The sequence below is a fragment of the Streptomyces sp. NPDC044033 genome (assembly GCF_056434425.1).
This window is the reverse complement of record NZ_JBWKFF010000001.1, coordinates 227,805-342,770: the sequence shown is the minus strand read 5'-3', so window position 1 is coordinate 342,770 and position 114,966 is coordinate 227,805. Positions and strand designations below refer to the sequence as shown.

Here is a 114,966-nt window from a genome sequence, read left to right as displayed (position 1 = left end):
CGGTGTAGGCGTTGCCCACGGCCAGGCCGTCGACCACGTCCTCCTCGGACACGCCCAGGCACACGGCCAGTTCGGGCACGGTCGGGGAGCGGTCGAGCTTCTGCGACAGTTCGTCGCTGGCCTTGGTGAGGGCGAGGCGCAGCTCCTGGAGCCGCCTGGGGACCCGCACGGACCAACTCGTGTCGCGGAAGAAGCGTTTGATCTCGCCGACGACCGTCGGCATGGCGAAGGTGGGAAACTCCACGCCGCGTTCGCAGTCGAAACGATCGATCGCCTTGATGAGGCCGATCGTGCCGACCTGGACGATGTCCTCCATCGGCTCGTTGCGGCTGCGGAATCGGGCCGCCGCGTAGCGCACGAGCGGCAGGTTGAGTTCGATGAGGGTGTCGCGTACGTACGTACGCTCCGCGCTGTCCTTGGCAAGCGTGGCAAGCCGCAGGAAGAGGGCGCGGGAGAGGGTGCGAGTGTCGATGGCGTCGCAGTCGTCAAGCACATCGTGTGGTGCGTCTTTGGTGAGGAGCACCTTCGAGCTGCCCAGTTCTACGGACATGCCACCCCCTTGAGGTCGCGGACGGGTTGCGGCAGCTTCCCCCGTACCCAGTCCGTACGGGGAGTGCAGCCTCCACCTGAATACCGGAGGCGGCGCTGCGGCAAACGCGGTTCCAGCAGAATGTCACATGTCGGCAACACGCTGTAGCGCCATGTCGACTTATCCGCCCCGAAGGAGTGGGGTGGGTGTCCCCCGCGTTGATTACGCCTCGATCCGATTTGCGGAACGCAGGCGTGCGAAGCTGCGCGAGAGCAGCCGGGACACGTGCATCTGCGAAACCCCGAGCTCCACACTGATCTGGGACTGCGTCAGGTTGTTGTAGTACCGCAGCAGCAGAATCCGCTGCTCGCGTTCCGGCAGTTGTACGAGCAGGTGGCGGACGAGGTCGCGATGCTCGACTCCGGCGAGCGCCGGGTCCTCGTACCCCAACCGGTCGAGGAGGCCCGGCAGGCCGTCACCCTCCTGCGCCGCCTCCAGCGAGGTGGCGTGGTACGAGCGGCCCGCCTCGATGCACGCGAGGACGTCCTCCTCGCTCAGCTTCAGCCGTTCGGCGATCTCGGTGGTGGTGGGGGAGCGGCCGTGCAGCACGGTCAGGTCCTCGGTCGCGCCGTTGACCTGCACCCACAGCTCGTGGAGGCGGCGCGGCACATGGACCGTGCGGACGTTGTCGCGGAAGTAGCGCTTGATCTCGCCGACCACGGTCGGCATCGCGAAGGTCGGGAACTGCACCCCGCGGTCGGGGTCGAACCGGTCGATGGCGTTGATCAGGCCGATCGTGCCGACCTGGACCACGTCCTCCATCGGCTCGTTGCGGCTGCGGAACCGGGCCGCCGCGTACCGCACCAGCGGCAGGTTGGCCTCGATCAGGGCGGCCCGCACCCGGGCGTGCTCGCTCGTGCCCGGCTCCAGCGCGGCGATCTCCTTGAAGAGGACCTGGGTCAGCGCGCGGGCGTCCGCGCCCCGGCGCTCGCGCCCACGGGCGGCGCTCTCCCGGCGCTCCTCCTCCGTCGGCGCCCGGTCCTCCTCGCCCGTCGGCGCCCGGTCCTCCTCGTCCGTCGATGCCCGGTCTTCCTCGCCCGCCGGCGCCGGGACCTCCTCCGACGGCTCGCGGACCTCGGCTGCTGTCCCCCCGCCCGGGGGCGTCGCCTCATGGCTCCCGGCCGCGGGTCCGCCCGGAACGCCGCTCCGGCTCTGGAGCGGCGTTCCGGGCGCGGTACGGGCCGACATCCTCACGCCACCCCTTCCCCTCATGGTCTAGGTGTCCGTCAAAAGCGGTCATAGCATCACAAGACATGTGCACTGTGTGCAAGCACCTCATAACGACGTGTTGGTTCGTTAGTTGGTTCGCTTGTCCGTCTGTCGGGTGGTCTGCCGGATGCGCCGCCGCCGGTCGAAGGGTGTACGAAAAAAGCCCCGCGTTCTCGGACAGGAGTCCGAGAACGCGGGGCCCGGTGGGCCGGCCCGTCAGAACGGGTAGTCGGCCATCACCCAGGTCGAGAATTCCTTCCACAGCGCGACGCCCGCCTGGTGCGCCGGGTGCTCCAGATAGCGCTGGAGCGCCTCGGCGTCTTCCACCGACGAGTTGATGGCGAAGTCGTACGCGATGGGGCGGTCGGCGATGTTCCAGCCGCACTCCCAGGAGCGCAGATCGGGGATGAGCCCGCCCAGTTCCTCGAAGGCGCGCGCGCCCGCGATGACGCGCGGGTCGTCGCGCGTGACGCCCTCATGGAGCTTGAACAGGACCAGGTGGCGTAGCACGCGGATGTCTCCCTGTGGACGGCGCGGAGCCGGTCGTGTGACCGGTCGGGGCGTTCGATGGGGCCCGGTCGTTCGACCGGTCGGGTCGTTCGACCGGCCGGGTCACTTGATCAGCTGGGTCATGAACTCGCCGACGCTGTGCGCGGCGTCCGAGATGGCCTGGAAGCCCATCTGGACCAGTTCGGCGGCCCGGGGCGGGGAGGTGATGATCGTGTACAGCACGAAGATGACAACGATGATGAGGATTATCTTCCTCGCTTGCGCCATGCTGCACTGCCTCCCCAACTGTCCCCTCTGTCTCGCGTGAGTCTATCCACACGAATGGACGAGTCGTCGGTCCGCATCCGTGCGCTGATGTCATCTTTAGGGACCAAAGGCCCGAGGAACGAGGTCCTTTGCCCGCTGGCCCCGCCCCCGAAAGGGAGCAGGATGGAAACGACCCCACCGGATCTGGCAGGAATCCGAGGGGCGAGGGACATGGGCCTCACTGCGGGGCCCGGCCGCGCACTTCCCCCCCTGAGCGCGGTCAGGGCTTGGAGGCCGTGTCCTCGTCGGGGGAAGCGGCTTGTCCCCCCGATGCCGCTTCCCCCGTCCTTCTCTTCTTCTTGCCCTTCTGTTCTCTTCCTTCTTTTCCTTCTTTCGCGGGCCGCGCTGGTTGTGCGGTCCGTTTTCTTGTGGGGTCCGTGCGGGGGTGCGGGCCGTCTGCTTGCCCGGGAGCTCTGCCTTTGCGGGCCGCCCCGCCCCTGCCCGTACGAGCCCGCCGCCCCTGCCCGTACGAGCCCGCCGCCCCTGCCCGTACGGCCTCCCGATCGGACGTCCGTACGCCTCAGCCCGCCGCCGACGTCATCCGTACCGCCGGCGTGCGCATCGTGTACCAGGCCGGGGCCACCGTGGCCAGCAGCGCGATGACCGCGCAGGCCGCCGCGATCCCCGCCACCGGCCCGGCCGGGATCACCACCGGTGTACGGCTGACGATCTGCCGCAACGCGATCCACAGCCCGCCCAGGCTGAGCGCCGCCACCCCCGCGGCCAGCACCACGCCCACCGTGACCACCAGCAGCGCCTCGGCCGCCACCACCCGCAGCACCTGAGCCGGGGTCAGCCCGGACAGCCGCAGCAGGGCCAGCTCGCGGGCGCGGTGGCGGGTCGACATGACCAGGGTGTTCGCGATGGCGACGCCGGTGTAGAGGACCGCGATGCCGCCGATGACGAGCAGGGCCAGCCGGGTCTCCTCCGCCTTGCGGGCGTCCACGCGCGCCGTCCACTGCCCGAGCGGCACCGCCTTGGCGAACCCGTCGTGGGCCGCCGCGGCCACCGCGCCGCGGGCCGCCGCCGGGTCGGTGCCTGGCCGCAGCTTGACGTACACCGCGTCGGGCAGCCGCGTACCGGCGTACCGGGGGCTGACGAAGACGCCGCTGTCGCCCAGTCCGGTCTTGAGCACGGCCGCCACGCGCAGCGAGACCTCGCGGCCGTCGGCCAGCCACACCGTGACCTTGTCGCCGACGGCGCGGTTCCAGGACTCGTCGACCACGATCGTCCTGTCGTCGAAGTCCGTGAGCGTGCCGGAGACCACCGGGAGCTTCATCACGGCGGCCAGCGCGGACGGGGTGACGGCCCGCGCGGGGTAGGGCAGCAGCGGGGCGCCGGCCGGGTAGAGGAGCGAGTCGGGGCCGGGGACGGTGAAGACCGTCGTCGGCGTGGTGGCCGCCGCGTCCACCCCGGGCACCGCGCGGACCGTGTCCACGGCGGCGCGGCTGAGCCCCGGCGCGTGCTGCGGGACGACGACCATGTCCGCGGCGCGCACCTGGTGTTCGACCTCGTTGGAGCGGGCCGTCTGGATGGAGCCCGAGGTGCTCCACAGTGAGCAGGCCAGTCCCACCGTGATGAGGACGGGCGCGGCGGTGGCGGCGGTGCGCCGGATCGAGGTCAGGGTGGAGGCCCGTACGAGCATGGTGCCCGCGCCGCGGCTGCGGGCCAGCGGGGCGGTGACGGTCCGCGCGATCAGGGGGATGACCACCGGCGAGAGCAGCGCGAAGGCGAGGATCAGCGCCGGGGCGGCCATCGCGGTGAACCCGGCCCAGTACAGCGGGGGCAGCAGGGGCGAGCCGACCAGCAGCGCGATGGCGCAGACCAGGGCGGTCAGCCCGAACAGCCGGCGGCTCATGGTCATGGCCTTGCGGTCGGCCTCGCTGTCGTGCAGCGCCTCCAGCGGCCGGACCCGGCCCGCGCGGAAGGCCGAGACGCCGGCGCCGAGCCAGGCGAGGAGCACGCCGAGCGCGAAGGCGGCGAGGATGAGCAGGACCGACATCCAGGACAGTGGGACGGAGAACCACTCCGGCGCGATCCCGTGGCCCGCCAGCCAGTCGGCGAGCAGTGGACCGCCGAGGACGCTCAGGGCGCAGCCGGCGGCGGAGGCGGCGATGCCGACGATCTTCGCCTCGCTCAGCACCAGCCGCCGCACTTGGCGGGGGGTGGCGCCGGCCAGCCGCATCAGGGCGAGTTCGCGGCGGCGCTGGACGACGGAGTAGGAGAAGGTCGAGGCGATGACGAAGACGGAGACGAAGGCGGCGACGCCGGCGGCCATGCCGAGCAGGGAGCTGACGCCGACGAGGGCCTCGGAGTCCTCCTTGGAGCGGGGGTCGGCGTCGCGGCGGCCGTCGCCGGTGAGGACCTGGGCCTTGTCGCCCACGGCCGCGCGCACCGCGTCGGCGGGCCCGTACGAGGCGACCGCGTCGACGCGCGGGGAGAGGCGGGCGGCCTCCCGCTCGCTGAAGAAGAGGGCGTTCTCGAAGGAGACGGGGGCCGTGACGCCGGAGACGGTGTAGGTGTGCGGCCGTTCGGAGGTCAGCACGGTCACTCTGTCGCCGGGCCGGGCGCCGCCGAAGCCGCCGACGACGATCTCGTCGTCGGCGGTGGGCGGGTGCCCGGCGGTCAGCCGGTAGGGGGCGAGGGCCGCCGACGGCCAGGAGTGGCCGACCTGCCGGCCGGGTCCGGCCGCCAACTGGGCGGGGAAGCTGCGGTCCAGCACGGTGCGCCCGGCCGTACGGGCCTTCGCGACGAGCGCGCCGGACAGGCCGCGCGGCTCTTCGAGGGGTTCCTTGTTCCGGCCGCCCCAGGGGTCGGGAACGGTGAGGGTGGGGTCGCCGCGTACGACCACGGGGGCGGCGGCGAACCGGCCGGGCCCGCGGTCGGGGCCGGTGGCGGTCGCGGCGAGTACGAGCCCCATGGTGGACAGCAGCGCCACCCCGAGCATGAGCGCGATGAACGGCCCGACGAAGGCGCCCCACCTGGTGCGCAGGGTGTGCCGGGCGAAGCTCAGCATCGTGTCGTTTCCATAGGGGTCATCCGGGCCGCGACCTCCGCGGCGGTCGGCGCTTCGAGGCGGCCCGCGATCCGGCCGTCCTCCAGGAAGATCACCTGGTGTGCGTACGAGGCCGCCACCGGGTCGTGCGTGACCATCACGATGGTCAGCCCGTCGTCGACCATGTCCCGCAGCATGGCGAGGAGTTCGCGGGAGTTGGTGGTGTCCAGCGCGCCGGTGGGCTCGTCGGCGAAGAGCACCTCGGGGCGGGTGATCAGGGCGCGGGCGATGGCCACGCGCTGCTGCTGGCCGCCGGAGAGCTCGCCGGGGCGGTGCCGGGCGCGATCGCCGAGCCCGACCGACGCCAGTACGTCCCGGATCTCGGTGGCCTTGGGCCTGCGGCCGGCCAGCCGCAGGGGGAGGGAGACGTTCTGTTCGGCCGTCAGCGACGGCAGCAGGTTGAAGGATTGGAACACGAAGCCGATGCGGTCGCGGCGGAGCAGGGTCAGCGCGGTCTCGTTCAGCCCGGTCAGGTCCGTGCCGGCGAGGACCACCCGGCCGCCGGTGGGCCGGTCGAGGCCGGCGGCGCACTGGAGCAGCGTCGACTTGCCCGAGCCGGAGGGGCCCATGACGGCGGTGAACGACCCCTTGGGGATGGAGAGGGTCACGTCGTCGAGGGCGGTGACGGAGTTCGGCCCGGTGCCGTAGCTCCTCGACACGGAGAAGAGCTGTAAGGGTTCGTTGGCGTCCATGGGGATTTCGTTGGCGTCCATGGGGATCAGGAAACACGCGGCGGGCCGGTCGCCGCACTACCGCAGGGACGAGACCTGGGGGTAGTGCCCGCGCTACGCAGGTATGGGCGCAGGACCACAGGACGCCGTACGCGTCCGCCCGTATCGTTTCGGCGATGGAGCGGGGACAGCGGGCGGACGGTGGCGCCCGGGACGGGCAGCCGGGGGTGTGGCGGGCGCTGCGCCGCCGGGGCTATCTGTGCTCGGGGTGGCCGTGGCGGTCGGCCGCCTACCTGGCGACGGGCGCGGTGTGCGGCGCGGGCGCGTTCGGCCTGCTCGTAGCCCTGATCCTGGTCGGAACGGTGCTGTCCGTCCTGCTGATCGGCATTCCGCTGCTCGCCGCGATCTGCCTGGCCGGGGTGCCGATGGGGGCGGTGGAACGGCACCGGGTCCGGCTGCTGGGCGGCGAGGCGGTGCGCGATCCGCACCCGCCGGTGGAGCGCCCCGGCTTCGTCGCGTGGGCCCGTACGAGACTCGGCGAGCCCGTCACCTGGCGGGAGTTGGGGTACCTCTTCGTCTTCTGCCTGCTGCTGTGGCCCGTCGACCTGGCGGTCCTCGGCATCGGCCTGCTGCTGCCGGGCGGGGTGCTGTACGAGGCGGGGACCGTGGTGGCGGGCGTCAACGCGCAGGTGCGGCTGCTGCCGGGCTGGGACATCTCCTCCCTCCCGCAGGCGGCGGCGACCGGGCTCCTCGGCCTGGTGTGGCTGCCCGCCGGCGGCTATCTGATGGGCGTGGCGGCCGGGGGCCGCGCGGCGCTGACGCGGATGGTGCTGGGCCGGCGCGAGGCGGAGTTCTCGCAGCGGCTGCTGGAGGTCAGCCGGTCCCGGGCGCGGCTGGTGCACGCCTTCGAGGCGGAGCGCCGCCGCATCGAACGCGATCTCCACGACGGGGCGCAGCAGCGGCTGGTGGCGCTCACGATGATGCTGGGGCTGGCCGGGATGTCCGAGGGCGAGGAGGCCGCGGGCCTGATCGCCAAGGCACAGGACCAGGCGGGGCTGGCCCTGGAAGAGCTGCGCGGACTGATCCAGGGCATCCATCCGCAGGTGCTCACCGACCGGGGCCTGCCGAGCGCGGTGCACGATGTGGCGGACCGGTCGCCGGTCCCGGTGGACGTGTGCTTCGCACTGCCGGGCCGGCTGCCCGAAGCGGTGGAGTCCACCGCGTACTTCGCGATCTGCGAGGTACTGGCGAACGTCGCCAAGCACAGCGGGGCCAAGCGCGCCGAGGTGCGCGGCGACCTCCTGGGCGACCGCCTGGTGGTGCGGGTCCGCGACAACGGCAACGGCGGCGCGGACACGGCCAAGGGCACGGGCCTCCTGGGGCTGGCGGACCGGCTGGCGGTGGTCGACGGCCGGCTGCTGATCTCCAGCCCGGTGGGCGGGCCGACGCTCGTACGGCTGGAGATACCGGCGGCGGTGGTGGTTACCGCTTCATGAGCCGGTCGCTACAGATGCTTGAGCAGTACCGTCGCGAGCCGGGGCGCGGGCGGCAGCGGTGAGTGCTCCTCGGAGGCTTGGAACGCTGGGCGCGGCCACGCGCCCGCGCGACTACTCCCAGGTGGGGCCGCCGTCGTGCAGATACATCGTCGCGCCGGTCGCGAGGGCCCGGACCGCGGCCTCGCACCTGCGGCTGACCCGCTCCCCCAGCATCGTGAACGCCCGGGGCGGGTCCACGAACCGCAGCCCCGCCAGCTCCTCGTCGCACGGGCGGAGCGCGCCGGCCGCCTCGTCCTCGACGGTCCCGGCGTCGAAGACGAACGCGAGCTGGTCGTCCCACGGCCCATGCGGCGGCACCCAGTCGACGACCAGCAACGCCCGCACCACGACCGTGAGCCCGAGCTCTTCCCGCACTTCCCGCACGGCAGCCAGGTGCGGCGGCTCGTTCGCCTCCGCCATGCCGCCCGGCAGATCCCACCCCGGCTTGTACGCCGGATCGACCAGCAGCAAGCGCCCGTAGCCATCACGGATCAGCACATCGGCGGCGACGCGCTTACGGGCCTGCGCCGCGTTCCCTTCGGCGAGGTAGGCGTTCCAGGCCGCGGGATCGTCGGGTGTCGGCTTCATGTACCGCTGCCTCCGGCGGGCGGAAGAATATCCGCGAGGAGCACCATTCTCGTCCGCGCGGCGCGCTTGAGCCGGGTCAGGAAGTCCCGTACGGGCGCGTAGCTCCGGTGGGGATCCAACAGCCGCCCCAGTCCGTGCAGTTGATGCAGCACGCGGACGGAGCCAAGGGCCGGGGGGAGGCCGAGCAGCAGCCCGTCCCCGGCGGCGACGGCCGGTGGCAATCGGACGGGCGGCCGGCGGCCGGTCGGATGTGGCTGTGTGTCGGGGCCGGTGGGCAGCGGCTCACATGGGCGTAGCGGTGGCGCGCCCCGCCGTCAGCTGCGCAGGAAGGCCAGCACGGCCAGGACGCGGCGGTGCCCGTCGGCCGTCGGGGGCAGGTCCAGCTTCATGAAGATGCCGCCGATGTGCTTGGCGACGGCCGCCTCGCTGACCACCAGGGTGCGGGCGATGGTCGTGTTGGACCGGCCCTCGGCGATCAGCGCGAGCACTTCGCGTTCGCGGGCCGTGAGCCGCTCCAGCGGATCGCGCCGGTGGCTGAGCAGTTGTCGCACGACCGCCGGGTCCACCACCGTGCCGCCGTCCGCGACGCGGTGCAGCGCGTCGATGAACTCCTCCAGCTTGCCTATCCGCTCCTTGAGCAGATAGCCGACGGCCACCCCGTCCGAGGAGTCCAGCAGCTCGGAGGCGTAGGTGCGCTGGATGTACTGGCTGAGCACCAGAACCGGCAGCCCCGGTGTGGCGCGGCGCAGGTCGAGCGCGGCCCGTAGCCCCTCGTCGGTCTGGGTGGGCGGCATCCGTACGTCCGTGACCACGATGTCGGGGCGCGCCTCGGCGACGGCCGACAGCAGTGAGCCGGCGTCGCCGACCGCCGCGGCCACCTTGTGGCCGAAGCGCGTCAGCACCCCGGTGAGCCCTTCGCGGAGCAGCGGGTTGTCCTCGGCGATCACTGCCCGGAGAGATCGCGTCACGTGTCGCTGCCTTCGCTGGGTACCGGATCCGATTCGGCCTCAGGGTAGTTCACCTGCCGTCGCGGCCCCGGCCCGCTGCCGCCGCCGGGGTCACCGGGCTCAGGGGTAGCAGTACGAGTCCGACGAGGCGTCGCCGCCCTCCAGATGCGTCTGGTGGACGCGCCGGCCGCGGAACTCCTCGCCGTGCGGGAAGAACCGCTCGTCGATCCGGAGGCCGCCGCGCTCGGTGTCCGCGTCGAGTTTGACGAGCCAGGGGTCGACGCCGTCCGGGTAGAACTGGTCGTCCCACGAGCCGTAGAGGGAGTTCGTCAGGTACACCCGCCGTCCGTCGCGGCTGAGTTCGACCATCTGGGGGCCGCCGGTCAGCGGGGTATCCGGTGCGGAGGGGTGCGGCCGGCGGCCCGTGATGCCGCCGAGGCGTACGGACGCGGTGCGGCGGGGGTGGAAGGGGTCGCTGACGTCGTACTGGAGGAGTTCGCCGGTGCCCCACGCCGATACGTACAGCCAGCGGTCGTCGACCGACAGGTTGATGTCCGTGACGAGCGGCGGCACCGCGCCGAACGGCTGGAGGACCGGGGGCAGAGCGTCATTCTTGGGGGGCTCGGCGGGTTCGGCGGGCAGGGTGATGACCTTGCGGGCGGTGAACTCCTCGCCGTCGCGGTGCCACAGCCACACCGACGCGGACAGGTCCGCGACGCTCACGACGACGCCCGCGAACCCCCAGGTCGCCCGCGGGTCGTGGGCGGGGCGCAGCTCCAGCACCATCTGGTGTTCGTCGCCCAGGTCCACCCGGCTGCGGTGGCGGCCGGTGTCCAGGTCCCAGAAGTGCAGGGCGTGGCCGTAGCCGCGGCCGAGCAGCAGATCCGGGTCGACGCCGTTCTCGATCATCGAGGGGGTGCCCCACTCGCTGGTCACGGCGGTGTTGTGGGCCAGGTGCCACCAGACGTCGTACGCGAGGCGCTGCGGCCCGCGGTCGCTCTCCCAGGCGCGCCGCACCTCGAAGGTCTCGTGGTCGAGCAGCGCCACGCCGCCCGGCCCGTCCGCGCCGTCGGCGCCGCCCAGGCAGGAGAGGAAGACGCCGTCGGGGCCGCAGTGCAGCGTGTGCGGGCGCGAATAGCCGGCCTTGGCGGCGAGTTCGGCGGCTTCGACGACCTTCACCAGGCGCGGCCGGGCCGGGTCCGGGTGGGTGTCGAAGACGTGCAGCCGCGAGGAGCGCAGGCCGGGCGCGAGCAAGTAGCGGCGCTCGGGGGTGTGGTGGCCCTCGTGGGCGAGCGCGCTGGAGCAGGCGTTCCAGCCGAAATGGTGCAGCTCGTCGCCGAGGCCGGGCACCTCGGTCAGGTGCGTGACCCGGCCGTACGAGGCGGAGTCGGGGTCGGTGTCCAGGACGAACAGCGCGTCCGGGCGCTGTGCCGAGCGGTCGAACCCGACGACGTAGGCGAGCTTTTCGGGCGGCGCGGCGACGGCGTCCGCCGGGGTGCGGTAGAGGGTGGGGTCGCCTTGGCCATGGCCCTGATCGGGGCTGGGGCGGTCGGTGGTCATGCCGGGTCTCCTCGGTCCGTAGGAGATCGGTCCGTACGACGGGGCCGGCCCGGAGGGGATCGGTCCGTACGGGATCGTCCGTATGAGAAGGGGCGTGGCGCGGTTCAGGACGGAGCGTGGCACAGGGGGTATCGCCTGCCAAGTGCGCGGCCGGAGACCGGCGGCGCGGGCCCGGCGGGTCGCGAACGGCGGCCGGAGAGCGGCTGATTCGGCCGGGTTGCGCGATGTGCCACGGGCGGAAGGGGTGCGTCGCGCGCTCATAATGGACGCGCTCCGAGCACCGACAGTGCGGTGCGGGTATCGGAGCCGGACAACACGGATGAGATGTGAGGACGCCAGTGAACACGGTACGACGGTGCGATGAGGGTCGGCACGAGGCCCGCATACCGGCTTCGGCGCCCACCGGGCGGCGGGGCCGGGCGGTCGCGGTGCTGGCGTTGCTGATCGGCGCGCTGGTGGCGGGGGGCCCGGGAGTGGCCTCGGCCGCACCGGCCGGTCACGCCCCGGCCGCGTCCGCGCGGCAGGCGGTGGCCGCCGACGCGCGCACCGCTTCGGCCCCGGCCGCCGAGGGCGCGGCGGTGGCCGCTTCGGCGCAGACGGTGCGGGTGGTGTCGCAGGATCAGCAGACCCTGGCCTCCGCGGAGAAGCCCAAGAAGAAGAAGGCCGGGTTCTTCAAGAAGCTCGGGATCTTCCTGCTGGTGCTGGTGATCGTCATCATCCTTGTGGTGGTGCTGGTGATCTGGCTGATCGTGCGCGCGGTGCGGCGGATGTTCAGCCGTCGGCGCGGCTGAGCGCGCGGCAGCCGGTCGGAGGGGCCCCGGCCGCGGGGCCCGCCGATGTGGGCCCAGGCCGCGTGGGCCCGCCGACGTGGGCCCGCCGATGGGGACCCGCCGGTCGGAATCGATCAGCCGGAACCAGTCAGCGGGAATCAGCCCATTTTCTCACTTGCGCAATCATTGAAGCGTAAGCTTCGAGGTGCGCGGACCGCGGAAGCCGAACCGCACGCGCAGCTGTAGCGGTGCGGCAGCCGTTGACGACGGGTGGGAGATCACGATGGTGTGGGAGACGGCGGTGCTGAACGGGCCGGCGGACGCTGCGGCCTGGGAGACGGCCGTGCTGCGCGGCGGCCCGGCGGACGGCACCCGGATCCAGGTCGCCGGGCGGCCGAGCGTCGTCCAAGTGGTCCGGCAGTGCCCGGCCGAGCAGGACGGCGACGGGCCCGAGGCGTGGCGCGTGCAGGCTCTGTACGTCTACCGCCGCGACCACCGCGGCGGCGACGGATCTCCGCACTACGGATTCGACCCGGCGAGCCCCTGAACCGGGGCGAGCCCCTTGAACCGGGGCGGCCCCCCGTGCCGCCCCATCCGCCGGGCCGCGGACCGGTCAGCGCCGGTCCGCGGCTCGGAGCCACGCTCGTACGGCTCGTGCCGCGCGTACGGTCGCTCTCCCCGTACCCCGCGCCCGCCCGTACGCCCGCTCTCCCCGTACCGACCGCCCGCTCGTACGCGCGGCCTCCCCACAGCGCCCGTACGCCCGCTCTCCCCGCAGCGCCCGCCCGCCCGTACGCGCCGTCCGGCCAGGCCGCGGCACGCGCTCAGAACAGCGGTGGCTCCTCGTGCGGCGAAATGCCGGAGCCCATGGGGATGCCCTCGGCGGCGGCCATGGCCTCGACGGCCTGGGCCGCCATCACCATGCCGATCTCCTCCAGGACCTGGATGGACTCGATGACGAGCGTCTCGGCGGCCTTGGCCATCTGGTCGCCCGTCCGGTTCCGTTCGGCCAGTTCCGCCTCGTCGGCCGGTACCCGGAGTTCGGTCACGCGCGCCGCCAGCCGGTCGTGGCGCTCTTCGAGCGCGTGGATTCTGCGGACGGCCCGCAGGATCTCCTCATCGGTCGGGCGATCGGCCATGTCTGTCTCCTCCGTCGGGTTCTCTCGCCTGGTAGACGCGGGGACGGCCGCGTGCGCTGACCGTCCCGCCCCCATTGTGATCGGCATCTCAGGACGGGCGCGGCGGACCCCTGGCGCCTCGCCGCAGCCCGCGTACGCTGGACGGCCGAGGAGATCGCCGGAAGGCGGTATCCGCAGGTGGGGACGAGTCGAGGGGTGAGTGTTCCAGTGGGGAGTCTGCCGGGTGTACGGGCCAGTACGCGGGAGCGGGACCGGGCGGTCGAGGCGCTGACCGAGCACGTGGTGGAGGGGCGGTTGACGGATGCCGAGTTCGCCGCCCGGTCGGACAAGGCGCAGGCCGCCGCCTCGCGCGAGGAACTGCTGCGGCTCTTCGACGACTTGCCGCAGCCGCACCCGGTCTTCGAAGAGCCGGAGCCCGGCCTTCCGGTCCCGGCGGCCGGGCAGGCGTCGGCTCCGGCGGCGCGTTCCGGCGACGGCGTTCCGGCGGCTCGGCCGGACGCGTCGGTGCCCGCCAAGCTCGGCGGCGCGGCGGCCGCGGCCGTCTACGGGATGTTCCCGGCGGCCGGTGTCATCGCGGTGGTGCTGATGTTCCTCACCGGGTCCTGGTTCTGGCTGCTCATCGTGCCGCCGGTGGCGTATGGGGCGCGCCAGGTGGTCAAGAAGCGGCGGCGGCGCGGCTGAGGCCGGCAGCCGGCCTGGACGACGGGAACCGGGGGCCCAGCGACGCCGCCGCGCCGCTGGACCCCCGGTCCGTGATCTGTGGCCCGTACGAGCCCGGTTCCGCCGACGTGGGGTTACGGGTGGTAGTGCTCGGTGATCTTGGTGGCCGCGCCGTTCTTGACGGTGACGCGGATCTCGACGAAGTTCTTCTTCGATGCCTTCACCAGCTGCGAGAGGGTGCACGGCGTGGTGCCGTAGCCCTTCTTGTCGATGGTGACATTGCCGTCGGGGCCGCCGCAGATGGCGGCGGCACCGAGCACCTTGGTGCGCGGGCCGACGTAGAAGGCCTTCTCCATACCGGTCTTGGGGGCCACGGTCACCTTGCCGGGCGCGAGGTACTTCAGGGTGCCCTGCCACGTGTGGGTTTCGCCCTTGGCACTGGCGGTGGAGGCGTGCTGGGCGCCGGCCGTCGCCGCGTGGCCCTGCGAGGGCGCCGCGTCGCTGACGGTCGCCGTCAGGCCGATGGCCGCGGCGGCGAGGACGGAGGCGACGGCGGCCCGGCGGACCTGGTGGCGTCCGTAGGCGCTGGTGAAGGACATGAGGGTAGCCCCCTTGAGTTGGCTCGGGGTGGCGATCGGTTGATCTGCTCCCAGCCTGCTCCGCGCCGTTGGCGATCCACTAACGGACGGCTAACGGGCGGGGGTCGCGTCCGAGGGGTGTGGGCCCGCCGACTCCTCAAGGGCCGGCGCGTGCCCTCTTCTTGAGCCGCTTCCGCGCGGAGGTGGAACCTCAGCGGCCCCCGGCCGACGCGGCGTCCAGGAGGAGTTCGGCCGTCGCGCGCGCGTCCTCGCCCGCCGTCGGTTCGCCGTCGATCGCGGTGATGGTGGTGGCGCCCTCGATCAGGATCAGCAGCTGCCGGGCGAGCCCGGCGGGCCGGTCGATACCCGCCTCGGTGAGCAGCCTTTCGAGCAGTTCGCGGTAGCGCGCGAGGTGGAGCCGGGGCAGCTTGCGCACCGGCCCTTCCTGGTGCCGGGTCTCCACGGCGGTGTTGACCACCGCGCAGCCGCGGTACCCGTCCCTGGCGTACCAGACGGTGAGCAGGTCGAACAGGGCCAGCACCCGCTCCCGCCCGGCGGGCGTCGCCGCGAGCCGTTCCGTGAGCCAGAGGTGGATGCGGTCGCTGCGGTCCTGGAGCGCGGCTTCGACGAGGCCGTCCTTGGAACCGAAGTTGCGGTAGATCGTCAGCTTCGAGGCCCCCGCGTGCTGGGCGATCTCGTCGACGCCGACGTCGTGCACGCCCCGCTCGTAGAACAGCTGGACAGCGCTGGCCAGCACGCGGGCGCGGGTGGCGCGCGGGTCGATCGTGGCTCCTGCCTTCACTGGCATACGGACATTCTACGCAAGAGCCGGGCGAGAAGGTAACGTACCGTCTCACTTCCCAGAGATGGTCCCGTACGGTATCTTCTCCCGTATGACGCCTCGCCTACCGGTTCCCGTCCGCCGGCTGTGGGTGGCGGTGCTCTGCGGATACATGGCGCTCGGCGCCACCCTCCAGTCACTGCCGTCCTACGTCGTCCAGCACTTCAACGGCGGTCCGCTGATCGCCGGTACGGTCGTGGGCGTCGCCTTCCTGGCCACCGCCTGCGCGCGGCCCTTCGCCGGCCGGCTCGCCGACGCCGGATTCGCCCGCCCGGTCGTGGCGACCGGCGGCGTGCTGGGCGCGATCGGCGGCGCGGGCCACCTCATCGCCCCCGACCCGGGGACCCTGATCGTGGCCCGGCTGGTCATGGGCGTGGGCGAGGCCGCCCTGTTCTCGGGCGCCATTCCCTGGGTGCTCGCCGACACCCCGCCGCAGCGCCGCGGCCGGGTGGCGGGCTGGTTCGGCCTGTCGATGTGGGGCGGGCTGGCGCTCGGCCCCGTGGCCGCCGTGGGCCTCAACCACCTGAGCGGGTACCGCGGCGTGTGGTGGGGCGTGATCGTGCTGGGCATCGTCTCCGCCGTCCTCGTGCTCACCACGGCCGGGGACAACCGCAACGACGACGGGCTCTCCCCGCTGCCGAAGGGCTTCCGGGAGATCGTGCCCGTGGGCGCGTCGCTGCCGGGGCTGGCCTTCGGCCTCTCCAGCTACGGATACGGCACCGTCAACGCCCTGCTCGTCCTGCACCTGCACCACGACGGCCTCGGCGGCGAAAGCGCCGCCCTCGCGGTCTTCGCCGCCGGATTCCTGCTCGCCCGCGCCCTCGGCTCCCCTCTCGTCGACCGCAAGGGCGGCGTGCGGGTGGCGCTGGGCTCCCTCGTGGTGGAGGCCATCGGCCTGCTGCTCATCGCGGGGACCGGCAACGAGGCGCTGGCGCTGGCCGGCACGGTGCTCACCGGCGCGGGCGTCGCCCTGATGTACCCGGCCACGGTCGCGATGACCCTGCACCGCACCGGGGCGCTGCGGCCGGGCACCTCGGTCGGCGTGATGACCTCGTACTGGGACCTCGGCATCATGGCCGCCGGGCCGATCGGCGGGCTGATCGCCGGTGACGCCAGTTACACCACGGCCTTCGCGGTGGCCGCCGTCACCACCGTGCTGAGCCTGCTGGTGGTCGCGACCGCGCTGCGCCGCCCGGCGCAGCCCCGGCCCGGCGGACAGCCGCCGGGCGGCGGGGCGCCGAAGCGCGACGGAGCGCGGAAGGCGGACGAGCGGCCGGCGGACGAGGCGGCCGCGCCGACGCGGGGCCGGGGCCCGGCGTGAGCCCCGCTCCCCGGGGCCGGGCGGCCGCCCGCGACGCCGTGTACCACGAGGGCGAACGGGCTGTTCAGCGAGCCGCCGGGGTCGAGCAGGAGGCCGACCGGGTCTCCGTGATCCTCGGCACCCGCGTCGAGTTGATGGCCCAGGCGTTCCTGTCGTCCGTGTCCTGCGTCGCGCTGGGCGCCGCCGACGCGGACGGCCGGATGTGGGCATCGGTGCTGCTGGGGGAGGCGGGGTTCGTACGGGCCTCACCGGGCTCGGTGCGCATCGTCGGCCCGCCCGCAGCGGGCGCGCCGGCCCCGGGGGGCCCCGGCGCAGCGGCTCCGAACGCGCCGGGCCCCGGCGGCGCGGCGACCCCGAGCCCGGCAACCCCGAGCGCGAACGCCCCGATCCCAGCCGCCCCGAGCGCGAACGCCCCGAGCCCAGCAACCCCGAGCCCAGCCGCCCCGAGCACCGGCGACCTGGGCGCCGACGACCCCATCGGCCCCCGCGCGCCCGGCGACCGCGTCGGCCTGATCGCCATGGACTTCGCCCGCGGACGCCGGCTGCGCGTCAACGGCCGGGTCCGCACCTGGGGCCCCCGGCTGATCGAGCTGGGCGTCGACGAGGCGTACGGGAACTGCCCCCGCTTCATCCAGCGCCGCCCGCTCGACCCCGGGCTCCTCACCCGGGGCCGGGAGACCTGGGTCGAGGACGGACTGGGGTACTGGGGCACGGAGTTGATCGCCCGCTCCGACACCCTCTTCATCGCGACGAAGCACCCGGAAGCGGGGGCCGACGTCTCGCACCGGGGCGGTCCGCCCGGCTTCCTGCGGGTCGCCGGGCCGAACCGCGTCCAACTCCCGGACTACGCGGGCAACGCCATGTTCAACACGCTCGGGAACCTGTGGAGCGACCCCCGAGTCGGCCTGGTCCTGCGCGACTTCGGCACCGGCGATACGGTCCAGCTCACCGGACGTGCGGTCATCGAGCACGAACCGCCGTGCTCCGTATGGGGGTCGGAGGTGGAGCGGGTCGTCGACATCACCGTCGATCGGGTGGTACGGACCCGGAGCGCACGGGTTTCCAGCGCATCGCGGTGAACACGCCGGAGCCGGAGGGCGGGCCGGTGTCGCGGGTGCCGCCCTTGCGCGCGGCGGAGTCCGGCGCGGTGGCGTCGGAGGCGGCGGCGTCGAGCGTGGTGGGGTGCTGCGGGCCGCACATCGGCCCGGCCTTCGTCCGCGACCGGGCCAGGGCCACGAACCGCGGGGTCAGGGGGTGCGGGCGCACCGAATCCCAGCAGAGCAGGACCGGCAGCGGCGGCGCGTCCCTGACCGGCCGGTACACCACCCAGGGGTGCGGGTGCAGACCGGGCGTCAGCGCGCTGGAGAGCCCTATCCCGCGCCCGGCGGCGATGGCCTCCAGCCACTCCTCCAGGTTGTGCACGCCGATCACCGGCCGGAGCGCGCTGTCGCTGTCCTTCCAGATGGTGGGCATCGTCGTGCCCGAGATGACGTTCAGCACGAGCGGGTCGTGCCGGATGTCGTCCAGGGTCACCTCGCGCAGCCCCGCCGCCGGGTGCCCCTTGGGCAGGGCGGCGACGCGGGACTCCTCGTACAGCAGCACATGCTTGATGCGCGGGTCCGCCAGCGTGCCCCGCAGGATCGCGGCATGGCTGCGGCCGTCCTCCAGGCCGGCGTAGGGCACGTCGTCGATGCGCCGCAACTCCACCCGCGCGCCCGGGTTCCGCTCCTCGAACTCCTTGATCAGCGGCGCCGTGTCCCGGCCCAGCGCGTTCCAGGAGAAGCCGACGCGAAGCGTCGAGTGGGGGGAGGCGGTGGCCTTGACGGCATCGTCGGCGGCGGCCACGGCACGGGCCGCGTAGGGCAGGAATCGTTCGCCCGCCACCGATAGCGCCACACCATTATGTCCGCGTTCGATCAGCTTTTGGCCGACGATGTGTTCCATTTGCGCAATAGTCCGGCTGAGCGCCGACTGAGATGCCCAGAGCGCCTCGGCGGCCCCCCGGAAACTTCGGTGCTCGACCAGCGTGAGAAAAGATCGTAAGTGCCTGAGTTCAAGATCAGAACTTCCGCTGAGCTTCGCCAACTTCCTGCTCCCCCGTCTTTCACCAGGGCCGATGCGTCCCGCGCATCACCCTTGCGATCTTGGCACTTCCCGGGTCCGACTGATCGTGCCTACTGTGTGGTGCATGGCCGGGCCGCCATTAGGGCGGGCTCCTCCCACCACGCCAGCAAGGTACTCCCCATAGGTAAGTGCCGCCACCACACATGTATGTCTGCGCCGCGAAGATCGCGTAAACGGTAATCCGGTTGCCCGGACGCATGCCCAGGTCCGGCGGTCGCCATGTGTTTCTGTTCCGGCATTCGCCGCCGAGCGGCACAGCAAAGGAGGGCTTATGGCCACTGTCGACAACCTGGCCACGGAAAGGTTCGCGAAAATCCTGGCCAGGCTCCAGGAAAAGGCCATCCAGGACTATTACAATCCCTACAAGACATTCGCCTGGCCGGACACGCTGCCCACCGACGCGCCATGGATGACGCGGGAGCTGACCAGCACCCACGGCACAGCGGCCCGGGAAGAGCTCGACGACGCCCAGTTGACGGAGTTGAGCCGCTGGGAGAGCGTGAACTTCTACAGCCTGAACGTGCACGGCATCCGCGAGCTGCTCACCGAAGTGGTCAACCGGATCCACATGCCCGGCTTCGAGGTGCCCTCGGACTTCTTCCACCACTTCATCGGCGAAGAGAACGAACACATGTGGTTCTTCGCCGAATTCTGCCTGCGCTACGGTGGAAAGCTCTACCCCACGGCGGTCCCGTTCACATCCGCCGCCAAGGGCGACACCGACGTGGACGTGGAACACTTCCTGGTGTTCTCGCGCATCCTCCTCTTCGAGGAGATCGTCGATCATTACAACTCGACCATGGCGGACGACGAACTCCTCCACGACACGATTCGCCAGGTCAACCGGATACACCACCGGGACGAATCCCGGCACATCGCGTTCGGCCGCGAACTGGTCTCGCTGCTCTACGAACCGCTGCGCGAACGCCTGGACGCGGAACAGCGCCGCGAGGTGGCGGATTACCTGAAGCGCTACATCGCCTACAGCCTCCAGTCCTTCTACAACCCGCAGGTGTACAAGGACGCCGGGATCGGCGACCCGCTGGGATTCCGCCGGCGGGTACTGGAGGACCCCGCACGCCGCGCCCATGAGCGGAAGGCCGTGCGCAAGCCGATGGGTTTCTTCGCGAAGGCCGGGATATTCGAGGACGAGGAACTGCCGCTCGTCGCATGACCCCGGTCCGGCGGACCGCCGTGATAAACGGAGTTCCGCTTCCTGCGGAAAGTACGCCCGCGACAAGAGCCTGTGGCAAAAGCCAGGGACAAGAGCCCGCGACGAGGAGCCCACGACGAGGAGCCCACGACGAGGAGCCCACGACGAGAAGCCCGCGGAAAGCACGCCCGCGACAAGGAACCCCGCGACAAGGAAAGAGGTGATCTCATGCCCTCGAACGCACCGACGCAGCGACCGGCCCACGGTCTCGCCGCCCTCGGTCCCGAGGCCACCCAGCTCCTGAACCTCCTGGACGAGACCTTCCGGGGGTGGGGCGAGCGGCGCGGCGCGCTGCCGCTGACGATGCCGCCGCTGCTGCCGGTGGCCGACTTGGCAGGTCTGGACTTTTACGAGAACTTTCCCCAACTCGCCGTCGTGGCCACGACCCTGGACGTCGACGACCCCACCGGACGCGCGGCCGAGGCCCGTACGGGCTCCTACGACCCCGACAGCCTGCGGCCCGCCGCCCTCGCCCTGCCGTCGGCGGCCTGCTACGGCGTCTTCCTGCACCACGCCGGGCAGTCGGTCGACGGCGCGCGGACGGTGACCGTGCTGGGCCGCTGCTACCGCAACGAGGACCGGTACGAAGGGCTGCGCCGGCTGCTGGGCTTCCACATGCGGGAGATCGTGGCCCTCGGCACGTACGAGCACACCCAGCGGCACCTGGCCGTCTACGGGCAGCAGGTGCAGGACTTCGCCGAGGCGGCCGGGCTCCCCGTGGAGAAGGAGGTCGCCTCCGACCCCTTCTACGACAAGGGCGGCTCCCGCGCGGTGCTCCAGCAACTCGCGCCCGTGAAGCACGAGTTCGTGTACGCGGAGACCGCGATCGCGTCGGTCAACGTGCACCGCAACTTCTTCGGGGAGCGGTGCGGCATCCGGATCGAGGAGACGGACGAACCGGTCTTCACGAGCTGTGTGGCCTTCGGCCTGGAGCGCTGGATCTTCGCCTTGGAGCACCGGTACGACGGCGACTGGGACAAGGCGTTCTCGGCCGCCGAGGACGCGTGCGCGGCAGTCACGTGAGCACCGCCGCGGCGGAGGCCGCCCCCGCCGCGACATCGGCCCGCGACGGAGCGGTCTCCGCCGCCGAGGCGGCTGCCCCCGCCCCGCCGGCGGGCGGAGCGCTCAGCGCTCTCGCCCTGCGCACCGGCGCCGACATCCTCCCCGTCAGCCGCGTCGAGGGCATGGTGCGCGGCTCCGGCGAGCGCTTCCTCGCCACCCTGCTCACCCCCGGCGAACTGCGCGACTGCGCCACCGACCACGGCACGTTCCTGCCCGCCGTGGCCGGCCGGCTCGCCGCCAAGGAAGCCGTCTTCAAAACCTTCCACACCCCTCTCAGCAGCCTCCCCTGGCTCTCCATCGAAATCCGCAAGGCACCCGGCGGCTGGCCCGAGGCCGTGCTCCACGGCGCGGCGCGACGGCTCGCCGACGCGGCCGGGCTGACGGACCTGAGCCTGAGCATCAGCCACGACGGGGGATTCGCCTTCGCCGTCGCCGTGGCGGCCGTACGGCGCTGACCGACGGCCCCGGTGCCGAACCCCTCGCCGCCCAACCGACCGAACCGAAAGGACACACCGACATGGCCCGCCCCATTGACCAGGTCAAGGCATGGATTCTCAAGCGCCACCCGGAGCGCGGTGACATCGCCTCCGACCTCGACCTCATCGACAACCGCCTGATCGACTCCCTGGCCTTCGCCGAGTTCCTCTTCCTGCTGGAGGAGGTCGGCGGGCAGCCCGTCGACCGCGACAACCTCGTGGTCGACGACTTCCGCACGCTGGACCGGATCGAAGCGAAGTACCTGGGCGCCACGGTCAGCTGAGCGGAGGCGAGAGAGATGCTGCGATACGTCGAGGACTATGAAAAAGGACGGACGTACGAGCTCGGTACGTACAAGGTCACCGAGCAGGAGATCATCGAGTTCGGCCGGAAGTTCGACCCCCAGCCGTACCACGTCGACGCGGAGCTGGGGGAGGAATCGCTCTTCCACGGCCTCGTGGCCAGCGGCTGGCACACCTGCGCCATGTTCATGCGGCTGTATGTGGACGCGCTGCTGCCCGGCGCCGCGGTCGAGGGCTCGCCGGGCGTCGACGAGCTCCGCTGGCTGCGGCCGACCCGCCCCGGCGACGTACTGACCGGGCGGCTCACCGTCACCGGCATCACCCCGTCGATGACCCGACCGGACTGCGCGACCCTGCTCAAGCGGGGCGAACTCACCGACGCCGAGGGCCGCCCGGTCATGCGGCTGACGCTCTACAGCATGTTCCGGCGCCGGCCGCGCGAGTGAGCACACCCCCGCTCCCTTCGCCCAGCCCCTGCCCGTGACACCGGAGTACGGAGGAAGACGAGAGATGGAAGCTGTTTCGCACACCTCGCAGTGGACCGCGGCCGCCCGCGCCCTGGAGACCGAACGGGACGACGCGCTGTTCCGGGACGACCTGGCCCGCCCGCTCGCCTCGGAGACCGGGTTCGACCTGCTGAAGAAGTACGGCGGCGGCGGTCTCGCGGACTTCGTGTCCATCCGCACCAAGTACCTCGACGACGCCATCGCCACCTATGTGCGCGACGGCGGGATACGCCAGGTCGTCCTCATCGCCGCCGGCATGGACGCGCGGGCCTTCCGGCTCACCTGGCCCACCGACGCCGTCGTCTACGAGGTGGACCACTCCGCGCTCTTCGAGATCAAGGAGAGCCGGCTGGCCGAGGTGGACGCCAAGCCCTCCGTGGACCGGCGGGCGGTGGGCGCCGACCTCACCAAGCCGTGGCTGTCGACGCTGTACGAGGCCGGGTTCGACCCCGAGCGGCCCACCCTGTGGGTGGCCGAGGCGCTGCTGTTCTTCCTCACCGACGACCAGGTGCGCTCCCTGCTCGACCTCCTCGCGGAGGGCTCCGCGCCGGGCAGCCGGCTGGCGCTGGACGTGTTGAGCGAGTCGCTGCTGAAGAACATCGGCACCCAGATCTTCCTCGGCGCCCTCAAGGCGGACGGCATCCCCTGGCTCTTCGGCACCGATGACCCCAAGGGCTATTTCGCACGGTCCGGCTGGCAGGTGAACCGGCTCAACGAGCCCGGCGAGGAGGGCATCGGCAAGGGCCGCTGGCCGTACGAGGTGTTCCCGCGCGAGGTCCCGAACATCCCCCGCAACTGGCTGCTGCACGCCGAGTACCAAGGCTGAGCGGCGGCTCCCCGCCGGGGCCGGCCGTGGCGCGCTCTTCCCCTTCCCGCCGCCACGGCCGGCCCCGGCACGTACGCCTCCTTGGACCGCGCGCGGCCTCCGCTGCCCGCTTCGGGCGACGCGCGCGGCCCCTCCCACCCGGAGCTCCCCGGTGCTACCCGGAGAGCTCGTCCCACCACCACGCGATGGACGGGAGGGGCAGCGCGGCGGGGGAGGAGTCCCGGGGCGTGTCGACGCAGCGGCCCGTGAGGGGGATCCTCGCCCGGGGTGTCACGCGGTCCTCTTCGTAGAGCGTGGAGTAGCGCGGAGTGCGCAGGCTCCAGTCGATGTTGTTCCGGATTCCGCGGCCCAGGTCTTCGAGGTGGATGCGGAGCGCGGTGGAGACGGCGCCGCCGGCGATCCGGTCGCGCAGCCGCAGGAAGAGCACCATCATCCGGTCGCGCCACGCGATGGCCAGGTCCGCCGCCTCCCGCTCGCCGATTCCGTAGCCGGCCGACAGGACGCTGACCACGTCGTAGGCTTCCTGCTGCTCCTGGATCTCCTTGTGCCGTGACACCCGGTCGTTGTCCAGGGCGGCGATCAGCCAGAACAGCTCGGTCACCGCGCGCACCGGCGGCGAGTCCATCTCCGCCCCCGGCACCTCGGCGGCGTGGGCGAACTCGAAGGCCGCCTGGACGGGCGGCCCGCCCGCGTCGTGCAGGCGCGTATGGAAGTAGTCGTCCACCCCGACCGTTCCCCCGGCCGCCCGGTACGTCTGCTGTGTGGCCGCCGCGAGCAGCCAGCGCCGGTGCGCGCCGATCCACCGCTCCAGCTGGACCGGGGTGCCCAGCCGCCGGTAGGAGCGGGCCAGGTCGCACAGAGCGATCAGCTGCGGGTCGCCGCCGCAGACCCGTGCGTCCTGGGTCTCCAGTACCCGCAGCACGCGCTGCGCCACCGGAAGCAGCCCCGTCGCCCGCCGCGTCGCCCGGCCCTCGTCGCACCGCGCGTCGTCGAAGGAGAACCCCCAGTACGTCCAGTTCGCGGCCACTTGGAAGTGGTCCGTATCCGCGTCCGGGACCATGCCGCCGTAGAAATCCGCGCCGGTGCACGCCAGCCACCGTTCGAGCTCGGCGGGCGTGCGCACCAGCCCGATCCGCTGGGCCCATCGCCCGGACCGTTCATGGACCGCCGCCGTGGCCCGGTGCGTGGCCGGGGCCACGGGGCAGAAGAACGGCGGCACTTCCAGCGCGCCGGGGCCGGGTTCCGCCGTGGCCTCCTTCTCCACCGGTTCCACGGCGGCCTCCTTCGCATGGGGTGCGGTTCCCTCCCATGCTTCACGGCCGGCGGCGGAGAAGGGCCTGCCACGGACGGCCGGTGCGTGAACGCGTTGAACGCCCGCGCCCGGGGCAGGTCCGCCGGCCCCTACAGCTCCCGCGTGGGCCAGTCCAGCAGCCGGGCGCCGATGACCGCGGTCTGCAAGGTGTAGCGGTGCATCGGGTCGGCGGGGTCGGAGCCGGTCAGCTCGTGGATGCGGGTGAGCCGGTAGGTGAAGGCCCGCACGCTCAGGGACAGCCGGCGGGCCGCCTCCGCCGCGACGCAGCCGGAGTCGAAATACGCGTCGAGCGTCGCCAGCAGGGGCTCCGGCCCGCCGCGGGCCTGCCGCAGCGGGGCCAGCGTGGAGCGCACCAGATCGGTCAGGGCCTGCCGGTCGCGGGTCAGGACGGGGAAGACGAGGAGGTCGGCGGCGCGCAGCACCGGGGCTTCGAGGGCCATTTTCGCGGCGAGGTCCAGCGCGCCCAGCGCCTCCTCGTAGGAGTGCACGACGCCGCCCGCGCCCTCGTGCGGGCGGCCGATGGCGACCTGCCCGCCGTCGGTGGCGGCGTGCGCCTGCTTGGTGAAGTAGCGCAGCACGTCGTCCTCGTCGCCGGGCGCCACGCAGATCAGCCGGCCGTCCTTGGTGGTCAGCAGGATGCGGCGCTCGCTGAACCGGCCGTTGAGCGCCGTCTCCACCCGCCGCATCGCCGGGTGCGCGTCGTCGTACGGCTCCGGGCCCGTGGCGACCGCGACGGCGTGGGCGTGGGCGAGCCGCAGCCCGAACCGCTCGGCGCGCCCGGCCAGCCGGCCCAGGTCGCTGCGCCCGTACAGCAGGTCGTCGATGAACTCGCGGCGGGCGGCCTCCTCCTGCCGCACCGCCAGCCGCTGCGCGCGCTCGTACCCCTCGGCGAAGGCGTCGATCGCCTGCTCGGTCCCGGCAAGGACGGACTCGGCGGCGGCGCGCAGGCCGCGCGCTCCGGCCGGGCCCGCCGGGGCGGGCAGCTCGGACCACAGGGCCCGGGTGGCGGCGAGGTGGCCGACGATGAGGGTGCGCAGCCCGTAACCGCTCTCGCCGGCGCGCTCGCCCAGTGTGCGGCGCGAGTCCAGTTCGGCGCGGTTGAGCCGACGGCCGGTCGCCGACACCTCGGTGAGCAGCTCGGCGTAGCCGGCCAGAAAGTCCTCGGTCGACCCCGGCTTTGTCACGTGCTCTCTCCACCTCTTAACGCGCCCTTGACGGTTTCTTAGCGCGTGGTTTCCAGGGTGGCAGACGCCCGTAGGGGCCAGCACCCGGCATCAGAGAAGCATAAAGATTGCCGGGATCCGGCAATGCGTACACCTGTTCCCGCCTGCCAATATGTACATGGGGGAACAACGGGGGACACGGGGGACGACCTCGGTGCCAGGTTCCGGAAACGGGGCCTGGCGCCGAGGCCCGCCGCCCCGCACCGCCCCCGCACAGCTGAAGAACTCCACGGGAGTTCATGAGCAACAGGACGAAGGGACGGGGTCTGTGGACGACTTCCTCGCAGCCGCGCTCGGCTTCCCGGCCGTCGTGTTCAGCTTCGCGCTGGTGGTCGTCGTCGCGTACTGGCTGCTCGTCCTCGTCGGCGGCGTCGACTCCGACGGCCACGGCCACCACGACCTCTCCGACGGCCACGGCCTCTCCTCCGACGGGCACGCCGACGGCTCGGGCCACGGCGGGCTCACGGGCCTCGTCGCCGCGGCCGGCCTCGGGGGCGTGCCGATCACCGTCGTCCTGTCGCTGCTGACCGCCATCGCCTGGTTCCTCGCCCTGGCCGGCACGGTCCTCCTGGAGAAGACCGGCGCCCAGGGGCTGACGCGTACGCTGCTCGGCGCGGGCCTGCTGGCCGGCGCCGCCGTGGGCTCCTGGGCCGCCACCTGGGTGCTCGTACGGCCGCTGCGCCGCCTCTTCCCCGACGAACGGCCACCCTCGCGCCTGGACTTCGTCGGCCGCGTCTGCGTGGTGCGCACCGGCCGGGTGGACAGCGCGTTCGGGCAGGCCGAGGTGGCCGCCGAGGACGGCTCGACCGCGATCATCCAGGTGCGTACGGACGAGACCGGGCTCGCCGCGGGCGCGACGGCCCTGATCTTCGACTACGACGCCGTCGGCGAGTTCTTCCGCGTCGGGGCCTTCGAAGCGCCGTTCAGCACGGCGCTCGACCCCGGCAGTCCGGCGTACTGACCGGCCCGGCCGGCCCTTTCCACGAACTTTCCTTTACCGCAACTGATTCGACAGAGGTTCCGCCATGGATACCACCGCCATCGGGATCGGCGTGCTCGTCGCCGTCCTGCTGCTCGTCGCCCTCGGGGTGCTGTTCACCGTCAGCCGCCTGTTCCGCAAGGTCGAGCAGGGCCGGGCGCTGATCATCTCCAAGACGAAACGGGTCGACGTCACCTTCACCGGCTCCGTGGTGCTGCCGGTGCTGCACAAGGCCGAGTACATGGACATCTCGGTGAAGACCATCGAGATCCGGCGCACCGGCCGCGAGGGCCTGATCTGCCAGGACAACATCCGCGCCGACATCCACATCAACTTCTTCGTGCGCGTCAACAAGACCGTCGAGGACGTCATCAAGGTGGCCCAGGCCATCGGCACCCAGCGGGCCAGCGACCCGCGCACGCTGCAGGAGTTCTTCGCGGCGAAGTTCTCCGAGGCGCTCAAGACGGTCGGCAAGCAGCTGGACTTCGTCGACCTCTACACCAAGCGCGAGGAGTTCCGGGACCGGATCATCGCGGTCATCGGCACCGACCTCAACGGCTACCACCTCGAAGACGCGGCGATCGACTTCCTTGAGCAGACGCCGATGGCGCAGCTCGACTCCGCGAACATCCTGGACGCCCAGGGCATCCGGAAGATCACCGAGCTGACGGCGATCGAGCACGTGCGCACCAACGAGTACCAGCGCACGGAGGAGAAGGAGATCACCCGGCAGAACGTCGAGGCGCGCGAGGCGGTGCTGGAGCTGGAGCGCCGCCAGGCGGACGCCGAGATCAAGCAGACCCGCGAGATCGAGACCGTACGGGCCAAGGAAGAGGCAGAGACGGCGCGGGTGCAGGCCGAGGAGCGGCTGCGGTCGCACAGCGCGCACATCAAGACGGAGGAAGCGCTCGGCATCCAGGGCGAGAACCGCGACCGCGAGGTCGCCGTGGCGCAGAAGAACCGCGAGCGCGTCATCGCCGTCGAGAACGAGCGCATCGAGAAGGACCGGCTGCTGGAGGTCATCGCCCGGGAGCGGGAGACGCAGCTGCGGCGCATCGCCGCCGACAAGGAGGTCGAGGCCGAGAAGCGGGAGATCGCGGACGTCGTCCGGGAGCGGATCGCGGTCGAGAAGACCGTCGCCGCCCAGGAGGAGGAGATCAAGAAGCTCCGTACGGTCGAGGAGGCCGAGCGGGAGCGTCAGGCGCTGATCATCCGGGCCGAGGCCGAGGCGCAGGAGCGCCTGGTCAAGGACATCAAGGCGGCCGAGGCCGCCGAGCAGGCGGCCGGCCACCGGGCCGCCGAGACGCTGGCCATGGCCGAGGCCCGGCGCAAGGCCGCCGAGCTCGACGCGCAGGCCGCCGTGCAGCTGGCGGAGGGCAAGCGGGCGGACGCCGCGGCCGTCGGCCTCGCGGAGGCGGAGGTGCGCGAGCGCAACGCCGAGGCCATCGCGAAGGTCGGGCACGCCGAGGCCGAGGTGTCCAAGGAGAAGGCGTTCGCGAGCGCCGAGGGGCTGAAGCAGAAGCTGAAGGCCGAGGCCGAGGGGCTCACGGAGAAGGCGGCGGCGATGGCCGCGCTGGACGCGGCGAGCCGCGGGCACGAGGAGTTCCGGCTCCGCCTGGAGGCCGAGAAGGACATCCGGCTGGCCGGCATCGACGTGCACCGGCAGGTCGCCGAGGCGCAGGCGACGGTGCTCGCCACCGGCCTGGAGAACGCGAAGATCGACATCGTCGGCGGGGAGAGCGTCTTCTTCGACCGCCTGGTGAACTCCATCGCGCTGGGCAAGGGCGTGGACGCCTTCGTCGAGAACTCCGACGCCGTGCGGACCATGGCCGGTCCGTGGCTGGAGAAGGACGGCTCCACCTTCACGCAGGACCTCGGCGCGATGCTGACGGGCCTGGGCAGCGGGGGCCTGCGCGATCTGACGATCGCCGGGGCGCTGACCAAGCTCATCGCGGGCGGCGGCCCGCAGGCGGGCGCGCTCAAGGGCCTGCTGGAGTCCGCGCGAGCGGGCGGCCTCGCCGATGTGAAGCTGACGGACCTGGCGGGTCCGGCGCAGCTCAACGGCGTGGCGGCCGCGGCGAAGTAGCCCGGCCGAAGACCGGGCCCCACCGCGCCCCATGAGGCGCGGCGGGGCCCGCGCGGCCGAGGCTTGTCGGAACAACGGGCCCGGGCCCGGCGCGGCGGTGGCCGCGCACAGCGGAAGTACCAGGGAGTTGGGGTGGACGTGAACACCGAGGGCCAAGGCGGGCGCGCGGAGCGGGAGGCCGCCGCGGGGGCGGGGCCGGAGGCCGGTGGGCTCGACGCCGGTACGTACGAGGTGCTGCGCGACCGGCTGGCCGCCCAGGCCGCCGAGCTGGCCCGCGGCGCCGAGGCGCTGAACGCGCGGCGCGTGGAGACCTTCGGCTCCACCGAACTGCGGCTCCTGGGCACCGAGCAGATACGCACCGAGCGGCGGCGCGTGCCGCGCGACATCGTCGCGGTCGGCGGGCGCCTCCTCCTCGGCTACACCACCCCGGACAGCGCCAACACCGAGACCGCCGTCGAGGACGTCTTCGCGCTGCACACCCTGCACCGCGCGAGCGACGGCGTCACCCTCGAAGAGGCCGACGCGTCGCAGCTCCCCGAACTGCTCCACGACTCCGCCTTCCAGCGGGAGTTCGGCGAGCTGCACCGCTACTACCGCGCCGCCTCCCTCCGCCGGCTGCGGCGCGTCGACGGCAAGCTCCTCGCCGTCTTCCGGACCGGCCCGAACCCCGGCGACCTGCGCGTCCTGCGCTGGCAGCTCGCCGCCGACGGCACCCCGCGCTACCTCGACGCGCGCGGCGAGCGCGACCACGTCCTCCCGCGGTCCCAGGACATCCGGTGGACCGCCGCCACCCGCGACGACCACGTGCTCGGCCGCCACCCGCACGTCGCGATCGGCGGGGAGATCTACGTCTCCACCGTCGGCGGCGCCCTCACCGTCAAGACCGAGAACACCACCGAGTCCGGTACGGGCCTGTACAGCGAACCCGTCGAGGAACCCCTCCAGTCGCTGGCCGACGCGGACATCGAGCACGCCCGCGTCGGGCCGCTCGTCCTGCTGCGCGTACGCCCGTACAACGAGAGCGCCGACCGCCACCTCGTCTACAACGCCACCACCCGCACCGTCGTGCGCCTCGACGGCATCGGCCAGGCGTGCCTGCGCCTCCCCGACGACCAGGGCGTCATCTTCCCCGGCGGCTACTGCCTGGCCACCGGCGCCGCCCGGACCTTCGACGCCCTCGACACCGACGGCCTCGGCTACGAGGGGGCCACCCCCTCGCCCAACGGCGAGGATGTCCTCTACGCCTTCCGCGACCCCGCCGACGGCCGCACCCTGCTGCTGTCCTACAACCTCATCCGCAAAGAGGTCGCCACCCCGCTGCTGTGCCACGGCTACGCGCTCTTCGACGACGGCGCTCTCATCGCCCTGCGCGCCGACTCCGACGAGCCGTCGCTCGTGCACGCCGTGCAGACCTGGCAGAGCCCGTACGTCTCCGAGACGTACGCCGCCGGGGCCGCGGGCTCCGGGCCGCTGGAGCGGGTGGGCAACGCCGACCTGGTGCGCGGCGTCTCCGAGCTGCTGACCGTGGCGCGGACGGCCGCCGAGACCACCGGCACGCGCGCCGTCTTCGAGTCGATCACCGCCGCCTGCTCCCGGCTCACCGACCGCTTCCACTGGCTCGCGGACGACGCGCTCGGCGGCCTCCAGGAGCCCCTGGCGCGGGTGCGGGCCACCGCGGAACAGGTGCTGGCGGAGTTCGAGACCGTACAGAACCTCACCCGGCAGGCCACCGACGCGCTCGGCGAGGCGGCGGCGCACATCGCCTCGCTCGTCAGGCGCATCCGCGGCGAAGCACCGCGCAGTGCCGACGCCTGGGTCGGCCAGCTCACCGAACTGCGGCACGCCCAGGGCCGGTTGGAGTCCCTGCGCGAGCTGCGGTACGTGGACGTCGAGCGGATCGACGCGCTGGCCGCCGAGGTCGCGGACGACATCGGCGACACCGCGCAGCGCGCCGTCGCCTTCCTCCAGCAGGAGGACGCGTTCGCCGGGTACCAGGAGGATGTCGAGCGGCTGACCGCCGACGCCGAGGCCATCACCACCGTCGCCGGGGCCGTCCCGGTCGGCGAGCGGCTCGACGAGCGGACCGAGGGCCTCCAGATCCTCACCGAGGTCGTCGCGGGCCTCGACATCGGCGACGCGACCGTACGCACCGCGATCCTGGAGCGGATCGCGGAGGTGCTCGGCGGCGTCAACCGCGCCCGCGCCACCCTCGCCGCGCGCCGCCGCGAACTCCTCGACCACGAGGGGCGCGCCGAGTTCGCCGCCGAGTTCGCCCTGCTGGGGCAGGCCGTCACGGGCGCGCTGGCCGCCGCAGACACGCCCGAGGCGTGCGAGGACCAACTGGCGCGGCTGCTCCTCCAGTTGGAGAACCTCGAAGCGCGCTTCGCCGAGTCCGACGACTTCCTCACCGAGCTGTCCGCCAAGCGCACCGACGTCTACGAGGCGTTCTCCTCCCGCAAGCAGACCCTCCAGGACGCCCGCGCCCGGCACGCCGAGCGCCTCGCCGACTCCGCGAACCGCGTCCTGGAGACCATCCAGCGGCGCGCCGCCACCCTCGCCGACCTCGACGCGGTCAACACCTACTTCGCCTCCGACCCCATGGTCGCCAAGGTCCGCCGCACCGCCGACGAGCTGCGCGAACTCGGCGACGGCGTGCGGGCCGACGAGCTCGACGGGCGGCTGAAGGCCGCCCGCCAGGAGGCCGGGCGCGCGCTGCGCGACCGCACCGACCTGTACCTGGACGGCGGCGAGACGATCCGCCTGGGCCGCCACCGCTTTGCCGTCAACACCCAGGCCCTCGACCTGACCCTGGTCCCGCACGGCGACACCCTCGCCTTCGCCCTGACCGGCACCGACTACCGCGCGCCGGTCACCGACCCCGACTTCGCGGACACCCGCCCGTACTGGGACCAGCTCCTCCCCTCGGAGTCCGCCGACGTCTACCGCGCCGAGCACCTCGCCGCGAAGATCCTCGCCGACCACGACCCGGCCACGCTGTACGACGCGGGCCCCGCCGAGCTGGCCGCCCTGGTGCGGACCGCCGCCGACGCCGCGTACGACGAGGGGTACGAGCGCGGCGTCCACGACCACGACGCCACCGCGATCCTCGGCGCGCTGCTCGCCCTGCACGCGGACGCGGGGCTGCTGCGCTACCCGGCGGCCGCCCGCGCCGCCGCCCAGATCTTCTGGACGCACGGCCTGGACGGCGCGGCCCGCGAACACTGGGCGCTGCGCGTACGGTCGCTGGCGCGGGCCCGGGCGGCATTCGGACTGGCACCCGCCATCGCCGACCTGACGGACGAACTCGCCGCGCAGATAGCGGCGTTCGAGCCGCGGGAGACGGCCGCTTCAGCCGCGCCGCTCGCCGCCGAGTACCTCTTCGAGGAGCTGGCGGCCTCCCCCGAGGGTTTCGTGGCGGGGGACGAGGCGCGGACGCTCATCGAGAAGTTCCGCCGGGCGAGCGGAGGCCCGGCGTACGACGAGGAGCTGCGCGCACTCGGCGCCGGGCCCCTCGACGCCCGCCGGCAGCTCGTGGAGGCGTGGCTCGGCTCGTACTTCGCGGGGAGCGGCGAGGGCGTCGATACGGGCGTCCTCGCCGAGGCCGTGGCCATCGAGCTCTGCCCCGACGCCGCCCGCTACGACTCCGACGCCCGGCTCACGGCGCGGGTCGACGGCCTGCTCGGCGCCCACCCCCGGATCACCGGCCGCCACCTCGCCCTCCGCCTCGACGAACTCCTCGCCCGCACCCGGGCGTTCCGGGCGGAGCGGGTGCCCGGCTTCCGCGCGTACCAGCAGCGCCGCAACCGGCTCGTCGCGGCCGAGCGGTCCCGGCTGCGGGTGGACGAGTTCCGGCCCAAGGTGATGAGCGCCTTCGTCCGCAACCGGCTGCTGGACGAGGTGTATCTGCCGCTGATCGGCGGGAACCTCGCCAAGCAGCTCGGCGCGGCGGGCGACGCGAAGCGCACCGACAACAGCGGGCTGCTGCTGCTCATCTCCCCGCCGGGATACGGCAAGACGACCCTCATGGAGTACGTCGCCGACCGGCTCGGCCTCGCCCTCGTCAAGGTCAACGGGCCCGCCCTGGGACACTCCGTCACCTCGCTGGACCCGGCGCAGGCGCCCGACGCGACCTCCCGCCAGGAGGTCGAAAAGATCAACTTCGCGCTGGAGGCGGGCAGCAACACGCTGCTCTACCTGGACGACATCCAGCACACCTCGCCCGAACTGCTCCAGAAGTTCATCTCGCTGTGCGACGCCCAGCGCCGCATCGAGGGCGTCTGGAACGGCCGTACGCGCACCTACGACCTGCGCGGCAAGCGGTTCGCGGTGTGCATGGCGGGCAACCCCTACACCGAGTCCGGCGGGCTCTTCCGCATCCCCGACATGCTCGCCAACCGCGCCGACGTGTGGAACCTGGGCGATGTGCTGTCCGGCAAGGACGACGTCTTCGCCCTCAGCTTCGTCGAGAACGCCCTGACCTCCAACCCGGTCCTGGCCCCCCTCGCGGCCCGCGAGCGGTCCGACCTCGATCTGCTGATCCGGCTGGCCCAGGGCGACACGGCGGTACGGCCCGACCGGCTGTCCCACCCGTACGCCCCGGCCGAGCTGGACCGCGTCGTCGCCGTGCTGCGTCATCTGCTCACCGCCCGGCGCACGGTCCTCGCCGTCAACACCGCTTACATCGCGTCGGCGGCCCGTACGGACGTCAGCCGCACCGAGCCGCCGTTCCAGCTCCAGGGTTCGTACCGGAACATGAACAAGATCACGGAGCGGATCGCGGCCGTCATGAACGACGACGAGCTGACCGCCGTCATCGACGACCACTACTCCGGCGAGGCCCAGACCCTGACCACGGGCGCCGAAGCGAATCTGTTGAAACTCGCCGAGCTGCGCGGCGCCCTCACGCCCGAGCAGGCGGCGCGCTGGGCGGAGATCAAGACCTCGTACGTCCGCACCCAGGCCCTCGGCGGCGCCGACGACGACCCCCGCGTGCGCACCCTCGCGGCGCTGGGCCTCCTCGCCGACCGCATCGCGGCCGTCGAATCCGCCATCGTCCGCGCCGCCGAGCCGCCCGCGGCGCGGCACCGGGGGGACGGGGCGGGGGCGCAGGGGGAGTAGCCGCCAGGCGCTGAGGCTTTCGAACGCGACGTGCAGCTCGACCGGGCCGCGCGGAGCGGTGTCGGGCCGGCACAGGGCCGCTCGTCCCCGATCGGCGTCAGCTCCCCGTCGAACCTCCGGCCGCGCGGCGCCTCGGCGGCGCGCGGCCCGGCCGGCGAGACGCCGACGACGATCCGGCGCGGTGTCCCGTTCATGACGTCCTCTCGGCGGTTATCGCTTGTACGGGAAAGGGCCGGTGCGGCCCTTTCCCGTATCCCGGTCGCATTCGGTGTCCGGCACGTGGTCGTATTCCAACGGCTCTTCCCCGTGGAAACGGAACGCGGTGGGCGCTGCGAACACGTACTGCCCGTAACTCTGGCGGCGGTTCAGATCGACGATGGCGAGCATGTCTTTCCTCCGCGGTACTGCCGAGGGTTCCTAGAACTGCTCTGCGTAGTTGAGGGGCTGGACCGGCTCCGGTCGGGCGGCGCTCTCGGCGGCGGCCTGGGCGGCGACGGCGCGAGCCCGTACGCGCTGGACGTAGCGGCCGGTGAAGACGGCGGGGACGACGAACCCGGCGGCCTTGCAGAGGGTCTCGACGGGGGTCGCGGCGCCCAGCTCGGTGCAGGCGAACTGGGCGGCGGCGGAGAGGGTGAAGCTGACTGTCCACACCATGGTGATCACGGTGTTGAGGCGGATGAAGTGCGGGGCGTGCCAGACCTCCTTGGGGGCGCTGCGGCGGGCGATCCCGAGCGTGAAGGGGTTCCGCAGGGCCAGGCTGGCCCAGCCGATGAGCGCGAGCCAGGCCGCGGAGATCGCTCCGTCGTTGTCCTGGAGCGAGGAGTGCGGGTTCGTGAAGGCGAGGACGGTCAGGCCCAGGGCGTAGACGAGGGTTCCGATGTCGAGGATCTGGGCGCTGATCTCCACGCCGGCCCGGCGGGCCCGCACCAGCAGATAGAGGGAGCAGACCAGGGCGGAAAGGGCGCCCAACTGCCAGTTGAAAAAGGAGACGCCGGCGTACACGAGCCACGGGGCGAAATTGCGGAGATAGTTCATGGGAACGGGATTTCCTCTCGCTGGGCGGGGGCCGGATACGGAGTGGTTTCGGCTGCCCCGGCTTGTCCTCTGCGGCAATCTCAAAATTACGGTCGCGGGGAAGAACTGTCGTGGGGTCAGCGCCGTATCTTGCGGGTGGAGAAGGCTCTCCACCCGACGTACACCGAGGCATGCGGGAGCGCGCGCGGTAGCGCGCGGGAGGTCTGCGGGAGGCATGCGAAAAGAGCCGCACCGTCAGGCGGACGGGCGGCTAAGAGACGTCGCTACAGGTGCAGTTGACGAGCCGTCAGCTCGGCCAGGCGGATCTTTCGAGCAGGCGGATCCCTCGGTCAGGCGGATCCCTCGGGCGGCAGAACGCTCAGCGCGTAGCGCACGGCCTCGGCGCGGGAGTGCAGATCGGCCTTGGCGAAGAGGTTGTTGATGTGCGTTTTGACGGTGGCCTCGCTGATGACGAGGCGCGCGGCGATCTCGGGGTTGCGCAGCCCGTCGCCGATCAGGCGCAGCACCTCCCGCTCGCGCGCGGTGAGCATGGCGGTCTGCTCGGCGGCGGGCTTGGGCCGCCGGGTGGCGAGGGTGAGCAGCCGGCGCTGCACCTCGGGCGCGAGCACGGCCTGGCCGTGGCTGGCGCTCCGTACGGACTGCAGGATGGTGTCGCGGCCCGCGTCCTTGGTCAGATAGCCGCCGGCGCCGGCCTGTAGGGCGGCCAGGATCGATTCGTCGTCCTCGAAGGTGGTCAGGACGACCACCGTCGACTGCGGGTTGGCGGCGCGGATACGCCCGGTGGCCTCGACGCCGTCCATGACCGGCATGTTGAGGTCCATCAGGACGACGTCGGGCCGGTGCTCGGCGACGGCCGCCACCGCCTCCTCGCCGTTGGTCGCCGTCGCCACCACGTCTACGTCGTCGTCGAGGTCGAGCATGACCGCCAGGGCCTCGCGGACGGCCGTCTGGTCGTCGACGACCACCAACTTGATGCTGCTCACCTGGGCACCTCCAGCTTTACGGTCCAGCCGCTCGGTGCGGTGTCCTCGATGTCGGGTCCGGCGCGGAGACTACCGCCCACCAGGGCGGCGCGCTCGCGCATGCCGACCAGCCCCATCCCGGTGCCCTCGGCGCCGGCGCGCGGTACGGGGGAGTCGGCCGGTCCGTTGACGACGGTCAGGGAGACCGCGTCGGCGGTGAATTCGAGCGTCATCGCGCGGGCCGCTCCGGGCGCGTACTTCAGGGCATTGGTCAGGGCTTCCTGCGCCACGCGCAGGGCGGTCTGCGCGGTTTCGACGGAGACGGGCTCGGGTTCGCCGAGAACGTCGAAGGCGACCTCCTCGCCCTCCGCCATGAGCCGCAGCGTCTCCTGCAACGGGAGGGTGTCCTCGCGCAGCGCGTGCACGGCGTGCCGGGTCTCGGCGATGCTGTCGACGGCCAGCGCCCTGGCCTTGCGGACGGCCACGCGCGCCTCCTCCGCGCGGTCCTTCTGGCTGAGGGCGTCGGCCATGTCGAGCTGGAGCGCGATGCCGGAGAGGGAGTGGCCGAGCACGTCGTGGATCTCGCGAGCGATGCGCCCGCGCTCCATGAGCGCGGCGTTGCGGGCTTCGGAATCGGTGGCCCGCTCCGCCTCGGCGGCCGCGAGCTGGGCGCTCTCCAGCGCTTCCCGCCGGTCTCGTTTCGATATGCCCATATAGACGGGCAGCCCTACGGTCAGGGCCAGCCACCAGGTCCAGTAGTCGGGCGACGGGGAGAGCCGCTCGGCGATCCAGATCGTCCCGGCACTGCTGAGCGCCGCCGCCACCGCCACCCCGACGGCGGCACGCCGGGAGGCCAGCTTCACGCCCGCGGTGGCGACCGCGGAGTAGGCGAAGAAGGGGGCCACGGTGCCGGGCGCGAGGGGGAGGAGCACGGCCGCCAGGACGGCGTAGGTGCCGGAGAGGGCGATCTGCGCGCGCTGGGACAACCGGGACCAGGAGAAGACCGCTGCGAAGGAGCAGAGCGCGACCAGGACGAAGAGCGTGATGGCGAGGGGCGGGGCGACGAGGTGGGCGCCGGGCAGCTGGACGGCGGTGAGGACGGTCGCGGTGACGGAGATGAAGGGCTGGGCGAGGTCGTCGCCGTACCGGGATCCGTAACGGGAGCCGTCCCGGGGGCTCTTCGTCTCTGACCGGGTGGATGACACGAGGTGGGCTCCCGACCTCAGCTGCGGCGGTGGTCTTGGCGGGAGTCGGCATCCCGCAGCGCGTCAAGCATAGAGGCGCGCCCGGCGCGGTGGCCGCTGGAGGCGCCGCCGGAGACCCCGCTGCCTGCGAAGCGCTCCTGAAGGCTGTCCAGGAGGGGCGAGGAGGTGTGCGGCTGTCCGTCCTTGCCGGCGGTCCACACGACACGGCTGTCGGTACGTACGGCCCGCCCCAGCACGACCAGGCCCTCGGCGAGCATGCCCACGCCCACCGTCAGCAGCAGACTGTCGCTCGCGGCGCCGGACATGTGCGAGTCGACGGCTCCGAACACGAGGTTCGCCCCGATCTTCACCACGATATTCAGCACCCACAGCGCCACGGTCACCCAGGTGTAGCGCATGAACACCAGACCGTCCTGATTGGACAGCCGAATACTCATGCCGCGCAGCACCCCGAGAAGAACGCTGACCCCGGTAGTAGCCACCAGGAACACGCCGGCGGCCATGTCGAGGTGGTGCCCCGACAGGTTGGACAGCCCGACCAGCGAGAGCACGGCGGGAAGGATCAGCATCCGCTTGGCTTCGGCCGGCTCCCCCATCATCCGGCGAACCATGACGTAACACACGGCGGCAATGATCAGAACTATCTCAACGGGCCCACTCATGGCGGTGCCTCCCAATGCGGTCGATCTCCGTTAGCGACCCTTCAAAGCTAGATTTCAGCCCCGCTTTTTTCGTGGGGCGGCTGCTGTAACTACGGGTGGAGAAATCTCTCCACCCGGGGTGGGGGTGGGTGCGGTTTTGGTGGGTTTGGTTGCGCTGGTGGGGCTGCCGCGTGGGGCGGTATTGGGGGTGGTCGGGTGCGGGTTCGTCTCGGACCCTGCGGGTCCAGGGCGCCGGCAGCGGGAGGGGAGGGGGCGGGGCTGGGGCCGGTTGGCTGCCTGGGGGTGGGGTGGTGGCTGGGGTCAAGACAGGCTCCGCTGCGCTCCGCCGCTGGCTGCTGCCGCGATGGGCGGCATTGTGCTCGGTCGGCTGCGGGTTTCGTCTCGGACCCTTCGGGTCCAGGGCGCTGGCAGCGGGAGGGGAGGGGGCGGCCTGAGGTCGGTTGGCTGCTTGCGGGCCGGTCGGTGGCGCAGGTCAGAACGGCTCCGCTGCGCTCCGCCGCTGGCTGCTGCCGCGAAGTGGCTGGTCCTGGGGAGTAGCCGAAGGCCGTCGCTTGCTACTGGCAAGTAGAGTGAGGTAGGTGCCCGACAAAAGCGCCTTTTCGGGCACGAAATCAGCACTAAGTGCACTCTGTTGCCCGATCGGTCTGACCTATCGGGCATATCGGGCGCGCTGGCTGTCGGAGTGGGGTTTCCCCGGCCTCGGGCCCCCGTTTTGTGGGTGGAAACCGCCCTCGGACGGAAAGCGCGGCCAAGGCGCAGCGCAGCGCGCCGCATTGCTCGCTGTCGACACTTTGGGCCGCAGGCCCGAGACGCGCCAGCACCCGAAGTCCTCACAACAGCCACTTCGCGGCAGCAGCCAGCGGCGGAGCGCAGCGGAGCCTTCTTTGGCCCCGGCCCGGAACTGGGCGACGGTCAGCGAACCGACCCGAGCCCGGCCCCTCCCCTCCCGCTGCCAGCGCCTTGGACCCGAAGGGTCCGAGACGAAACCCGCACCCAACCACCCCCAATACCGCCCCACGCGGCAGCACCAACACCCGAACTCTCCGCACCCCGGCCGTGCGCCTGGGCTCGTCGGCCGTGGACCGCGAAAACGTGAGCAGCGGTGACGTGGGCGCCCCGCCGCACTGGCTCCAAGCTCCCCTATCCGCAGCCGTCATGGCTGTTTGCGCCATTGCGGCCGCCGCTACCCGCGCGCCATGGCGACTTCCCCTCAGGCGCGCCAAAAGCGAGTACCGCATGATGCGAGTAATTGCTCATAATTGCACTCTGAGCTGCGGTGAAAGCGCCAGGCCAGTAGTGCGCGGCACCAGCCAGCCAGCCCAGCGGACGTACGCCTCGCCGCGTCACGCCCGCACCCACACTCACGCCCACACCCCCCACTCCCGACCCCGCACCGCATCACCACCGCCGACGAGCTGGAAGCCATCGTCGGGCGGATACCGGACGTGGCGCGGATGAAGGAGATCGACGCCCTCGACGACGACTGTCGGCGCGTCATCGCCGCCTCCCCGATCGCGGGCTTCGGCTATCGCGACCGGCAAGGGCGACCGCACACGACGATCGTCGGCGGCGGCCCGGGGTTCGTCAGTGTCGAGTCGCCGCAGCGGATATCCCTCAACCTCAGGGGCCTTCCGGCCGACAGCTCAGCCCCCGGAGCCGACACCCCCACCCCGGCCCCCGGCAGCGGCGCGTCCTTCGTCTTCTTCCTCCCCGGCGTCGGCGAGACGCTGCGCCTCAACGGTTCCGTATCGACGTGCACCACCGACCGGCTCGTCATCACCGTCGAAGCGGCGTACGTCCACTGCGCCAAGTCCGTCCTCCGCTCCGGTCTGTGGCGGGCCGCGCGTCCGGCGCTCGCCGCCGAGCCGACCGAGGGGAACGGCCCCCGGGCCGACCCCGCCATCGAGGGGTTTCTGGCCTCGGCGCCCTTCCTCGTCGTGTCCTCCTGGGGCGTCGGCGGGGCGAGCGACACCAGCCCCCCGGGGAGACCAGCCCGGATTCGCACGGATCCTGGACGGCTCGACCCTGGCCATCCCCGACCGCAAGGGCAGCCAGCGCACCGGCACCTTCCACAACCTGCTGACGGACGAGACCGTCTCGGTCGCGGTGCTCGTTCCCGGCCGGTCCGACGTGCTGCATCTGAGCGGCACCGCGTACCTGACCGACGAGCCGTCGCTGCTCGCGGAGCTGGCGTCCGGTGGTCAAGCCCCGCACGCCTCCCTGCTCGTGAACGTCCAGCACGCGCACGTACAGGCGAACGACGCCCTCGAAGCGGCGCACGTCTGGGAGCGTTCCGCGCACGTGGACAGGTCCACGGTCCCCGACCTCATGGCCATCGGCGCGCAGCACTTGGCCGTCAACCAGACCGGCGGCGCGAAGGGGACGGTCGCACGGCTGCTGGGGAAGCCGCTTCTCGCGTTCCCGAATCTGACCCGCCGCATGGTCGATATCGGCTACCGACGGCAGCTCCGCAGCGAGGGGCTCGACGCCCCCGACCAGGAGCAGCCAAGCCGCCCCGCCCGGCGCGATCTTCGTCCGGCCGCGCTTCTCGGCCACCTCCCGCCCGTCGTGGGCCAGGGGGTCCAGCGGCTGAGCCGCAACCTGTCCGTCTCCCTGGCGCGCCTGGCCGACAGGCTGGAGGAGGCAGCTCAGACCAAGGGCGTACCGGGAGCGCTGAGAGCACCGGGCACACCGGGCACACCGGGCACACCGGGAGCACCGGGAGCACCGGGAGCACCGGGCGCACCGACGACGAGCCTGAAGACCACCCCACGGCCCCCCAGGGACGTACGCGTCACCGACGTCATACGCGAGACCGCCGACGCCGTCACGCTGGTCCTGGAGGACGTGACCGGGGAGCCCTTCGACTTCAAGCCGGGCCAGTTCTTCACCGTCGGAGTCCCGGACGTCACGGGCGCGGGCCCCGGCAGCCGGTACGTACGGCGCTCGTACTCGGCATCCTCGGCCCCCGGGTCGACCCGCCTCACCCTCACGGTCAAGCGCGTACCGAACGGCCTGTGCTCGGTCCACCTCAACGAGGCAGCCAAGGCCGGTGACCGGTTCCAACTGCACGGCCCGTCCGGCGACTTCTGCGTGGCGGACCCGGCGTCGGCCGGCCCCGAACTCGTACTCCTCGCCGGCGGCAGCGGCATCACCCCGGTGATGAGCATCATCCGCACCGTACTGTCCACCACCGCGGCCACCCGCCTGACCCTGCTCTACGGCAACCGCGCCGAACCCGACATCATCTTCGCCGACGCGTTGGCGGCCCTGGGCGCCGAGCACTCCGACCGGCTCACGGTCCGCCACGTACTCGCGGACCCGCCCGAGGGGTGGGCAGGCGGCACCGGGTTCCTCGACCGGGAGACCCTCCGCCGGGAACTGACCGATCTGGCTCCGTCCCCGCAGGCCCACTTCTTCACCTGCGGCCCCGAGCCGATGCTGGCGGGCGTACGCGAGACCCTTGCCGCCCTCGGCGTGACACCGGACCGTACGCACGAAGAACGCTTCGCCCAGCCCCCGCGCCAACCGCGGCCGGGGCCCCCGAGATCGACGCTGCCGCCCAGGCCGCCACCATGACCGTCCGAAACGGCCCCGAAAACCTCGGCGCGGTCGAGGTCGCACCCGGCCAGTCGCTCCTCGAAGCGGGGCTGGACGCCGACTTGCCGATGCCGTTCTCCTGCACCGCCGGCAACTGCGGCGAGTGCCGGGTGAAGCTCCTCAGCGGCGATGTCGAAATGGCCCGTCCCAACTGCCTGACCGACCGACAACGAGCCCAGGGCTACGTCCTGACCTGCGTATCCCGCCCACTCGCGCCCACCGTCATCGACATCAGCGACCCGGGCCCCGCCTGAGCGGGGGAGGGGCCTGAGGAGGTGCGTACGCGGTCACCCACCAAGCACCACGGTCTCCGCCGAAGAACTGAACGGGGCCTCCTCGGGAATCCCGCAGCCCCCAGCCCGGAACTGCTGCGGGCTCACCCCCCGAATCCGCTTGAAGGCCGCACTCAGCGCGAAGGCCCCGCTGTAGCCGACCCGCCGCGCCGCCATCGCCACCGTCGTGTCCGGCTCGCGGAGCAGATCGGCGGCGAGGGAGACACGCCAGTCGGCGAGGTAGGACATGGGCGGCTCGCCGACCAGCTGCGTGAATCGGCGCGCGAGCCCGGCGCGGGAGACACCGACGGAATCCGCGAGCGAGGCCACGGTCCAGGCAGCAGAGGGCTGTTCGTGCAGCAGCTGCAGCGCCGGCCCGACCACAGGGTCGGCCTGCGCGCTGTACCAACCGGGCGCCCCCGACCCCGGCGCGGCCAGCCAGGCGCGCAGGACATTGACGAGCAAGAGGTCCAGCAGCCGGTCGAGCACCAGCCCCTGACCGATCTCGTCCTTGCCGATCTCGTCGGCGAGAATCCGCACCAACGGGTTGTCGCCCGTCCCGACAGGCCGTACGAGCAGCACCGGCAGCGCGGCCAGCAACCGCCGCCCGACTTCGCTCGGAGCCTGGTACGTACCGCTGAGCATGACCGACGCCCCGGCCCGCTCCTCCTCACCCCACGTACGGACGCCCAGAGCCGTACTCTCCGTGACGTCCTTGCCGTCGGCGACAGTGCTGCACCGTTGATCGGGACCGACGAGGATCTGTACGGGCGTCCCCGGCCGGTCGGCGATGGTGTAGGCGTCGGGGCCCCGGAGCAGCGCGACGTCACCGGGGCGCAGCAGATGGGGGCGCGCGTGGTCCGGGTACACCCACGCGTCGCCGCGCACCATGGTCACCACGGAGATCGGGGCGCGGTCCTCGATCCGTACGGACCACGGCGGATTGAGGACCGTCTTCATCATGAACGCGTCGCGGGCTTTGGGACCGTCGAGCAGGCAGGCCATGGTGTCCACGTCAGCACCCTAGGCATCGGTACGGGGCGGTGGGTGTCAGGGGGAGGACCAGACCCCGGTAGCCGCCGCGTCGCGCGCGTAGTCGGAGAAGTCGCGGGGCGCGCGGCCCAGGACCTCCGCGACACCGTCCACGAGGTGGGCGTTACGGCCGTCGGTGATCAACGCGAACAGGTCGGCGAACTCGGCCGGCGCCCCGCTCTCCGCCAGCGCGACGCGGTACTCGTCGAGAGGGACCGGGACGTAGTCGATCCGGCGGCCGGTGGCCTTCGACAATTCGGCGGCCACCTCCCGGAAACTCAGCAGCCGGGGCCCGGACAGTTCGTACGTCTTGCCGATGTGCCGGGTATCGGTGAGCGCGGCCACCGCCACGTCGGCGATGTCGTCGGCGTCCACGAACGGTTCGACGGCCTCTCCGGCCGGAAGCACGATCTCGCCGCCGAGCACGGCCTCCAAAAAGAAGCCTTCGTCGAAGTTCTGGTTGAACCAGCCGGCCCGTACGACCGTCCAGTCCGCACCGGACTCCTTGAGCCTCTCCTCACTGACCCGGGCGCCCTCCTCACCCCGCCCGGACAGCAGCACCAACCGCTGCGCCCCCCGCTCCACCGCGACCCGCGAGAACTCCCCGACGGCCTCGGCCGCCCCCGGAACGCCGAGGTCCGGGAAGTAGGTCACGTACACGCTCCGCACCCCTTCCAGCGCGGGGGTCCAGGAGGACGGGTCCTCCCACACGAAAGGCCGATCCGCCCTCCGGCTCCCGATCCGCACCTCGCACCCCCGGGCGGCAAGCCGCTCCGCGACCCGCTGTCCGGTCTTGCCGGTACCGCCGATGACGAGTGTCTTTCCCTCAACTGCCGGTGTGTTCTGCACTTTCTGCGTCATGAGACACAGTCAAGTCCGCACCTCTGAGCCGGAACATGGCCACGAAGCTCAATTCCATACGCGTGCGTCCACGCACCTTCGGCGGCAGGGAGGGCTTTCACACGCAGAACGCCCGCTGACCACGTTTCCGCAGATCAAGGGCGGCCGGCGTGCTGCGACGAGGCGGTGGAGCCGGGAGCGCGCGGTGTGCGTCGGTTTGTGTGCGGCCTTGGCGGCGCGTGGGGCGGTTTTCTGCGTCGGGCCGGGCGGCGGCCCCTTGCTCAGTTCCGGGCGGAGACGACCATGGGCATGCGGTCGGGGAACGCCATGGAGGCCAGGGACTCGCGGGGTGGCGGGCTGCCCGGCACCGGGCGCAGTTTCCAGCGCTGGAGTACCGCGGCCAGGGCGACCGTCGCTTCCGCCCAGCTGAAGGTGTCGCCGATGCATTTGCGGGCGCCCGCGCCGAAGGGCATCTTCGCGATCCGGGGGCGCTCGGCGCTGCGTTCGGGCAGCCAGCGGTTGGGGTCGAAGGTGTCGGGCCGGTCGTAGAGCGTGGCGCTGCGGTGCATTGCGTACAGGCTGAAGGCGACTTCGGCGCCGACCGGGATGTCGTGGTCGCCGAGCTGGACGGGTTCGATGGTGCGGCGCATGAGCAGTGTCACGCCGTGCAGCCGGACCACTTCGTCGAGGACGCGCTGGGTGGCGGTCAGCGCGCCCATGTCCGCGGCTGTGACGGGTCGGCCCGCGAGGACCTTGTCGTATTGCTCCAGGAGTTCCTGTTCGACGGCGGGGTTCTCCGCGATGTGGTGGAAGGCCCACGCGAGGGTGCTGGCGGTGGTCTCCGAGCCGGTGAACAGGAGCGTGACGAGCTCGTCGCGGACTTCCTCATCGGTCAGGCTCTCACCGGTGTCGGCGTCATGGGCGGAGAGCAGCATGGAGAGCAGGTCGCTGGTGGACTTCCCGTCGGAGGTGCGCGCGGTGGTGACGACATCGTCGATGATGTGGCGCATGCGGGCGGCGGCCTGGTCGAGCCCGCGCCAGATGGGCAGCTTCTCCAGCAGTTTGGGGGTCGCGGTCCGGTAGAGCATCTGCCGCAGGATGATCGGCAGGTCCGCACGTACGGATTCCACCGCGGAGCGGCTGATGTTCGAGGCGAACAGCGTCGCGGAGAGCGCCTCGATGGTGTATCCGAGCAATTCCCGGCCGACGTCGAGGTGCTGGCCCTCGGTGAAGGAGTCGGTCAGGGTCTGGGCCTGGTCGCTCATGGCCTGCACGTAGTCGGCGATGCGCTCGCGGTGGAACATCGGCTGGACCAGGCGCCGGTGGCGGCGGTGAATTTCCCCTGAGGCGTTGGGCAGTCCGTTGCCCATCAGCGGCCGCACTTTGTCGAACACGCGGCCCTTCTCGAACCGGCGCCCATGGCCGACCAGAACTTCGTGGATCATTTCGGCGCTGGTGGCCACGTAAATGGGCATTCGGCCGACGTCGACCCTCACCACGTCGCCGGTGTTCTCCAGGCTGCGCAGAAAGGCGAACGGGTCGCGCTTCAGCTGCCAGAAGTGGCCCACCAGCGGCAGTCTGCCAGGGGCGAGGGGTATGGAGGTCGGCTTTGATGGGGTCACGGGAATCCCTCTCGCGAGCGTTCACGTCAGCCGGCCGCTACCTGTCCACCCGGACGACGCGGATCCAGTCGGCTTGGGCCGGCGGCGCGGTCAAGCGAGGGGGTTCGGAGTCTTGTCAGAGTCTTGTGGGGCATGGCTCCCCTGGGCTGTCACCGATGGTCGACCTTGCTGCCAGGGACTGCGCACGCCAGGGCCGTCTACTGGTGAATGGCCTTCTCGACCGCGTCTGTAATCGGGTAACTGTCTGGATAGACTTCCCACCAGCGGTATCGCTTCACGTGGAGATGCCAGTAGATGAATCCTTGCATGTAATTTTCCAGGAAAGGTCGCTGTTCCTCGTTGCCGAGGTCCATGATGCGGCGGTAGGCGCCGATCCCGGAAGTGAGCGTGTCCCGGTAGCACTCGGCATACGACTGCCCGTGGCGGATGGCATTTCGATAGATGCGGCTCACGGCGAAGTCGTGCTCGTCGATGGCTTCTTTGTAGAACGACAGGAGGTCGTTGAAGTCGTTCAGGAATTTGACCATGGAGGAGAGCGTCGGAGCCCAGAAGTCCATGTTGCGGCTGAAGGAGAGGCATGGGTCCAGGAACTGGAGCATGGTGAACCACATCTCACAGAACCCCGTGAGGCTCCGGACGTACTGGGTGTCGATGCGGTCGTTCACATCCTCGGCGAACTCGTTCTCAACGACGCACCCGAGCACCCCCATGCAGAAGAACACCCCGAAGGGGCCCATGAATTCTTTGTCGCCGAATTCTCCCAGTTCGTTCAACATCATATCCGCGTAGGCCCCGAGCCGCGATGCCTCGGATGGCTCTTTGGTGACGTATCCCCGAAGAAGGTTGAACGAGTCGTTCCGGCTCCGGCAGCAGATGTCGTCAGCGTACGTTCCGAACACGTAGGCGCGACTCAGAGCCAGTGCCAGTTTGTCTTCAGAAGTGGGAAGTTGTATCACGCGCATGAGGACGAGATCTTTGATCAGCGTCCTGGGTACATTAATTCCATAAGCCTGGAACTCGGCGGTAAGCACTTCTATCTCCCGGGCGATCTGCGTAGGGTTCGCCTGGGGTGTGTACGGCCGGGCTATTTCAGTGGCCCGATCGAAGAGGCCGGAGCGGATGGCATCTCCGACCATCGACCGGTATTCGGTGTTCGCGATGTGGCGGAGGTCGGGGGAAGTATTGTTCACGAACAATGGTGGACTCCTGTCCGAATATCCGAATATCCGAAAGCGTTTCGTGGATTCGCCGGCCCAGATGGCATCCGGCGCCCCGCCGGCTCTGGGGCGGCCGCGCATCGACCTGGTGCCGCACCCGGGGCCGAACCCGGGCCTGGATCTGCACCCGCAGCCCGCGTCCCGTCTGCTCCAGTGACCGTACGGCCGGTGCCGACACCACCACTACGCACCTCTCTCCCGCCTCCAGCCCATTCACCGGGACGGGGGCGGGCCCGCACCGGCCGCTGCCTCCCACGTGAACTTCTCAGGGCGGCCCGGCACAAGGGGGGTTCGCAACCAGGGCGTGAACGCGTTGAACGCTCGTGTGTTTGTGAAATGCGGAGTGAGGTGGGAGTGACGCTTGTCCACATAACCCAGCCCGTGGGGCGCCACCTGGTCGCAGGGTCTCGACCAAGGGCACCCGAGTCACTCATTGACGGCTGCCACCAGCACCGTTGCCTCGTCACGCCGGGCACTCGGCGCACACGGGAGAACGATGAACCCCACTCCTCTCACAGGTCTCGCACGAGTCGGAAGCCGAACATGTTGGTACGGGCCTCGGAGGAGAGATAGCCGCTGCGGTAGGCGATGCGCAGGTTCTGCGGCTGATAGTTCCAGGCGCCGCCGCGCACCACGACGAAAGGCGCCTCGCCGTGCCGTACCGATGCGTCGGCGCTCGCGCTTTTGAGGCTGTTCACCCAGGTATCGGCGACGAATTCCCGTGCGTTACCGGTCACGTCGTACAGGCCGAAGGCATTGGGCTTGAATGACGCGACGGGAGCGGTGTGCGCATAGCCGTCGTGGACACCCGGTACGTGAGCCCATTCCTTGGGGCCCGCCCTGAAGCGGTTGGCGGCGAAGGCGTCTTCGTCGTAGGTGTTGGCATAGGCGCCGGCCGACTTGATGTCATCGCCCCAGACCGAGCGTATGTCCGGCGAGGTGTACGGCCAGGGTGTGCGGACGGTTCCCGGCCAGGACGGCGAGTGGTCCCTCGCGCTCTACGCTCCCGCACAGGGCGGAAGCCATGCGCGAAGTGATCTGGGCCAGGTCCCGGTAGGTCCACCGCTGGGCGCCGTGCGACACCGCCAGGCGAGTGGCCCAACGGCTGGTAGCCGCGTTCAGCAGTTGCGCCACATAGCTCGCTTCCGTGCTCGCTTCCATGAACGTTCCTCACGGTGAATCCAGGACGGCAAACGATCAACATGCTGTGATGTGCCCGTTCGCCGGTGCTGGCACCCCGCCTCTACGCGTCTCTCACCTGCGGGGAGCAATCGAGCCCACGTCCACCGGGAACGCCACGGCCATCGAAGATCGAAGGTGGCGTCTTCTTCACTTGTCGGGGCGCCCCGATGGGTTTCGATTGAAGACTTCTGCCCGGCCGAGCCCGCGCTGCCCGGCCGAACTCGCGCCGTCCGGTGCCCGCGTCGCCCGGCCGAACTCGCGCCGCTCGGTGACCTGCGCTGCCTGGTGCCCGCGTCGCCCGGCCGAACCCGTGCCGCTCGGTGACCCCCGCCGTCAGACCCGCGCCGCGTTCAGCGGAGCAGCAGAGCCGCGTCCCACGGCAGTGCGCCGACGGGTGCGGACGGGTTCAGGGCGAAGTGCAGCGCGAGCGCGACGCCCGCCGCCCCGTCGAGGAACCCGGGCCGGTGCACCGTGGCGGGGCCGACGGAAGCGGCGGCAGGCCACAGAAACGGGTGCTCCGGATCGGCGGCCCGTACCAGAGCGGCGGTCAACTCACCCACCCGTCCCGACAGTTCCTCGCCCCCGGGCTCGCGGGCCATCAGGGTGACCACGGTGGTCAGTCCCCCCAGGCCGTGGCAGAGCGTGGCGTCGTCGAAGCCGCGCGCCCCGAGCGGCCGGTCGCAGGCGGCGGCGACGGCCGCCACCGCCTGCCGGTTCCACTCGGGCTCCGCCAGGGCGAGGGCGGCCAATTGGAGGGAACGGGCCACGCCGGGCGACCCGTAGCACCACCCGGCGCGGACCTTGCCCAGGTCCGGACGGTCCCCGGAGGCCGCCGCCAGCTCCGCGTCGAGGGTCACGATGTTGGGCCAGCCGATGCGGTCGGCGCTGCGGCGGGCGAGCAGCCACTCGGCGATGTCGCGGATGGCCCGCTCCTGGCCGGGAACGCGTACGCCCGCGTCGTAGGCCACGGACAGCAGGGCGAGCGGCCCGGGGATGCCGTGCGCGAGACCGGCGTTGAAGTGGCCCCCGGGGATGCCGTCCGGCTCGCTGATCAGGATCGGGTCGGCGGTCCACCAGCCGGGCACGCTCCGCCCGCCGGGGCCGGCGACCGGGCGGGTGAGCGCGACGAGGTGGGTGAGGACCAGTTCCGTGGTGTCCCGGTGCGCGGGCCCGGCGGCGAGCAGCACCCTGCCCAGCCCGGAGAGCCCGCCCACGACGTCGTAGCCGGCCATGTGGGCCCCCGCCGTCCCGGCCGCGATCCGGGGCGCGTCCTGATCGACCAGCTTCCGGGCGACCACCGCGACCTGCTCGTCGAGCTTGGTGAGGAGACCCGCGTACTCGCCCGGCCTGGTGACGGCGGCCCGGGCGGCGAATGCGACGGCGGGCAGCCCCAGATACAGACCTTCGCGTGCGGGCCTGCGTACCGCGGTGACCGCCGCCGACAGATGGGCGTACGCCGTCCGTGCGTACTCGGGCGAGCCGTGGGCCAGCGCCGCGAAGAGGAGCCCGACCCCGGCGTGTCCGTCCGCGAGGGACTGCGGGTGCCACAGCATGCGCGTCTCGGCCAGGTCGGGGTGCTCGCCCGCCGTCACCTGCGCCGCGAGCGCCGCCGGATCGGACAGCCGCTGTGCGAGGAGTGCGACGAGGTCGTTACTCATGAACGTGCCCTTTCCCTGTCGAGGTGCGCCTGGACGGCGCCACGGGCCACGGCGAGCGCCTGGGCCTCGGCCGTGCGGTCGGCGCCGAGCCGCCGGTTGCAGTGCATGTGGACCAAGGAGGCGAGCACCGCGTCGGGGGAGACACTCAGGGCGCCCCGCTCCTCCACTTCCCGTACGAGGCGCCCGAACCGCCGCGGCGCCGCCCGGTAGGACTCGTCCCATGCGTCCGGGGCGCCGTCGCGGGTGATCCGCGCGAGTGCGGCGCCGCGCCGCGCGGCGAACGCCTTGTGATGCTGTTCGCGCTTGGGGTACGTGGCGGTGAGCCAGTGCCGCCAGTCGCCGCCGTAGCCGTGGTGGAAGGACCGGACGAGGAGCGCCACGTCGTGCGCCGCCGACAGGATGCGGTCGTCCGCCGGGGCCGCGAGCCGCTCCAGGACCAGCAGGCTGTCCGCGTGGAACACCTCCTCGGCCGCGTCCAGGAGCGCCGCACCGCCGTAGCGTTCCGTCTCGGGGGAGTAGCTGTCGAGCCGCAGGCCCCGGGCGAGTCCGGCGCGGGCCAACTCGCCGGCCAGGTCGTGCAGTCGGGGCAGCAGGACGCCGTTGAGCAGGGCCGGGTCCCCGTGCAGCCGCAGTCGCAGATGGGGGTGCGGGTCCGCGTACCGGATGAAGAACCAGCGGTCGACGCCGCCCGCCGTGTCGGGCGACGTGTCCGGCGATGAGGGAGGCGACGAGGGCAGTGACGAGGGCAGTGGCGAGGGCAGTGAAGACGGCAGTTCGGTGAGGAAGCGCCGGAGCGGGCCGGTCAGGAGTTCGTCCTGGCGCTCGGCGGAGGAGTAGAGCGCCGCGTAGAGCCAGGGGCCTCCGGGCGGGATCTCGCCGGTGCCGTGGCGCACGGTTGTTCCGGAGGCGCGGGCGACCGTGGCGGCCTTGGCAGGTCGGCGCGGAGTGGCCCGGGCTCGGCACGGCGTCAGTGTCACTACGGCCTCGACGTCGTGGGCCCCGCCCGGACCGTGCAGCCAGCCGCCGTCCACGTCCTGCCCCGTGGGCGGTTCGTGGACCACGGCGACGCCCGAACGCTCGCACTCGCGCCGCAGGATCTCCCGATGCGCGGGGACGGTGAGGTTGAGGGGGATGCGGTGATCGCCGAGGGCGAGCTGGACGTGGTCCGGTACGCCCCACAGCGCGCGCCAGTCGTCGAGCGGCGGGCTCGTGGCCTCAAGGCGCCAGCGGGCCGGACTCAGTACGGTGCGGCCGGTGCGCAGGGCGGGCAGGAACGGCAGGCCTTCGGCGGCGCCCCAGTCCCACAGGCGCCACTGCCTGCGGCCGAACGCGGCGGCCTCGATGAGGAAGCGCACCGCGTTGGGCGCGGCCAGCTCGCGGTTGAGTACGTGGAGCGCGGAGGGCGTCACCTCGCGGCCGAGCGCGGCCGAGGCGATCCGGAAGCCCTCGGAGTCGGCCGACACCAGGACGTCGTCGAGCGTGAGGTCCGTGACGCCGGGCGCGGCCGGTCCGGGGTGGGCCCCGACGACGAGCCGACCGTCCAGCCAGGTCGGCACCTGCGCCACGTTGGCGTGCCGATGGTGCGCCGCCTGGTGGTGGACCTGGACGGGCAGCCGTCCGGTGTCCTTCCGGGCGGCCCGTACGGTCCGGCGCATCGCCTCGGCCTGTTCGGGCGGCAAGAGGTGGGCGAACCGGCCCATGAGCCCGCCGGCAGCGGTGGCCGCTCCGTTCAGGGTCAGGGTGAAGTCGCCCCGGTCCACGGCGGTCGCCGACTCCGCCGCGATCTGCACGTTGAGCTCCAGCGGAGGCGGTACCGCGGTGTCGGAGGCGTCGGCGGCCGCGTCGGTGTCGCGGTCGGCGTTCTCGAACCTGCTCAGCCACTCCTCGCCGAGGACCACTTCGCGTACGCCGCGCGCCTGGGCTTCGGCGGCGAGCCCGAGGAGCAGGCGCTGCCGTGCCGCGCCGAAGGGGAGCGGGTCGGGGGCGGGCCGGTGGCTCGGCGGCAGCCGGTAGCCGGCCGGGGCGCCGAGGCCGACGTCCGGATCGAGGAGCTCCTTGACGGGTACGAAGCGCCCGAGTCCGTAGCGCTCCACGAACTCCTGGTGGTACGTGGAGAGACGGCCCGGCCCCGGGGGCGAGAGCCGCCACAGCGCGGCGGCGGCCTCTTCGAGCTCGCGCGCCACGTCCCGCGACAGTACGACGGTCCCGTCGAGGCGCAGATCGACCTGGAAGGAATGGGCGGGCGTCGTCGGCGCTGCGGCGCCGCTTCCGGACGGGATGGACGCGGCGGTCCCAAGTGCCGTGTGCCAGGCGGGTGTTCCTGCCCCGAGAGGGGTGTCGCCGTAGTCGGCGAGGGCCGAACGCAGCGCGGCGACCTGCCCGGCGGCGGTCGAACCGGTCGGGAGGAGGTGCTCGACGTGTGCCAGCGGGTCGGTGGTGTCCAGGGGCGGTCGCAGATCCGTCAGCAGCACCTCGGCCGCGATGAGCTGGGCGATGAGGCCGCGCACGGCGCCGTCGGGCGCTCCGGGGAAGTCCGCTTCGACGTGCCGGACGAGTTCGCCGTACGGGAGCGGGCGGGCGGTCGCCTCGACCGCGGAGCGTACGACCGGGGTGTACTTGAGAGTCCGTGACTTCGGGAGGCCGTCATCGGCCGGGGAGTCGCCCGAGGGTAGGGCGGACCCGAGGCGGGGGCCGTCGGGGGCGAACGGCAGCACCAGGCGCCCGCCGCGCACGAAACAGAGCCCGTTCGCCACGATGCTCAGCCCCGGGAGCACCGCGGGGTCGCGCTCCCACGCGGCGACCCGTTGGGAGAGCCAACTCGCGTCTGGCCGGGCCGCCTTGTGGCCTTTGCCGGTCAGTTCGCCCTTGGTGGTGTCGCCGAAGGAGCCCCACAGGACGCCCGCCATGAGGCCGAACGGCGTGGGGCGGGACGCGGCCCTGAGCCGGTAGCGCGTCACGGCCCGCAGCGCCTTGCGCAGGTCCGAGGCTGCCACCGCACGCCCCGAGAGCACGGCGTCGGCGGTGCGGGCGAGCGAGGGGCTGGAGACCTCGACCGCCTCCCTGAACCGGTCGTCGGCGAGCGCCCTGGCCAGGCGGGTGCGGAGCACCTCGGGGCTCTGCGCGTCGTTCTCGGTGTCCCACCAGGTCGCGCGTACCTCGTCCCGCGCGAGCAGCGGCGCACGCAGGAGCATTCCGTCCGCGCAGCGGAACAGCGGTTCCGTGCTCTGGCCACCCCGCATGTCTGTCACACCCCATTACTGGCTGCACTGTGAAACGAACTGAGGAGTTCTTCGTCGATCGGGTCGTCGAGGAATGCGGTCACAGTAACCTCGCAAACGCTTTCCCAACACCCCTTGACTCCGTTAGTAGTTCGTACCTAGATTCCGCCATGTCCGCCAAAGGGCGGCATACTTGACAGGCAGGGAGGAATTTTTATGCCCGAGAACCTGGTCCAGGACCTCTTCGACATCGACCTCACCGAGACGGCCATCCAGGACATCGCGCCCTCGTCCGGGGACATGGCCATATCCGCCGAAGGTACTTGCTTCCGCACCTGCACGACCTGCGCCGTCTGCTGACGCGGGCAGCTTGAAGGGCCGGTCCCGGCGGTGTCGCACACCGTCGGGACCGGCCCCGTTGTGCTGCGCCGGGCAGCGTTATCGGGGGCCCATGGGAATGGGTTTGCCAGACCTTGGAATCACCTTTGAATTCCGACCCGGGGTCGCGGCGGGTGAATTGACCTCAGACCTGCGTTCGTTGACGTGCTCAATTCAATATCCAAATTTTCTCGGGTTGCCCACCGGTGCGCCGCGCAAACTTGCCCGCGCGCCGGAATTTCCGCACTTCTCCTGGCGGGGGCAAAAGCCGCTGCGGCGTGGCGCGGCCTGACTCGGCTGTACGGCCTGACCGCTGCCCACGCCAGCCTGAAGCCCGCATGTCGGCCCGGAAGCGGGTACGGGCGCTGAGGGACTCCACCGCCTCACGCCCCCGACACCGCACCCTCCACTCGGCCGCCGCGACGACCTCTGCGTCCATCACGGCCGGCGGGTGACCGTATCGGTCCTCCGTGGCGGCGACGCTCTCGCAGCCGAGCTCTCGGATGCCGGGGAGTGGAACCTCTTCGACGGCGAGCCACGACGCGTGGGTGTGGCGCGGATCGCGGATGCGCGGCCTCTTGGTGAGCCCGCCCGCTGTGAGCCGTGTCGATCGGCCCAGCAGGGCCGTGTGCCGCACAGGTGGTGCACGGAGCGGCAACGAAAAACCGCCCCTGACCTGTTTTCGCAGGTCAGGGGCGGTTTCCCTAGAGCGGTAGCGGTGGGATTTGAACCCACGGAGGAGTTGCCCCCTCACACGCTTTCGAGGCGTGCTCCTTCGGCCGCTCGGACACGCTACCGAGAGAAAGCTTAGCGGACGGTGGGCCGTGGGCCGAAATCGGTTACCGGGTGGGGGTAGCCGGGGGCGGTCAGCGGGTGCGGAAGAAGGTGGTGAGGAGGGCGGCGCAGGCGGGGGCGAGGACGTCGGGGATCACCTCGGGGCGGTGGTTGAGGCGGCGGTCGCGTACGACGTCCCAGAGGGAGCCGGCCGCGCCCGCCTTCTCGTCCAGGGCGCCGTAGACCACGCGGTCCAGGCGGGAGAGGACGATCGCGCCCGCGCACATCGTGCACGGCTCCAGCGTCACGACGAGCGTGCAGCCGGTCAGCCGCCACTCGCCGACCGCCTTCGCCGCCTCCCGCACCGCCAGGACCTCCGCGTGCGCGGTCGGGTCGCCGGTCGCCTCGCGTTCGTTGCGGCCGCGGCCGATCACCGTGCCGTCCGGGCCCAGCACGACGGCGCCGACCGGTACGTCGCCCGTCTCCGGAGCGCGTACGGCCTCCGCCAGGGCCAGCCGCATCGCGGCGTGCCAGGGCGCCCGGACGGGGTCGTGGTCCGGTGCGCGGTCCGGATTCTCGACCAGGGCGGGGTCCGGTTCGCGGTCCGGTTCGTGGGCCGGGGCGCGGTCGGTCTCGGAGGCCCCGGCGGGGGACGGGCGGTCCGGTGCGGTCATGCCACCAGTGTGGGCGACTCGCGCGGTACGGCCGTCAGCGCACCGCCTCCAGCACCTCCGCACAGCCCAGCATGTCCGCGATCTCGCCGAGCGCGTCCTCGCTGAGGGCCTTCAGCCGCCTCTCCGGCATTCCGAGGTCCGCCAGGATCTCGGCCTCGCCGAGCGGGCCCGCGGGCACCGGCTCGTCGGCCGCCGCGGCCTCGTCCTCGTCCTCGTCGTCCGTCTCGGGCTCCCCGTCCTCCGTGCCGTCGAGGTCGACCAGGCTGTCGAGGTCGTCCACTTCCTCGTCGCGGCCGAGCAGCTCATCGGCGAGCATCGCGCCGTATGAGCTGCGGGTGGCCGCGGCGGCGTCCGAGAGGTACACCCGTGGGTCCTCCTCGCCGTCCACGCGCACGACGGCGAACCACGCGTCCTCCTGTTCGATGAACACGAGGACCGTGTCATCGTCCACTGCCGACTCACGGGCCAGGTCGGCCAGATCGGACAGCGTCTCCACGTTGTCGAGCTCTGTGTCGCTCGCTTGCCACCCGTCTTCGGTGCGCGCGAGCAGTGCGGCGAAGTACACCGTGACTCTCCCACTGGTCATAGGCGGTGCCGGCCGGGCGGGAAACGCACCCCGCCCACTCGGAATCGTGGCAGAAAGCGACGCGTTGCGAGAGGTCTTCCGCGCTGAGTCGTGCAGTAGTCCGAAGAGATGTCGCTCACGCTCCGCCCGTACGGACCTGCGCGCGCGCCCTTCGGCGGGCCCCGCGGCTCACCAGCGGAACGTACGCATCCGCATCTGCTGGCGCATTCGGGCCGCCCGGGCCCGGCGCGGCTGCACCCGGTCGCGCAGCTCCTTGGCCTCGTTCAGCTCACGGAGAAACTGCGCCCGTCTGCGTCGCCGGTCGGTGTCGGGCTCGGGAGCGTCGGACTCAGGAACGGCGGACTCGGCCTCGGGCCCGGCAGTGGACTCGGCAGTGGACTGGGGGGTGGCGGGCGGGAAATCCGCGGAGTTCTCGGGGCGGGCGAGGATTTCGGGGTTCTCGGGCTTCTCGGGGCTCTCGCGGTTCTCGGGGAAACCGGTCCGGGAATCCGGCGGAAGGGCCATCCGGCCCACCGGACCCCCGGGCCCCGTCCGCTCCGGGCCCTCCCAAGGGCGCTCAGCCGCGCTGCTCTCTCCGCGCCTGTCCCGCCGTTCCTCTCGGTCAGTCATGGGACTCACCACCTCGGGCCGAGGTTCCCGCCCGGTGCGACCGACCGGGCCTGCGTGGCCACTTTCGCCCTTCTCTCCCCTTCTCCCTCCGCTTTCTCGCGCTTTCCCTCGTTTCCCCCCTGCAATTTTTCCCCCGATCAGCGAGTTGATGCCAGCGCAGACAACAGGTCGCCCACCCCCAACCAGGGAGCGACGCCCTCTCCGGCCTCGGTTACTGTCGATGTCATGCGGATTCACGTCGTCGACCACCCCCTGGTCGCGCACAAACTCACCACGCTGCGCGACAAGCGCACCGATTCCCCCACCTTCCGGCGCCTCGCCGACGAGCTGGTCACGCTGCTCGCCTATGAGGCGACCCGTGACGTGCGCACCGAACAGGTCGACATCGAGTCCCCGGTGATCGCGACCACCGGCGTCAAGCTCTCCAGCCCGAAGCCCCTCGTGGTGCCGATCCTGCGCGCCGGGCTCGGCATGCTCGACGGCATGGTCCGGCTGCTGCCCACCGCCGAGGTCGGCTTCCTGGGCATGATCCGCAACGAGGAGACGCTTCAGGCGTCCACGTACGCCACCCGGATGCCCGACGACCTCTCCGGTCGGCAGGTGTACGTACTCGACCCGATGCTCGCCACCGGCGGCACGCTCGTCGCGGCCATCAAGGAACTGATCTCGCGCGGCGCGGACGACGTCACCGCGATCTGCCTGCTGGCCGCGCCCGAGGGCGTCGAGGTCATGGAGCGGGAGCTCGCGGGCGCCCCGGTCACCGTCGTCACCGCCTCCGTGGACCAGCGCCTCGACGAGTCCGGCTACATCGTTCCCGGGCTGGGCGACGCGGGCGACCGGATGTACGGGACCGCCGGCTAGCGAACCCTTCCGTTCCCCGACGGGGCCGTTCGCCGACGGACGGCCCCGCCCCCATGCTCTCGGCCCCCGCCCCGGCACTCTCGGCCCCGGCCTCCGCGCCCGCTCTCGGCCCCGGCCTCCGCGCCCGCTCTCGGCCCCGCCCCGGCACTCTCGGCCCCCGCCCCGGCCCGTATGGCAGGCGATTACGCTGCCCGCATGCGGATCATGGTCGTGACAGCCGGATCGCGGGGCGACGTCGCCCCCTATACCGGGCTGGCCAGGCGGTTGAGCGAGGCGGGCCACCACGTGGCCATCGCCACGCACCACACCTTCGCGGACATGATCGGCGCCGCCGGCTTCGAAGTGCGTACGCTGCCCGGTGACCCGCAGGAGCTGATCCGGGCCCGTACGGCCGGCCGGTCGGAGAGGCGGAGAAGAAGCGGGTCACCGCCGCGTTCCTGAGCGACCTGGGCGAAGGCGTCGCCGAGGCCGCCGAGCAGGGCACCGACGTGATCCTCTCCAGCCTCGGCCAGGCGCCCTTGAGCTGCCTGGTCGCCGAGGCGCTGAACCTGCCCAGCATGGGTGTCTACCTCGCACCGGCCGTACCGAACGACGCGTTCGCCCTGCCGGGCTCCACCCCGGACGGCCTCCAGGGCCCTGCGAGCAACCGGGCCGCGGGCGAGCGCGTGCTCGATCAGGCCCACGCCCTCTGCGCCGAGGTCCTGCCGCGGCTGGGCCGACGGCTCCGGCTCCACGAGTCCGCCGTCGACAGGGCGTGGCGGCGCTGGCAGGGCAAGGAAGGGTGGCCCACCAGCCACGGGGTGAGCCCGGCCGTCCTGCCGCGGCCCGACGACTGGCCGCCGGAGGTCGACATGGCCGGTTACTGGTGGCCCGAGCCCGCCCCCGGCCGGCAGCCACCGGAAGAACTCCTCTCCTTCCTCGCGGCCGGCCCGCCCCCGGTCTTCCTCGGCTTCGGCAGCATGGCCCCCGGCCTCGGGGAACGGCTCGGCCCCTTGATCGTGGACGCCGTTCGACGGTCGGGCACGCGAGCGGTCGTCCAGGCCGGGTGGGCCGGTCTGGACGTGGCCGGGGACCAGGTGCTCACGGTCGGGGACGTACCGCACGACTGGCTCTTCCCCCGGATGGCGGCCGTGGTCCACCACATGGGCGCGGGCACCACGGCCGCGGGGCTGCGGGCCGGAGTGCCGACCGTCGCGGTGCCGGTGATGGCCGACCAGCCGTTCTGGGCGTCACACGTGTACGAGCTGGGGGCCGGGCCCGCGCCCGTACCCTTCGGCGAGCTGAGCGCCGAGCGCCTGGGCGACGCGATCCGGGCCGCCGTGGAGGGGCAGGGCTACCGCCGCCGCGCCGTCGAACTGGCCCGCCTGATCGGCACGGACGACGGCGCCGGGCACGTACTGCGCCGAGTCGAGGCCCTGACCGGGGCCTGACGCCTGGCCGCTCTCCGGCGTCTGGTGTCTGGTGTCTGACGTCCGGCATCTGGCCGCCACCCGACGCCTGGCCGACGCGCCTGCCTCAGCACGGCCGTGTCGGTGGGCCTGCGCCCGTGTACGGCCGTACGCCCGTACGGGCCCCTTATCAGCGCCGCGTCAGCATTTCGTCGCCGAGGGCGTCGGCTGGGGCTTGGAGAGTGCGGTCAAGCCCTGGGCGGCGTCCTTCTTGGCGGTCAAGGTCTTGAACTCCGAGCCGATGATCAGGTCGACGTCCCCGCCCTTGCGCCCGTCGCTCTTGGCCTGCGCGCCCGCCAGCTGGGTGCCCAGCACCTTCAACGACCCCTCGGCGGCGGCGGGCGCCCCCAGCAGCAGACCGGTGCTCTTGACCTTCTTGTCGTACTCGGCGGGGGCGTTGCCCACCTTCCCGACCTTGAACCCGCGGCTCTTCAGCTCGTCGGCGGTGGACTTGGCGAGGCCGCCGCGCGGTGTCGCGTTGTAGACGTTGACGGTGATCGCGCCGGGCTCGGGCAGCGTCACCGGGCGGGCACGGGGCCGGTCGCCGCTCTTCGCGCAGTCGTCGCTCTTGTCCTGCGCGGCCTGTGCCGTGCTGTTTCCGCCGGTGAAGACGTCGATGAGCTGAATCGTCCCCCACCCGACGAGGCCGAGCGCCGCGACCGCCCCCACCACGGCGAGCGCGATCCTGCGGCGGTTTCGTGGGCGGCGCATATGCGGGTAGCGATTGCCCGTGATGCGGTACTTTCCGCCCATGCCGGGAGGGGTGAGCATGCTCATGGCCGCAGCGTAGTGCGGGCTGGTACCAATGCCTACTAAATGATCAACGGGTTGCGCACAGCCCAACCCGAAAGGGCCAATAACGGCCTGATCCATACGCGCTTGATGGCACGTCAGACCCGTCGGATCGGGGGTCCTCAGCCCAGTTCGAGCACGCGGGCGTGGAGCACCTGGCGCTGCTGGAGCGCGGCGCGCACCGCGCGGTGCAGTCCGTCCTCCAGATACAGGTCGCCCTGCCACTTCACGACGTGGGCGAACAGGTCGCCGTAGAACGTCGAGTCCTCCGCGAGGAGCGTTTCCAGATCCAGCTGACCTTTGGTGGTCACGAGCTGGTCGAGGCGTACCGGGCGAGGAGCGACATCCGCCCACTGGCGGGTGCTCTCCCGGCCGTGGTCGGGGTACGGCCGCCCGTTTCCGATGCGCTTGAAGATCACACGGAAAGCCTACCGGGCGAGCGGCTCCGAGCGCAGCCATGGCGCAAGAGTGCGAAGGCGACAATCAGCCGCATACCAGGAGCGATACATGGGTCAGGACGTGTGTGTGAGAGCCCTGGGCCCGCCGCCGGGGGCCGACGTCCGCCAACTGTGCCCCCGCGCCCTCCAACGCTGCCCGGCAGGACGCCCCCACCGCTGCCCCCGCCCCCGCGCTGCCGCCCGTATGCCCCCGTTCTCCTCCGGCGAGCCCGGATTCGACACGAACGAGCTAATGCGCGCGGCGGCGCCGGACGGGACACGGTTCGGTCCCCGTCCCGAGCGGGAGCGGTATGCCGACGCCGACCGCCCCGGGCGCGCTGGAGCGGGCCGTAGACCGTACGGCGGTACGGCCGGTACGGCGGCGGTACGGCCGTACAAGGATCGCCGCCGTACGCACGTTATGCACAGGCTGTGGATCGCGGACCGGCGCACGAGAACGGACGGTCGCCGCCACCCCGCCGCCCGACCCGCGCGGAAGTGCTGGCGTCACGGTCCGCGGCGTGCGCAGAGAATCGCTCCCGGGGCCTTCTCGTCCGGGCCGATCAGCAGCTGGGCCTCGATCTCGAACCCCGCGTCGCGCAGCCACGCGGCCACCCGGTCCGGCTGCCGGCGGTGGACGCGGACCCTCATCGGGTGGCCGCCGTACCCCTCCGTCTTCCACCGCGAATCGTCGCCGACGTGGAACCCGAGCTGTAGCGGTCCGCCTGGGCGCAGGGCCCGGTGGAAGTGGTCGAAGACGGCCGGCACCTCGTCGTCGGGTATGTGGATCAGCGACCACCAGGAGAGCAGCCCGGCCGCCGAGGCGGTGGGGAGATCCAGGTCCGTCATCGAACCCACCTCGAAGCGCAGCCCGGGGTGGTCGCGCCGGGCCACGTCGATCATGCCGAGGGAGAGGTCGATGCCGAAGGCGTCGACACCGAGCCCGTGCAGATGGGCGGTGACCGCTCCCGGGCCGCAGCCGACGTCCGCCACCGGCCCGCCGCCCGCGGCCCGCACGCTCTCGGCGAACAGCGCCAGAGCCGCGCGGAGGTACGGGCGATCGGCGACGGCGCCGCGCATCTGCTCGGCGTAGCCGACCGCGACCGTGTCGTAAGAGGTCCGGGTGTCGGTGAGCCAGGTGCCGGCCGGTCCGTCGTCCGCGTCCATGCCCGGCACGCTAGTTCATGATCGCGGGCTTGTCGGCCGCGCCGGTCGGTGCCGGTCGGTGCCGGTCAGCGCCGGTCAGTGCCGGTCATCGGGCTTCTTCTCGTACACCTCGATCCGCCGCCCCCGTACGACCGTGTCGCTGCGGCGGACGAAGTGGCCGGCGAGCGTGTCGCGTTTGGTGGTGTCGCGGCGGGCGGCGCCGGGTGCGGGCTTGGCGTCCGTGATCAGCACGACCCGGGAGGACTTCAGGATGGCCGACCGGATGTGCGCGAGGCTGCCCTCCTCCCCCTTGAGGGTGCGGGACTGGAGCGGGGACTTGGTGAGGGCGAGGTCCTTGAGGCCGTGGAAGCGGTCGGGCGAGACGAGCTTCGTGTCGCGCCGGGCGGCCGGGATGAACAGGACGCCGTCGCCCGGCCGGGAGACCGCCGAGACCACCTCCGCCGACGCGAGCACGTCGTCGACGCGGCCCGTCGACGCGCGCAGCCCGGTCTCCACGGGCAGCAGCGCGAGGACGGCGATCCCGCAGACGGCGGCGATCGGCGCCCAGGGCGGTACGCGCCGCCACCGCGTGTGCACCGCCATGGCGCCGAACCCCAGGAGCAGGCCGATCATCAGCGCCGCCCCGGTCTGCGCGAAGACCACGTAACGGTCCACGTACACGGGCTTGACCAGCGAGATCAGCACCAGGACGACCTGCGGTACGAGCAGCAGCGGCAGGGCCACCGAGGCCGTCGTCGCCGGGCCGGACCGCAGGTGCGGCACGAAGGCGGCGCCCACGGCGACCACCGCCATGGCGAGGAGGCCGATCAGCGTCGCCGGGGTGGGCGGCTTGATCCAGGAGACCTGGTCTGCCTGGGAGCGGCTGGCCAGGATCAGCGGCAGCGACCCGAGCACGACGGCCGCGGCGGGCAGCGCCCAGGCGCGTACCGTGCGGCGCGCGCCGCGCCGCACGGCGACCGCGACGGTCACGGCGAAGGCCGGCAGGGCGAGCAGCGAGAACCAGTTCAGCTGCGCCGCCGCCAGCAGCGCCGCCGCACAGCCCCACCAGCGCCAACGGCAGCCCTGCTGAAGGGCGGTGACCAGCAGCCAGGTCGCCGCCGCGACGCACGCCGTGACCAGCGCGTACGAGCGTCCCTCCTGCTCGTACCGCTGGACCACGGGCAGCACGGTGAAGGCGAGCCCCGCCGAGAGCCCCGCCCAGCTCCCGGCCAGGCGGCGGCCGGTCGCCGCGGTGAGTCCGGTGGCGGCGGCCATGCCCAGCACCGAAGGCAGCCGCAGAGTCAGCAGGCTGTCGCCGAAGATCTCGAAGAGAGCGTGCATGAACAGGTAGTACAGGCCGTGCACGACGTCCGTGTCGCCGAGCAGCCGCACGATGTCCGCGGCGGAGCGGTGGGCGACCTGCCAGGTCGCCGCCTCGTCGCGCCACATGCTGTGCTCCCGGCCGATCCCCCACAGCCCGAGCGCGAGCGACAGCAGCGCGGGCACGGCGGGTACGAGCAGCTGTGCGAGGGGGCGCACGACGGGGCTCGGTCCCGGCGCCAGGGGCGCGTGGTTCGCGGCTGCGGCGGTACGTGCCGATGCGTCGGGAGAGGCCATGAGAGAGGACTATACGCAGCGCGTATACGCACAGGTGTGCGACGGGTGCGGATGGCGATGGCCCTCGCCGCTCGCCGTCCCGCCGCCCCGTCGGCGCGGCCCGGCCCGGCCCGGTCCCTCAGACCGCCGGAGCGCTGTCGTCGAGACTCGCGATGCGCTGCCGTACGTCGCGCAGCGCGCCTTCCTTGCTGCCGGGCACGCGGGTGCGCAGGTCGATCAGTTCGGGTCCCAGCGCCCGTACGGCCCTCGGGTCGCCGACCTGCTGCCAGCAGTGGTGGGCGCGGTCGGCGGCGGCCTGGACCTCCGGGTGGGTCTCCGGCTGTCCGGCGTTCACGCGCTGCGCGGCCGCGTGCATCCACAGCCCGCACGCCTTGGCGGGCTCCCCGGCCAGGCGCGCGAGGTCGGCTCGTACCTCGGTCCAGTGGATGACGTCGAGGGAGCCGGGGCCGTGGGCTCGCCAGGCTTCCTGCTCCCACGCGGCGGCCATCGCGGCGGCCTCGCTGTGCCGGCCGGCGTGGGCGGCTTCGAGGATGGCCGGATGCGGATCGGGGTGGCGCTCGGGGCGGGGCTCGGGGTGGTGACCGGGGCGGGGTTCGGAGCCGGGGGCGGAGCGGGGCTCAGGGCGCGGCCGGGGGACCGGGTCGGGGGCCGGACCGGACCGCGGCTCCGGGTGCGGGTGCGGGTGCGGTCTCGGGGCCGGGGCCGGGGCCGGGGCCGGAGTCGTACCGGGAGCCTCGGGCCGCTGCCGAGGCACCGGCTCCGGGTGTCGCGGTATCGGTTCGGCCTCGACGGGCTCTGGGGCCGCGTACGCGTGCGGGGTGCTGGCGAGGAGGCGCACCGGGCCCGCGGAGAGTCCTGCGTGGTTCGCCGCCTCGTGGTGCAGCTGTTCCACCGGAGGGCGCTCGGGTCTCGTACGCAGCAGCGTGGCGAGGGCCTGGCTGTAGGCGGGCACCGGGCGTTCGCGGCGGCGGGCGGGCGGCGGGGCGACGGAGCCGTACAGCGCGTACGGGCCGGAGAGGAGGCCCGGCTCGGCGGTCAGCCGCTGCCACGTGGCCTCGTCGGCGACCAGGTCCGCCAGGACGGTGGTGCTGCCCGGCGGCCGGTCGCGCAGTTCGGCCGCGAGCCAGTGCCAGGGCAGCGCGGTGTAGCGCACGGTGCTCGCGGTCGTACGGGCCAACGCGAGGTGCGGCAGCTGCTGTTTGCGGTCGAGCTGGAGGTGGCCCGCCAGGTAGAGCAGCAGCGGGCCGGGCGCCGCGGCGGCCGTCCGCAGGTGGGCGAGGACGGTGTTCGGGGCGTCGGGGCTGACGAGCTGCACGACGGAGGCGAAGGGCGTGCCGAGCAGCACGGTGGGCGGTACGGCCGCGAGTTGGTGCAGCGCGGCGGTGGCGTCCATGGGCTGCTTCGAGGGCGGTACCGCGGCCATCAGCAGCCCGTACCCGTGCTCTTCGCTCCCGGCCCGGTCGTTCACCATGCGAGCACCGTATCCGCTCGACCCCGTTCACCGGGTAGGACGTGGGTAATGGTTTGCGGGGCGCTAACCACCGGTTCCCGGGCTGTACGGGGCTGATTCCCGGGTCGGCCGGGGTCGGACGCCGGGCCTGGTTCGTACCGGTTCGGCCGCCGTTCACGTTCACCGGCCGGTGTCGGCTCGGTCTCCGGGCGGGTACCGGCCCGGCCGCCGGGTCCGTACTCGCTCGGTCCCCGTGCCCGTACCGTCCAGCCGCCAGGCCCGTGCCCGCTCGGCCGCCGGGCCCGTACCGGCTCAGTCTCCGCCCCCGCTCCTGCCCCCGCCCTCGCCCCCGCCGGTGTCGGTGCCGGTGCCGGTGACCGACCGCGCCGCGAGGCGGGTGAGGGAGTCGCGCAGCCACTGGTGGGCCGGGTCGGCGTCGACGCGCAGGTGCCAGGCCATGTCCGTGGTGATCGGGGGCAGGGACAGCGGGATGTTCCAGACGACCAGGGGCAGGTACCGCGCGGCGCGGGTGGCGAACGCCGAGGGGAGCAGGGCCAGCGCGTCGGTCTCCAGGGCGAGGAAGCAGGCCGCGCTGTGGGTGGGCACGGTCGCGAGAACGTCGCGGCGCAGGCCGAGTTCGCGCAGCCGCTCGTCCACGACGCTGTAGGACCTGCCGCGCCGGGAGACCGTGATGTGGGGGATGGCGGCGAACCGGTCCACGGTCAGCGGCTCACGGGCGTACCGCGCGTCGGCGCGGGCCGCGGCGACGTAGTGGTGGCGGTAGAGGAGGCCGCTGCGGACGTCGTGCGGCAGTTCGGGCATCGAGCCGATGTCGAGGTCGACGCGGTCGCGCAGGTCGGCGGGGTCCTCGTCGCCCTCGGGGAGGATGCGCAGCCGTACGCCGGGGGCCTCGCGGACGGCGTGGGAGGTCAGCGCGGAGCCGAGCACGACGGCCAGCCCGTCGTTGGTGCGGATGGTGAACTCCCGCCGCATGGTGGCGATGTCGACGGGGCGCGGCGGGCGCAGCGCGGCCAGGGCCTGGCCCAGCGCGGCCTCGACCTGCGGCTGGAGCGCGCGGGCGCGCGGGGTGAGCACCAGGCTGCGCCCGGACGGTACGAGCAGCGGATCGCCCACCACCCGGCGCAGCCGGCCCAGGGTGCGGCTCATCGCGGAGGCCGAGACGCTCATCTCGGCGGCGGCTCCGGTCACGCTGCTTTCGCGGAGCAGGGCGTCCAGCGCCGGTAGGAGATTCATGTCGGGGAGTTGCATGAGGAGCAATGGTAGGGAGCCACTGGCCGCCGACCGGCGCTCTCATGCGTGCATGGCGCGCAATCCTGCCTTGATGATTCGGACCTTGTGGTTCATGGTGCCGGGTTCAACGATGGAGGGAATTCAAGAAAGAGACGGAACACAATGATTCACGCACAGCATCGCAACACCGCTCTCCTGGTGGCGGGCTGCTTCTTCATGGAGAACCTGGACGGCACCATCGTGTCCACCGCGGCCCCCCGGATGGGGGCCTCGCTCGGCGTCGCGCCGACGGCGATCGGCCTGGTCATCACCGCCTACCTGCTGACGCTGGCCGTGCTGATACCGCTCAGCGGCTGGCTGACCGCCCGGTTCGGGGCGCGCCGTGTCTTCCTGACGGCCATCGTCGTCTTCACGCTCGCCTCGCTCGCCTGCGCCGCCGCCACCGACCTCGGCGTGCTGGTCGCCATGCGCGTGCTCCAGGGCGCCGGCGGCGCGATGATGGTGCCGGTCGGCCGACTGATGGTGGTCGCCAAGGCCGAGAAGCCGGACCTCCCGCGCGTGATGGCGTACATCACCTGGCCCGGCCTGATCGCGCCCGTCATCGCGCCGCTGATCGGCGGGCTGATCACCACGTACGCGAACTGGCGCTGGATGTTCCTCATCAACATCCCCCTCGGCGTCGTCGCCTTCGCCGTCGCCTGGCGGCTGATCGAGGCCGCGCCCGCGACGGCCGCCCCGCCGCGCCTGGACTGGCTGGGCGTCGCCTTGACCTCGACCGGGCTCGGCGCGCTGACCTGGGCCGCTCATCTGCTGTCCGAGACCTCCGCGAACACGGGCCCGGCGCTCGTCACCGGCGCGGCCGCGGTGCTGCTGCTCGGCGCGGCGGTGTGGCATCTGCTGCGCAGCGACAACCCGCTGGTGGACCTGAGCACCCTGAAGGTCAAGACGTTCCGGGCGGCGGTGTCGGGCGGCTCGATGTTCTGGATCGCCGTGGGCGCGGTGCCGTTCCTGCTGCCGCTGATGTTCCAGGAGGCGCTGGGCTGGAGCGCCGTGAAGTCCGGCGTGGTGGTGCTGTTCGTGTTCGTCGGCAACATCGGCATCAAGCCCGCGACGACGCCGCTCCTCAAGCGGTACGGCTTCCGGCCGCTGCTGCTGGTCGCCGGGTGCGGGCTCGGGGCCGCGATGGTGGCGTCCGCGTTCATCACCGGCGCGATGCCGATCGCCGTGATCGCCGTCATCGCGCTGATCAGCGGCGTGGCCCGGTCGCTGGGGCTGACCTGCTACTCCACCATCATGTTCAGCGACATGCCGCAGGAGCGGATACGGCACGCCAACACGCTCTCGGCGACCGCCACGCAGATGGCGGCGGGCCTCGGCGTGGCCGCCGCCACGGTCGCCCTGCGGGCCGGCGGCCCCATCGGCGACTGGCTCCCCGGCCACCCGACGCCGACCACCGCGTACGGCGTGGCCTTCTGCCTGCTCGCACTGGCCTGCCTCGGCGCGGTGGCGGGCGCGCTGCGGTTGCACCCGACGGCGGGGGACGCGGTACGGGGTCCGGCGGCGCCGGCTCGTAGGGACCGGGCGGCTGCTCGGGCGGAACGGGCGGAACAGGCAGACCGGGAGACTAGGGACACTAGGGCGGCTCGGGCGGCTCGGGAGACGGGGTACCCGAGGTAGGCCGAGCGGGGACTCGACAGGTTCAGCAGAACCTACGGGCCAGCCGGGCCTGGAGGGCGCACAGCGCGTGGAGGAACAGCAGGCTGCCGGCCCAGAAGGCGGCGCCGACGGCCGCGTGCGCGGCCCAGGCCCCGACCAGGGTGGGCCCACCCCATGTGGCGTGGAACATCGGGTCCGCGGTGAACGGGTGGCCGATGGCGGCGATGGAGTCGGGCCGCAGCGGATACAGGAACCCGAAGTAGACCGAGTAGGCGCACAGCGCGACCAGCAGGAGAGCCGCCAGCGCGGGCAGCAGAGACAGCGTGGCGTACCCGAACACGCGGCCCGCCTTCGGCCGCTGCGCCCTTTCGCCGGCCGCCGTCCTTTCGACAGACGCCGTCCCGGCCCCGGCCAGCGCCCGCTGCCAGCCTGCCGCCGCCTGACCCGCGCCCACGAGCGCGGCCGGCGCCGCCACGGCGGCCAGCGGCAGCCAGAGCGCTCCGCGCACGAGAGGGCGCACGACCCGGCGCAGCACGCCCGGCGTCAAGCCTTGCACGGGCCGACGGCCGGCGCCCGCCTCGCGGGCGGGGGATGCGGTCGGGGACTGGGTGACGACGGTCAAGGCTCGGCGCTCCTGGCGGTATCGCTGCTGGTCAAGGACGTCTTCACGCTACGGAGCGAGGGGACGGAGCGAGTCACCCCGTGGGGGCGAATCCGAGGTGATACCCAGGTATGACGCGCAGGGCATGACGTGCCGGGCGTCATGCACCAGGCAAGATGTGCAGGGCCTGACGTGCCCGGCCCTGCGTCATGGCGCGGGCCGCGTCGGCTGTCGGGCCCCTGGAGCGCCCCCGGTGTCGGGCCCCTGGAGCGCCCCCCGGAAATCAGATGCGGCTCGCGCGATGGCGCGCTTAGAGTGGATGACATGTCTACGCCCCGCATTTCCTAGCTCAGGACACACGCTTCCCCGCCACCCGTGTGTCCTTGAGCTTCTCCGGAGCGTAATCCCATGATCACCGTCCGCGGTGTCGACGTCCGCGTCGGCGCCCGACTCCTGCTGTCCGACGTCTCCTTCCACATCGCCCCCGGCGACCGCATCGGCCTGGTCGGCCGTAACGGCACGGGCAAGACCACCCTGCTGGAGACCCTGGCCGGGCGGGCCCGGCCGGCCGCCGGGACCGTGACCAGCCTCGGTCACCTCGGCTATCTGCCCCAGGACTCCCGCGCGGCCGACCCCGCCGCCTCCGTCACCGACCGCATCCTGTCCGCCCGCGGCCTGGACCGCGCGGTACGGGCGCTACGGGCCGCCGAGTCGGCCATGGGGGAGGCCGCCGGCCCCGGCGCCGTCGAGCGGGCGATGAGCGCGTACGCCCGTGCCGAGGCGGAGTTCCAGGCCCGCGGCGGGTACGCGGCCGAGGCCGAGGCGGCGCGTATCGCCGCCGGTGTGGGGCTGCCGAACCGCGTCATGAACCGCCCGGTCGGCGACCTCTCCGGCGGCCAGCGCCGACGCGTCGAACTGGCCCGCATCCTCTTCGCCGACCACGACACGCTGCTGCTGGACGAGCCCACCAACCACCTCGACGCCGACTCCGTCGGCTGGCTCCGTACCTTCCTGACGGGCCACCGGGGCGGGTCCGTGGTGATCAGCCACGACGCGAAGCTGCTCGCCGACACCGTCAACCGGGTCTTCCACGTCGACCCGGCGCGGGCCGCGCTCGACGTGCACAACACCGGCTGGCGCGGCTACCTCGCGCAGCGCGCCGCCGACGAGCGCCGCCGCACCCGCGAGCGCGCCAATGCCGAACGCAAGGCGGCGGCGCTGCACACCCAGGCCGACAAGATGCGTTCGCACGTGTCGACGGCGGTCGCGGCGAAGAACATGGCCCGCCGCGCCGACCGTATGCTCGCCGGCCTCGAACCCGCCCGCCGCACCGAGAAGACCGCCCGCATCCGCCTCCCCGAACCCGCGCCGTGCGGCCGGCTGCCGCTCGCCGCGGTCAGTCTGGCCAAGGCGTACGGCGACCAGCCGGTGCTCACCGGCGTGGACCTGGCGCTCGACCGCGGCAGCCGGCTCGTCGTCCTCGGCCTCAACGGCGCGGGGAAGACCACCCTGCTGCGGCTGCTCGCCGGGCGCGAACACCCCGATACGGGGCGGGTCGTGCCCGGACACGGGCTGCGGCTGGGCTACTTCGCGCAGGAGCACGACACGCTCGACCCCGCCCGTACGGTCCGCGAGAACCTCGCCGACGCCGCGCCGCACCTGAGTGACGGCGAGGCCCGGCACGTACTCGGTTCGTTCCTCTTCACCGGGGACGACGCCGACAAGCCGGCCCGGGTGCTCTCCGGCGGCGAGAAGACCCGGCTGGCGCTGGCGGGGCTCGTCCACTCCGGCGCGAACGTGCTGCTCCTGGACGAACCCACGAACAACCTCGACCCCGCCTCGCGCGGCGAGGTCCTGGCGGCGGTCGGCTCGTACCCGGGCGCGATAGTGATGGTCACGCACGACGAGGGCGCGATCGAGGCGCTGCGCCCGGACCGGGTCCTGCTGCTGCCGGACGGCACGGAGGACTTGTGGGGCGAGGACTATCTGGAGCTGGTGTCGCTCGCTTGAGGGAGCGATGAGGCAGGGAAGTGGGGAGGTGGGGACTCCACGGGCCGTGGAGTCCCCGCTCTCAGCCGGTCTTACGGGCCTCGATCAGGAAGCGCGCGGTGTGCGCGACGAAGGGGCCCTCGGCCTGGATCCGCTCGTGCAGTTCCCGCAGCCGGTCCCGGTACCGCTCCACGGTGAACCCGGGGACCATCCAGATCACCTTCCGCAGGAAGTAGATCACCGCGCCGATGTCGTGGAACTCGGTCCGCAGGGACTCGTGGCGCAGGTCGACGATCTCCAGCCCGGCGGCCTCGGCCGCCTGGCGCGCGTCGTCGGGGTGGCGGGCGCGCCGGACGTTCTCGGGCTGCGGCCCGAGGAAGTACTCGACGAGTTCGAAGACGCTGGCCGGACCGACCTGCTGGGAGAAGTACGTGCCGCCGGGCCGCAGCACGCGGGCGATCTCCGCCCACCACACGGTGACCGGGTGGCGGCTAACGACCAGGTCGAACGCTCCGTCGGCGAACGGCAGCGGCGGCTCGTCCTCGTCCGCGACGACGGCCGCGCCGCGCGGGTGCAGCAGCGCGGTCGCCTTGGCGACGTTCGGCGGCCAGGACTCCGTGGCCACCATCAGCGCGGGCAGCTCCGGTACTCCGGCGAGGACTTCCCCGCCGCCCGTCTGGATGTCGAGCGCGGCGGTCGCCCGCGCCAGCCGTTCGCCCATCGCGCGCTGGTACGCCCAGGAGGGGCGCTGCTCGGTGGCGCGGCCGTCGAGCCAGGAGAAGTCCCAGCCGTCGACGGATACGGACTCGGCCTCGGCGATGAGTTCTTCGAAGGTGGAAGGTGTGGTGGGCATAAGCCGAGTCTCACAACAAACTATGAGATATGCGAACGAATTAGGCGTCGGGGAGGTGCTGGGGGTGCTGGGGGGCTGGGGAAGTGCTGGGAACGGGGCCGGGGGGTGCCCGGCCCCGTGCTGCGGAGCCTCGGGTATCGCCGACCGCGCGGTCAGCGCCCGGCCGCCCGTACGGTGTGCTGCAACAGCAGCGCCGTGGTCACCGGCCCCACCCCGCCCGGCACCGGTGTGAGCGCCCCCGCGCGGCCGTCGACGGAGGCGGCGTCCACGTCGCCGGTCAGCCCGCCGTCCTCGGTGGGGTTGGTGCCCACGTCCACCACGACGGCCCCGGCCCGTACGTGCTCGGCGCCGATCAGCCCGGCCCGGCCCACCGCGGCCACCACCACATCGGCCGCGGAGGTGACGGCCGCCAGATCCTTGGTGCGCGAGTGGCAGACGGTGACCGTGGCGTTCTTGTCCAGGAGCAGGTGCGCGACGGGCTTGCCGACGACGGTCGAACGTCCGACGACCGCCACGTGCCGGCCGGTCAGCTCGACGCGGTGGTGGTCCAGGAGCCGTACGACGGCTTCGGCGGTCGCCGGGGCGAACGCGGGCAGCCCGGCGGCCAGCCGGCCCAGGGAGAGCGGGTTGGCGCCGTCGACGTCCTTCTCGAACGCGATGGCCCCGGCCAGCTCCTCCAGCGAGGCCCCGGCCGGCAGCGGCGTCTGGAGGATGACGCCGTGCACGCCCGCGTCGGCGGACAGCTCGGCCAGCTTCGCCCGGATGGTGTCGGGGGCGGCGTGTTCGCCGAGGTCGACGACGTCGCAGCCGATGCCCGCCTTCGCGGCGGCCTTGGCGATGGACCGTACGTACCAGGCGCTGGACTCGTCGGCCGTCGCGACGACGACCGCGAGCTTCGGCGGCGTACCGGCGGCCGTGAGGGCGGCGGCCTCGGTGGCGGTGGCGTCGCGAAGGGCGGCCGCGAGTTCCTTGCCGGTCAGGGGAGTTGTGGTCACTCGGCGATCTCCTTGCGGGGCGGGGGAGTTGTGGTCACTCGGCGAACTCCTCGCGGGGGCGAGGGAGTTGCGGTCACGTGGCGATCCCCTCGCGTACGGCGGCCGTGATCCGCTCGGCGCGGGCGGCGACGGCGTCGACGCGGTCGGCCTCGGCGGTCAGTTCGGCGCGGACCCGCTCGTCACTGATGCCGCCGAGGTTGATCTCCACGTTCACGCGGGCGGTGGTCGCGGCGGCGCGGGCGGCCTCGGCGGCGGCCGCGATATCGGTGACGACATTGCGATTGCCGACCGGCAGCAACTCCTCGGCGAACGCGACGACGGCCGCGGCGACGGAGACGACGGCGGCCGGCGCCCGCCCCGCTCCGATCAGCGCATCGGCGATCGCGGCCGAACGCGCCTCCTTCGCCGCGTCGTTGTCGCGGGGCAGCTTGTACGCCTCGGTGACCGCCGTGAACGCCGCCGCGTCCTCCTCCGCCAGCCGCAGAGCGGTCTCCCGCAACTCATCGGTCCCGGCGGTGATCCGCCCGATGGCGTCCGCGTGCGCCGCGTACTTCTCCCCGGTGCTGTAACGGGCCACCATGCCCAGCAGCGCCGCGGCCTGCGCGGCGTGCAGCGCGGCGACCGCACCTCCGCCCGGCGCGGGCACCCGCTCGGCGAGCCGCTCCAGGAAGCCGCTGATCTTGTCGTCGCGCATGAACGCTCGTCCTTCGGTAGGGGCGGGAATCCTCGACACGCCCCGAGAGCGTCCCATGAACGCGTGTGCCGATGCGGCGTACGCACCGTCACCGCGACCGGCTCCGCTCCGCGCAGTCCGCCAGGACCGGCAGCGCCTTCTCCAGCCTCCCGTCCTCGTCGGCGAAGGGCAGCCGCAGATGGTGGCGGAAGCCGTCCACGGCGGAGAAGGCGGGGCCGGGCACGACGAACACCCCGGCCCGACGGGCGAGTTGGGCGGTTGCGTCGGTGTCGGCGCCGGGGATCTCCACCCACAGGGCGGAGCCCCCGGCCGGGCGTTCCCAGCGCCATTGGGGGACCCGCGCCCGTAGCAAACGCTCGGTCTCCGCCAGCCGGTCGCGCAGCCGGGCGCGGCGCAGGGCGCGGGCCTCGGGCAGCCGCTGGAGGAGCTGTACGGCCACCAGTTGCTCCACGACGGGGCAGGCCAGGTCCACGGATTTCTTGATCTCGGCAAGCCGGGCGATGACGGTGGGGGAGGCGCGGACCCAGCCGAGCCGGAGGCCGCCCCAGAACAGCTTGGACATGGTGCCGAGGGTCGCGGTGGCGGCGGGCGGCAGTCGCGTGGCGAGGGAGTCGGGCGCGGAGTCGTCGTGCAGGGCGAGTTCGGCGTACGAGTTGTCCTCGACGGTGTACAGGCCATGCTCGGTCAGCACGCTCGCCCACGCCTGCCGGGCGCGCGCGTCCAGGGCCCGGCCGGTGGGGTTGTGGACGGCCGGTTGCAGATAGACCAGCCGGGGGCGGATGTGGCCTACGAGGCGGCCGAGGACGGTGGGTCCGGTGCCCGCCGCCAGCGGTACGAGCCGGGCCCCGCGCGCCCGCAGCGCCTCCAGGGCCCCGCGGTACGTCGGGTCCTCCACGATCACGCTGTCGCCGGGCTGCACCAGCCCCTGCGTGATCAGCCATACGGCCTGCTGGGAACCGGCCGTGACGAGGATCTGGTCCGCCGTGGTGGGCAGGCCCGCCGCCCGGTGGTACCCGGCGATCGCCTCGCGCAGCGCCGGAAGCCCGTACGGCAGATAGCCGTCGTCCAGCAGCGCCGCCGCGAGGTCCCGGGCCGGCAGGTCGCGCACCGCGTCGGCCACCGCGGGCAGGCCGTCCAGCGCCCCGCTGGACAGATCGATGCCGCCGTCCCGCGACCCGAAACCGGCGAGCCGCCCCTCACTGGCGGGCGCGTCGGCCGCGCCCGCGCCGCGCAGCCGCGACCCGCTGCCCTGCCGGCTCTCCAGCCAGCCCTCGGCCTCCAGCTGCCCGTACGCGGCCGTCACCGTGGAGCGGCTGACGCCGAGCGCCGCCGCTAGGACGCGCTGCGCGGGCAGCACGGTGCCGGCCGGTACGTCGCCGCGCTGGGCCAGTTCGCGCAGCGCGTCCGCGAGAAGGCGCGGCAGCGCTTCCGTGCCGCCTTTGGTCCATCCGGTGAGCAGCCGCGACAGCCGGGTGGGAGGGATACGGTCCATGCCCGACATCATCGCTGTCTCCTCAGCGCGGAGCGCTCTGCGCACTACAGGCCAATTCGCCCGAAGTGGTCTTGGGGGGCGGTCGGCGGCCGGTCGATGATCGGAGCATCGACCGGCCCTTCACCGGCATTCACCGTCCATTCAAAGGAGAAGGACATGGCGAGCGTGGTGCTGCTCGGGACGTTGGACACCAAAGGCGCGGAGTACGCCTGGCTGGCGGACCGGCTCCGCGAGACCGGCTGCGAGGTCGTGGTCGTCGACGCCGGAGTGATGGCGCTGCCCGACGGCGCGTTCCCCGGCGACGTGGACGCCGCCACCGTCGCGAGCGCCGCCGGACACGACGTGACGGAGCTGCGTACGGGCGCGGACCGGGGCGCGGCGGTACGGGCCATGGCCGAGGGCGCCGACCGGGTGATCGGCAAGCTGCATCGGCAGGGCCGGCTGCACGCGGTGCTGGCGGTGGCGGGCAGCGGCGGTTCGTTCATCGCCGCGCGGGCCATGCGGTCGCTGCCGATCGGGGTGCCGAAGCTGCTGGTGTCCACGATGGCCGCCGGGGACGTCGGCCCGTACGTGGGCAGCAGCGACGTCACCCTGATGTACAGCGTCGTCGACGTCGCGGGCATCAACTCCGTCTCCCGGCTGGTCCTGGGCAACGCGGTGGCAGCCGCCGCCGGGATGGCCCGGCGGTACGAGCTGAGCCTGAGCGCCCCGCCCACGCCGGGGCGCGAACTGATCGGCGCCAGCATGTTCGGCATCACCACGCCCGCCGTCGACGCGGCCCGCGCCCGCCTGGCCGAACTCGGCTACGAGGTACTGGTCTTCCACGCCACCGGCTCGGGCGGCCGGGCGCTGGAGAAACTGGCGGCGGGCGGGTTCCTCGCCGGTGTGCTCGACCTGACCACCACCGAACTCGCCGACGAACTGGTCGGCGGCGTCCTCAGCGCCGGCCCCGACCGCCTCACCGCGGCCGGGCGCGCGGGCGTACCGCAGGTGGTCGCGCCGGGCGCGCTGGACGCCGTCAACTTCGGCCCCGCGGACACCGTCCCGCCGCGCTTCGCCGACCGCCGCCTCCTGGTGCACAACCCCACCGTCACCCTTATGCGCACCACGTCCGAGGAGATGGCCGCGCTGGGCGACACCATCGGCCGCAAGCTGGCCGAGGCGCGCGGGCCGGCGGCGGTCCTGTGGCCGCTGCGCGGCGTCTCCGCGGTGGACGCCGAGGGCGGCCCGTTCCACGACCCGGCCGCCGACGGGGCGGGGCTGGAAGCGCTGCGCGGGGCCGTCGGGGGGAGCGCGGTCGAGCTGCGGGAGGTGGACGCGCACCTCAACGACGCCTCGTTCGCGGTGGCGGCGGCGGAGCTGCTGCACCGGATGATCGGGGAGCGGTGGGAGGCGGGGGCGAGCGGTACGACGCAGCCTTGAGGGGCAGAGGCAGAGGCAGAGGCAGAGACCGGAAACGCGACGCACGACGTAGCACCGCACAGGCACCACACAGCACCACCCAGCACTACTCAGCACGACGCAGCACCGATGGAGGAGCCCACCATGGACCGCACCACAGCCCTGGCCCGTCTGACCGGCCAGGTGAGCGCCGGCCGAGCCGTCATCGGCGCGGGCGCGGGCACCGGACTGTCCGCCAAGTGCGCGGAGGCCGGCGGCGTCGACCTGCTGATCATCTACAACTCCGGCCGGTACCGGATGGCGGGCCGCGGCTCCCTCGCGGGTCTGCTGCCCTACGGGGACGCCAACGCCATCGTGCTGGACATGGCAGGCGAGGTGCTCCCGGTCGTACGGGACGTACCCGTGCTCGCCGGTGTCTGCGGCACCGACCCCTTCCGGATCATGGGGAACTTCCTGGACCAGCTGAAGGCCGTCGGCTTCACGGGCGTACAGAACTTTCCGACCGTGGGCCTCTACGACGGAAAGTTCCGCGAGAACCTGGAGGAGACGGGGATGGGGTTCGGCCTGGAGGTCGACATGATCCGCCAGGCGCACGAGCGCGAACTGCTCACCGCCCCCTATGTCTTCGACGCCGGTCAGGCGGCCGAGATGGCGCGGGCGGGCGCGGATGTCCTCGTACCGCACGTGGGGCTCACGACCAAGGGCTCCATCGGCGCGGCGACGGCCCTGACGCTCGATCAGGCGGCGTCTGCCGTACAGGAGATGCACGACGCCGCGAAGCGGGTCAACCCCGACATCATCGTGCTCTGCCACGGCGGCCCGATCGCCGAGCCCGAGGACGCGCGGTACGTCCTGGACCACACCTCCGGGATCGCGGGCTTCTTCGGCGCGTCCTCCATGGAGCGCCTTCCCACGGAGCGCGCCATCACGGACCAGGCGCGCGCGTTCAAGTCGCTGGCGCTGTAGCCGGGGGCTTGTCCCACCACCCGTAAGCGCTACGGGAAGGCGCTGCGGGAAGGCGCTGCGGGTGGAGACGCGCCGGCCCGGCGGGCGCCGGCGCACAGTGATTCGTGCCGGTGCCCGTCGGGCGGTGGACGCAGGCGACGCAGGGACTCAGGCGACGCAGGGACGCAGAAACTCAGGCGGCTCAGGGACGCAGGGGCTCAGGCGGCGGCGACGGCCGGCTTGAGGACCTCCTCGCACCACTGCCGGAACGTCGTCGGGGTCGTCGACTCCGCGGTACGCGGCTCGGCGAGGTCGAGGCCCTGGTTCTTGGCGTCGAACATGTCGACCATTCCCTGGGCCATCGCGGCGGTCATCCCGAAGCCGGTGAGGCGGTCCTTGAGCGCCGCGCCCGGAATCTGCTGGTAGCCGACCTCCGTGCCGAGGACCTCGGAGATGATCTGCGCCATCTCGTTGGGCGACAGGTTCTCGGGACCGAGGCAGGGAACGTCCGCGGCACCGTCCCACGAGCTGTCGAGCAGCAGCCGGGCGGCCGTGGCGGCGATGTCGTGGGTGGCCACGGTGGGGCTCTTCAGGTCAGGGGCGATCGTCATGAAGAACATGCCCTTTTCCTTGATCGGCTTGGCGTGGTTGAGCAAGTTGTGCATGAACGACGGGCAGGCCACGGCCCGGTAGGCGACGCCGGACGCGGCGATCAGGTCGCCCATCGCCAGCGACGAGGTCACCAGGCCGGCGCGGTCGGCCAGCGACGTCCCGCGGCCGAGCACGGAGATGGCCACGACGCGCTTGACGCCGCGCCGGACGAACGCGTCGCACGCCGGGCGGGTGAAGTCGACGTAGGCGGCCTCGGTGCTGGGCGCGGAACCATCGTCCGGAGCGAGCCAGAAGACGGCCTCGGCGCCGTCGCACGCCTGGTCGATGACGGCGGCGTCGCCGTGCGAGCCCTTGACGACCTCGACCCGGTCACGGACCTCGGGGGCGAGGCGCGAGGGGTCGCGGACGACGAGGCGCAGCCGCGCCCCGCGGTCGAGCAGGTCGTCGACGAGTATGCGGCCGATGGTGCTGGTGGGTGCGGTGATGACGATCATGAGGGTGTCTGTTCCTTCTTGGGGTCGAGCGGGGTCTGTTCTGGGCCCGGGCGGGGTTGGCGGGTTCGCGGGGTTCGCCCCTGCGGCCGGGCACGTGCGTTTCCGGGGTCGGGCAGGTCCGTTCCGGGTGGTCGGGCAGGCCCGTTCCGGGGGTTGGACAGGTCCGTTCCGGGTGGTCGGGCAGGCCCGTTCCGAAGTTCAGGCAGGCCCGTTCCGAGGTTCGTTCAGGTTTGTTTCCGGCGGTCAGGCCGGGCGCGGCAGGTAGGCCAGGCCGTGGGCGCCGGGCTCGCCGAGCCGGGCGATGTCCAGCCGGGCCAGGCTCTCCAGCGTCTCCAGGTCGACGATGTCGACGGTGGAGGAGGCGACGGAGGCCACGTACGCGAGGCGGCCGTCGGGTGACGAGGAGACGGTCAGCGGGCAGAGCCCCACCTCGACCTCGCCCAGCCGGGTACGGGTCTCGGCGGAGAACACCGTGAGGCGGCCCGGTGCGTGGCGCCCGAGCCGGGAGACCGGGTCGGGTTCCATGCGTATCCCGCCCGCGAGCAGCTTTCCCGTCGAGGTCAGGTGCACCGGCAGGATGACGTCGTCCGTGGGCAGGGTGTCGACGACGGACGCGGTCCGGGCGTCGATGACCCGGATCCCCGTGTCCGGCGACTTCTCGGCACCGGCGAGGGAGGGCCCGGCGTAGGGCGCGGCGACGAAGGCGTACGCGCCGTCGGCGGAGACGGCGAGCCCCTCGCTGCCCGGCACCTCGACCTTCGCGGTGAGGACGCCCTTGTCGAGGTCGACGACCGATACGAACGGCGCCTCCTTGTTGGTGGCGTACCCCGTCCGCCCCGCCGGGTCGATGGCGAACCAGTGCGGGCCGGGCGCGTCCGTGTCGATCCTGCCCAGGGGCCGCCGTGTCGCCGTGTCGATCACCACGACGCCGCCGGGCCGGTCCTCGGAGCCCTCCACGCTGACGTAGAGCCGACCGCGCGCCGTGTCCAGGGCCAGGCCGTGCGGACCGTGTTCCGGTGCGAGGTCGATCACCTCGACGATGCGGCGGGTGTCGGGGTCGATGACGGTCAGTTCGGTGCGCCGCCCGCTGTTCGCGTGGTAGTAGCCCGAGGAGTAGGCGGTCGTGCACCACAGCAGCCGCTGCGTCGGGTCGAAACACAGCTCGTGCGGCTCGGCGACGATGTCGAGCGTGTCGATGTGCCGGTCGGTGGCGGCGTCGAAGAACGAGACCGTCGGCCCACTCTGGCTGACCACGGCCAGAACGTCGCCTTCGCGGCCGGCGCGGGGTGACTCGCGGGGTGACTGCTGCACGGAGGGCTCCTCCTCGGATGGGCGAGTGGACTGTCACGCGGCTTCGCGGACATGTCCACTGTCGGCTCTTGAGGAGCTCCGCGACAATGCAAAGATAGGCACCTAATAGTTAACCCAGGCGTAAAAATGCAGCTCAGGGGCTTGTGTGGATCTCAACCTGCTACGGGCGTTGGACGCCCTGCTCCAGGAGAACAGTGTGACCCGCGCCGCCGAACGGCTCGGCACGTCCCCCGCGGCGGCCAGCCGTACGCTGGCCCGGCTCCGCCGCGCCGTCGGCGACCCCCTGCTGGTCCGCGCCGGCCAGGGGATGGTCCCGACCCCGCGGGCGCTGGAACTCCGGGAGGAGGTCGGCGCGTTGCTGCGCGGCTGCGACAACGTCCTGCGGCCCGGGGCGGGTTTCGACGCCGTGCACCTCCAGCGCACGTTCACGGTCCAGACCACCGACCTGCTCCTGGTGGGGCTGGCCGGAACGCTGACCGACCGGATTCACCGGGAGGCCCCGCACGTCGACGTGGTCTTCCTGCCGGAGGCGGTGGAGGGCGGCCCCGCGCTGCGGCAGGGCTGGGTCGACGTCGAACTGGGCGTACTCGGAAACATGGACCCGGAGATCCGGACCCAGCGCCTCGCCCACCTGCCGCTGGTCGGCATCGCGCGCAGCGGCCACCCCCTCTTCGACGGGCGGATCGACGCCCGCCGTTTCGCGGCCGCCGACCACATCGGCATCTCCCGCCTCGGCAAGCGCTTCGGCCCCATCGACAGCGCGCTCGCGGAGCTCGGACTGAGCCGCCGGACCGCGGTCGTCGTGCCCAGCCATACGAGCGCGATGATGCTCGCCCGCGACACCGACCTCGTGGCGCTCACCCTGGCCGACTGGCTCACCGACACCACCACGGCCCTGGGCCTGCGCGCCTTCCCCATCCCCCTCGACCTGGCCCCCCTCGACCTCGGAATGGCCTGGCACCCCCGCAACTCGGCCGACCCGGGCCACCGTTGGTTCCGCGACCACGTCGCGGCGGCGGTCCAGGGCCCGCCCGGGGGGCCTTGAGGGAGCACCGCGCGATAGGCGCGGGGGCCGCCCAGCCTCGAACGGCCCCGGACGTGGAAAGGCGGCAGGGCTGGGGAGAAAGCTCTCCCGGCCCTGCCGCCATTCCACGTCCGGCCGTCCGCCGCAGAACGCCCCGGACCTACCCGAGCATGGCGCGCACGGCGGCGCGGTCGACGTTGGTCAGGGCGCGGACCAGCTTCGGGGTGAGGAAGACGATGACCAGGCCGATGAGGGAGACCCCGGCGAGCTGGAAGGGCGAGGTCAGGTAGTACTGGTGGTGCACGCCGCCCGAGGTGTAGTCGAACAGCCGGTAGCCGGGCCAGCCGACGTAGTGCGGGAAGACCCAGTTGTACGCGGGGAGCAGCGCGACCGCCCAGCCGACGAGGAGCACGGCCGTCGACAGGACGAAGCTCACCATCCGCCACGGGAACATCACCAGCTGGAAGAGGAACGCGCGCCAGCCCGCCGCGTCCCCCAGCCGGGCCCGCAGGCCGGGCCAGAAGCCCGGCGTCCGCGGCGCCGGTGCGGGCGCGGCCCCGGCGGTCTCCAGGCCGAGCTTCTCCGCCGCCCGCCGGCGCTCGGCGGTGCCGAGCCCCCGCGCGCCGGCCAGCAGTCCGGCGAGTACGGGCAGCCCGAGCACGGTGACGGCCAGGACCGCGCCGACCGAGAACATCGTCAGGGCGAAGGCGAAGCCGATGAGGGCGATCGGCAGCGAGGCCAGGATGTACCCGAACTCCCGGTACGTGACGGCGGCGAACGGCGCGCGCCAGAAGCTCACGCGCTCCGCCGCCGGAGCGGTGAACGGTGCGGGCGCCGCGGTGTACGACAGGGCGCTGACGCTGGTGTTCGTGCTCATGGCGGGCCTCGGATTCGTATGAGGGCGAGTGGGCGGTGGTCCGGCGGGCCGGTGGGGGCCCTCCGCGTCGTCCTCGACGATCCCGGATCCGCGGGCCCGGCGGCATACGGTGACGTGGCCTTTTCAAGGTGGTGCTAGGTCCACCCCCGCCGACACCGATGGGGCGTACGAGGCCACGGGAGCGCTACGGCCCATGGGGCGCCGTCGCACGATCACGCGACGGCGCCCCACGCCCGTACGGTCACCGGCCGGGCCCGGCGGCGGGGTCCGCCGTCGTCACGGGGAACTCCAACCCGTCCGGCAGCGCCCCGGTGTATATCACCCCCAGCCGCTGCGTGGCCCGGGTCAGCGCCACGTACAGATCGCTCGCCCCGAACTCCGCCGGCTCGGCGACGAGCACCGTGTCGAACTCCAGCCCCTTGGCCTGCCGCGGGTCGAGCAGCACCACCGGTCTGGTCAGGTCCGGCGTCCGGCCGGCGGACGCGTGCGGCAGGGCGGCGGCGAGGTCACCGTGACGATCGCGCGGGGCGATCACCGCGAGGTGCTCGGAGCCGCCCCGGTCCGCCTCCCGCCCCACGGCCTCGGCGACCGCCCGGGCCAGGTCGCCCGTGCGGTGCGCCCACGGCCGTACGCCGGTGGAGCGGATCGAGCGCGGCGGCTCGAAGGAGGGGTCCGCGGCGCGTGGCACCGCCGCCGCGATCTCCATGATCTCGGTGGGGGTGCGGTAGTTGACCCCGAGCCGTACGCGTTCCCAGCGGTCGCCGACGTGCGGAGCCAGCATCGTCTCCCACGTCCCGCAGCCGCCCGGCTCCGCGGCCTGCGCCGGGTCGCCGACCAGCGTCATCGAGCGGGTCGGGCAGCGCCGCATCAGCAGCCGCCACATCATCGCCGAGAGCTCCTGCGCCTCGTCCACGATGATGTGGCCGAAGGCCCAGGTGCGGTCGGCCGCGGCGCGCTCGGCGGCGCTGCGGTGGTCGGCCTCCTCCTGGCGCTCGGCGAGCCGTTCCGCGTCGACCAGGTCGTGCGCGGCCAGCACCTCGGAATCCTCCTCGTCGAGGTCCTCGAACTCGTAGGTGCGCGACCCGTGGGAGAGATCGAGCACGCCCTGCGCGTACGCGATCCGCTCCTGCTGCTCGGCCTCGGCGGCGGCGCGGGCGGCCGAGTCGTCCTCGCCGAGGAGTTCGGCGGCCTCGTCGAGCAGCGGAACGTCGGCGGGCGTCCAGCCCGGGTCACCGCCCGCGCGCTGTTCGCCGCCCTCGCCCCGGTCACCGTCCTCGCGCTGGTCACTGCCCTCGTGCGGGTCACCGTCCGGGCGCCGGATGGCGTCGGCGTCGTCCTCGGGCAGGTGCACGGGGTCGGCGAGGAAGTCGGCGACCAGTTCCTCCGGGGTGAGGGACGGCCACAGCTCCGCGATGGCGGCGTGCACATCGGCGCTGGCCGCGACCGCCTTGCCGAGCAAGGCGATGTCGTCCGGACCGAGGAGGTTGGGCCCGCCGTACGGGTCCGCGCCGATCCGCTCCGCCAACTGCGCGGTGAGCGCGTCGATGACGCGGAAGGCGAAGTGCGGGCGCGCGAGGTTGTGCGGCAGCCCGGTCGCGCGCGCCTCGCGCCGCGCCTCCCGCGCGATGTCCGCGTCCAGCAGCAGTTCGCCGTCCTCGTGGCCGATCGCGATGGCTTCGTCGGGCAGGGCCTGCCGGTCCTGTACGAACCGGGCCAGTGCGTCGGCCATCGCCGTACCGCCCTTGACCTCGGCGGCGCGCGCGGTGTCGGTGCCGGTCGCGGTCACGCCGGGGAAGAGATCGCCGGGCGTGGCGAGCAGGACGCCGGTCTCGCCGAGCGAGGGCAGCACCTCGGCGATGTAACCCAGGAACGCCGGGTTCGGCCCGACGACGAGGACGGCCCGGCGGGCCAGCAGTTCCCGGTGCGCGTAGAGCAGGTACGCGGCCCGGTGCAGCGCCACCACGGTCTTCCCGGTGCCGGGGCCGCCCTCCACGACGAGGATGCCGCGGTGCGGGGCGCGGATGATCCGGTCCTGTTCGGCCTGGATGGTCTGCACGATGTCGTGCATCCGGCCGGTGCGGGCCGCGTCCAGCGAGGCCAGCAGCACGGCGTCCGCGTCGGAGCCCTCGTGCCCGGTACGCACGGTGTCGGTGAGGTCCATGAGCTCGTCGTGGAGCGCGGTGACCTGCCGCCCCGCCGTGGTGATGTGCCGCCGGCGGCGCAGCCCCATGGGGGTGTGCCCGGTGGCGAGGTAGAACGGCCGCGCGACCTCGGCCCGCCAGTCGACGACCAGCGGCGTACGGTCCGCGTCGGCGCGCCGCATCCCGATCCGCCCGATGTGGTGATCACGTCCGTCCCGGAACGCCAGCCGCCCGAAGCAGAGCCCGCTCTCCCCGGCGTTGAACGCGGCCAGCAGCCCGGACCGCTCGGCCACCAGCACCTCCCGCTCCAGCCGCGCCTGATGACTGTTCCCCTCGACCGGCAGCACCTCCCGCACCGCGTCCTCGGCCCCGGCCCGCAGCTCGGCCAGCCGTTCGTAGAGGAGGTCGATGAATTCCTGCTCGTTTCGCAATTCCGCGTTTGACAATTCAGCTCCGCTCGGATACCTTGTGAAAGTGAGGGTTTAGCCATGTCCGGAAGTGATGGAGACATGGAAACTCCCAATATACGCAGAGAAATACCCCGGCCGTCAATACGGACCGGGGTATTTCCTTTTTCTGGGGCCGGCGCGCGGGCACTCGGGGCGGGGCGTGCGGCGCCGGATGGAGCCGTACTGCCGGTCGCGCGTCGGCGCAGGCGCGCCGAGGTCGCGGACGCTTCTCGACCAGTGGGGCGAGAGGGGCGATTGTGCCGTGGAACTGCCCGTTCGGCTGCGGCGTCAAATGGAGCCTTCCTAGGGTCGCCCCATGAGTGACTATGCGTGTTCCTCCGGGGAGAAGCCGGACCCAGGTGGCCGGACGCTGCGGGATCTCGCCGGCGAGGCGGTCTGGGCGGACCTCGTGCGGCAGTCGCGCGGGCGTTGGCACCCGCCCGGTGAGTTGTTGTTGCGGCAGGACGAACCCGGCACGCATGTGCTGGCCGTGATCAGCGGTGTGCTGAAGGTCGTACGGACCGAGCGGAACGGGGCGCTTACCTTGTTGGCGTTCCGTGGGCCCGGGGACTTGCTGGGTGAAGTGGCCGTGCTCGGCGGGGGAGGCCGACTGGCGAGCGTGGAGACGCTGCTGCGGTGTGAAGTCGCGGTCATGGGCAGGGAGGAGTTCATCCGGTTCGTCGCCGCGCGCGACCTGTCCCCGGTCCTGGTGCGTTACGCCCTCACCCGGCTGCGGGAGTCGACCCAGGCCCGCGGCGGTGGAGATGTCCTGCCCCGGTTGGCGGCGGCCCTGGTGAAGATCGCCGACATCTCGAACTGGCCCGGCCCCTGCGCGGAGCGGTCTCTGGAACTCGCCCTGACTCACGAGGAGTTGGCCCAGCATCTGCGCATCCACCGGAACACCGTCACCGACCTGCTGCGCAAGCTGGAGCCGTGCCGGGTGCGTACTCGGCGGATGCGCATCGTGATCGACGACCTGCCCGCTCTGCGTCGGGCTGTGGATTCTCTCGGTGACTGAGGCCGCCGCCCGCGAACTGCTGCCCGCGGGGGATCCGGCAAAGATCGACTGCCGCACCACCGGCAGGCGTATGTGATGTGCGTCACTGGTCATCCGCACTGAGGCAGCGGAGCGGTTCACGCGCATTCGCGAACCTCGAAGGGCATCAGCGGCTGAACGTCTTCACGGCCGCGGATGCCCGGACCGCGCACGGTCCGGTCCTGCTCCCAGAGTCCGACTCCGAGAGGGAACTGCGATGAACGCGTCCTCCGCACGCCACCCCGCCCAGCCCGAAACGACTGACGGCCCCAACATCCGAAGCCGACGACTTCCGCCGTACCGGGGAATCGTGGCCGTTGATGCCAAGGACTTCACCGGATACCCGGCCAGCGAGCACATTGTCATCAGCCGTGCCATTCCGCAGCTTCTCCAGCAGTCCTTCGAACGCGCGGGTATCCCCGAGGTCTGGGAGGAGAGGAGGTTCCCCGACGCCAAAGGGGACGGTTTTGTATTCGGCTTCGACCCGGGGGCGATGCCTTTCGTCATCCACCCCTGGCTCTCCACACTCCAGGACGTGCTCACCGAGTTCAATGTGCACTCGGTGGGAGCCGTGCGCATCCGGCTCCGGGTCAGTCTGAACATCGGCCCCGTGACCGACTCGGGGGAGAAGTACGACGGCAAGGGCACGCCCCGCAACGACACCCACCGACTGCTCGACTCCCGCCCGGTCAAGGCGATGCTGGCCGCATCCAGCGAGAACATCACCCAGGTGGCCGCCATCCTCTCCGACCGCTGCTTTCAGGACGCGGTGGTGAGCGGCTACACCGGTCGCCACCTCGACTACTTCATCGAGGTGCCGGCGACGGTCGAGGACAAGACGTTCGCTCAGCGGGCCTGGCTGTACGTCCCTGTCCCCTCGGGCAACCTCTACGACCGTCGCATCCTGGGCGATCAGGTGATCGAGGACCAAGAGGCCAGGCACACGGACGCGGATGCCGAGGGCAAGGCGCGGCGGGGGAAGGGCGGCGGGTCCCACCGGACGGTGACGAACAACAGGGCCGACAAGGGGAATGTGAACACCGGCACCGTGCGTGGCGGCCAGAGCGTCAGCAACACGGATGTGGGCGGCGACCAGGTCGGCGGCAACAAGGCGGGGACCGTCCGCGGCAACCAGGGTGACACGGTACGGGGCGACAAGAAGACGAGGCACCAGTGAGCCCGGGGGACGGGCGTCCGGGGCCCAGCGACGGTCCGGACCGCTCGGACACGGCGGGGAAGTCGCCCGGCGCGCCGATCGGTGCGCTGCCCAGTGGGCCGACTGGCACCCCGGGCGGTGGGCCGGGCGAGGAGCCGAGCCCCCCGCCGGGCCGGTCCGAAGAGGACGAGTCCGACGGGTTCGACGAGGACTACGGCGACTTCGGCGATGAGAACGCCCTCGGCTACGAGGACCTCGATGCGGCATTCGGCGGGTTCGGGAACATGGGACGGCCGCAGTCCTTCATTTTCGCTCCGGGTGGAAACATCAATGCGGGTTCCGTACGCGGTGGCCAGCATGTGAAGAACCAAGAGCGACCGACCGGTCCCGGTGGACGACGGGCCGAGGCGTACGAGGGCCCCGTCTCCGAGGCCGAGATCCTGGACGCGCGGTTGGGTTTCGCGGAGCCGGACTGGTTCCCCTCGGCCCTGAAGAAGCTCGACACGGGTGTCCTGTTCCTCACCGGCGAACCCGGAACCGGCCGCCGGACCGCTGCCCTCAACCTGCTGTACCGCCACAGCGGAGACAGCATGGCGCTGCGCGCGGTCGACAACGACACCGACCTGGCTTCCTGGCGGCCCACTCACACCGAGGCGCGCGGATATCTGGTGGACGGCCTGCTGCTCAAACACCCTTTGAAGCCCGCGGTGGTCGGCAACCTGCGACGCCTGCTGACCCAGGCGGACGCGCGCATGGTGATGGTGCTTCCGTACGATCCTGCGCTGGTACGGAGCCTGGAACGGGACCTTCACGTGAGCCCCGTACGGTGCCGGCCACCTGCTCCGCAAGCGGTCTTCGAGGCGCGGTTCCGGGCGGCGGTAACGGACCCGGCGGAGCGTGACCGGCTTCTGGACGGCTTGGCGCCCGGCCTGCTGGACGAACTGCTGGTGCCCGAACTCGTACCCGCCGAGGTCGCCGAGTTGGTCGCCGCTGTGGTCGCTTCCGGAGACGGCGGGACGGAGCAGCCCGACCTCCGGAACCGGCTGAGCTTCCTCGCCGAGGACGAGGCGCCGGACCTGATCAAGAACCTGTGCGAAGACCCGGACGGGCTGTCCTTCCTGCTGGCGACCTGCGTCTTCGAGGGACTTGACCACCGAATCGTCCGGGAAGAGGCAGAGCGGCTCCTTGAACTGGCGGATGGCCGGCTGAACTCCGTCCTGCCGCGCACCGACAACCGCGGTGAGGGAGACGACGCCAAGGACGGCCGCAAGGGGCAGGAACCGCCGCGTCCCAACCCGAAGTTCGTCTTCCGACGGTCCCTGGAGCACCTGCTGCGGACCGTACGCGCACAGTGCGCGCCGAAGGAGATCCGGTCCGGCCCCTCGTATGCCTATTCAGTGGAGCCTGTGTACTTCACTCGGCACCGGCAGGCCGAGGTCGTATTGAAGTACGTGTGGCGGGAGTACGGACAACTGTCCGACGTGCTCGCGTCCTGGATGGACGAGGTCAGGAACGAGAGCGACCTGACGCAGCCAGTGGGCAGAGTCATGGGCATGGCCGCCGGCTGGGGCGGCGGCCGCCAGGCGCTGCGGCACATCGGCTCACTCGCCAAATCCGACCGCAAGAGCAGCCGGGACATCGCCGCCTATGCGCTGGGCGTGGCGGCCGAGGACCCCGTACTCGCGACGGAGGTCAAACACCGTCTCACCGCCTGGAGCCATGCGCGCGGCACACAACTGCGGTCCACCGTCGCGTACGCCTGCGGAACCGACTTCGGGGTGTCCCGGCCGGATCTCGCGCTTCGCCTGTTGCGACGGCTGTCCTACGACCTGAACGACGAGCACGAATTCACCCTCCGCGCCGAGGTGCGGTTGGCTCTCGCCCGCCTCTTCGCATCGGGTAGCCAGGCGGTGGTCTTCCGGAGCCTGACCGAATGGGCCGGCCAAGAAGGGCCCGAGGCCGATCTCGCCTTGTGGACCTTTCCGCAACTGCTCCATACCCCCCTCTGGTTCCAAGGCGAGCTGCTGGAGGGCGGTGAGTTCGCGGAACGGATCGTCGCTTTCATCCGGCGGGCGCTCAACGAGCGCGACACCTCCGATTCGACGCGCCGCGCTCTGATCAGCTGGTGTCGCCTGGCCGCCTGGAACGAGCAGCAACAAGTGGCTGTGGAGAGGCTGTTCACCGAACTCGCGCGGAGTATGCAGCACGGCGTACTGGGCCTGTTCGTCGAGATCGACCGGCACAAGGACACGGAAATGGCCGGGCGGAAGATCGCTCGCGCCGCGTTGAGCGCCTGGCGAAAGGGTGAGCCGATGGCACACACCGCTTACGACGGCTTTAAGTACAACGGCTCCGCGTACGGCAGTTCCGACACGCGAGCGGACGGGAGGACGCGATGATGAGCGAGATCAATCAGCCGGTCTACACCCTCGCCGTACATGCGCCCTGGCGGGAGATCCTCCGGCAGCGCTGGTCGGGTCGGCAGGACCGGGCCTTGGTGCTGAGGGACCGGAGCGGAGCCCATTACGTGCTGGGTCGACGACGCGGGCACGGCGCGCAGGACGGGGCGGCACCGGGATCGCTCTTGCGAAGGGCCGAAGAGCCCGGCGCGATGCCGACGGAGGTGACGTCCGGGCCCCGTCTGTTCGGCGGCTATGACGCCGCGTTCCATGTGCAGCTCGGCGAGCGGTCGGAAACGCGGGGAGTCGGGCTGCCGACCGCGTTCGGCACCGAATCGGTGGATGTACGGGTGCTGTGGTGGGTGCACGACCCGGCGCAGGCCGTGCGCAGCGGGACCACACACGGATGGGACGCGGTTCGCAGGAGCCTCGACCGGACCTTGCAGCACTTGGAGGAGGGGCAGACCGCCGAGGGATATGGCATTGGTGCGGCCGAGATGCTGGAATCCCTGTCCCCGCCGCAGCGGATGGAGACATCGGGGCTCACCTATCGCGTGACTGATGTCTTCGCGCGGGAGACGGCGGGCGAACTGCGGCTGGGGCAGGCCGGAGAAGCCGGGCTTCCGTACTCCTGGACCGCCAATCATCGGGAAGAGTACGAGTTCTGCCTCCAGGCGTTGAGCGGCGGCCCCACGTCGCTGGCGGCGCTCTGGCTGCTCAGGCACCCGGACCAGGTCAGCCAAGTGCTCGACTGGACGGTCAATCACCAGGCCGTTCTCCGAGGTGAGGTCAGCTGGCAGGACGAGATGGCCCAGATGCTCGGCAAGCTGACGGCTCAGGAACAGCAGGAACTCTCGGAACTGCTGCGCGACCGGCTCCTGGCACTGGGACGGCACGTCCCCGGGCAGCGGGCTTCGAAGGCGGACGGAGGTATCACGGCCCCTGGGCCGGGCGGCGTGGGCCGTGACGGAATGGCGGACCGGTCGGTGTGACGCGGGCCCGGCCCGGGGCCGAGCGCGGACGGTCCGGAGCGATGTGCGCGCCGGCCGCGATGGGCGTGGCCGGCGCGGCGTGATTCTTGGAATCCCATGTCGAGGGAGTGGAAGAGTGGCCCTTTTGCAGAGGCCCAGCCTGTTCGACTCGATCGAGGAACACATTCGGGGTTTGCGGGGTGACCCGCGGCTCCGCCTCACCGTCCCAGGCGCGTCGGAGGCTCTGTGTCCGACTCCCGCGCAGGCGCGGAAGGAGCTCTACGAGCAACCGGTGGACGAGCCGTTGCGCGAGGCGATCTGGCGCGAGGTGGTCGGCCTGGCTCAGCGGGAGAACTCCGGGCGGCACTGGCAGCTCTACGCGGTGTGGCTGGCGATTCCCGGCCTGCGCCGAACCGCGTATCAAGTGTCCAGCCGTCTCCGAGTGGACCGCGAGGACGTCGAGGCAGAGATGGCTCTCGCGTTGCTTGAGCGATTGCACGTAGTCGACACGGACGCTCCGGGCCTCGGCTCGCAACTCTTGCGAGCGGCGCGTCACCGCGGTTGGCAGACGGACAAGCGCGAAGGGCATGAGGCCCCTGTGGAAGGCATCGACCTCAGCGCACGGCTACAAGCGCGGGCTGGGCATGGTGGGGCGGCAGACGTCTCCGAGGTCGCGCCGCGCGCCAAACCGGATCCCGCCGGGAGCACGGCGCCCATGTGCCGACGTGAAGGAGAACGCCTCTGCTCGATTGCTCACCGGCTGCGACTGGGCGATGCCGCACCCTCCGCCCGTCGGGCGGGCAGAGGCCGAGTGGCCGCGATGCTCCCCATTCAGCGGGCCGGTGGGCGCGGATGACGGAGCGCACAGGCGTCGCTCTGACGTTCACGGAGGACTTCGAGCGGCCGGTCTAAGCGGGTGGCCTGGAGGTGGGAGTGGCCTTCGCCGCCGAGCTCGGTTGAACCGCACACTTCGCCGATAGCGAGCGCTGACACCGTTCAACAGCTCACGTGCTACGGCCATAAGCACAAGCATCCGGAAGAGACCGGCCGATAGCGGTCGTCACCGGTACCCGCCCGCCCCGCCGTCGTTAGCTTGGTCCCTCCGTGGCGCGGTTGCCTTTCGCGGGGGTGCGATGGAGGACGGTGGGTTTCATGGCGTTCGGCTCGGCCCGGTGGTGCGACGGGCGGGTGCCCGCCGAGATGACGAGCTTCGTCGGGCGGGCCCGCGAACTCGACCGGGTGCGGGAGCTGTTGGCGCGTACCCGGCTGGTGACGCTCGTCGGGCCCGGCGGCGTGGGCAAGACGCGGATCGCCGTGCGCGTCGCCGCGCAGGCCGCCCAGGGGTACGAGGAGGGCGCGCGCTTCGTCGAGCTGTCGGGGCTCAAGCGCGCCGAACTGCTGCCGCAGGCCGTGTCCGAGGCCCTGGGGCTGCCGGAGCAGACGTCGAGGCCGCAGGTGGACGCGTTGGCCGAGTACGCGGCGGAGCGCGAGCTGCTGCTCGTACTCGACACGTGCGAGCACGTACTCGACGCCTGTGCGGACCTCGCCGACCTGCTGCTGCCCCGGGCGCCCCGGCTGACGATCCTGGCGACCAGCCGCCAGCCGCTGGCCGCGCCCGGCGAGCACCTGCTGCCCGTACCCGCGCTCCCGCTGCCGCGGCCGGGCGACGACGCGGACAGTGAGGCGCTGGTCCTGCTGGCCGAGCGGGCCGCCGCGGTCCTGCCCGGCTTCGCGCTGACCAGCGCGAACCGGCGGCACGCCGTCGCGCTCTGCCACCGTCTGAGCGGCATACCGCTGGCCATCGAACTGGCCGCCGTCCGGCTGCGGGCCCTGCCGCTCGATCAGCTCGTGGCGCGGCTCGGCGACACGTTCGCGCTGCTCGACCACGGCCGTATGACGACACTGGCCCGCCACCAGACGCTGCGTACGACCATGGACTGGAGCCATGAGCTGTGCACGCCCGGCGAGCGGCTGCTGTGGGCGCGGCTCTCCGTCTTCGCGGGGTCGTTCGGGCTGGACGCCGCCGTCGAGATCGCCGCCGACCGCGAACTGCCCGCCGAGGCCGTACTGAACCATCTGGTCGGACTCGTCGAGAAGTCCGTGGTGGTAAGGCTGGGGGAGGACGGCGACCGCTACCGGCTGCTGGACACCCTGCGCGAATACGGCGCCGAACGCCTCGAAGAGGCCGGTGGGACCGGCGCGCTCCGCCGGCGCCACCTCGCCTACTTCCGCGCCATGCTCCGCCAGTTCGAGGATCGGTTCATCGGCGATCAGCAACTCCCGCTCTATCAGGGCCTCGTGGACGAACGCGAGAACCTGCGGGCGGTACTGCAGTACGCCGCGGACGGCGCCGAACTCCTCACCCTGACCGCCGTCATGTGGACGTACTGGCTCTGCTGCGGGCAGCCCGCCGAAGGCGCGTACTGGATGGAGAAGGCCCTGGGGCGCACCCGCGACCACGAGCCCTCCCCGGAGCGGGTGATGACCCTCACCTGGTACTCGATGTTCCTCGGCAGGCAGGGCGACCAGGCGGCAGCCCTGGCCGTCGCCACCGACGCGCTCGCCGGCGCGCGCACCCTCGGCGACGCCCGGTCATCGGCCTGGGCCACCTTCGCCGAGTCCAACGCGCTCTACCACCAGGGCGCCCACGCCATGGGGCTGACCAGGGCCGCCGAGAGCGTGGCCCTGATGCGGGAGGCCGCGGACGTGCACGGCGAACGACTGGCCCAGCTGCACATGAGCGTCGCCCACCTGATGGCCGGGCAGCCCGCCGACGCCATCGACGCCGCCCGCGCCACCCTCGAACTCCTCGGCCCGGACAGTGAGGAGTGCTACGTCCAGGGCTCGCAGTGCATCACCCAGGGCCTGGCGCGCATGATGCTCGGCGCGTCGGCGGAAGCGGCCCGCTCGCTGCGGAGGGGCGTACGGCTGAAGGGCGCGCTCGGCGACACGGTGGGCGTGGCGGCCGCCATGGACCTGCTGGCGTGGATCGCGGTCGGCGAGGGGCGGATGCGCAGGGCGGCCTGCCTGTTCGGGGCGTGCGCCGCGCAGTGGCGGGAGGTCGGGCAACGGTCGCTGCTCGGGAACCCGCAGATGCACGCCCTGCACGACCAGTACGAGCAGCGGGCCCGCGACGAGCTGGGCAGCGGGCGGTACGCCGCCCTGTACGCCAAGGGCGCGGCGCTCTCCCTGAGCGCGGGCGTGCTGATGGCGGCGGAGGACAAGGACACGCCGACGGGCGTGCCCCGGCAGCAGGCGATCACGGCCCGGCCGCGGCCCGCGCCGCACGCGCTGACGCGGCGCGAGCGCGAGGTCGCCGGGCTCGTCGCCGAGGGGCTGACCAACCGCGAGATCGCCGAACGCCTCGTCATCTCGCGGCGCACCGTCGACGCGCACGTGGAGCACATCCTCGCCAAGCTCGGGTACTCCTCGCGGGCGCAGATCACCGAGTTGCTCAAGGGCGGGTGACGGGCGGATGACTGCCGATTCCGTCCGGGGCGGTCATACGGCGTCCGGCATACGCCTTCTGCGCATGCCCACTCCCGCTACGGTCCTGACCTGCGCCCACCCGACCTAGGTATACGGATACGGGCCGTTCACCGATGCCCCGCCGGGCCGTCCCGGTCAAGCTGACCGCCTTCCGAGTACACGCACCGTGGAGGTAGGGAACATGCCGGAGCCGCTGGACGGCCGGTCCGCCGCACTGGTCGGCCGTGATGCCGAGGCGATCGAAGTCGAACGGCTGCTGAGAGAACACCGGCTGGTCGCCGTGGTCGGCCCCGGCGGCGTGGGGAAGAGCGCGCTGGCGGCGGATGTGATGCGGCGGATGCTCCCCGGCCCCTGGGCGGCGGTGGCCGCCACCGACCTGGCCGGGCTGGAGAACCCCGGCCAGGTGTCCCACTGGATGGCCTGCGCGCTGCGGCTCGGGGGCCGGCCCCGGCTGGCCGAGACGGTGGGGCGCCGCCCGACGCTGCTGGTCGTGGACACCTGCGAGCACCTGGCCGAGGAGTGCGCCGACGTGCTGGCACGGCTGGTCGACGTGTGCGCCGGTATGCATGTCCTGGTCACCAGCAGGGTGCCGCTGGGGACGCCGGCCAGCTACCCGCTGCGCCCGCTCGGCCCGGAAGCCGCCGCCACGCTGTTCTCGAAGACGGCGCTGCGGTTCGGCGCCGACGTCACGCCGGAGAGCGAACTGGCCCGCAGGATCTGCATCTCGCTCGACGGCCTGCCGCTGGCCGTACAGCTCGCGGCGGGCGGACTCGCGCACCGCACGCCCGACGAACTGCTCCCCTTCGTCTCCCGGCTCCGGCATGTCCTGGACCTGACCTCGCCCGTGACCGTCCTGCCCAGCCGCCAGCGCACCCTGCGCGCCTCCCTGAGCTGGAGCCATCGGCTGTGCACGCCGGACGAACGGCTGCTCTGGGCGCGGTGCAGCGTCTTCACCGACCCCTTCACGCTGCGGGACGCCCTCGCGGTGTGCTCGGACGAATGGCTCGCCGCAGGCCCCCTCGTGACGGCCTTCGGCGGGCTGGCCGCGCAGTCCGTGCTCACCCCGGAACCGCCGCCGCACACGGCCTCGTTCCGGATGCCGCGAGTGACGCGGGTGTACGGGCGGCAGCGCCTGGAACTGCTCGGCGAGGAGGTCGAGTTCGAGCGGCGGTGCCGGGCTTGGTGCCTCAACGCGTGTTGAAGCTGCGGCTGATGAGGGGGTGGGGAGTGCGTACGTACCCGACGGCATGCGGTGAGTACGTACGCGGCTGGCGCCCGGCGTCGTTACGTACGCGCCTTGGGACCGGCGCGGGTGTACGTACGTGCTCTGGCCCCGGAGCCTACGCGCTCTGGCCCCGGGGCCGGCGCGGGTACGTACGCGCGCCCGGCTCCGGCGTCAGCGCGTGGCGGCCGTGGCGGCCGGGCGCGGGGTCCCGTGGAAGACCTGGCGGGTGTGCCAGGCGCGGTGGTTCGCCGCGACGGGCGCGGCGCCCGGCTGCGGGCCGATGAGTGGGCGGCCGGCGAGCGCGGTCACGTGGTCGCGGGCGGCCACACTCTGCCCGACGAAGTGCTGGGAGACCATGACGACGTGGCCGTCGCCCACGCCGAGGACGCCCTTGTCGAACAGCTTGTGGTGCAGCGCGCACAGGCACAGCCCGTTGTCGACCACGTCCGGGCCGTCGAAGGCCCACCAGCGTACGTGCGCGGCCTCCAGCCCGACCGGCCTCGCGCCGAGCCGCCCGTCGTAGCCGCAGAAGGCGCACTGGTACTCGTAGGCGGTCAGCACCATGTCCCGCATGCGCGGGTCCCGCCGCTGCCGCACCCCGGCCACCAGCGGGTCCGTCTCCGCGGCTGCCAGCTCCAGGCCCACCGCGTCGCACAGGTCCGGGTGCAGGGAGGGCGGGAAGTGCAGGTCGAGCAGGACCCGGGCCATCCGGCCGAGCAGCGAGGGCTCGCGCCGCAGGGCCGTACGCAGCTCCGGTGCGAGCCGCCCGGCCGCGCCCGTCGCGCGCAGCTCCAGCACGCCGGTGCCGGGGCTGCCGGGGCCGCGGTCCGTGCGCACCTCCCACACCCCGTCGCTGATGAGGTGGTGGAACGGGTATGCGGGCGTGGTCCTGTTGGCGGGGCCGTACTCGGCCAGGAGCTGCTTGAGGTCCTCCTCCACCGCGCTGTAGCGCAGCTCGCCGTCGGCGTTTTCCTGGAACCGGCCCAGTGCGTAGAGCAGCAACAGCGGTTTGTGGGGCGCCCGTACGCCGTTTCCCGTCCACTGCCTCAGGTTCGCGGTGCGCTCCAGCCAGTCCATGGCGGTCGATCATAGGCGGGGGTGGGGTCGGGGCGGAGGGGTGCTGGGGCACCATCCGGGAGCGGGGTTCGGGGGCGGTGCCCGGAGCGGCGCCCGGAGCGGTTCCCGGAGCGGTGCGTAAAACATTGGCCAGTGGTCGTAGGGGCGACAGTCGCGGACCGGAAGGTAACTTCCGCTTCAGCGGGCTGGCGGCGGATCATGGCCATGCCAGATTTGCCGGGGTGAACTATGACAAAAACCCTCAAACGGATTGCCTTTCATTCCCATATGGTCAGGGATGGATGATTTCTGAGCGATTTGCCGTGATGTGAATGTGCAGCCACCCCAAAACGTGAATAGGTGAATTCGCCGCTGTGATGTGAGTCACTTGACACTTTTAACGCCCGGGTCTTCACTCATCCGCGGCGGCCAGAATGCATTTCGAGAGGTTCCGCTCCTTTCGGATTACAGCTGTTCGCCGAGTCGGTCTGTCAGCTGGTACATGTGAATGGAGGAATTTATGAAGCTCGTGCACCTGGTCAACAAGTTCCGTTCGGAGAAGAGCCTGAAGGCGTACTCCTGGTACCAGTGGCTCTAATAAGGTAGTTTCTCACCGGCCCCGGGCCGACCAGTGGCCCTGGTCGGCCCGGGCAGCCCAGTAACGGAGTTCACCCATGCCAATGCATCGCACCGGCGGGAGCACTCGGGTCGTAGAGTTCGCGCCGAGAGTCCAAGAACTGCTCAGCCGCTATAGCGGTGCGTCGCTATTCCGCCTGGAGCCGGACACCATCGGCATAGCCGACCCCGGCCTGATGGACGCCGTGCTGAGCGGCCGGCCGGCCAACGAGCACGAGCGCCCCACCTTCAAACCCGTGCAGGGAAGGTCGGTCACCCGCGCCGAAGCCTCCGCCTTCATGCAGGCGCTGGGCGCCGACGTACGGGCGGCGATGCAACTCCCCGAAGCCGAACCGGTCGACCTGACCGGCTCCTGGCCGCACGTGGGACACGTTTATCTCCGGGACCTGCTATTCAGGAACGAGTACCTGCGCTTCCGCGTTCTGGTGGACCGCAGGCTGGAGCTGACCCCGAAATTGACCTGGGCGGCCGTGGCCTCCGGCGCCGCAATGCTGGGCAAGCCGAAGGGCGGCGAACCGCTGTCCAAGCTCGCCTCCCTCGTACTCGATTCCGAGAACTACCGCGACCGGCGCCATGCCATGTTCCTCTACCGGCGAATGGGCGCGCCGATCTGCTTCACGGTGTCGGCGCTCGTCACCAGCGCCCTCTGGCTCGGGGCCCCGTTCCGCGAAGGCGTCTCGAATCGGAACATCCTCCTGGAGGCCCTCCGGTTGCTTCCCCCGTCGTGGAACATTCTGCGGGTGGCGTCCCCGGAATTCCTGGCCCTGGATGAACGCATCGGGCCGAAGGACGACCTGCTTCTCTTCCCCTTGCTGAGCCACCGCGACCCCAGGCTCTGGGACGACGCGGAAGAGTTCATCCCCGAACGCTGGGACGAACTCGACGGCGACAACCACCCCGGATACCTCCCCTTCGGCCCCGTGAGCGAACGCTGCTGGGCCCGCCACATGGTCCTCCCGCTGGCCGAGCGCCTCCTGGACCTCGTACGCCGGGACGGCCTGGTGGTGAGCCCGGACCAGACCAGCGCCAAGTTCGAACTCGGCGGGCTGCTGGAACTGTCGGAGGTCCGGATGACGCGGCCGTAACGGCCCGTACGCGGCGCCTCGCCTACAACCACCCGCCCGCCGCGCCCAGCGGCGGGCGGTGGGGGTCCGGACGGGGCCGGCGATCTCTTCAGGCGGGCATGACGCCGTGAATGCGGGCGAGGGCGAAGACGCGGTCGTCGTCGCGCAGGTGGCACCAGGCGTACAGATAGGGCCCGTCGAGGTCGAGTTCGCTGAGGGTGCGCACGGTGCCGTTGCCCGAGGAGTCGACATATTCGATGGTGATGGCTCGGCCCTCGAAGATGGCGTGGGCCAGTTGGCGGACGTCGGAGAGGGACAGCAGGCGCGCGTAGGCGGCGGTGATCTCCTCGATGTCGGTGCGGAAGGGGATTCCGTTGTCCGGATCGGGCTCCGGCGCGACGGGCGGGGCGGCCCGCAGCTTGGCGGCCAGCGCGCTCACGTCGACGGCTCCGGCCTGGGACCTCTTCTTACGGGCGCTCGCGCTCCGCTTCCCCGACCTGCCGCCGGACTGCCGTGGGCGCGGCACCGGGGCGGCGGCGCGGTGCCGCCGCTCCTCTTCGATACGTACGGTCCCGTCGGCGGCCTCGGCCACCGGGGCGTACCCCGCGGTCCGGAGCGCGGCGAGGGTCTCGTCGAGCGGGGTCCAGCTGATCAGAACCGTCGGCGCCAGCTGCCGCAGGCCGAGGGGGACGAGCTGCCGGTGGGCGGCGAGTTCGGCGAGGAGGGCGGGTTCCTGGCCGTGGATCACGCAGGGCGCGGAGGTGACGCGCATACGGCCGTGGCGGCGCGCGGTGTCGTGGATCAGATACGACAGCGGCTGCGGGAGCGCGCCGACGGCGACGGCGGCCAGGTCGGCCGTGATCGCGTCGGGCGTACGGCCGGAGTCCAGGGCGCGGCGGACGGTGCCCGGCCCGAACCGCCACACCGACGCGGTGCCCCCGGCCTCCCTGTCCGCGACGGCGTCCAGGAGCGCGGCGAGCCTGGCGGACGGCGTGCCGGTGACGACGGCGGTCAGGTCGGCGCCGAAGCGGGCCGCCTTGGTGGCCGCCGGCAGCAGGTGCCGGCAGGCCGCGGTCAGGGCTTCGGCGTCGTGGGCCCGCGCGGCGGCACCGAGGGGGGACAGGGCGCCGCGGGCGATGACGCCGAGCAGTTCGGCTTCGCGCGCCGCTGTTGCGAACGGCGCCGGGTCCTGGGCGAGTTGTTCGGCGAACGGGCGGTACCAGTCGACCTGCGTCCCCAATTCCGCGGCGCTCTTCACCCCCTGCCCCGCCGGAAGGCGCGCCGCGGCGGTGAGGAGCCCGTCCCGGGCCTGTACGCAGCCGTCGCAGGGCGGTGTTCCGGCGAGCGCGGGCAGCGCCTTGCCGTCTCCGCCGCGGGCCCGGGTCGGGGTGAGCGGCAGCGTCCGCCACGCCGTGAGGAGCGCCGCGAACCGCTCCGCCGGCTCCCGTTCCGCCCAGGCGTCGTAGCCTTCCGTCACCGCGACCCGGCGGCCGTCCCGGGCCAGCAGCCCGGCCTCGTACGCCGCCTCCAGCACGAGGCGTACGAGGACCTCCTCGCACCGTGCCGCCTTGCCGACCCGCGCCAGCTCACGCGCCCCGACCCCGCCTGACTTCAACAGGGCGGGCGGTGAGGCGGAACACACCGCCAGGACCGACGCGGCATGGGCGGCGAACGCCGTGGCCGCGGCGGCCGCTTCCCGCTCCACTTCCGCCGAGGTGACGGGCGCCGAACTCACCTTTGGCGGCAGGGGGTTGAACGGGGCGTGCCAATCGGGTCCGCGCAGCGCGAGGGTCACCTCGACGGGCATGCGAGCGGGCGTGTACCCGTACCGGTCCTGTACCAGCAGCCCCCGCTCCAGCGCCCATTGGGCACCCGGCGGCCCGGAGCCGGCAGTGGAGCCTCCGATGATGCCGAACGCGACCGTGGAAGCGTCTTGTTCACCGCTATGACCGGCCAGCCGCTCAAGCAGCTTCCGGGTGGCCGCGGGCGCCCGCGCCACTAGCGAGAGGACCCGCGCCGGATCGCTGTGGTGCTCCACGAGGGCCGCCAGCCGCTGCTGCCGGGTATTGCCGGGCGACGGGGCGCCCAGGGCCACGAGCATGCGGCGCAGTTCCTCGGAGACGGTGTCCGCCAGCATCTCGGCGAACGGCGCGTCGAGCCCCAGCGGCGAACGCCACGCCTGCCGCAACGGCCCGGCCATGCACAGCAGCCCGTCCCTGCCCGGCCAGACCAGCGCGCGATCGGCCAGCGCCCCAAGGGCCTCGTCCAGCGCGTGAACCCCCTCCGCCCCGTCCGCCCCCAGCAGCTCCCCCAGCGCAGCACGCGAAACCGGCCCCATCGCCGCCAACGCCTCGGCCACCTGCAAATGCGGCCGCGCGAGCCCGGTCACCACCCGCCCCACCGACGCCGGCCGCTGCAACCGGTCCGCCAACTCCCCCAGAGACTCCGGCTCCGGCGGCGCCACCCCATCCGCACGCTCGGCGAGCACCCGCTCCAACCGGGCGGCTTCCAGGCCGCTGAGCCACGCGGTCAGGGACGATCCGCTGGGCTTACTGATGGGAACACCTCACGAGAACGACGACATCCGCTACCGGGCCGGAACCGACCGACGGCCACCGGCTCTACTGAGGACACCAGAATGACGCATGCCGGGGGGCGCGGGCATCCCACTCCGACAGAGTCCCGCTTCCGTGTGGACGTGGTGACCCCGTGCGAATGCCGCGAGTTGTGCGGTGACCTGGCGGCCGGCGACCGCCGCGTCATCCCGTCTCGCCCGATTGCGCCTTCGGGGGCGGGGAGGGCAGCTGCGCGGGCCCATGGGGCGCGGGCGAGATGCGGAACATCACCAGGCGCATCGAAGGCCAAATGTTCGCCCGGGAGCCCGGAGGCGGTCGCGGGTGTCGTGACCAGCTATGGAGCGGACCGTTCAGTGGCGCCCCGACGCGGCTGAGCGTGGGTGAATGAGACCGGAACCGAGACCACGAGGTGACGGGCGGGCGGTCTCAATTCCTACTTGTTTGATAATGTCGGTCCCATGAGCGAGATTCCCTACAGCGTCGGCGAAGGGCCTGCTACCAGGGTGAGCCTCTCCCTCCCTGAGGGGACGGCGGAAGCGATCCGCCGACGGGTCGGCAAGCGCGAGTTCTCCGCGTTCATCACCGAAGCGGTGGAGCGCGAACTGCGCGGGCAGATCTTGGATGAGTACCTGGCTGACTACGAACGCCGCCAGGGGCCGATCTCCGAGCACGAGCAGGAGCGGGCACGCCGGGTCTTCGACGAGGTGTTCGCCGAGGAGGGGCAGTGGCCCGCCGCAAGCTGAGCCACGAAGGCACCCTCGTTCTCGACTGTGAGGGCCTGGCGATGTTCGTCAGCGATCACGAGCCCGTCGTCGCCCTCATCGCCGAAGCCCGCAAGCGGGGCATGGAGGTGGTCATCAGCGCACTCACCATCATCGAAGCGGTGCATCGCCGGACCGACAAGGCGCGGCTCGCCTGGGTCCTGTCCGGCGTGCGGATCGTGCACATCGGCGAAGAGGAGGCCAAGGCCGCCTCCGCCATGCTGAGCAACGCTGGACTGCACGGCCACAAGTACGCCATCGACGCCGCCGTGGCCGAGATGGCCCTGCGTCAGCGCCGCCCGGTCGCCATGCTCACCTCGGACATCGACGACATGACGAAACTGTGCGGCGACAGGGTGCGCCTCGTAGCCGTGTAGAGGGGCTCGTAGCGGGGCTCGATCAGGTGCCGACCGGTGTGGCGTTCCAGCGCGTCTCTCGCTTCTCCTGGCACCACTGGGCCTCCGTCCGGTCCGGAGCCTGTCAGCTCTGGTGAGACGCGTCAGGCTGCGCGTTCTTCCTGGGGCTTCTCCTTCGCGGGATAGCGCCCGTTGGATGTCGGCGCTGACGCTCGGTCTGCGGCACGGCGAGACGTTCGCTCTGCGTTGGACTGACGTCGACTTGGACGCGAGCACCTGAAGCTGCGCCGGAACCGTCTGCGCCCCGGTTCGAGCGAAAGCTCGCCGAAGCCACCGTCCGGACCGCCGGGAAAACCCTCCGCGGACAAAAACGAGGACGAGGGCAACGGGGGCTGAGAACCGCGAAGGGCCCCACCGCAAGCGGTGGGGCCCTTCGACGTAGTGCCCGGTGAGGCACTGGCGGAGGATACGAGATTCGAACTCGTGAGGGGTTGCCCCCAACACGCTTTCCAACTGTTCGTCCGGGGAGTCGGGGGTGTGCGGGGGTGTTCTGACCTGCGGTGGAGAGGCGAGGCGGGAGCGCTGCGGACGGCACCGGACGGGGGTGAACGCAACCAGAACTGCAACCACGATGAGGCATGGTTCGACCCGGTCAGACGCCTTGGTTCAGTGTGCCTTGGCGACACCGTTGCATCCGACGATGTGCATGCCGACGCGAGGGGGGCTGAGTGCCTTCTCGCAGGTCATGTGGGTGTCCTAGCCGGATGCGGATTTGTCCAAGGCCACTACGAACCCTCCGCACCTACGCGGCCAAGGCGGTCCTGGATCGCCACGTCTGGCATTTCTGGTGGAACTGATGGCACGCGGCCTGGCGGGTCCTCAACCGGCCTGAGCGGCGCGTCACGTCCACTCGTCGGCCTCGACCTGCCTTAGCACCCGTTCGACAGCCGCCTGGAGCTGGTTGGGCGGGTAGACGTGCCTGCGCAGCAGCCGCAGCACACGGGCCACGACGCGGTCCCTGGCCTGGCCCTTCAGCCGCCAGTCGACCGTGGCGACACTCCTGACCTGGCCGCACAGCTCGCGCGCGAGCCGGGCCAGGACTGCTGTCCCCATCATGTCGGTCACGAGCGGGTCGACCACGAGCGCGTCGTAGATGGCGAGTTCGTCCTCGGTCAGCTCCAGCCGCTGCGCCCGCGTACGATCGTCGGACACCTCGTGGGTCAGGGCGACCAGGGACGCCATGACCTCGGTGGCTGTCATCAGACCGTTGGCGTAGCGGTCCACGGCCTGCCGCGTCCTCTCGGTGAGGGCCTCCTGGCGAACGACATTATCCGGGTGCGCCTGCCGGATGTCCCTGACCAGCGTGCGGCGCAGCGCCTCAACGGCGAGGTGCGGGCGGTGGCTCGCCCGGAGCCGGTCCAGCAGGGCGTCGTCCGGGCTGGAGAGGTCCGCTTCGGCTAGGCCGGCGGCATAGTGCAGGTCGGCCGGGCTGCCGGTGTCGTCGGCGGACGCGTGCAGCTTCTCCTGCGCGGTCCGCACGGCCTCGAAGAAGCGGACGTCCGCGCGCAGATCACGCACCTCGGCGTCCGTCGGGCAGAGCGAGAACGCGCTGCTCAAGAGGTTCACGTGCCGCGTGAACCGGTCGCCGCGCCGGGCCGTTCCCGGCCGCGCGCCGGGCTCGGGAGCGGCGAGGTGGTCCAATACCGCCGTCACAGCCTCTCGGTACGTGTCCGGGCCGCTGCTGTCGCGAATCTCCCGCCACGGGCAGCCGGCCAGGACGTCCAGCAGCCGCCGGTGGGTGTCCCGTACGGCGACCACCGCGTGCGCGACGTCCGTGACGGGTGCGCCGCCGTCCCCGTCCTGCCGAGTGGTATCGACCAGCGCCTCGTCGAGTTGCCGACCTACGCCCTGGTAGTCCACGACCAGGCCGGACGGTTTGCCGTCCCACGTGCGGTTCAACAGGGTGACGGCCTCTAGCAGCGCGGGACCGCGCATACGCTGATCCAGGTAGAGGGTGTGCAGCGGCGGGGCGTCGAAGCCAGTCAGCCACAGCGAACAGACAATGACCAGTTCCAGTTCGTCGTCGGGATCCACGATCCGCCGCTGGATCGTCCTCAGCCCTTCCGGGGTGTGGACGTGGCCCGCGATCTCGGCGGAGTCCCTGTTGTGGCCCGTGACGGCCGCCTGGATCCGCCCGCCGGTGTCGGTCAGCAGCCCCGTCCGGGGGTCCCGGTCGCTGGCCCACTCCGGCCGCAGCCACGCGAGGGTATCGAACAGCCGCGCCGCCGCAAGCCGTGACGAGGTCACCACCATGCCCTTGCCGGGCCAGCCGGTGAGCTTGGCCATCTCGGTGCGCCGCATGTCCCAGTGCGTGAGGATGTCCCGGGCAACCGCCTCGGTCCGCGCGGGGGAAGTGGCCAGGTCAGCAGAGTCGGGAACGAAGTCGACGTCGAAGTCCACGTCCTCGGGTGGCGTCCGAATCGGGCGCGACTCGTAGAAGACGGGCACGGCCGTTCCGTCGTCCACCGCCTGGGCCGGATCGTAGGTGTGGATGGTGTTGCCGAACACGGCGTGCGTGCGGCTGTTTCGGCCGTCCGCCAGAGTGCTGGTGAACGCGATGAAGGTGGCGTTCGGCAGTGCCTCGCGCAGGTTGAGGGCGTGCTGGGCGCTCTGTCCGCGGTGGGCTTCGTCGACCACGACGATGATGTCGCGGCGTGCGGACACCAGCGGATGGCGGGCGCCCGCGTCATGTTCCTCGTGGGTGAGGCGGAACTTCTGCACGGTCGCGAAGACGACACCGCTGTGGGCGTCGCGCTGCAGCAACTGCCGCAGTTCCGTGCTGTCCTGGGCCCATTCGACGCCGCCGCGGATCGCCGTCGGCAGGGTGCAACTGGCTGCGAAGGTCGCGTAGAGCTGGGTGCTGAGGTCGACGCGGTCAGTGAGGACGACGAACATCGGGTGCGGCAGTTCGGGCGCCCGCGCGGCCTTGCCCACGTAGAACAACATCTCCTGGCTCCGGCCCGCCCCCTGCGCGTGCCGGATGACCCCCGCTCGGCCGTCCGTCGCGACGGCGGTTTCGGTGGCGCGGACCGCCGCGTTGACGGCGAAGAACTGGTGGGCCCTGGCGAGGGTGACGGTGTCCACCGCGCCCGTCCGGCGCGCGGAGTAAGACAGGAAGTTGGCCACGAGATCAAGGAGCCGGGCGGGTTCGAAGGCGCCAAGTAGCATCCGCTCCAAGGCGCGCTCGTCCTGCCGCTCCCCCCGGCGCAGCAGCGCACCGTCGGGGTCGGCGTGCCATGGCGCCATGTGGTCCCAGGTGGTGAACGGGGTGCCCATCCGGGCGGTTGTGCCGTCGGAGACGAGGGTCACCAGGACGTTCGCGAACGTGCCCGTCTCTTTCAGATCGCGGCGGTAGCTCTGGATCTGGTCGTACGCGTCGCGGGTGCCGTCCCGACCGCTAGCCCGCTTCAGCTCGACGGCCGCGAGGGGCAGGCCGTTGACGTACAGCACGATGTCGAAGACGGCAACGCGGTCTTGGGCGCTGCGAACCTTGACCCGGCGCGCGGCGAGTAGGTCGTTCGCGTACGGGTCGGAGAAGTCGATCGGGCGGACAACCGTGTGCCGCTCCCCGCTGCCTGCCGCGTCCGGGTACGGGACGCCGACGCCGCTGACCAGCCGCTGGTGGAATTGGTGGCTCTCGTGGAGATCGTTTCTGGTACCCCGCTCCAGCAGTTGGGCGACCGCGTCGTCCACGGACCGCTCGGGCAGGTGCGGGTAGCGCCGCCCGATCGCCTCGCTCAGGCGCGGCCGTAGGATCAGGTCACCCCAGTCGCGCCGCTCCCCGGAGGACGGCCCGAGCTCGGCCCCATCGACCGGCCGCCAGCCGTACCTGCCAAGCAGTTCGAGGGTGTGCTCTTCCAGCCCCTGCTCGGACGGCCCTGCAATGCCCTCGACGCGCTCGCTCATCCGACCTCCCCCACCGCGCGGGCAGCGTCCCCGACCCGCAGCCGGCCGGAGATCAGCTCGGGGAGCAGAGTGTCACGCAGTGCCACTAGGGTACGGTTCTCGGCTGCGGCCTGCGCTGCGCTCGCGTGCAGGGCGCCCAGTCTCGCGGACAGCCCGGCCCGCTCGCCCTCGGCCGGAAGGGGAAGGGACCAGCCGGGCATATCCCCCAGCGGAAGCCGGTCCACAGTGGCGCCATGGAGGGTACGGCGGTCGATCTCGTCCTGGAACTCGGGGCTGAGGTAGGCGTGGAGGAGCAGTGCGCCGCCAGCCGTAGGGGTCTTCGCCCGTAGGAGTGCCATCCGGCGGCCCAGGCACGCGCGGACACCGGGCGGCATGAGCGCCGCGTGGCCGAGCCGGGTCTCGTACGAGAACAGCACGTCGCCGGCCCGCGGCCGGACGCGCCGGGTCCAGCTAGCGAAGTCTTCCTCGGACAGGTGGGCGGAGGCGGTCAGGTCCAGGCGGCCGGCGTCCAGGCTGCTGATGCGGAGGAACCACGGGCCGGATGCGGTTTTCACCGGCGTGGCGTGCGGCCCGTCGTGCAGTTCCGCGACCTGGCCCAACCGCTGCGGGGGACCCGTCGGCGCCGCCGCGAACGAGGCGCCGGCCAGCTCAAGGCAGGTTTCGGCCGTACGCTCGTTGGCGGCGATCTTGTCGTCCAGTGCCTCGAGGACATCGGCGACGGCCCGCTGCTCCGGCAGCGGCCGGGCGGGGACCGGGAGATTGCCGAGGATGTCCGGGGTGACGTGCGGAACCCCCGTGGTCACGGCACGCGAACGGATCAGCGCAACCATATCCGGGTCTAGGAGGCAGTAGTAGAGAAACCTGATGTCCGCCCGGTCCGGATCCACCCGTATCCGGGCCTGGGCCGGTGACAGGACGTACCGGTCGTGGATTCCGGCGGGCACGATTCCCACCTGGCCGAGCGTACCGCGCTGGGTGAGGACGAGGTCGCCCGGAACGGCGAGGTGGTGGGCGAGTGCGCCATCCGCGCGGGCGGCCGGGACGAAGACGAGACTGGCCGACGAGAAGTACCCGCCGCCGGCCAGGTTCTGGCCGCGGACGACCGGGACGCCCTCCGGGACGAAGTCCCGCTTTCCGAGGCGGGAGCCGAGCGGTCCGCTGACGAGGCCTTCCGGCACGGCGAAGTTCTTCAGGGGCCGTGTGCGGACGGCTGTCACGATACTCTCCGCAACTGCGCGTCGACGGCCTTCGCCAGGCGCTCGGACTCGGCGAACTGCTCGCGCAGCAGGGCGGTCAGTCGAGCGACCCTCGCGTCCGGCGGCTCGGCGTCCGGGTCCGCCGCGGCCTCGGCCGTGCCGACGTACCGGCCTGGGGTCAGGACGAAGTCCTGCTCGGCGATGGCGGACAGGGGCACGCTCGCGCAGAAGCCCGGCTCGTCCTCGTACGTGCCAGCGCCGGGCTCGCTGCGCCAGGCACGGACCCGGGCGCTGATGCGGACAATCTCCTCGTCGCTCAGCGTCCGCAGGGTGCGGTCCACCATGGCCCCTAGCTTCCGGGCGTCGATGAACAGCACCTCGCCGCTGCGTTCCCGCGCCCAGCCGGAGCCCCGCCCCTTGCCGTCGGCGAGGAGCCACACGCACGCCGGAGTGGCGGTGGTGCGGAACAGCTGGCCCGGTAGCGCGATCACGCAGGCCACCAGGTCCGCTTCGAGCATCGCCCGGCGGATGTCTCCCTCACCGGACTGCCTGCTGCTCATCGACCCGTTGGCGAGCACCACGCCCGCCCGCCCGCCCGGGGCGAGCTTGCTCGCCGTGTGCTGGAGCCACGCGTAGTTCGCGTTGTTGACCGGCGGGGTGCCGTAGACCCAGCGCCGGTCCATCGCCAGGAAGTCGCCGCCCCAGTCGGAGAGGTTGAACGGCGGGGTGGCCAGAGCAACCTGTGCCTTGAGGTCCGGGTGCTGGTCGTCGCGGAAGACGTCGGCCGGCGCGGTGCCGAGACCGGCCTCAATCCCGTGGACGGCCAGGTTCATGTGGGCCAGCCGCCAGGTGGTGGCGTTCCGCTCCTGGCCGTAGAACGCCACGTTCAGCCAGTCGCCGCCGTGGGTTCTGACCGAGTGCGCCGCCTGGACGAGCATGCTGCCGGAGCCGCACGCCGGGTCGTACACCCGCTCGCCCTCCCGGGGTCCGAGGACTTCCACCAGCAGCCGGGCGACACTGGCCGGGGTGAAGAACTCACCCCCCCTGCGTCCCTCGGAGGCGGCAAACCGGGCTAGGAAGAATTCGTAGACCTCGCCCACGACGTCCGGAGCGCCGGGCCCGCCAGCCTGTTCCTGGAACACTAGGCGGTCAAGCAGCTCCACGAGGTCGGCCAGGCGCCGCCCGTCCACACTGCTGTCGCCGTAGATCTTTGGGAGGGTCCCGTGGAGGGCCGGGTTGTAGCCCTCAATCGCGCGCATCGCGGCGTCGATCGCCTCGCCGATGCCAGCCCCGCCCCCCGTGCCCCGTGCCAGGTCCACGACGCTCTCCCAACGGGCGGCCGCGGGCACGTAGTAGACGCCGGAACCCGTGTACTCACGGCGCTCCTCCAGGGTCGCGAGCAGTCCGGCCTCCTCCCATCCGCCTTCCGCGCGCAGTTCGGCCTCCAGCTGCCGCCGCCGCTCGGTCATCGCTGCAGACACGTACTTCAGGAAGACCAGGCCCAGCACGAAGTGCTTGTAGGCGGTGGCGTCCAAGCTGCCGCGCAGCTTGTCGGCGGCACGCCAGAGGATGTCCTTCATCTCCTCCGGGGACCGCTTCTTCCGTGGCGGCACAGCTGCCTCGCTTCTCTCGTGTTTGACTTCGAGCTTCCCCCATGGGACCACCGGCTACCGGCTCGGCCGTCGCCGCAACGCCAGCGCGCCGTCGGCGACCCCGGCGGCGAGCCGCTCGGCCAGGGTGTCCAGCGCGTCCAGTTGGCGCCGCACCTCGGCGCGGTGCCGGTCGGTCTCGGCGAGGACGGCCTCCAGTTCGGTGATCTCCTCGGGCGGCAGCTGCGGCAGGTCCATGTCGCGTACGCTGACCCGCCGCACCAGCGAACCGCTGCTGCGCTGCTGATTCCTGGGTGCGGCCAGCAGCCGGGCCAGCGGGTGCGGACCGATCCACAGGCTGTCGGCCGGGCCGCCCGTAGCCCGCTGCTGCTGGTGCTGCGCGTATGCGGTGATCCGCAGGCCCTGCACCGGCGCCAGTAGGACGCAGCCGCCCACGTTGTCGACATGGGTGCGCACCCCGTGCTCGGTGAGCAGCAGGACGTCGCCGCGCTCGGTCACCGCCGCCTGCGGGTAGCCAGCCAGCGCCTCCGGCGCAATACGCCGCCGACCGATCGGCAGTGTGCCCAGCATCTCCTCCCGGCCGATGACGACCTGGCCCTCGTCGGTGATGTCCTCGGAGTGGATTCGGTGCCCCGGGAGCAGCTTCAACTGCCCGGCCCGCACGTGTTCGTCGAGCCGGTGGTGCGGCACCGGGCTCTCCCGCTTGGCGATGCCCAGGCCGCCGATCCACTCCCGAAGGTCGGGCAGCGCCGCCGCGGCCTCCCGGCGGGCGTCCAGGGACGCCCCGAAGTGGTCGAGTCCCGGCTCGGGGGAGGCCAGCCGGTGGGCAGGCAGCAGGGACCGGCCGTCCAGCAGCTGCTCCCCGCGCGGGCTCGCGGCCGTTACCGGGATGTCACGGACCTCTTCGGACGCCGGGAGGTCCGCCGTGCTCAGCGCGTCGGTGACGAACTCGGCCCAGCGCTGCCCCAGTCCCGTCCGCAGCGCGATCCGGTCGCCGTCCACCACCCGCGTCAGGCCGCGCTCGGCCGGTCCAGCATCCCGGCGCAGGACCAGCAGGGCGAGTTCCGCACCGGTGCGGAACGGATGGATGCGGCGCGGGAGTTGGACGATTCCAGCCACCGCGTCCTCCATGAGGAGGTGCTCCCGCAGCCGGACGTTCGGGCTGCGGACGCCTGTCCTCTGACGGGCCAGCGTCCACGACGGCACGACCACGTACGCGGTGCCACCGGGCCCGAGCAGACTCAGCGCCTCGACGGCCCGGCTCAGCGGCCCGTCCTCGTCTGTCTCGCGCTCGCCCGCCGCATAGGGCGGGTCGACAACGACAACGTCGGCCGCCGTGCGCCCGTCTGCCCGCAGCGCCGCGACGTCGGCATAAAGATCGACGCCCCGCACACCGTGCGCCAACAGGCGATGGCCCAGCAGTTCACGGCGCAGCCTGTCCGCCTCCATCGCGGTGATCCGACCGTGCCGGCCACGGTCAAGGGCGAAGAGCAGGTCTCCCGTGCCGGCGTATAGGTTGATCACGGAGGGGCGGGCACATTTGCCCTCACCGGCGGACTCACGGTGGCGGACCAGCGTGCCGATCAGCTGCGCCACCACCGCCGGGGTGGCGTCCATGGCCAGGTCGGATTCGAGTCGACCGGCCAAGCCGAGTACTGCGTCGGCGGCGGCGCCCGGCGTCTTCGTACCTTCCAGCAGCTCATCCACTGCTTGTTCGAGCTGTCCGTCGGCGGCCGGAGCCTGCCGGTTACCCGCGGCCGTATCGGCGATCAGCGTCATGGCGGATCTGATCAGCGTCTCTGCCGAGATGCCGTCGTGCTTCAGCGCGACCAACCGCCGCAACCGGAGAGCCTCCCGAAACCGATCTCCATACGTCGGCATACGTCCGTCCTCCCGCCGTTCCGCGTCGGGGGCGGCCCGGGTGTCAAGCCACTCGGCGACTTCCTCTGCGTCGAACAGCGGCTTGCTCTCGGTGCCGCCCATCGCGGCAGGAAAGGACGGGTGTCGGCGGCGCCAGTTGCTCACGGTTGGGCGGCCCACGCTGGCGAGCTCCTTGATCTCGCCGAGTGTCACCGGCTTGAACCGGGTACGGTTCGTACGCGTCCGATGGTTCCCCTGGCTCACAGCCGAATCTCCTCCTCTCCAGACAGCACTCGTTCCTTGCGAGCCAGCACTTGCGGCACTTGGCCGAACTTTTCGTGCAGCGCGGCCGTCTCGGGGCTGACGTAACCCATGAGCGTGAGCGCGGCGGCGAAGCGGTCCTCCAACTCCATGTGGAAGACGCGCTCGTGGTGGGCGACCCGATTACGCAGCTTCAGGAGTCTCTTCAACTCCAGGTGCAGTTCATCGCGGCGGATGCCGTGCGCCCGAAAGAGGTACTGAAGCGACGCGTTCCACAGCTGCATCTCGTAGTGGCGCCCTTCGCCTCTGGCGAAGAGGCCGACCCAGAAGCCGAACGACAACTGCGCCACGACGTCGCAAGGAGCATCCGGCTTGCGCATCGTGCGCAGCTTCTCCCGGGCATCGGCGATGTTGCCCTGGCCGACCTGGTGCAGTCGGATGCGCCGGTCATTCCACCAGTCGTCCCGGCGGTACTTGCCCGCGAGCTGCCGATGGGTAGCATTGCGATAGCAAATCTCCAGATCCCGCAAAATGCTATGTAAAGCCCGACTGACCTCGGCGTCCCACGCATACAGGCGCAGCGCCACTGTGGCGTCGCCCCCGCATATCACGAGGAACGGCTGAAAGCGCTCGGCCGACATGGCCCGTACCAGTTCCTGCTCATCGCTCCGCATCACTGCGCCCCTGTGTCCGACGCAGATGACAGATAGCTGTGCTAAATTTTTCTGCGTACGCCTTGGAATTTCTGTCACTGCACCTGGTTGCACACAGTCCGAGGCAAGCATGATCTGGCTCCCTGCCCCGAGGTCCGCCCGCAGTGATCAGGCGGACTCCGGGGCATAGCTGTATCCCAGGACACAGCCGCTGGGGCTGGGCGACCTTCACCGCTTCGACCAAGGCCCACGCTAGCAACGGCGCCACCTATGGTGCCACAATTACAGAAACTTGGAACTGAGAAGCCCACTTCTCAACCGTAGCTTGCCCTGAGCTGACAGGAACCGTGTGCGCTAGCTCTCCCGCACAGCCGGACGAAAGGCTGGCAGGGATATCTCCGCCCCGCGGTCAGCATCAGCAAGCTGCTGCACCGTGCCCCCTCCTCTCACATCGGGGAGGAAGGACTGCTGACCCACGCCCCGCCCGCCAGCTGACCGCGAAGTTCGGCACCGTGCTGGTGATCGTGGACCAGGCCGCCTCCATCGGAGCCCTACCGCTCACCGTCGCCCGCGATGCGGGCTGCAAGGTCGCCTACCTGCCCGGACTCACCATGCGCCGGATCGCCGACCCGCCGACGGTTAGGTGTACGTGGACATTGACGGTGTGCTGGTCCTCGCACACTCCGGGAAGCAGGAAGCCACTGCTGGCATGACTGATAACGCCAAACTCAAAATCGATAGAAACTCGGCCTATCAAGGCAGAGGCGCAGCCGGTCCTGAGCCGATGTCGCTGCTCGCAACAGGTCGCTTCGCAGGGTTTCCGGTACAGCGCCTCCGCTGAGTCCTGCCGTGTGGACCAGGTTGGTCAGGGCTTGGCGCTGGCTGGCTGTCATCGTGCGGCGAAGCTGCGGGTGGGCGAGGGCGTCGCGGGCTGCGTAGCCGTCCGCGTGAGCCATGGCGAGGACGGCTGCGTGCAGCGGGGGTATCTGCGTGCTGGTGTGGGCTGTTGCCAGGATCAGCGCGGTGATGCTGACGCGGGTCCGGAAGACGGTTGTGCCGGGGGCGGGTTGGTGCAGCAGGGCGAGGGCTGTGGTGAGCATGTCTTCGATGTCCGTGGCCGGTACGGCGCCGACGGCGGTTCGGCACAGGGCGCGCAGCAGGTTCTGGACGGCTTGTTCCCAGAACTCGACGGGTTGGCTGTCCTCGACCAGGGCGGTCGCTTCGTTGTGTCGTCCGTCCTGGGTGAGGGCGAGGATGGTGATCTGGCGGCCGTCGAGGAGCCGGGTGCCGACGCCGCGGTGGGCGGCTGCGGCGTCGGCGGCTTCGCGCCAGCGGCCGGCCTGGGTCAGTGCGCGGGTGCCGTCGGCGAGGAGGGCCGCCCACACCAGGGTGCAGACGGTCTTGTGAGCTTCCGCGCTGCTGGTGAGCGTGGGCAGGTTGACGGTTCGGCCGGTGATTTCGGCGGAGGTCCGGGCGCGGGCGGCGCGGAAGAGGGCGGCGAGCGTGGCGTAGGCGTTGTTGCCATCGCCTTCTCGGATGAGTTGCCGGGCGACGTTGAGGAGCGGCTGGAGAGCGAGTTTCACCGCCCATGAGGGGAGCGGCCGTGCCTGCTCGAACACCTCGTACTGGGACCAGCACAGAGTGCGGGCGAGGTCAGGTACTGCGCAGTCGGAAGCGATGAGGGCTGCCTTGTTGCAGATCTCCGTGGCGCGGGTGGCCTGTTGGTGGTTGTCGCCGGTGGCGGGCTGCGCGGCCATGTCCGTCAGTTGGCGGATCCGGGTCTTGAGGGGGAGTGCGGGCGGGCGGGGCCGTTGGACGAGGGGGAACCAGGCGAGGAGCCAGTCGTTCATGCCGTGGCTCCTGGTGCGGGCTGGTCCTCGACGGTCGGGTCGGGACCGAAGACGACGGCTTTGACGTTGGCGGCGAGGTTGGCCTGGGTCGTGTGCTGGAGCCCGAACCGGTTGAAGGCGAAGATGATGTGGTGCGCCAAGACGGCGCGCAAGCCGCGGTGCAATTGGCCGGTGGCGGCGAGGTCGGCGAGATCCTCCCCTGCGTTGGTGAAGGCTTGGGGCCAGGCGGCAGGGAGGGGCAGCGTCGCGCCTTCGCGGGTGAGCTGGGCGATGTCGGCGGTCATCAGGTGGCGCAGGCCGTTCCGGAGGGTCTTCAGACGGTGGGTGGGTTGGGGTTGGGGAGGGTCGCGGTGGTCGGCCACGCGTGCCCAGACGTCGCCCTGCTCGTACCAGTCGAGGCTTGCAGCGCGGAGCAGCGCTGTGCACAGCAGGATCGGCAGCTCGCGGCGGTACGCACGGTGCGGGTGGCGGGCGAGGTGGGCGATCAGGTGGTGGCTGTCGACGTGGAAGAGACGGTGGGCGGCGGTCATGGCCTCCGGTCCGCCGAAGGCGTGGATCTCCGGTTCGTAGATCACGGGGGTGATGGCGGTGAGGTGCTGGGCGCGCTGGAGGGGGCCGAGGATGTGCAGGAGGTGGTTCTCGGCCGTGGTGGGGTCGCCGGGTGGTTGGTAGCGGATGCGCCAGCCGGGGGCCTTGCGGAGGAAGGACCAGGGGCCGATGAGGTGGGCGGTCTCGGCGGTGGTCAGCAGCGGGGCGAGGTGGGTGAGGACCGTGTGCTCGGCTGTGTCCCAGTCGGAGAAGTTGATGGTGATCTGTCGCCAGACGGTGTCCATGCGGTTCGGCTCCGTCTCTGTCTATGCCAGGAGGAGGAAGGTGTCCCAGCCCGATCGGGGGGCGGTGTTGGTGCCAAGGGTGTGCAGGGCGAGTGCGGTACCGGCGGTGCCATCCAGGAGTTCGGGGTCGCGCTGCTTGCGGTGGGTGATGTGCTGGGTGAGCCGGTCGGTCAGGCGGGGCAGTTCGACGGTGAGGGCGGGGGTGGTCGCGTCGGTGGCCATGCGCCAGGCGGCCTGGAGCAGTCCGGCGGTTCCGTGGCAGAGGCCGGTCTCGGTGAGCCTGTCGAGTTGGTTCGGGTCCTGGAGGGTGGTGAGCATGGCGTGCTCGGCGGTTTGCTGGCGGTCGGGGTCGTTCAGGGCCATGCCCGCCAGTTGTTGGGCGCGGGCGGTGCCGGCGATGCCGTAGCACCACGAGGGTCTCGGCCGTAGCGTCGGTTCGACGTGGTGGCGCCGGGCCTGGTCTGGGGTGATGAAGCCTGGCCACCACGGGCCGGTCGCGTCGTCCTGGCGCCACTGGTCGGTCCAGGCGCAGATCCGTTCCACCGCTTCGCGCGTGCCGGGGACGGCCGGGCCATGCAGGAGGGTCTTGGAGAGCAGGGCGAGGACCGCACCGATGCCGTGGGCCATGCCGAAGTTCCCGTGCCCGCCGGGGTAGTCGGGGCTCGGTTCGCCGTTGGGCGCCACATCGGTCCACCACGCGGGGAGTCCGTGCTGCTGGGGGTCGGGCTCGGTCAGGCGTGCCAGGTAGGTGAGGACCTCGGTGGTGATCGGGTGGTCTGGATGGCGGCTGCGGTGGTAGGCGCCCAGTCCGGCGAGGCCGCGGATCACGTCGAACTCCTTCATCGCCGGAGGTTCGCCACGGTCGATGCGGGCGTGGGCCTGGGCCAGGCGCTGGTGGGTGACGGTGATCGTGGCGTCGTCCAGCTTCTTCAGGGCGTGCTGGTACCGGCAGGAGCCTCTTGCGGCTGCGTTCATCGCGAACGCCACCGCAGGGGCTCCCATGTAGAGGCTGGCGTTCGCGGCTGCGGTCAGGTTGTCGGCGGCGGCCGAGGCCAGCCAGGCGTGCACGGTGTCCCACCCGCCCCGGCCGCAGTGGGCGCGTTCGATGTGGAGCAGGGCGATGCCCGCCGCACCGCCCGCGAGGGACTGGGGCCATGCCCGCCCGCCCGGGGACGTCGTTGCCCGGGCGGTGTGCGGGTCGCATAGCTGAGCGGCAAGAGTGTCGGACAGGGCGAGTGCCTGCGATATCGGCCTCACGACGTCACCCCCTTCGTTCTGGCAGTCCAGCTGAGGGCAGCCGCGCGGGCCAGGTGCACGCAGCGGCGTTCGGCTTCCATGTCGAGGCCGGTCATGCGGGTGTGGTGCAGGTGCAGTAGTTCCGGCAGCAAGGCGGTCCCGGTGACCGTTCCCGCAGTGGCGAGGGCCGTTCGGTAGGCGACCACCGCGTCGCGGCGCCGCGTCCAACTGGCGATGACCTCCTCGCCCCCGGGCTGCCGGGCCAAGGTGGTGGGGTCGTGGGGGTTGGCCAGGGTGATCGCCTGGTCGTACAGCCTGCGGTCCGGAGCTGTGTCGGTGAACTGGGAGAAGGCGATGAGCCGCCGCATGGCCTCGCCTGGGTTGCCGATCAGGCCGATGGCCAGGTCGAGCATGCTGGCTGCGGTCAGGGCCCGTCGGTCGGGTCCGTTCTTGGCCGTACAGGCGGACAGTTGCGCGATGGCGGATTCGGAGTCCGCCGCGAAGTACGCCTCGGCGGCTACCCATGCGTGAGTGCCTCCGAAGCGGGCGGTCTCGGGGAAGTCGGTGTCCCACTGCACCCGGACCAAGAGCCCGGCTTGACGCAGCTTCCGCGTCCAGGCGCCAATCGCGGCGGCGGCGGCGTCGCTGGCCTGGTCGTCGGGAACGGCCAGGCGCAGCCGCAGATGATCGTCGGGGTCGCGGTAGGGCAGGAACCACCACCGTGCCTCGTCGCCCAACTGGTGGAGCAGGTCCGGCAGATGGTTGGTGAGGATGGCTGCGTGGCGGTCACGGTGTGCGTAGAGCTTGATGAAGAATCGCCCGTCGCAGCCGGGCAGGCGGCCGTGCTCGTACCTCGCCACCGGGGCGGCGTGCAGCCAATGCGGCGCCTTTCCGGGGCTGTTGGTGGTGGCGAGGGGGATGACGACTTCGTGGGGGTAGCCGTCGATCCAGCCCGCGTCGGCGGCGGTCTCGGCGCGCAGGACCGCCGTGCCGTCGCGGCGCATCTGAGAACGCAGCAGGGCCCGGTGCGAAGGCTCGGCCAGATCCAGGCGGAGGCGTTGGTCGCCCTTGCCCAGGTAGACGGTGCTCGGCACTGCGGCCAGCTCACGCCATAAGGACAGGGACCGGTCCCACTGCACCCAGTTGGCTGCGGGATCGGCAAGGTCGGCGGCAGTGAGGCGCCAGCGGGCCGGGGAGAGGATCGTCCGTCCGTAGCGCAGTGCGGGCAGGAACGGCAGGCCGGAGGCTGCTCCCCAGTCGAAGGTGGTGCATGGGACGCTCAGCGCGTTGGTGGCTTCGGTGAGGAACCGCGCCAGCGGATGGGTGCGGCGGGTGGGCTCCACCGCGTTCATCGTGACGAACTCCAGCGGTCGACGCCGCGCCCTCGATATCAAGTACAGGCGGTGGGCATCCGCGGTGACGGCTATGTCTTCCAGGGGCACCAGGTCCGTGCCGTCAGGGTTGTGGCACTCTCCGAAGTGGACGGCGGCGGGCATCACCTGCGGAGTCCGGGCGACGTTCTCGGTGCTCGTATACAGCGGGGGTGCGCAGACCTGGACGGTCAGCGCGTTCTCGGTCGCGGTGGACGCCGTCGCATACGCCGCCGCCATCCGCTCCCGGTCTCCGGTGTCGAGCAGGCTCAGGAATCTGCCGCTCATCGTCCCGGCTGACCGCGAGGCCCCAACGACCGCGAGCGTGAACTCCCCGGCGTCCAGGGCGTGTGCGCTTCGGGCACCGACGCGCACGGTCAGTTCCGTTGTCGGCTGGACAGGTATCTCCGGGCCGACCTCGCCGAGGTCGGTGACCATGGCGTCGTCCAGCACGATCTCGTGCTGGCGGCGCAGGGCCGCGTTCTGCGCGAGCGCCAGCAGCTTGGAATCGCGCGCGCTCAAGGCGGCTGGGGCTGGTGTGGGTGGGCCGCCGAGGAAGCCAGCCGGATAGCCCAGTCCCGTGTCGCTGTCCACGGCCTCCAGGAGCGGCACCACCGCGCGCGGGCCGTAGCGCTCCAGGAAGCGGCTGTGCCAGGCCACCCAGGCGCGGGAGAGCGCGGGCCGACCGGAGAGCCGGATGAGCGCCGTGGCCGCCCGTGCGGCTTCGGTCGCGACCGCATCGGGAAGCGTCACTTCGGCGTCGAGGCGCAGATCGACGGACAGCGCCGGCCCCGAGGTCGGGCTAAGGTCGCGCATTACGGCAGTGGCCTCGGCGCGCTGCTTCTCGGCGACGGCCGCGTCGGTGGTGCAGTTGTGCCGTGCCAGCGTGCGGGCGATCTCGCGTAGCTTCGCCGGGGTCTTGGTGGCCGTGACGGTGTCCACGGCTGGTGTGGTGGCGAGGGCGGTCAGCACGTGGGCGAGCGGGTCCGTCGCCGTGAACGCCGGGCGGAGATTCGTGACCAGGAGACGCTGGGCGATCAAGCCTGCCAAGAGTTGGGCGATGGTCGGGGCGGGGGCCTGGGGGAAGTCGCCGGCCAGTTTGGCCGCAAGATCCGCAGCGCGGATGGGTGCGCGGGCGGCGTCCAGCGCAGCCTTGACGGGGGTGGTGAGGCGGACCTTCACATGTACCGGGGCCCCTCCCAAGCCGTCAGCGGGGCGGTGTTCCAGCACCACGTGACCATCCCGTTCGACCAGGAGTGGATGGGCCCGGACCGTTAAGTGGGGCTGGAGCGCGGGGTCGGCTTCCAGGCGTTCGACCACCGTCGTCAGGCAGGTGGCATCCGGCCTGGCGATGGCTCGGTGGCCGGTGCCGATGCGAGCTTCCGTGGCTGTGCCGATGCGGGCTGGCGCTACTCCGGCGAAGAGGCCGAAGGGGGTGGCCCGGCCCGAGGCGCGCAGGACGTAGCGCATAACCGCCACGACCACTTTGCGGACGGCAGGATCGGGCAGCCGCCGACCGCGGCAGATCTGCCGGACGCGGTCTGCCAGCACCGGGCTTGCCTGCTCCAAAGCGGCGGCGAAGCCGGGCATGTGCAGGGTCTGCTCCAGCCACGGCCGCCACGAAGCTGAGCCGTCCTCTTCTTCGGTCAGGTCCGGCCAGAACGGGATGCGGCGATCCGGTGGCCAGGCCGCCGCGCGCAGCACCGCCGCATCGATGAACTCGTACACCCGCACCCCCAGTTGCCGTGTGGGCGTGGGGGGGGGGGGGGGGGGGGGGGGGGGAAAGTTCTAGAGAAAAGGGACAACAAAAGGAAGGGGGGCCTTGGGTAGGACTAAT

At 71.9% G+C, this 114,966-nt stretch carries 93 protein-coding genes, 1 tRNA gene and 1 pseudogene (1 of these 95 cut by a window edge); 37 read left to right on the top strand and 58 right to left on the bottom strand.

Annotation, left to right across the window (positions count from 1 at the left end; all coding sequences use genetic code 11):
- The 6 genes from AC07AB_RS01435 to AC07AB_RS01410 form a co-directional block, all read right to left on the bottom strand.
- A protein-coding gene (locus AC07AB_RS01435) for an RNA polymerase sigma factor SigF (RefSeq protein ID WP_478558190.1) crosses the window boundary here: on the bottom strand, positions 1 to 550 show its 5' portion. The gene continues 287 nt to the left of window position 1, outside the view; the window shows 550 of its 837 coding nt (coding positions 1–550); its start codon is at positions 548 to 550; its stop codon lies beyond the left edge, outside the window.
- A gap of 201 nt (positions 551 to 751) precedes the next feature.
- On the bottom strand, positions 752 to 1,777 hold the full coding sequence (locus AC07AB_RS01430) for an RNA polymerase sigma factor SigF (RefSeq protein WP_478558187.1): 1,026 nt from the start codon (positions 1,775 to 1,777) through the stop codon (positions 752 to 754).
- Positions 1,778 to 2,014: 237 nt separating this feature from the next.
- Positions 2,015 to 2,308: a Dabb family protein gene (locus AC07AB_RS01425; RefSeq protein ID WP_478558185.1), complete on the bottom strand. Its 294-nt coding sequence runs from the start codon at positions 2,306 to 2,308 to the stop codon at positions 2,015 to 2,017.
- 102 nt (positions 2,309 to 2,410) lie between these two features.
- On the bottom strand, positions 2,411 to 2,575 hold the full coding sequence (locus tag AC07AB_RS01420) for a hypothetical protein (RefSeq protein WP_169767194.1): 165 nt from the start codon (positions 2,573 to 2,575) through the stop codon (positions 2,411 to 2,413).
- A gap of 559 nt (positions 2,576 to 3,134) precedes the next feature.
- Entirely contained in the window at positions 3,135 to 5,630 is a 2,496-nt protein-coding gene (locus AC07AB_RS01415) for an ABC transporter permease (RefSeq protein ID WP_478558182.1), read from the bottom strand.
- Positions 5,624 to 6,382, bottom strand: coding sequence for an ABC transporter ATP-binding protein (locus tag AC07AB_RS01410; RefSeq protein WP_478558179.1), 759 nt, complete (start codon positions 6,380 to 6,382; stop codon positions 5,624 to 5,626). Before AC07AB_RS01410 ends, AC07AB_RS01415 begins: the two co-directional genes overlap by 7 nt.
- A gap of 134 nt (positions 6,383 to 6,516) precedes the next feature.
- Here AC07AB_RS01410 and AC07AB_RS01405 point away from each other — a divergent pair, with 134 nt between their 5' ends.
- Positions 6,517 to 7,836, top strand: a complete 1,320-nt coding sequence (locus AC07AB_RS01405; protein WP_478558175.1) for a sensor histidine kinase — start codon at positions 6,517 to 6,519, stop codon at positions 7,834 to 7,836.
- Positions 7,837 to 7,947: 111 nt separating this feature from the next.
- Here the strand turns inward: AC07AB_RS01405 and AC07AB_RS01400 are convergent, their stop codons facing one another.
- The 3 genes from AC07AB_RS01400 to AC07AB_RS01390 form a co-directional block, all read right to left on the bottom strand.
- Positions 7,948 to 8,463: an NUDIX domain-containing protein gene (locus AC07AB_RS01400; RefSeq protein ID WP_478558172.1), complete on the bottom strand. Its 516-nt coding sequence runs from the start codon at positions 8,461 to 8,463 to the stop codon at positions 7,948 to 7,950.
- 314 nt (positions 8,464 to 8,777) lie between these two features.
- Positions 8,778 to 9,410: a response regulator gene (locus AC07AB_RS01395; protein ID WP_478559683.1), complete on the bottom strand. Its 633-nt coding sequence runs from the start codon at positions 9,408 to 9,410 to the stop codon at positions 8,778 to 8,780.
- 120 nt (positions 9,411 to 9,530) lie between these two features.
- A complete protein-coding gene (locus AC07AB_RS01390; RefSeq protein WP_478558169.1) occupies positions 9,531 to 10,970 on the bottom strand; it encodes a selenium-binding protein SBP56-related protein in 1,440 nt (479 codons plus the stop codon).
- 338 nt (positions 10,971 to 11,308) lie between these two features.
- Here AC07AB_RS01390 and AC07AB_RS01385 point away from each other — a divergent pair, with 338 nt between their 5' ends.
- Together AC07AB_RS01385 and AC07AB_RS01380 are read left to right on the top strand one after the other, a co-directional pair.
- A complete protein-coding gene (locus AC07AB_RS01385; RefSeq protein WP_478558166.1) occupies positions 11,309 to 11,761 on the top strand; it encodes a hypothetical protein in 453 nt (150 codons plus the stop codon).
- 262 nt (positions 11,762 to 12,023) lie between these two features.
- Complete coding sequence (locus AC07AB_RS01380; RefSeq protein WP_478558163.1) at positions 12,024 to 12,287, top strand: hypothetical protein; 264 nt, start codon at positions 12,024 to 12,026, stop codon at positions 12,285 to 12,287.
- 277 nt (positions 12,288 to 12,564) lie between these two features.
- On the opposite strand, the gene AC07AB_RS01375 is transcribed toward AC07AB_RS01380, so the two are convergent.
- Positions 12,565 to 12,879: a hypothetical protein gene (locus AC07AB_RS01375; RefSeq protein WP_478558160.1), complete on the bottom strand. Its 315-nt coding sequence runs from the start codon at positions 12,877 to 12,879 to the stop codon at positions 12,565 to 12,567.
- A 195-nt stretch (positions 12,880 to 13,074) separates the two neighbouring features.
- On the opposite strand from AC07AB_RS01375, the gene AC07AB_RS01370 reads away from it, so the two are divergent.
- Positions 13,075 to 13,560: a DUF1707 SHOCT-like domain-containing protein gene (locus AC07AB_RS01370; protein WP_478558157.1), complete on the top strand. Its 486-nt coding sequence runs from the start codon at positions 13,075 to 13,077 to the stop codon at positions 13,558 to 13,560.
- A gap of 113 nt (positions 13,561 to 13,673) precedes the next feature.
- Here AC07AB_RS01370 and AC07AB_RS01365 read toward each other — a convergent pair whose 3' ends face one another.
- Entirely contained in the window at positions 13,674 to 14,138 is a 465-nt protein-coding gene (locus AC07AB_RS01365) for a hypothetical protein (protein ID WP_478558154.1), read from the bottom strand.
- 190 nt (positions 14,139 to 14,328) lie between these two features.
- Positions 14,329 to 14,925, bottom strand: a complete 597-nt coding sequence (locus AC07AB_RS01360; RefSeq protein WP_478558151.1) for a TetR/AcrR family transcriptional regulator — start codon at positions 14,923 to 14,925, stop codon at positions 14,329 to 14,331.
- Between the two features lie 85 nt (positions 14,926 to 15,010).
- On the opposite strand from AC07AB_RS01360, the gene AC07AB_RS01355 reads away from it, so the two are divergent.
- Together AC07AB_RS01355 and AC07AB_RS01350 are read left to right on the top strand one after the other, a co-directional pair.
- Positions 15,011 to 16,279, top strand: coding sequence for an MFS transporter (locus AC07AB_RS01355; protein WP_478558148.1), 1,269 nt, complete (start codon positions 15,011 to 15,013; stop codon positions 16,277 to 16,279).
- The gene (locus AC07AB_RS01350) at positions 16,276 to 17,358 is read left to right on the top strand and encodes a hypothetical protein (protein ID WP_478558145.1); all 1,083 of its coding nucleotides are present in this window, start codon (positions 16,276 to 16,278) and stop codon (positions 17,356 to 17,358) included. Before AC07AB_RS01355 ends, AC07AB_RS01350 begins: the two co-directional genes overlap by 4 nt.
- On the opposite strand, the gene AC07AB_RS01345 is transcribed toward AC07AB_RS01350, so the two are convergent.
- On the bottom strand, positions 17,300 to 18,364 hold the full coding sequence (locus AC07AB_RS01345) for a LysR family transcriptional regulator (protein WP_478558142.1): 1,065 nt from the start codon (positions 18,362 to 18,364) through the stop codon (positions 17,300 to 17,302). The genes AC07AB_RS01350 and AC07AB_RS01345 overlap by 59 nt on opposite strands.
- A gap of 310 nt (positions 18,365 to 18,674) precedes the next feature.
- Between AC07AB_RS01345 and AC07AB_RS01340 the strand changes: the two genes are divergently transcribed.
- From AC07AB_RS01340 to AC07AB_RS01315, 6 genes are all read left to right on the top strand, one after another.
- Complete coding sequence (locus AC07AB_RS01340) at positions 18,675 to 19,577, top strand: diiron oxygenase (RefSeq protein WP_478558139.1); 903 nt, start codon at positions 18,675 to 18,677, stop codon at positions 19,575 to 19,577.
- A 207-nt stretch (positions 19,578 to 19,784) separates the two neighbouring features.
- Entirely contained in the window at positions 19,785 to 20,639 is an 855-nt protein-coding gene (locus tag AC07AB_RS01335) for a class-II aminoacyl-tRNA synthetase family protein (protein WP_478558137.1), read from the top strand.
- Positions 20,636 to 21,133: a holo-ACP synthase gene (acpS, locus tag AC07AB_RS01330; RefSeq protein WP_478558134.1), complete on the top strand. Its 498-nt coding sequence runs from the start codon at positions 20,636 to 20,638 to the stop codon at positions 21,131 to 21,133. Before AC07AB_RS01335 ends, acpS begins: the two co-directional genes overlap by 4 nt.
- Positions 21,134 to 21,195: 62 nt before the next feature.
- Complete coding sequence (locus AC07AB_RS01325) at positions 21,196 to 21,438, top strand: acyl carrier protein (RefSeq protein ID WP_478558131.1); 243 nt, start codon at positions 21,196 to 21,198, stop codon at positions 21,436 to 21,438.
- Between the two features lie 15 nt (positions 21,439 to 21,453).
- On the top strand, positions 21,454 to 21,903 hold the full coding sequence (locus AC07AB_RS01320) for a MaoC family dehydratase (protein ID WP_478558128.1): 450 nt from the start codon (positions 21,454 to 21,456) through the stop codon (positions 21,901 to 21,903).
- A gap of 64 nt (positions 21,904 to 21,967) precedes the next feature.
- The gene (locus AC07AB_RS01315) at positions 21,968 to 22,789 is read left to right on the top strand and encodes an SAM-dependent methyltransferase (protein WP_478558125.1); all 822 of its coding nucleotides are present in this window, start codon (positions 21,968 to 21,970) and stop codon (positions 22,787 to 22,789) included.
- A gap of 154 nt (positions 22,790 to 22,943) precedes the next feature.
- Here AC07AB_RS01315 and AC07AB_RS01310 read toward each other — a convergent pair whose 3' ends face one another.
- Together AC07AB_RS01310 and AC07AB_RS01305 are read right to left on the bottom strand one after the other, a co-directional pair.
- A complete protein-coding gene (locus AC07AB_RS01310; RefSeq protein WP_478558122.1) occupies positions 22,944 to 24,062 on the bottom strand; it encodes a terpene synthase family protein in 1,119 nt (372 codons plus the stop codon).
- Between the two features lie 128 nt (positions 24,063 to 24,190).
- Complete coding sequence (locus AC07AB_RS01305) at positions 24,191 to 25,285, bottom strand: PucR family transcriptional regulator (RefSeq protein WP_478558119.1); 1,095 nt, start codon at positions 25,283 to 25,285, stop codon at positions 24,191 to 24,193.
- A 307-nt stretch (positions 25,286 to 25,592) separates the two neighbouring features.
- Between AC07AB_RS01305 and AC07AB_RS01300 the strand changes: the two genes are divergently transcribed.
- The 3 genes from AC07AB_RS01300 to AC07AB_RS01290 all read left to right on the top strand — a co-directional run bounded on the left by AC07AB_RS01300 (position 25,593) and on the right by AC07AB_RS01290 (position 33,507).
- On the top strand, positions 25,593 to 26,285 hold the full coding sequence (locus tag AC07AB_RS01300; RefSeq protein WP_478558116.1) for a hypothetical protein: 693 nt from the start codon (positions 25,593 to 25,595) through the stop codon (positions 26,283 to 26,285).
- Between the two features lie 64 nt (positions 26,286 to 26,349).
- Positions 26,350 to 28,389, top strand: a complete 2,040-nt coding sequence (locus AC07AB_RS01295) for an SPFH domain-containing protein (RefSeq protein ID WP_478558113.1) — start codon at positions 26,350 to 26,352, stop codon at positions 28,387 to 28,389.
- A 132-nt stretch (positions 28,390 to 28,521) separates the two neighbouring features.
- The gene (locus AC07AB_RS01290) at positions 28,522 to 33,507 is read left to right on the top strand and encodes a DNA repair ATPase (protein WP_478558110.1); all 4,986 of its coding nucleotides are present in this window, start codon (positions 28,522 to 28,524) and stop codon (positions 33,505 to 33,507) included.
- Positions 33,508 to 33,717: 210 nt separating this feature from the next.
- On the opposite strand, the gene AC07AB_RS01285 is transcribed toward AC07AB_RS01290, so the two are convergent.
- From AC07AB_RS01285 to AC07AB_RS01265, 5 genes are all read right to left on the bottom strand, one after another.
- Positions 33,718 to 33,894, bottom strand: coding sequence for a hypothetical protein (locus AC07AB_RS01285; protein ID WP_478558107.1), 177 nt, complete (start codon positions 33,892 to 33,894; stop codon positions 33,718 to 33,720).
- Between the two features lie 30 nt (positions 33,895 to 33,924).
- A complete protein-coding gene (locus tag AC07AB_RS01280) occupies positions 33,925 to 34,542 on the bottom strand; it encodes a DUF3159 domain-containing protein (RefSeq protein WP_478558104.1) in 618 nt (205 codons plus the stop codon).
- A gap of 329 nt (positions 34,543 to 34,871) precedes the next feature.
- Positions 34,872 to 35,525, bottom strand: a complete 654-nt coding sequence (locus tag AC07AB_RS01275) for a response regulator (RefSeq protein ID WP_478558101.1) — start codon at positions 35,523 to 35,525, stop codon at positions 34,872 to 34,874.
- On the bottom strand, positions 35,522 to 36,709 hold the full coding sequence (locus AC07AB_RS01270; RefSeq protein ID WP_478558098.1) for a sensor histidine kinase: 1,188 nt from the start codon (positions 36,707 to 36,709) through the stop codon (positions 35,522 to 35,524). The genes AC07AB_RS01275 and AC07AB_RS01270 overlap by 4 nt, the downstream gene beginning before the upstream one ends.
- 17 nt (positions 36,710 to 36,726) lie before the next feature.
- Positions 36,727 to 37,371 (bottom strand): hypothetical protein, encoded by a 645-nt coding sequence (locus tag AC07AB_RS01265; RefSeq protein ID WP_478558095.1) that lies wholly within the window; start codon positions 37,369 to 37,371, stop codon positions 36,727 to 36,729.
- 2,106 nt (positions 37,372 to 39,477) lie between these two features.
- Between AC07AB_RS01265 and AC07AB_RS01260 the strand changes: the two genes are divergently transcribed.
- Together AC07AB_RS01260 and AC07AB_RS01255 are read left to right on the top strand one after the other, a co-directional pair.
- The gene (locus AC07AB_RS01260; protein ID WP_478558092.1) at positions 39,478 to 40,950 is read left to right on the top strand and encodes an FAD-binding oxidoreductase; all 1,473 of its coding nucleotides are present in this window, start codon (positions 39,478 to 39,480) and stop codon (positions 40,948 to 40,950) included.
- Positions 40,947 to 41,225 carry a 2Fe-2S iron-sulfur cluster-binding protein gene (locus AC07AB_RS01255; RefSeq protein WP_478558089.1) on the top strand — a complete coding sequence of 93 codons (279 nt, stop codon included), beginning with the start codon at positions 40,947 to 40,949 and terminating at the stop codon, positions 41,223 to 41,225. Before AC07AB_RS01260 ends, AC07AB_RS01255 begins: the two co-directional genes overlap by 4 nt.
- Before the next feature lie 33 nt (positions 41,226 to 41,258).
- On the opposite strand, the gene AC07AB_RS01250 is transcribed toward AC07AB_RS01255, so the two are convergent.
- From AC07AB_RS01250 to AC07AB_RS01215, 8 genes are all read right to left on the bottom strand, one after another.
- The gene (locus AC07AB_RS01250; protein WP_478558086.1) at positions 41,259 to 42,257 is read right to left on the bottom strand and encodes an AraC family transcriptional regulator; all 999 of its coding nucleotides are present in this window, start codon (positions 42,255 to 42,257) and stop codon (positions 41,259 to 41,261) included.
- Positions 42,258 to 42,293: 36 nt separating this feature from the next.
- Positions 42,294 to 43,136 (bottom strand): NmrA family NAD(P)-binding protein, encoded by an 843-nt coding sequence (locus AC07AB_RS01245; RefSeq protein ID WP_478558083.1) that lies wholly within the window; start codon positions 43,134 to 43,136, stop codon positions 42,294 to 42,296.
- Positions 43,137 to 43,396: 260 nt separating this feature from the next.
- A complete protein-coding gene (locus AC07AB_RS01240; protein ID WP_478558080.1) occupies positions 43,397 to 44,737 on the bottom strand; it encodes a cytochrome P450 in 1,341 nt (446 codons plus the stop codon).
- A gap of 197 nt (positions 44,738 to 44,934) precedes the next feature.
- Positions 44,935 to 45,933, bottom strand: a complete 999-nt coding sequence (locus AC07AB_RS01235) for a hypothetical protein (protein WP_478558077.1) — start codon at positions 45,931 to 45,933, stop codon at positions 44,935 to 44,937.
- A 533-nt stretch (positions 45,934 to 46,466) separates the two neighbouring features.
- Complete coding sequence (locus tag AC07AB_RS01230) at positions 46,467 to 46,859, bottom strand: formylglycine-generating enzyme family protein (protein WP_478559680.1); 393 nt, start codon at positions 46,857 to 46,859, stop codon at positions 46,467 to 46,469.
- Position 46,860: 1 nt separating this feature from the next.
- Positions 46,861 to 47,115, bottom strand: coding sequence for a hypothetical protein (locus tag AC07AB_RS01225; protein ID WP_478558074.1), 255 nt, complete (start codon positions 47,113 to 47,115; stop codon positions 46,861 to 46,863).
- 371 nt (positions 47,116 to 47,486) lie between these two features.
- Complete coding sequence (locus AC07AB_RS01220; protein WP_478558071.1) at positions 47,487 to 48,794, bottom strand: lanthionine synthetase C family protein; 1,308 nt, start codon at positions 48,792 to 48,794, stop codon at positions 47,487 to 47,489.
- A complete protein-coding gene (locus tag AC07AB_RS01215) occupies positions 48,791 to 52,033 on the bottom strand; it encodes a lantibiotic dehydratase (protein WP_478559678.1) in 3,243 nt (1,080 codons plus the stop codon). Before AC07AB_RS01215 ends, AC07AB_RS01220 begins: the two co-directional genes overlap by 4 nt.
- Before the next feature lie 195 nt (positions 52,034 to 52,228).
- Here AC07AB_RS01215 and AC07AB_RS01210 point away from each other — a divergent pair, with 195 nt between their 5' ends.
- Positions 52,229 to 52,372, top strand: a complete 144-nt coding sequence (locus AC07AB_RS01210) for a hypothetical protein (RefSeq protein WP_478558068.1) — start codon at positions 52,229 to 52,231, stop codon at positions 52,370 to 52,372.
- Positions 52,373 to 53,100: 728 nt separating this feature from the next.
- On the opposite strand, the gene AC07AB_RS01205 is transcribed toward AC07AB_RS01210, so the two are convergent.
- The 4 genes from AC07AB_RS01205 to AC07AB_RS01190 form a co-directional block, all read right to left on the bottom strand.
- Positions 53,101 to 53,187 (bottom strand) — tRNA-Ser (locus AC07AB_RS01205).
- Between the two features lie 69 nt (positions 53,188 to 53,256).
- Positions 53,257 to 53,838 (bottom strand): tRNA adenosine(34) deaminase TadA, encoded by a 582-nt coding sequence (gene tadA, locus AC07AB_RS01200; RefSeq protein ID WP_478558065.1) that lies wholly within the window; start codon positions 53,836 to 53,838, stop codon positions 53,257 to 53,259.
- Positions 53,839 to 53,872: 34 nt separating this feature from the next.
- A complete protein-coding gene (locus tag AC07AB_RS01195; protein ID WP_478558062.1) occupies positions 53,873 to 54,403 on the bottom strand; it encodes a tRNA adenosine deaminase-associated protein in 531 nt (176 codons plus the stop codon).
- A gap of 189 nt (positions 54,404 to 54,592) precedes the next feature.
- Positions 54,593 to 54,853, bottom strand: a complete 261-nt coding sequence (locus AC07AB_RS01190; RefSeq protein WP_478559675.1) for a hypothetical protein — start codon at positions 54,851 to 54,853, stop codon at positions 54,593 to 54,595.
- Positions 54,854 to 55,258: 405 nt separating this feature from the next.
- On the opposite strand from AC07AB_RS01190, the gene upp reads away from it, so the two are divergent.
- The 3 genes from upp to AC07AB_RS01175 all read left to right on the top strand — a co-directional run bounded on the left by upp (position 55,259) and on the right by AC07AB_RS01175 (position 57,324).
- On the top strand, positions 55,259 to 55,894 hold the full coding sequence (gene upp, locus AC07AB_RS01185) for a uracil phosphoribosyltransferase (RefSeq protein WP_478558059.1): 636 nt from the start codon (positions 55,259 to 55,261) through the stop codon (positions 55,892 to 55,894).
- 195 nt (positions 55,895 to 56,089) lie between these two features.
- Positions 56,090 to 56,335, top strand: coding sequence for a glycosyltransferase (locus AC07AB_RS01180; RefSeq protein WP_478558056.1), 246 nt, complete (start codon positions 56,090 to 56,092; stop codon positions 56,333 to 56,335).
- 47 nt (positions 56,336 to 56,382) lie between these two features.
- Positions 56,383 to 57,324: a glycosyltransferase gene (locus AC07AB_RS01175; protein ID WP_478558053.1), complete on the top strand. Its 942-nt coding sequence runs from the start codon at positions 56,383 to 56,385 to the stop codon at positions 57,322 to 57,324.
- Positions 57,325 to 57,483: 159 nt separating this feature from the next.
- On the opposite strand, the gene AC07AB_RS01170 is transcribed toward AC07AB_RS01175, so the two are convergent.
- From AC07AB_RS01170 to AC07AB_RS01145, 6 genes are all read right to left on the bottom strand, one after another.
- Entirely contained in the window at positions 57,484 to 58,119 is a 636-nt protein-coding gene (locus AC07AB_RS01170) for a LytR C-terminal domain-containing protein (RefSeq protein ID WP_478558050.1), read from the bottom strand.
- Positions 58,120 to 58,256: 137 nt separating this feature from the next.
- Complete coding sequence (locus AC07AB_RS01165; RefSeq protein ID WP_003955420.1) at positions 58,257 to 58,553, bottom strand: type II toxin-antitoxin system VapB family antitoxin; 297 nt, start codon at positions 58,551 to 58,553, stop codon at positions 58,257 to 58,259.
- 525 nt (positions 58,554 to 59,078) lie between these two features.
- Positions 59,079 to 59,738, bottom strand: coding sequence for a class I SAM-dependent DNA methyltransferase (locus AC07AB_RS01160; protein WP_478558047.1), 660 nt, complete (start codon positions 59,736 to 59,738; stop codon positions 59,079 to 59,081).
- Between the two features lie 75 nt (positions 59,739 to 59,813).
- A complete protein-coding gene (locus AC07AB_RS01155; RefSeq protein ID WP_478558044.1) occupies positions 59,814 to 61,334 on the bottom strand; it encodes a glycosyltransferase family 39 protein in 1,521 nt (506 codons plus the stop codon).
- A 118-nt stretch (positions 61,335 to 61,452) separates the two neighbouring features.
- Positions 61,453 to 62,805, bottom strand: a complete 1,353-nt coding sequence (locus tag AC07AB_RS01150) for a hypothetical protein (protein WP_478558042.1) — start codon at positions 62,803 to 62,805, stop codon at positions 61,453 to 61,455.
- Positions 62,806 to 63,096: 291 nt separating this feature from the next.
- Positions 63,097 to 64,053 (bottom strand): LysR family transcriptional regulator, encoded by a 957-nt coding sequence (locus AC07AB_RS01145; RefSeq protein WP_478558039.1) that lies wholly within the window; start codon positions 64,051 to 64,053, stop codon positions 63,097 to 63,099.
- 144 nt (positions 64,054 to 64,197) lie between these two features.
- Between AC07AB_RS01145 and AC07AB_RS01140 the strand changes: the two genes are divergently transcribed.
- Positions 64,198 to 65,712 carry an MFS transporter gene (locus AC07AB_RS01140; RefSeq protein ID WP_478558036.1) on the top strand — a complete coding sequence of 505 codons (1,515 nt, stop codon included), beginning with the start codon at positions 64,198 to 64,200 and terminating at the stop codon, positions 65,710 to 65,712.
- A 22-nt stretch (positions 65,713 to 65,734) separates the two neighbouring features.
- On the opposite strand, the gene AC07AB_RS01135 is transcribed toward AC07AB_RS01140, so the two are convergent.
- Positions 65,735 to 66,313 carry a hypothetical protein gene (locus tag AC07AB_RS01135; protein ID WP_478558033.1) on the bottom strand — a complete coding sequence of 193 codons (579 nt, stop codon included), beginning with the start codon at positions 66,311 to 66,313 and terminating at the stop codon, positions 65,735 to 65,737.
- A 387-nt stretch (positions 66,314 to 66,700) separates the two neighbouring features.
- Between AC07AB_RS01135 and AC07AB_RS01130 the strand changes: the two genes are divergently transcribed.
- Positions 66,701 to 68,302: an ABC-F family ATP-binding cassette domain-containing protein gene (locus AC07AB_RS01130; RefSeq protein WP_478558030.1), complete on the top strand. Its 1,602-nt coding sequence runs from the start codon at positions 66,701 to 66,703 to the stop codon at positions 68,300 to 68,302.
- A 61-nt stretch (positions 68,303 to 68,363) separates the two neighbouring features.
- On the opposite strand, the gene AC07AB_RS01125 is transcribed toward AC07AB_RS01130, so the two are convergent.
- The 4 genes from AC07AB_RS01125 to AC07AB_RS01110 all read right to left on the bottom strand — a co-directional run bounded on the left by AC07AB_RS01125 (position 68,364) and on the right by AC07AB_RS01110 (position 72,315).
- Positions 68,364 to 69,134, bottom strand: coding sequence for a class I SAM-dependent methyltransferase (locus tag AC07AB_RS01125; RefSeq protein ID WP_478558027.1), 771 nt, complete (start codon positions 69,132 to 69,134; stop codon positions 68,364 to 68,366).
- A 152-nt stretch (positions 69,135 to 69,286) separates the two neighbouring features.
- A complete protein-coding gene (locus AC07AB_RS01120; RefSeq protein ID WP_478558024.1) occupies positions 69,287 to 70,129 on the bottom strand; it encodes a bifunctional 5,10-methylenetetrahydrofolate dehydrogenase/5,10-methenyltetrahydrofolate cyclohydrolase in 843 nt (280 codons plus the stop codon).
- A 73-nt stretch (positions 70,130 to 70,202) separates the two neighbouring features.
- Positions 70,203 to 70,823 carry a cyclodeaminase/cyclohydrolase family protein gene (locus AC07AB_RS01115; RefSeq protein ID WP_478558021.1) on the bottom strand — a complete coding sequence of 207 codons (621 nt, stop codon included), beginning with the start codon at positions 70,821 to 70,823 and terminating at the stop codon, positions 70,203 to 70,205.
- 88 nt (positions 70,824 to 70,911) lie between these two features.
- The gene (locus tag AC07AB_RS01110) at positions 70,912 to 72,315 is read right to left on the bottom strand and encodes an aminotransferase-like domain-containing protein (RefSeq protein WP_478558018.1); all 1,404 of its coding nucleotides are present in this window, start codon (positions 72,313 to 72,315) and stop codon (positions 70,912 to 70,914) included.
- A gap of 156 nt (positions 72,316 to 72,471) precedes the next feature.
- Between AC07AB_RS01110 and AC07AB_RS01105 the strand changes: the two genes are divergently transcribed.
- Both AC07AB_RS01105 and AC07AB_RS01100 read left to right on the top strand, forming a co-directional pair.
- A complete protein-coding gene (locus tag AC07AB_RS01105; protein ID WP_478558016.1) occupies positions 72,472 to 73,737 on the top strand; it encodes a Tm-1-like ATP-binding domain-containing protein in 1,266 nt (421 codons plus the stop codon).
- Between the two features lie 123 nt (positions 73,738 to 73,860).
- Complete coding sequence (locus tag AC07AB_RS01100) at positions 73,861 to 74,682, top strand: phosphoenolpyruvate hydrolase family protein (protein ID WP_478558014.1); 822 nt, start codon at positions 73,861 to 73,863, stop codon at positions 74,680 to 74,682.
- Positions 74,683 to 74,879: 197 nt separating this feature from the next.
- On the opposite strand, the gene AC07AB_RS01095 is transcribed toward AC07AB_RS01100, so the two are convergent.
- Complete coding sequence (locus AC07AB_RS01095; RefSeq protein ID WP_478558011.1) at positions 74,880 to 75,767, bottom strand: NAD(P)H-binding protein; 888 nt, start codon at positions 75,765 to 75,767, stop codon at positions 74,880 to 74,882.
- A 243-nt stretch (positions 75,768 to 76,010) separates the two neighbouring features.
- On the bottom strand, positions 76,011 to 77,078 hold the full coding sequence (locus AC07AB_RS01090; protein WP_478558008.1) for a YncE family protein: 1,068 nt from the start codon (positions 77,076 to 77,078) through the stop codon (positions 76,011 to 76,013).
- A gap of 145 nt (positions 77,079 to 77,223) precedes the next feature.
- Here AC07AB_RS01090 and AC07AB_RS01085 point away from each other — a divergent pair, with 145 nt between their 5' ends.
- Positions 77,224 to 78,123 carry a LysR family transcriptional regulator gene (locus tag AC07AB_RS01085; protein WP_478558005.1) on the top strand — a complete coding sequence of 300 codons (900 nt, stop codon included), beginning with the start codon at positions 77,224 to 77,226 and terminating at the stop codon, positions 78,121 to 78,123.
- 139 nt (positions 78,124 to 78,262) lie between these two features.
- Here the strand turns inward: AC07AB_RS01085 and AC07AB_RS01080 are convergent, their stop codons facing one another.
- A complete protein-coding gene (locus AC07AB_RS01080) occupies positions 78,263 to 78,979 on the bottom strand; it encodes a sensor domain-containing protein (RefSeq protein ID WP_478558002.1) in 717 nt (238 codons plus the stop codon).
- Between the two features lie 241 nt (positions 78,980 to 79,220).
- Positions 79,221 to 81,551 (bottom strand): HelD family protein, encoded by a 2,331-nt coding sequence (locus AC07AB_RS01075; protein WP_478559672.1) that lies wholly within the window; start codon positions 81,549 to 81,551, stop codon positions 79,221 to 79,223.
- Between the two features lie 334 nt (positions 81,552 to 81,885).
- Here AC07AB_RS01075 and AC07AB_RS01070 point away from each other — a divergent pair, with 334 nt between their 5' ends.
- The 6 genes from AC07AB_RS01070 to AC07AB_RS01045 all read left to right on the top strand — a co-directional run bounded on the left by AC07AB_RS01070 (position 81,886) and on the right by AC07AB_RS01045 (position 91,821).
- Positions 81,886 to 82,587: a Crp/Fnr family transcriptional regulator gene (locus AC07AB_RS01070; protein WP_478558000.1), complete on the top strand. Its 702-nt coding sequence runs from the start codon at positions 81,886 to 81,888 to the stop codon at positions 82,585 to 82,587.
- A gap of 235 nt (positions 82,588 to 82,822) precedes the next feature.
- Entirely contained in the window at positions 82,823 to 83,782 is a 960-nt protein-coding gene (locus AC07AB_RS01065; protein ID WP_478557997.1) for a hypothetical protein, read from the top strand.
- A complete protein-coding gene (locus AC07AB_RS01060; protein ID WP_478557994.1) occupies positions 83,779 to 86,160 on the top strand; it encodes a hypothetical protein in 2,382 nt (793 codons plus the stop codon). The genes AC07AB_RS01065 and AC07AB_RS01060 overlap by 4 nt, the downstream gene beginning before the upstream one ends.
- A complete protein-coding gene (locus tag AC07AB_RS01055) occupies positions 86,160 to 87,152 on the top strand; it encodes a hypothetical protein (protein ID WP_478557991.1) in 993 nt (330 codons plus the stop codon). Before AC07AB_RS01060 ends, AC07AB_RS01055 begins: the two co-directional genes overlap by 1 nt.
- A gap of 1,131 nt (positions 87,153 to 88,283) precedes the next feature.
- A complete protein-coding gene (locus AC07AB_RS01050) occupies positions 88,284 to 90,599 on the top strand; it encodes an ATP-binding protein (protein ID WP_478557988.1) in 2,316 nt (771 codons plus the stop codon).
- 202 nt (positions 90,600 to 90,801) lie between these two features.
- Positions 90,802 to 91,821: a hypothetical protein gene (locus AC07AB_RS01045; RefSeq protein WP_478557985.1), complete on the top strand. Its 1,020-nt coding sequence runs from the start codon at positions 90,802 to 90,804 to the stop codon at positions 91,819 to 91,821.
- Between the two features lie 195 nt (positions 91,822 to 92,016).
- Here AC07AB_RS01045 and AC07AB_RS01040 read toward each other — a convergent pair whose 3' ends face one another.
- Positions 92,017 to 92,922, bottom strand: a complete 906-nt coding sequence (locus AC07AB_RS01040) for a phosphorothioated DNA-binding restriction endonuclease (protein WP_478557982.1) — start codon at positions 92,920 to 92,922, stop codon at positions 92,017 to 92,019.
- Between the two features lie 487 nt (positions 92,923 to 93,409).
- On the opposite strand from AC07AB_RS01040, the gene AC07AB_RS01035 reads away from it, so the two are divergent.
- On the top strand, positions 93,410 to 93,499 hold the full coding sequence (locus AC07AB_RS01035) for a tryptorubin family RiPP precursor (RefSeq protein ID WP_245661656.1): 90 nt from the start codon (positions 93,410 to 93,412) through the stop codon (positions 93,497 to 93,499).
- Between the two features lie 76 nt (positions 93,500 to 93,575).
- Positions 93,576 to 94,622: a cytochrome P450 gene (locus AC07AB_RS01030; protein WP_478557979.1), complete on the top strand. Its 1,047-nt coding sequence runs from the start codon at positions 93,576 to 93,578 to the stop codon at positions 94,620 to 94,622.
- A gap of 88 nt (positions 94,623 to 94,710) precedes the next feature.
- Here the strand turns inward: AC07AB_RS01030 and AC07AB_RS01025 are convergent, their stop codons facing one another.
- A complete protein-coding gene (locus AC07AB_RS01025; RefSeq protein ID WP_478559669.1) occupies positions 94,711 to 97,089 on the bottom strand; it encodes a helicase C-terminal domain-containing protein in 2,379 nt (792 codons plus the stop codon).
- A gap of 546 nt (positions 97,090 to 97,635) precedes the next feature.
- Between AC07AB_RS01025 and AC07AB_RS01020 the strand changes: the two genes are divergently transcribed.
- Positions 97,636 to 97,920, top strand: coding sequence for a hypothetical protein (locus AC07AB_RS01020; RefSeq protein ID WP_030973973.1), 285 nt, complete (start codon positions 97,636 to 97,638; stop codon positions 97,918 to 97,920).
- On the top strand, positions 97,902 to 98,315 hold the full coding sequence (locus tag AC07AB_RS01015; protein ID WP_478557976.1) for a DNA-binding protein: 414 nt from the start codon (positions 97,902 to 97,904) through the stop codon (positions 98,313 to 98,315). Before AC07AB_RS01020 ends, AC07AB_RS01015 begins: the two co-directional genes overlap by 19 nt.
- An 879-nt stretch (positions 98,316 to 99,194) precedes the next feature.
- Here the strand turns inward: AC07AB_RS01015 and AC07AB_RS01010 are convergent.
- The 5 genes from AC07AB_RS01010 to AC07AB_RS00990 are packed head-to-tail and all read right to left on the bottom strand — an operon-like array spanning position 99,195 to position 107,861.
- Positions 99,195 to 102,260, bottom strand: coding sequence for a type I restriction endonuclease subunit R (locus AC07AB_RS01010; protein ID WP_478557973.1), 3,066 nt, complete (start codon positions 102,258 to 102,260; stop codon positions 99,195 to 99,197).
- Complete coding sequence (locus tag AC07AB_RS01005) at positions 102,257 to 103,477, bottom strand: restriction endonuclease subunit S (protein ID WP_478557970.1); 1,221 nt, start codon at positions 103,475 to 103,477, stop codon at positions 102,257 to 102,259. The genes AC07AB_RS01010 and AC07AB_RS01005 overlap by 4 nt, the downstream gene beginning before the upstream one ends.
- The gene (locus AC07AB_RS01000) at positions 103,474 to 105,069 is read right to left on the bottom strand and encodes a type I restriction-modification system subunit M (RefSeq protein ID WP_478557967.1); all 1,596 of its coding nucleotides are present in this window, start codon (positions 105,067 to 105,069) and stop codon (positions 103,474 to 103,476) included. Before AC07AB_RS01000 ends, AC07AB_RS01005 begins: the two co-directional genes overlap by 4 nt.
- Before the next feature lie 54 nt (positions 105,070 to 105,123).
- A complete protein-coding gene (locus AC07AB_RS00995) occupies positions 105,124 to 107,190 on the bottom strand; it encodes a DNA methyltransferase family protein (protein ID WP_478557964.1) in 2,067 nt (688 codons plus the stop codon).
- Positions 107,187 to 107,861 carry a hypothetical protein gene (locus AC07AB_RS00990; protein ID WP_478557961.1) on the bottom strand — a complete coding sequence of 225 codons (675 nt, stop codon included), beginning with the start codon at positions 107,859 to 107,861 and terminating at the stop codon, positions 107,187 to 107,189. The genes AC07AB_RS00995 and AC07AB_RS00990 overlap by 4 nt, the downstream gene beginning before the upstream one ends.
- A 467-nt stretch (positions 107,862 to 108,328) precedes the next feature.
- On the opposite strand from AC07AB_RS00990, the pseudogene AC07AB_RS00985 reads away from it, so the two are divergent.
- Positions 108,329 to 108,469, top strand: a pseudogene (locus tag AC07AB_RS00985) (IS110 family transposase); the annotation flags it as partial.
- A 99-nt stretch (positions 108,470 to 108,568) separates the two neighbouring features.
- On the opposite strand, the gene AC07AB_RS00980 reads toward AC07AB_RS00985, so the two are convergent.
- Genes AC07AB_RS00980 through AC07AB_RS00965 form a run of 4 tightly spaced genes read right to left on the bottom strand, consistent with a single transcriptional unit; the run spans position 108,569 to position 114,857 of the window.
- Positions 108,569 to 109,690 carry a hypothetical protein gene (locus AC07AB_RS00980; protein WP_478557958.1) on the bottom strand — a complete coding sequence of 374 codons (1,122 nt, stop codon included), beginning with the start codon at positions 109,688 to 109,690 and terminating at the stop codon, positions 108,569 to 108,571.
- Entirely contained in the window at positions 109,687 to 110,523 is an 837-nt protein-coding gene (locus AC07AB_RS00975) for a thiopeptide-type bacteriocin biosynthesis protein (RefSeq protein ID WP_478557955.1), read from the bottom strand. The genes AC07AB_RS00980 and AC07AB_RS00975 overlap by 4 nt, the downstream gene beginning before the upstream one ends.
- 21 nt (positions 110,524 to 110,544) lie before the next feature.
- On the bottom strand, positions 110,545 to 111,780 hold the full coding sequence (locus tag AC07AB_RS00970) for a lanthionine synthetase C family protein (RefSeq protein ID WP_478557952.1): 1,236 nt from the start codon (positions 111,778 to 111,780) through the stop codon (positions 110,545 to 110,547).
- Positions 111,777 to 114,857 (bottom strand): lantibiotic dehydratase, encoded by a 3,081-nt coding sequence (locus AC07AB_RS00965; RefSeq protein WP_478557949.1) that lies wholly within the window; start codon positions 114,855 to 114,857, stop codon positions 111,777 to 111,779. The genes AC07AB_RS00970 and AC07AB_RS00965 overlap by 4 nt, the downstream gene beginning before the upstream one ends.
- Positions 114,858 to 114,966: the final 109 nt, after the last annotated feature.

What these genes read in the sequence shown, in the direction of transcription:
- AC07AB_RS01220 (WP_478558071.1), bottom strand. Translation starts at nt 48,794, where the DNA reads ATGAGTAACGACCTCGTCGCACTCCTCGCACAGCGGCTGTCCGATCCG.
- AC07AB_RS01010 (WP_478557973.1), bottom strand. Translation starts at nt 102,260, where the DNA reads ATGAGCGAGCGCGTCGAGGGCATTGCAGGGCCGTCCGAGCAGGGGCTG.
- AC07AB_RS01265 (WP_478558095.1), bottom strand. Translation starts at nt 37,371, where the DNA reads ATGAGTGGGCCCGTTGAGATAGTTCTGATCATTGCCGCCGTGTGTTAC.
- AC07AB_RS01280 (WP_478558104.1), bottom strand. Translation starts at nt 34,542, where the DNA reads ATGAACTATCTCCGCAATTTCGCCCCGTGGCTCGTGTACGCCGGCGTC.
- AC07AB_RS01050 (WP_478557988.1), top strand. Translation starts at nt 88,284, where the DNA reads ATGGCGTTCGGCTCGGCCCGGTGGTGCGACGGGCGGGTGCCCGCCGAG.
- AC07AB_RS01255 (WP_478558089.1), top strand. Translation starts at nt 40,947, where the DNA reads ATGACCGTCCGAAACGGCCCCGAAAACCTCGGCGCGGTCGAGGTCGCA.
- AC07AB_RS01045 (WP_478557985.1), top strand. Translation starts at nt 90,802, where the DNA reads ATGCCGGAGCCGCTGGACGGCCGGTCCGCCGCACTGGTCGGCCGTGAT.
- AC07AB_RS01335 (WP_478558137.1), top strand. Translation starts at nt 19,785, where the DNA reads ATGCCCTCGAACGCACCGACGCAGCGACCGGCCCACGGTCTCGCCGCC.
- AC07AB_RS00990 (WP_478557961.1), bottom strand. Translation starts at nt 107,861, where the DNA reads ATGCGGAGCGATGAGCAGGAACTGGTACGGGCCATGTCGGCCGAGCGC.
- AC07AB_RS01325 (WP_478558131.1), top strand. Translation starts at nt 21,196, where the DNA reads ATGGCCCGCCCCATTGACCAGGTCAAGGCATGGATTCTCAAGCGCCAC.
- AC07AB_RS01340 (WP_478558139.1), top strand. Translation starts at nt 18,675, where the DNA reads ATGGCCACTGTCGACAACCTGGCCACGGAAAGGTTCGCGAAAATCCTG.
- AC07AB_RS01035 (WP_245661656.1), top strand. Translation starts at nt 93,410, where the DNA reads ATGGAGGAATTTATGAAGCTCGTGCACCTGGTCAACAAGTTCCGTTCG.
- AC07AB_RS01160 (WP_478558047.1), bottom strand. Translation starts at nt 59,738, where the DNA reads ATGGACGCGGACGACGGACCGGCCGGCACCTGGCTCACCGACACCCGG.
- AC07AB_RS01225 (WP_478558074.1), bottom strand. Translation starts at nt 47,115, where the DNA reads ATGGAAGCGAGCACGGAAGCGAGCTATGTGGCGCAACTGCTGAACGCG.
- AC07AB_RS01150 (WP_478558042.1), bottom strand. Translation starts at nt 62,805, where the DNA reads ATGGTGAACGACCGGGCCGGGAGCGAAGAGCACGGGTACGGGCTGCTG.
- AC07AB_RS01170 (WP_478558050.1), bottom strand. Translation starts at nt 58,119, where the DNA reads ATGAGCATGCTCACCCCTCCCGGCATGGGCGGAAAGTACCGCATCACG.
- AC07AB_RS01020 (WP_030973973.1), top strand. Translation starts at nt 97,636, where the DNA reads ATGAGCGAGATTCCCTACAGCGTCGGCGAAGGGCCTGCTACCAGGGTG.
- AC07AB_RS01365 (WP_478558154.1), bottom strand. Translation starts at nt 14,138, where the DNA reads ATGTCCTTCACCAGCGCCTACGGACGCCACCAGGTCCGCCGGGCCGCC.
- AC07AB_RS01125 (WP_478558027.1), bottom strand. Translation starts at nt 69,134, where the DNA reads ATGCCCACCACACCTTCCACCTTCGAAGAACTCATCGCCGAGGCCGAG.
- AC07AB_RS01315 (WP_478558125.1), top strand. Translation starts at nt 21,968, where the DNA reads ATGGAAGCTGTTTCGCACACCTCGCAGTGGACCGCGGCCGCCCGCGCC.
- AC07AB_RS01390 (WP_478558169.1), bottom strand. Translation starts at nt 10,970, where the DNA reads ATGACCACCGACCGCCCCAGCCCCGATCAGGGCCATGGCCAAGGCGAC.
- AC07AB_RS01115 (WP_478558021.1), bottom strand. Translation starts at nt 70,823, where the DNA reads ATGCGCGACGACAAGATCAGCGGCTTCCTGGAGCGGCTCGCCGAGCGG.
- AC07AB_RS01210 (WP_478558068.1), top strand. Translation starts at nt 52,229, where the DNA reads ATGCCCGAGAACCTGGTCCAGGACCTCTTCGACATCGACCTCACCGAG.
- AC07AB_RS01380 (WP_478558163.1), top strand. Translation starts at nt 12,024, where the DNA reads ATGGTGTGGGAGACGGCGGTGCTGAACGGGCCGGCGGACGCTGCGGCC.
- AC07AB_RS01405 (WP_478558175.1), top strand. Translation starts at nt 6,517, where the DNA reads ATGGAGCGGGGACAGCGGGCGGACGGTGGCGCCCGGGACGGGCAGCCG.
- AC07AB_RS01070 (WP_478558000.1), top strand. Translation starts at nt 81,886, where the DNA reads ATGAGTGACTATGCGTGTTCCTCCGGGGAGAAGCCGGACCCAGGTGGC.
- AC07AB_RS01360 (WP_478558151.1), bottom strand. Translation starts at nt 14,925, where the DNA reads ATGCCAGTGAAGGCAGGAGCCACGATCGACCCGCGCGCCACCCGCGCC.
- AC07AB_RS01105 (WP_478558016.1), top strand. Translation starts at nt 72,472, where the DNA reads ATGGCGAGCGTGGTGCTGCTCGGGACGTTGGACACCAAAGGCGCGGAG.
- AC07AB_RS01080 (WP_478558002.1), bottom strand. Translation starts at nt 78,979, where the DNA reads ATGAGCACGAACACCAGCGTCAGCGCCCTGTCGTACACCGCGGCGCCC.
- AC07AB_RS01215 (WP_478559678.1), bottom strand. Translation starts at nt 52,033, where the DNA reads ATGCGGGGTGGCCAGAGCACGGAACCGCTGTTCCGCTGCGCGGACGGA.
- AC07AB_RS01285 (WP_478558107.1), bottom strand. Translation starts at nt 33,894, where the DNA reads ATGCTCGCCATCGTCGATCTGAACCGCCGCCAGAGTTACGGGCAGTAC.
- AC07AB_RS01375 (WP_478558160.1), bottom strand. Translation starts at nt 12,879, where the DNA reads ATGGCCGATCGCCCGACCGATGAGGAGATCCTGCGGGCCGTCCGCAGA.
- AC07AB_RS01055 (WP_478557991.1), top strand. Translation starts at nt 86,160, where the DNA reads ATGAGCGAGATCAATCAGCCGGTCTACACCCTCGCCGTACATGCGCCC.
- AC07AB_RS01180 (WP_478558056.1), top strand. Translation starts at nt 56,090, where the DNA reads ATGCGGATCATGGTCGTGACAGCCGGATCGCGGGGCGACGTCGCCCCC.
- AC07AB_RS01130 (WP_478558030.1), top strand. Translation starts at nt 66,701, where the DNA reads ATGATCACCGTCCGCGGTGTCGACGTCCGCGTCGGCGCCCGACTCCTG.
- AC07AB_RS01410 (WP_478558179.1), bottom strand. Translation starts at nt 6,382, where the DNA reads ATGGACGCCAACGAAATCCCCATGGACGCCAACGAACCCTTACAGCTC.
- upp (WP_478558059.1), top strand. Translation starts at nt 55,259, where the DNA reads ATGCGGATTCACGTCGTCGACCACCCCCTGGTCGCGCACAAACTCACC.
- AC07AB_RS01030 (WP_478557979.1), top strand. Translation starts at nt 93,576, where the DNA reads ATGCCAATGCATCGCACCGGCGGGAGCACTCGGGTCGTAGAGTTCGCG.
- AC07AB_RS01400 (WP_478558172.1), bottom strand. Translation starts at nt 8,463, where the DNA reads ATGAAGCCGACACCCGACGATCCCGCGGCCTGGAACGCCTACCTCGCC.
- AC07AB_RS01155 (WP_478558044.1), bottom strand. Translation starts at nt 61,334, where the DNA reads ATGGCCTCTCCCGACGCATCGGCACGTACCGCCGCAGCCGCGAACCAC.
- AC07AB_RS01140 (WP_478558036.1), top strand. Translation starts at nt 64,198, where the DNA reads ATGATTCACGCACAGCATCGCAACACCGCTCTCCTGGTGGCGGGCTGC.
- AC07AB_RS00980 (WP_478557958.1), bottom strand. Translation starts at nt 109,690, where the DNA reads ATGAACGACTGGCTCCTCGCCTGGTTCCCCCTCGTCCAACGGCCCCGC.
- AC07AB_RS01110 (WP_478558018.1), bottom strand. Translation starts at nt 72,315, where the DNA reads ATGGACCGTATCCCTCCCACCCGGCTGTCGCGGCTGCTCACCGGATGG.
- AC07AB_RS01295 (WP_478558113.1), top strand. Translation starts at nt 26,350, where the DNA reads ATGGATACCACCGCCATCGGGATCGGCGTGCTCGTCGCCGTCCTGCTG.
- AC07AB_RS01430 (WP_478558187.1), bottom strand. Translation starts at nt 1,777, where the DNA reads ATGTCGGCCCGTACCGCGCCCGGAACGCCGCTCCAGAGCCGGAGCGGC.
- AC07AB_RS00975 (WP_478557955.1), bottom strand. Translation starts at nt 110,523, where the DNA reads ATGGACACCGTCTGGCGACAGATCACCATCAACTTCTCCGACTGGGAC.
- AC07AB_RS01040 (WP_478557982.1), bottom strand. Translation starts at nt 92,922, where the DNA reads ATGGACTGGCTGGAGCGCACCGCGAACCTGAGGCAGTGGACGGGAAAC.
- AC07AB_RS01415 (WP_478558182.1), bottom strand. Translation starts at nt 5,630, where the DNA reads ATGCTGAGCTTCGCCCGGCACACCCTGCGCACCAGGTGGGGCGCCTTC.
- AC07AB_RS01320 (WP_478558128.1), top strand. Translation starts at nt 21,454, where the DNA reads ATGCTGCGATACGTCGAGGACTATGAAAAAGGACGGACGTACGAGCTC.
- AC07AB_RS01245 (WP_478558083.1), bottom strand. Translation starts at nt 43,136, where the DNA reads ATGACGCAGAAAGTGCAGAACACACCGGCAGTTGAGGGAAAGACACTC.
- AC07AB_RS01420 (WP_169767194.1), bottom strand. Translation starts at nt 2,575, where the DNA reads ATGGCGCAAGCGAGGAAGATAATCCTCATCATCGTTGTCATCTTCGTG.
- AC07AB_RS01095 (WP_478558011.1), bottom strand. Translation starts at nt 75,767, where the DNA reads ATGATCGTCATCACCGCACCCACCAGCACCATCGGCCGCATACTCGTC.
- AC07AB_RS01065 (WP_478557997.1), top strand. Translation starts at nt 82,823, where the DNA reads ATGAACGCGTCCTCCGCACGCCACCCCGCCCAGCCCGAAACGACTGAC.
- AC07AB_RS01355 (WP_478558148.1), top strand. Translation starts at nt 15,011, where the DNA reads ATGACGCCTCGCCTACCGGTTCCCGTCCGCCGGCTGTGGGTGGCGGTG.
- AC07AB_RS01145 (WP_478558039.1), bottom strand. Translation starts at nt 64,053, where the DNA reads ATGCAACTCCCCGACATGAATCTCCTACCGGCGCTGGACGCCCTGCTC.
- tadA (WP_478558065.1), bottom strand. Translation starts at nt 53,838, where the DNA reads ATGACCGCACCGGACCGCCCGTCCCCCGCCGGGGCCTCCGAGACCGAC.
- AC07AB_RS01100 (WP_478558014.1), top strand. Translation starts at nt 73,861, where the DNA reads ATGGACCGCACCACAGCCCTGGCCCGTCTGACCGGCCAGGTGAGCGCC.